This is a genomic window from Pseudomonas sp. ERMR1:02, assembly GCF_002277815.1.
Lineage (GTDB): Bacteria > Pseudomonadota > Gammaproteobacteria > Pseudomonadales > Pseudomonadaceae > Aquipseudomonas.
The window spans coordinates 1-115,343 of the sequence record NZ_NKJI01000005.1; the positions used below are offsets into that span (position 1 = coordinate 1).

General features: G+C 59.2%; 79 protein-coding genes, 3 tRNA genes, 4 rRNA genes and 17 pseudogenes (1 of these 103 running past the window's edge). 65 read left to right on the plus strand and 38 right to left on the minus strand.

Going from position 1 to position 115,343, the window contains the following annotated elements:
* From CES87_RS10815 to rrf (CES87_RS10850), 7 genes and pseudogenes are all read left to right on the plus strand, one after another.
* Positions 1–472 (plus strand): annotated as a pseudogene (locus CES87_RS10815) (CoA transferase); the annotation flags it as partial.
* Positions 473–1,069: 597 nt separating this feature from the next.
* Positions 1,070–2,606, plus strand: a 16S ribosomal RNA gene (locus tag CES87_RS10825).
* Positions 2,607–2,687: 81 nt separating this feature from the next.
* Positions 2,688–2,764, plus strand: a tRNA-Ile gene (locus CES87_RS10830).
* A gap of 27 nt (positions 2,765–2,791) precedes the next feature.
* Positions 2,792–2,867 (plus strand) — tRNA-Ala (locus tag CES87_RS10835).
* A 234-nt stretch (positions 2,868–3,101) separates the two neighbouring features.
* Positions 3,102–5,993, plus strand: a 23S ribosomal RNA gene (locus CES87_RS10840).
* A gap of 138 nt (positions 5,994–6,131) precedes the next feature.
* Positions 6,132–6,247: ribosomal RNA gene (gene rrf / locus CES87_RS10845) — 5S ribosomal RNA — on the plus strand.
* A 108-nt stretch (positions 6,248–6,355) separates the two neighbouring features.
* Positions 6,356–6,471 (plus strand): 5S ribosomal RNA (gene rrf / locus CES87_RS10850).
* Together the 16S, 23S and 5S rRNA genes with 2 tRNA genes alongside form the textbook arrangement of a ribosomal RNA operon.
* A 299-nt stretch (positions 6,472–6,770) precedes the next feature.
* Here rrf (CES87_RS10850) and CES87_RS10860 read toward each other — a convergent pair.
* The 5 genes from CES87_RS10860 to CES87_RS10880 form a co-directional block, all read right to left on the minus strand.
* Positions 6,771–7,238 carry an SRPBCC family protein gene (locus tag CES87_RS10860; protein ID WP_128606109.1) on the minus strand — a complete coding sequence of 156 codons (468 nt, stop codon included), beginning with the start codon at positions 7,236–7,238 and terminating at the stop codon, positions 6,771–6,773.
* Between the two features lie 29 nt (positions 7,239–7,267).
* Positions 7,268–10,684 carry a non-ribosomal peptide synthetase gene (locus CES87_RS10865; RefSeq protein WP_128606110.1) on the minus strand — a complete coding sequence of 1,139 codons (3,417 nt, stop codon included), beginning with the start codon at positions 10,682–10,684 and terminating at the stop codon, positions 7,268–7,270.
* Between the two features lie 13 nt (positions 10,685–10,697).
* Positions 10,698–11,627 carry a diiron oxygenase gene (locus CES87_RS10870; RefSeq protein WP_128606111.1) on the minus strand — a complete coding sequence of 310 codons (930 nt, stop codon included), beginning with the start codon at positions 11,625–11,627 and terminating at the stop codon, positions 10,698–10,700.
* Positions 11,624–12,400: a DUF3050 domain-containing protein gene (locus CES87_RS10875; RefSeq protein WP_128606112.1), complete on the minus strand. Its 777-nt coding sequence runs from the start codon at positions 12,398–12,400 to the stop codon at positions 11,624–11,626. The genes CES87_RS10870 and CES87_RS10875 overlap by 4 nt, the downstream gene beginning before the upstream one ends.
* A gap of 692 nt (positions 12,401–13,092) precedes the next feature.
* On the minus strand, positions 13,093–13,803 hold the full coding sequence (locus CES87_RS10880; RefSeq protein WP_128606113.1) for a GntR family transcriptional regulator: 711 nt from the start codon (positions 13,801–13,803) through the stop codon (positions 13,093–13,095).
* Positions 13,804–14,002: 199 nt separating this feature from the next.
* Here CES87_RS10880 and lapG point away from each other — a divergent pair, with 199 nt between their 5' ends.
* Both lapG and lapD read left to right on the plus strand, forming a co-directional pair.
* Positions 14,003–14,695: a cysteine protease LapG gene (lapG, locus tag CES87_RS10885; RefSeq protein WP_128606114.1), complete on the plus strand. Its 693-nt coding sequence runs from the start codon at positions 14,003–14,005 to the stop codon at positions 14,693–14,695.
* 14 nt (positions 14,696–14,709) lie between these two features.
* Complete coding sequence (gene lapD / locus CES87_RS10890) at positions 14,710–16,656, plus strand: cyclic di-GMP receptor LapD (RefSeq protein WP_128606115.1); 1,947 nt, start codon at positions 14,710–14,712, stop codon at positions 16,654–16,656.
* 129 nt (positions 16,657–16,785) lie between these two features.
* On the opposite strand, the gene CES87_RS10895 is transcribed toward lapD, so the two are convergent.
* Positions 16,786–17,151 carry a tryptophan synthase subunit beta gene (locus CES87_RS10895; protein WP_128606116.1) on the minus strand — a complete coding sequence of 122 codons (366 nt, stop codon included), beginning with the start codon at positions 17,149–17,151 and terminating at the stop codon, positions 16,786–16,788.
* Positions 17,152–17,732: 581 nt separating this feature from the next.
* Between CES87_RS10895 and bcsQ the strand changes: the two genes are divergently transcribed.
* The 13 genes and pseudogenes from bcsQ (at position 17,733) to CES87_RS10960 (ending at position 36,446) form a co-directional block, all read left to right on the plus strand.
* Positions 17,733–18,875: a cellulose biosynthesis protein BcsQ gene (gene bcsQ, locus CES87_RS10900; RefSeq protein ID WP_128606117.1), complete on the plus strand. Its 1,143-nt coding sequence runs from the start codon at positions 17,733–17,735 to the stop codon at positions 18,873–18,875.
* A complete protein-coding gene (bcsA, locus tag CES87_RS10905; RefSeq protein WP_128606118.1) occupies positions 18,872–21,094 on the plus strand; it encodes a UDP-forming cellulose synthase catalytic subunit in 2,223 nt (740 codons plus the stop codon). The genes bcsQ and bcsA overlap by 4 nt, the downstream gene beginning before the upstream one ends.
* Positions 21,094–23,358: a cellulose biosynthesis cyclic di-GMP-binding regulatory protein BcsB gene (gene bcsB / locus CES87_RS10910; RefSeq protein ID WP_128606119.1), complete on the plus strand. Its 2,265-nt coding sequence runs from the start codon at positions 21,094–21,096 to the stop codon at positions 23,356–23,358. The genes bcsA and bcsB overlap by 1 nt, the downstream gene beginning before the upstream one ends.
* Positions 23,359–23,365: 7 nt before the next feature.
* Positions 23,366–24,607, plus strand: coding sequence for a cellulose synthase complex periplasmic endoglucanase BcsZ (bcsZ, locus tag CES87_RS10915; RefSeq protein ID WP_128606120.1), 1,242 nt, complete (start codon positions 23,366–23,368; stop codon positions 24,605–24,607).
* Positions 24,583–28,514: pseudogene (locus tag CES87_RS10920) on the plus strand (cellulose synthase subunit BcsC-related outer membrane protein). The gene bcsZ and the pseudogene CES87_RS10920 overlap by 25 nt, the downstream one beginning before the upstream one ends.
* Before the next feature lie 15 nt (positions 28,515–28,529).
* Positions 28,530–29,198, plus strand: a complete 669-nt coding sequence (locus tag CES87_RS10925) for an SGNH/GDSL hydrolase family protein (protein ID WP_128606121.1) — start codon at positions 28,530–28,532, stop codon at positions 29,196–29,198.
* Positions 29,198–29,866 (plus strand): alginate O-acetyltransferase AlgF, encoded by a 669-nt coding sequence (locus CES87_RS10930; protein WP_128606392.1) that lies wholly within the window; start codon positions 29,198–29,200, stop codon positions 29,864–29,866. The genes CES87_RS10925 and CES87_RS10930 overlap by 1 nt, the downstream gene beginning before the upstream one ends.
* A gap of 18 nt (positions 29,867–29,884) precedes the next feature.
* Positions 29,885–31,300, plus strand: a complete 1,416-nt coding sequence (locus tag CES87_RS10935) for an MBOAT family protein (RefSeq protein WP_128606122.1) — start codon at positions 29,885–29,887, stop codon at positions 31,298–31,300.
* An 11-nt stretch (positions 31,301–31,311) separates the two neighbouring features.
* Positions 31,312–32,451 (plus strand): cell division protein FtsQ, encoded by a 1,140-nt coding sequence (locus CES87_RS10940; protein ID WP_128606123.1) that lies wholly within the window; start codon positions 31,312–31,314, stop codon positions 32,449–32,451.
* Positions 32,452–32,751: 300 nt separating this feature from the next.
* On the plus strand, positions 32,752–33,648 hold the full coding sequence (locus tag CES87_RS10945; RefSeq protein ID WP_128606124.1) for a TauD/TfdA family dioxygenase: 897 nt from the start codon (positions 32,752–32,754) through the stop codon (positions 33,646–33,648).
* An 18-nt stretch (positions 33,649–33,666) separates the two neighbouring features.
* Positions 33,667–34,692, plus strand: coding sequence for an ABC transporter substrate-binding protein (locus CES87_RS10950; protein WP_128606125.1), 1,026 nt, complete (start codon positions 33,667–33,669; stop codon positions 34,690–34,692).
* A 5-nt stretch (positions 34,693–34,697) separates the two neighbouring features.
* Entirely contained in the window at positions 34,698–35,558 is an 861-nt protein-coding gene (locus CES87_RS10955) for an ABC transporter ATP-binding protein (RefSeq protein WP_128606126.1), read from the plus strand.
* Positions 35,559–35,579: 21 nt separating this feature from the next.
* Positions 35,580–36,446 carry an ABC transporter permease gene (locus CES87_RS10960; RefSeq protein WP_128606127.1) on the plus strand — a complete coding sequence of 289 codons (867 nt, stop codon included), beginning with the start codon at positions 35,580–35,582 and terminating at the stop codon, positions 36,444–36,446.
* Positions 36,447–36,894: 448 nt separating this feature from the next.
* Here CES87_RS10960 and CES87_RS10965 read toward each other — a convergent pair whose 3' ends face one another.
* Together CES87_RS10965 and CES87_RS10970 are read right to left on the minus strand one after the other, a co-directional pair.
* Entirely contained in the window at positions 36,895–38,154 is a 1,260-nt protein-coding gene (locus tag CES87_RS10965) for an IS256 family transposase (protein ID WP_128606128.1), read from the minus strand.
* On the minus strand, positions 38,084–38,611 hold the full coding sequence (locus tag CES87_RS10970) for an RHS repeat-associated core domain-containing protein (protein WP_128606129.1): 528 nt from the start codon (positions 38,609–38,611) through the stop codon (positions 38,084–38,086). The genes CES87_RS10965 and CES87_RS10970 overlap by 71 nt, the downstream gene beginning before the upstream one ends.
* 322 nt (positions 38,612–38,933) lie before the next feature.
* Here CES87_RS10970 and CES87_RS10975 point away from each other — a divergent pair, with 322 nt between their 5' ends.
* From CES87_RS10975 to CES87_RS10995, 5 genes and pseudogenes are all read left to right on the plus strand, one after another.
* Positions 38,934–39,860 (plus strand): LysR family transcriptional regulator, encoded by a 927-nt coding sequence (locus CES87_RS10975; RefSeq protein ID WP_128606130.1) that lies wholly within the window; start codon positions 38,934–38,936, stop codon positions 39,858–39,860.
* A 221-nt stretch (positions 39,861–40,081) separates the two neighbouring features.
* On the plus strand, positions 40,082–41,617 hold the full coding sequence (locus CES87_RS10980; protein ID WP_128606131.1) for an MFS transporter: 1,536 nt from the start codon (positions 40,082–40,084) through the stop codon (positions 41,615–41,617).
* A gap of 26 nt (positions 41,618–41,643) precedes the next feature.
* Complete coding sequence (locus CES87_RS10985; protein ID WP_128606132.1) at positions 41,644–42,711, plus strand: HlyD family secretion protein; 1,068 nt, start codon at positions 41,644–41,646, stop codon at positions 42,709–42,711.
* A complete protein-coding gene (locus CES87_RS10990; protein WP_128606133.1) occupies positions 42,708–44,291 on the plus strand; it encodes an efflux transporter outer membrane subunit in 1,584 nt (527 codons plus the stop codon). Before CES87_RS10985 ends, CES87_RS10990 begins: the two co-directional genes overlap by 4 nt.
* 107 nt (positions 44,292–44,398) lie before the next feature.
* Positions 44,399–45,975 (plus strand): annotated as a pseudogene (locus CES87_RS10995) (glycosyltransferase family 39 protein).
* A gap of 115 nt (positions 45,976–46,090) precedes the next feature.
* Here the strand turns inward: CES87_RS10995 and CES87_RS11000 are convergent.
* Positions 46,091–46,848: pseudogene (locus tag CES87_RS11000) on the minus strand (slipin family protein).
* A 2-nt stretch (positions 46,849–46,850) separates the two neighbouring features.
* A complete protein-coding gene (locus tag CES87_RS11005; protein ID WP_178081414.1) occupies positions 46,851–47,384 on the minus strand; it encodes an NfeD family protein in 534 nt (177 codons plus the stop codon).
* Between the two features lie 196 nt (positions 47,385–47,580).
* Between CES87_RS11005 and CES87_RS11010 the strand changes: the two genes are divergently transcribed.
* From CES87_RS11010 to CES87_RS11055, 9 genes are all read left to right on the plus strand, one after another.
* Positions 47,581–48,042 carry an aminoacyl-tRNA deacylase gene (locus tag CES87_RS11010; RefSeq protein WP_128606134.1) on the plus strand — a complete coding sequence of 154 codons (462 nt, stop codon included), beginning with the start codon at positions 47,581–47,583 and terminating at the stop codon, positions 48,040–48,042.
* A 154-nt stretch (positions 48,043–48,196) separates the two neighbouring features.
* Positions 48,197–48,442 carry a DUF2789 domain-containing protein gene (locus CES87_RS11015; protein WP_128606135.1) on the plus strand — a complete coding sequence of 82 codons (246 nt, stop codon included), beginning with the start codon at positions 48,197–48,199 and terminating at the stop codon, positions 48,440–48,442.
* A gap of 255 nt (positions 48,443–48,697) precedes the next feature.
* Positions 48,698–49,126 carry a MarR family winged helix-turn-helix transcriptional regulator gene (locus CES87_RS11025; RefSeq protein ID WP_128606136.1) on the plus strand — a complete coding sequence of 143 codons (429 nt, stop codon included), beginning with the start codon at positions 48,698–48,700 and terminating at the stop codon, positions 49,124–49,126.
* Positions 49,123–51,195, plus strand: coding sequence for an FUSC family protein (locus CES87_RS11030; protein ID WP_128606137.1), 2,073 nt, complete (start codon positions 49,123–49,125; stop codon positions 51,193–51,195). The genes CES87_RS11025 and CES87_RS11030 overlap by 4 nt, the downstream gene beginning before the upstream one ends.
* Positions 51,192–51,401 (plus strand): DUF1656 domain-containing protein, encoded by a 210-nt coding sequence (locus CES87_RS11035; protein WP_128606138.1) that lies wholly within the window; start codon positions 51,192–51,194, stop codon positions 51,399–51,401. The genes CES87_RS11030 and CES87_RS11035 overlap by 4 nt, the downstream gene beginning before the upstream one ends.
* Entirely contained in the window at positions 51,398–52,285 is an 888-nt protein-coding gene (locus CES87_RS11040; protein ID WP_128606139.1) for an HlyD family secretion protein, read from the plus strand. Before CES87_RS11035 ends, CES87_RS11040 begins: the two co-directional genes overlap by 4 nt.
* A complete protein-coding gene (locus CES87_RS11045; protein ID WP_128606140.1) occupies positions 52,282–53,730 on the plus strand; it encodes an efflux transporter outer membrane subunit in 1,449 nt (482 codons plus the stop codon). Before CES87_RS11040 ends, CES87_RS11045 begins: the two co-directional genes overlap by 4 nt.
* Positions 53,731–53,823: 93 nt before the next feature.
* Positions 53,824–54,459, plus strand: coding sequence for an NADH:ubiquinone oxidoreductase subunit N (locus CES87_RS11050; protein WP_128606141.1), 636 nt, complete (start codon positions 53,824–53,826; stop codon positions 54,457–54,459).
* Between the two features lie 247 nt (positions 54,460–54,706).
* The gene (locus tag CES87_RS11055) at positions 54,707–56,212 is read left to right on the plus strand and encodes a YdgA family protein (RefSeq protein ID WP_128606142.1); all 1,506 of its coding nucleotides are present in this window, start codon (positions 54,707–54,709) and stop codon (positions 56,210–56,212) included.
* Between the two features lie 128 nt (positions 56,213–56,340).
* Here the strand turns inward: CES87_RS11055 and CES87_RS11065 are convergent.
* Positions 56,341–57,863, minus strand: a pseudogene (locus CES87_RS11065) (FAD-dependent oxidoreductase).
* Positions 57,864–58,002: 139 nt separating this feature from the next.
* Between CES87_RS11065 and CES87_RS11070 the strand changes: the two are divergent.
* Both CES87_RS11070 and CES87_RS11075 read left to right on the plus strand, forming a co-directional pair.
* The gene (locus CES87_RS11070; protein ID WP_128606143.1) at positions 58,003–58,566 is read left to right on the plus strand and encodes a YbhB/YbcL family Raf kinase inhibitor-like protein; all 564 of its coding nucleotides are present in this window, start codon (positions 58,003–58,005) and stop codon (positions 58,564–58,566) included.
* Positions 58,567–58,923: 357 nt separating this feature from the next.
* Entirely contained in the window at positions 58,924–59,133 is a 210-nt protein-coding gene (locus CES87_RS11075; protein ID WP_128606144.1) for a hypothetical protein, read from the plus strand.
* Between the two features lie 164 nt (positions 59,134–59,297).
* Here the strand turns inward: CES87_RS11075 and CES87_RS11080 are convergent.
* Positions 59,298–59,374: transfer RNA gene (locus tag CES87_RS11080), tRNA-Arg, on the minus strand.
* Between the two features lie 348 nt (positions 59,375–59,722).
* Here CES87_RS11080 and gabD point away from each other — a divergent pair.
* The 3 genes from gabD (at position 59,723) to CES87_RS11095 (ending at position 63,981) form a co-directional block, all read left to right on the plus strand.
* Positions 59,723–61,165 carry an NADP-dependent succinate-semialdehyde dehydrogenase gene (gene gabD, locus CES87_RS11085; RefSeq protein WP_128606145.1) on the plus strand — a complete coding sequence of 481 codons (1,443 nt, stop codon included), beginning with the start codon at positions 59,723–59,725 and terminating at the stop codon, positions 61,163–61,165.
* A 197-nt stretch (positions 61,166–61,362) separates the two neighbouring features.
* Positions 61,363–62,640: a 4-aminobutyrate--2-oxoglutarate transaminase gene (gene gabT, locus CES87_RS11090; protein ID WP_128606146.1), complete on the plus strand. Its 1,278-nt coding sequence runs from the start codon at positions 61,363–61,365 to the stop codon at positions 62,638–62,640.
* Between the two features lie 126 nt (positions 62,641–62,766).
* Positions 62,767–63,981: a response regulator gene (locus tag CES87_RS11095; RefSeq protein ID WP_128606147.1), complete on the plus strand. Its 1,215-nt coding sequence runs from the start codon at positions 62,767–62,769 to the stop codon at positions 63,979–63,981.
* Between the two features lie 131 nt (positions 63,982–64,112).
* Here the strand turns inward: CES87_RS11095 and CES87_RS11100 are convergent.
* Together CES87_RS11100 and desA are read right to left on the minus strand one after the other, a co-directional pair.
* Positions 64,113–64,442 (minus strand): annotated as a pseudogene (locus CES87_RS11100) (GGDEF domain-containing protein); the annotation flags it as partial.
* A 148-nt stretch (positions 64,443–64,590) separates the two neighbouring features.
* Positions 64,591–65,772, minus strand: a complete 1,182-nt coding sequence (desA, locus tag CES87_RS11105) for a delta-9 fatty acid desaturase DesA (protein ID WP_128606148.1) — start codon at positions 65,770–65,772, stop codon at positions 64,591–64,593.
* A gap of 147 nt (positions 65,773–65,919) precedes the next feature.
* Here desA and dibA point away from each other — a divergent pair.
* The 6 genes and pseudogenes from dibA to CES87_RS11135 all read left to right on the plus strand — a co-directional run bounded on the left by dibA (position 65,920) and on the right by CES87_RS11135 (position 72,308).
* Positions 65,920–67,837 (plus strand): annotated as a pseudogene (gene dibA, locus CES87_RS11110) (phosphodiesterase DibA).
* A gap of 259 nt (positions 67,838–68,096) precedes the next feature.
* A pseudogene (gene oscA / locus CES87_RS11115) lies at positions 68,097–68,278 on the plus strand (sulfur starvation response protein OscA).
* A gap of 148 nt (positions 68,279–68,426) precedes the next feature.
* Entirely contained in the window at positions 68,427–69,440 is a 1,014-nt protein-coding gene (locus CES87_RS11120; RefSeq protein WP_128606149.1) for a sulfate ABC transporter substrate-binding protein, read from the plus strand.
* A gap of 175 nt (positions 69,441–69,615) precedes the next feature.
* Positions 69,616–70,429, plus strand: a pseudogene (gene cysT / locus CES87_RS11125) (sulfate ABC transporter permease subunit CysT).
* A 13-nt stretch (positions 70,430–70,442) separates the two neighbouring features.
* Positions 70,443–71,314, plus strand: a pseudogene (gene cysW / locus CES87_RS11130) (sulfate ABC transporter permease subunit CysW).
* Positions 71,315–71,318: 4 nt separating this feature from the next.
* Positions 71,319–72,308, plus strand: coding sequence for a sulfate/molybdate ABC transporter ATP-binding protein (locus CES87_RS11135; protein ID WP_128606150.1), 990 nt, complete (start codon positions 71,319–71,321; stop codon positions 72,306–72,308).
* Between the two features lie 126 nt (positions 72,309–72,434).
* Here the strand turns inward: CES87_RS11135 and CES87_RS11140 are convergent, their stop codons facing one another.
* Positions 72,435–73,004, minus strand: a complete 570-nt coding sequence (locus CES87_RS11140) for a DUF962 domain-containing protein (RefSeq protein ID WP_128606151.1) — start codon at positions 73,002–73,004, stop codon at positions 72,435–72,437.
* Between the two features lie 41 nt (positions 73,005–73,045).
* On the opposite strand from CES87_RS11140, the pseudogene CES87_RS11145 reads away from it, so the two are divergent.
* Positions 73,046–73,752: pseudogene (locus CES87_RS11145) on the plus strand (Crp/Fnr family transcriptional regulator).
* A gap of 106 nt (positions 73,753–73,858) precedes the next feature.
* Here CES87_RS11145 and CES87_RS34225 read toward each other — a convergent pair.
* Positions 73,859–74,326 carry a helix-turn-helix transcriptional regulator gene (locus CES87_RS34225; RefSeq protein WP_371858200.1) on the minus strand — a complete coding sequence of 156 codons (468 nt, stop codon included), beginning with the start codon at positions 74,324–74,326 and terminating at the stop codon, positions 73,859–73,861.
* Positions 74,312–74,862: pseudogene (locus CES87_RS34230) on the minus strand (AraC family transcriptional regulator); the annotation flags it as partial. The pseudogene CES87_RS34230 and the gene CES87_RS34225, both read right to left, overlap by 15 nt.
* Before the next feature lie 100 nt (positions 74,863–74,962).
* On the opposite strand from CES87_RS34230, the gene CES87_RS11155 reads away from it, so the two are divergent.
* From CES87_RS11155 to CES87_RS11190, 8 genes and pseudogenes are all read left to right on the plus strand, one after another.
* Complete coding sequence (locus CES87_RS11155; protein WP_128606152.1) at positions 74,963–76,036, plus strand: fatty acid desaturase; 1,074 nt, start codon at positions 74,963–74,965, stop codon at positions 76,034–76,036.
* A 488-nt stretch (positions 76,037–76,524) separates the two neighbouring features.
* Positions 76,525–77,105: pseudogene (locus CES87_RS11160) on the plus strand (alpha/beta hydrolase).
* A gap of 48 nt (positions 77,106–77,153) precedes the next feature.
* Positions 77,154–78,076, plus strand: a pseudogene (locus tag CES87_RS11165) (sigma 54-interacting transcriptional regulator).
* A gap of 253 nt (positions 78,077–78,329) precedes the next feature.
* Positions 78,330–79,112 carry a MetQ/NlpA family ABC transporter substrate-binding protein gene (locus CES87_RS11170; RefSeq protein ID WP_128606153.1) on the plus strand — a complete coding sequence of 261 codons (783 nt, stop codon included), beginning with the start codon at positions 78,330–78,332 and terminating at the stop codon, positions 79,110–79,112.
* A gap of 566 nt (positions 79,113–79,678) precedes the next feature.
* Positions 79,679–80,344 (plus strand): amino acid ABC transporter permease, encoded by a 666-nt coding sequence (locus tag CES87_RS11175; protein WP_128606154.1) that lies wholly within the window; start codon positions 79,679–79,681, stop codon positions 80,342–80,344.
* A pseudogene (locus CES87_RS11180) lies at positions 80,325–80,983 on the plus strand (amino acid ABC transporter permease). Before CES87_RS11175 ends, CES87_RS11180 begins: the two are co-directional and overlap by 20 nt.
* On the plus strand, positions 80,980–81,762 hold the full coding sequence (locus CES87_RS11185) for an amino acid ABC transporter ATP-binding protein (protein ID WP_128606155.1): 783 nt from the start codon (positions 80,980–80,982) through the stop codon (positions 81,760–81,762). The pseudogene CES87_RS11180 and the gene CES87_RS11185 overlap by 4 nt, the downstream one beginning before the upstream one ends.
* Entirely contained in the window at positions 81,759–82,640 is an 882-nt protein-coding gene (locus tag CES87_RS11190) for a transporter substrate-binding domain-containing protein (protein ID WP_128606156.1), read from the plus strand. Before CES87_RS11185 ends, CES87_RS11190 begins: the two co-directional genes overlap by 4 nt.
* 146 nt (positions 82,641–82,786) lie before the next feature.
* On the opposite strand, the gene CES87_RS11195 is transcribed toward CES87_RS11190, so the two are convergent.
* Complete coding sequence (locus CES87_RS11195; protein ID WP_128606157.1) at positions 82,787–83,983, minus strand: AAA family ATPase; 1,197 nt, start codon at positions 83,981–83,983, stop codon at positions 82,787–82,789.
* Between the two features lie 280 nt (positions 83,984–84,263).
* Between CES87_RS11195 and CES87_RS11200 the strand changes: the two genes are divergently transcribed.
* Genes CES87_RS11200 through CES87_RS11210 form a run of 3 tightly spaced genes read left to right on the plus strand, consistent with a single transcriptional unit; the run spans position 84,264 to position 89,484 of the window.
* Positions 84,264–85,367 (plus strand): efflux RND transporter periplasmic adaptor subunit, encoded by a 1,104-nt coding sequence (locus CES87_RS11200; protein WP_128606158.1) that lies wholly within the window; start codon positions 84,264–84,266, stop codon positions 85,365–85,367.
* Positions 85,364–86,431: an efflux RND transporter periplasmic adaptor subunit gene (locus CES87_RS11205; protein WP_128606159.1), complete on the plus strand. Its 1,068-nt coding sequence runs from the start codon at positions 85,364–85,366 to the stop codon at positions 86,429–86,431. The genes CES87_RS11200 and CES87_RS11205 overlap by 4 nt, the downstream gene beginning before the upstream one ends.
* Entirely contained in the window at positions 86,428–89,484 is a 3,057-nt protein-coding gene (locus CES87_RS11210; RefSeq protein WP_128606160.1) for an efflux RND transporter permease subunit, read from the plus strand. Before CES87_RS11205 ends, CES87_RS11210 begins: the two co-directional genes overlap by 4 nt.
* Before the next feature lie 105 nt (positions 89,485–89,589).
* Here the strand turns inward: CES87_RS11210 and CES87_RS11215 are convergent, their stop codons facing one another.
* The 13 genes and pseudogenes from CES87_RS11215 to CES87_RS11280 all read right to left on the minus strand — a co-directional run bounded on the left by CES87_RS11215 (position 89,590) and on the right by CES87_RS11280 (position 102,780).
* Complete coding sequence (locus tag CES87_RS11215) at positions 89,590–90,219, minus strand: bifunctional 2-polyprenyl-6-hydroxyphenol methylase/3-demethylubiquinol 3-O-methyltransferase UbiG (RefSeq protein ID WP_128606161.1); 630 nt, start codon at positions 90,217–90,219, stop codon at positions 89,590–89,592.
* 156 nt (positions 90,220–90,375) lie between these two features.
* Positions 90,376–90,720 carry a DUF6124 family protein gene (locus CES87_RS11220; protein ID WP_128606162.1) on the minus strand — a complete coding sequence of 115 codons (345 nt, stop codon included), beginning with the start codon at positions 90,718–90,720 and terminating at the stop codon, positions 90,376–90,378.
* Between the two features lie 475 nt (positions 90,721–91,195).
* Complete coding sequence (locus CES87_RS11230; protein WP_008057629.1) at positions 91,196–91,840, minus strand: methionine ABC transporter permease; 645 nt, start codon at positions 91,838–91,840, stop codon at positions 91,196–91,198.
* Positions 91,830–92,963, minus strand: coding sequence for a methionine ABC transporter ATP-binding protein (locus CES87_RS11235; protein WP_128606163.1), 1,134 nt, complete (start codon positions 92,961–92,963; stop codon positions 91,830–91,832). The genes CES87_RS11230 and CES87_RS11235 overlap by 11 nt, the downstream gene beginning before the upstream one ends.
* Before the next feature lie 2 nt (positions 92,964–92,965).
* The gene (locus CES87_RS11240; RefSeq protein WP_128606164.1) at positions 92,966–93,775 is read right to left on the minus strand and encodes a MetQ/NlpA family ABC transporter substrate-binding protein; all 810 of its coding nucleotides are present in this window, start codon (positions 93,773–93,775) and stop codon (positions 92,966–92,968) included.
* A gap of 121 nt (positions 93,776–93,896) precedes the next feature.
* Positions 93,897–95,255, minus strand: coding sequence for an LLM class flavin-dependent oxidoreductase (locus tag CES87_RS11245; RefSeq protein ID WP_128606165.1), 1,359 nt, complete (start codon positions 95,253–95,255; stop codon positions 93,897–93,899).
* Complete coding sequence (locus CES87_RS11250) at positions 95,255–96,448, minus strand: SfnB family sulfur acquisition oxidoreductase (protein ID WP_128606166.1); 1,194 nt, start codon at positions 96,446–96,448, stop codon at positions 95,255–95,257. Before CES87_RS11250 ends, CES87_RS11245 begins: the two co-directional genes overlap by 1 nt.
* 37 nt (positions 96,449–96,485) lie before the next feature.
* Positions 96,486–97,727 carry an SfnB family sulfur acquisition oxidoreductase gene (locus CES87_RS11255; protein ID WP_128606167.1) on the minus strand — a complete coding sequence of 414 codons (1,242 nt, stop codon included), beginning with the start codon at positions 97,725–97,727 and terminating at the stop codon, positions 96,486–96,488.
* Between the two features lie 363 nt (positions 97,728–98,090).
* Positions 98,091–98,819, minus strand: coding sequence for a hypothetical protein (locus CES87_RS11260; RefSeq protein ID WP_128606168.1), 729 nt, complete (start codon positions 98,817–98,819; stop codon positions 98,091–98,093).
* A 433-nt stretch (positions 98,820–99,252) separates the two neighbouring features.
* Positions 99,253–100,008, minus strand: coding sequence for an L-cystine ABC transporter ATP-binding protein TcyN (gene tcyN / locus CES87_RS11265; protein WP_128606169.1), 756 nt, complete (start codon positions 100,006–100,008; stop codon positions 99,253–99,255).
* Between the two features lie 4 nt (positions 100,009–100,012).
* On the minus strand, positions 100,013–100,678 hold the full coding sequence (gene tcyL, locus CES87_RS11270; protein ID WP_128606170.1) for a cystine ABC transporter permease: 666 nt from the start codon (positions 100,676–100,678) through the stop codon (positions 100,013–100,015).
* Positions 100,678–101,466, minus strand: a pseudogene (gene tcyJ / locus CES87_RS11275) (cystine ABC transporter substrate-binding protein); the annotation flags it as partial. The pseudogene tcyJ and the gene tcyL, both read right to left, overlap by 1 nt.
* A gap of 321 nt (positions 101,467–101,787) precedes the next feature.
* Positions 101,788–102,780 carry a D-cysteine desulfhydrase gene (locus tag CES87_RS11280; protein WP_128606394.1) on the minus strand — a complete coding sequence of 331 codons (993 nt, stop codon included), beginning with the start codon at positions 102,778–102,780 and terminating at the stop codon, positions 101,788–101,790.
* Positions 102,781–103,000: 220 nt separating this feature from the next.
* Between CES87_RS11280 and epsC the strand changes: the two genes are divergently transcribed.
* Both epsC and betT read left to right on the plus strand, forming a co-directional pair.
* The gene (epsC, locus tag CES87_RS11285) at positions 103,001–103,927 is read left to right on the plus strand and encodes a serine O-acetyltransferase EpsC (protein ID WP_128606172.1); all 927 of its coding nucleotides are present in this window, start codon (positions 103,001–103,003) and stop codon (positions 103,925–103,927) included.
* Between the two features lie 382 nt (positions 103,928–104,309).
* Positions 104,310–106,265, plus strand: coding sequence for a choline transporter BetT (betT, locus tag CES87_RS11290; protein ID WP_178081418.1), 1,956 nt, complete (start codon positions 104,310–104,312; stop codon positions 106,263–106,265).
* Positions 106,266–106,275: 10 nt separating this feature from the next.
* Here betT and CES87_RS11295 read toward each other — a convergent pair whose 3' ends face one another.
* Complete coding sequence (locus CES87_RS11295; RefSeq protein ID WP_128606174.1) at positions 106,276–106,536, minus strand: hypothetical protein; 261 nt, start codon at positions 106,534–106,536, stop codon at positions 106,276–106,278.
* Between the two features lie 150 nt (positions 106,537–106,686).
* Complete coding sequence (locus tag CES87_RS11300) at positions 106,687–107,457, minus strand: SDR family oxidoreductase (protein ID WP_128606175.1); 771 nt, start codon at positions 107,455–107,457, stop codon at positions 106,687–106,689.
* A 120-nt stretch (positions 107,458–107,577) separates the two neighbouring features.
* Between CES87_RS11300 and CES87_RS11305 the strand changes: the two genes are divergently transcribed.
* The 4 genes from CES87_RS11305 to mgrA all read left to right on the plus strand — a co-directional run bounded on the left by CES87_RS11305 (position 107,578) and on the right by mgrA (position 110,409).
* On the plus strand, positions 107,578–108,480 hold the full coding sequence (locus CES87_RS11305; RefSeq protein WP_128606176.1) for a LysR family transcriptional regulator: 903 nt from the start codon (positions 107,578–107,580) through the stop codon (positions 108,478–108,480).
* Positions 108,481–108,594: 114 nt separating this feature from the next.
* Complete coding sequence (locus CES87_RS11310) at positions 108,595–108,777, plus strand: type II toxin-antitoxin system HicA family toxin (protein ID WP_128606395.1); 183 nt, start codon at positions 108,595–108,597, stop codon at positions 108,775–108,777.
* 59 nt (positions 108,778–108,836) lie between these two features.
* Positions 108,837–109,238 (plus strand): type II toxin-antitoxin system HicB family antitoxin, encoded by a 402-nt coding sequence (locus tag CES87_RS11315; protein ID WP_128606177.1) that lies wholly within the window; start codon positions 108,837–108,839, stop codon positions 109,236–109,238.
* Positions 109,239–109,371: 133 nt separating this feature from the next.
* Entirely contained in the window at positions 109,372–110,409 is a 1,038-nt protein-coding gene (mgrA, locus tag CES87_RS11320; RefSeq protein WP_128606178.1) for an L-glyceraldehyde 3-phosphate reductase, read from the plus strand.
* 123 nt (positions 110,410–110,532) lie between these two features.
* Here mgrA and tauD read toward each other — a convergent pair whose 3' ends face one another.
* The 5 genes and pseudogenes from tauD to gshA form a co-directional block, all read right to left on the minus strand.
* Positions 110,533–111,375, minus strand: a complete 843-nt coding sequence (gene tauD, locus CES87_RS11325; protein WP_128606179.1) for a taurine dioxygenase — start codon at positions 111,373–111,375, stop codon at positions 110,533–110,535.
* A 134-nt stretch (positions 111,376–111,509) separates the two neighbouring features.
* On the minus strand, positions 111,510–112,343 hold the full coding sequence (gene tauC / locus CES87_RS11330) for a taurine ABC transporter permease TauC (protein ID WP_128606180.1): 834 nt from the start codon (positions 112,341–112,343) through the stop codon (positions 111,510–111,512).
* Positions 112,340–113,133, minus strand: a pseudogene (gene tauB / locus CES87_RS11335) (taurine ABC transporter ATP-binding subunit). The gene tauC and the pseudogene tauB overlap by 4 nt, the downstream one beginning before the upstream one ends.
* Before the next feature lie 16 nt (positions 113,134–113,149).
* The gene (gene tauA, locus CES87_RS11340; protein WP_128606181.1) at positions 113,150–114,127 is read right to left on the minus strand and encodes a taurine ABC transporter substrate-binding protein; all 978 of its coding nucleotides are present in this window, start codon (positions 114,125–114,127) and stop codon (positions 113,150–113,152) included.
* A 261-nt stretch (positions 114,128–114,388) separates the two neighbouring features.
* Positions 114,389–115,343 carry the 3' portion of a glutamate--cysteine ligase gene (gene gshA, locus CES87_RS11345; RefSeq protein WP_128606182.1) on the minus strand. The gene runs 629 nt beyond the window's last position, so only the last 955 of its 1,584 coding nucleotides appear in the window; the start codon falls outside the window, past its right edge; it ends in the stop codon at positions 114,389–114,391.

Consider the following 115,343-nt stretch of genomic DNA (forward strand, 5'->3'; position numbering starts at 1 on the left):
ACGGCGGATGGCGACTTCATCTTACAGTGGGCAATGATGGGCAGTTCCGCAAATTCGCGGAAGTCGCCGGGCAGCCTCAGTGGGCAGATGATCCGCGCTTTGCAACCAACAAGCTGCGGGTGACGAATCGGGCGGTGCTCATACCCTTGATTCGCCAGGCAACCGTTTTCAAGACAACCGCTGAATGGGTGGCGCAGCTGGAGCAGGCGGGGTTCCATGTGGGCCCATTAATGATCTTGCCCAGATGTTCGACGATCCGCAGGTCAAGGCGCGTGGGTTGGCGATTGAGTTGCCGCATGCGCTGGCCGGGATGGTGCCTCAGGTGGCGAGTCCGATTCGCTTGTCTGAGACACCAGTGGAATACCGTCTTGCACCTCCTTTGTTGGGTGAGCATACGATCGAGGTTCTGCAGCGGGTGCTGGGGCTGGATGCTCGTGCGGTAGCTGCCTTCAAAGAGTCCCGCGTGCTCTAAGTTTCCCTCTATATAATAGAAAAATTGGCTTCGCTCCTGACGACTTGCACAGGAGCGGGCTGTTTTCCTGCCTTCCGTAACTTATTGAAAGAAAACTGAAATTAAGGATTGACGGCAGATTCTGGAGGCCTATAATTCGCCCCACTTCCGGCGCAGTCGAAACGGAAAACTCCTTGGTAAACAATGAGTTACGCAGTTTTCGGCAGTGAGTTGCTTCAGGTCATCGAAGCCGAAAGGAAGCCGAAAGGAAGTTGAAAAAGAGGTGTTGACAGCAGCGAGTAACGCTGTAGAATTCGCCTCCCGCTGACGAGAGATCGAAAGCGCAAGTGGTTGAAGTTGCAAAGGAAACTTTGAAAACTTCGGAAAATAACCGCTTGACAGCAACAGAGGCTGCTGTAGAATGCGCGCCTCGGTTGAGACGAAAGATCTTAACCAACCGCTCTTTAACAACTGAATCAAGCAATTCGTGTGGGTGCTTGTGGTATCAGACTGCTAGTCAACAGATTATCAGCATCACAAGTTACTCCGCGAGAAATCAAAGATGTAACCAACGATTGCTGAGCCAAGTTTAGGGTTTTCTCAAACCCAAAGATGTTTGAACTGAAGAGTTTGATCATGGCTCAGATTGAACGCTGGCGGCAGGCCTAACACATGCAAGTCGAGCGGATGAGGAGAGCTTGCTCTCTGATTCAGCGGCGGACGGGTGAGTAATGCCTAGGAATCTGCCTGGTAGTGGGGGACAACGTCTCGAAAGGGACGCTAATACCGCATACGTCCTACGGGAGAAAGCAGGGGACCTTCGGGCCTTGCGCTATCAGATGAGCCTAGGTCGGATTAGCTAGTTGGTGAGGTAATGGCTCACCAAGGCGACGATCCGTAACTGGTCTGAGAGGATGATCAGTCACACTGGAACTGAGACACGGTCCAGACTCCTACGGGAGGCAGCAGTGGGGAATATTGGACAATGGGCGAAAGCCTGATCCAGCCATGCCGCGTGTGTGAAGAAGGTCTTCGGATTGTAAAGCACTTTAAGTTGGGAGGAAGGGTTGTAGATTAATACTCTGCAATTTTGACGTTACCGACAGAATAAGCACCGGCTAACTCTGTGCCAGCAGCCGCGGTAATACAGAGGGTGCAAGCGTTAATCGGAATTACTGGGCGTAAAGCGCGCGTAGGTGGTTTGTTAAGTTGGATGTGAAAGCCCCGGGCTCAACCTGGGAACTGCATTCAAAACTGACAAGCTAGAGTATGGTAGAGGGTGGTGGAATTTCCTGTGTAGCGGTGAAATGCGTAGATATAGGAAGGAACACCAGTGGCGAAGGCGACCACCTGGACTGATACTGACACTGAGGTGCGAAAGCGTGGGGAGCAAACAGGATTAGATACCCTGGTAGTCCACGCCGTAAACGATGTCAACTAGCCGTTGGGAGCCTTGAGCTCTTAGTGGCGCAGCTAACGCATTAAGTTGACCGCCTGGGGAGTACGGCCGCAAGGTTAAAACTCAAATGAATTGACGGGGGCCCGCACAAGCGGTGGAGCATGTGGTTTAATTCGAAGCAACGCGAAGAACCTTACCAGGCCTTGACATCCAATGAACTTTCCAGAGATGGATTGGTGCCTTCGGGAACATTGAGACAGGTGCTGCATGGCTGTCGTCAGCTCGTGTCGTGAGATGTTGGGTTAAGTCCCGTAACGAGCGCAACCCTTGTCCTTAGTTACCAGCACGTAATGGTGGGCACTCTAAGGAGACTGCCGGTGACAAACCGGAGGAAGGTGGGGATGACGTCAAGTCATCATGGCCCTTACGGCCTGGGCTACACACGTGCTACAATGGTCGGTACAGAGGGTTGCCAAGCCGCGAGGTGGAGCTAATCCCACAAAACCGATCGTAGTCCGGATCGCAGTCTGCAACTCGACTGCGTGAAGTCGGAATCGCTAGTAATCGCGAATCAGAATGTCGCGGTGAATACGTTCCCGGGCCTTGTACACACCGCCCGTCACACCATGGGAGTGGGTTGCACCAGAAGTAGCTAGTCTAACCTTCGGGAGGACGGTTACCACGGTGTGATTCATGACTGGGGTGAAGTCGTAACAAGGTAGCCGTAGGGGAACCTGCGGCTGGATCACCTCCTTAATCGACGACTCAGCTGTACCATGAGCTCCCACACGAATTGCTTGATTCATTGAAGAAGACGATAAGAAGCAGCCCGAAATTGGGTCTGTAGCTCAGTTGGTTAGAGCGCACCCCTGATAAGGGTGAGGTCGGCAGTTCGAATCTGCCCAGACCCACCAATTTTGTGTGGGAACCTGTAGAAATACGGGGCCATAGCTCAGCTGGGAGAGCGCCTGCCTTGCACGCAGGAGGTCAACGGTTCGATCCCGTTTGGCTCCACCACTACTGCTTCTGTTGTAAGAGCTTAGAAATGAGCATTCCACCGAGACGGTGATGAATGTTGATTTCTAGTCTTTGACTAGATCGTTCTTTAAAAATTTGGGTATGTGATAGAAAGATAGACTGAACGTTACTTTCACTGGTAACGGATCAGGCTAAGGTAAAATTTGTGAGTTTAATCGCGAATTTTCGGCGAATGTCGTCTTCACAGTATAACCAGATTGCTTGGGGTTATATGGTCAAGTGAAGAAGCGCATACGGTGGATGCCTTGGCAGTCAGAGGCGATGAAAGACGTGGTAGCCTGCGAAAAGCTTCGGGGAGTCGGCAAACAGACTGTGATCCGGAGATGTCTGAATGGGGGAACCCAGCCATCATAAGATGGTTATCTTAAGCTGAATACATAGGCTTAAGAGGCGAACCAGGGGAACTGAAACATCTAAGTACCCTGAGGAAAAGAAATCAACCGAGATTCCCTTAGTAGTGGCGAGCGAACGGGGACCAGCCCTTAAGTGGCTTTGAGATTAGCGGAACGCTCTGGAAAGTGCGGCCATAGTGGGTGATAGCCCTGTACGCGAAAATCTCTTGGCCATGAAATCGAGTAGGACGGAGCACGAGAAACTTTGTCTGAATATGGGGGGACCATCCTCCAAGGCTAAATACTACTGACTGACCGATAGTGAACTAGTACCGTGAGGGAAAGGCGAAAAGAACCCCGGAGAGGGGAGTGAAATAGATCCTGAAACCGTATGCGTACAAGCAGTGGGAGCCCACTTTGTTGGGTGACTGCGTACCTTTTGTATAATGGGTCAGCGACTTATTTTCAGTGGCGAGCTTAACCGAATAGGGGAGGCGTAGCGAAAGCGAGTCTTAATAGGGCGTCTAGTCGCTGGGAATAGACCCGAAACCGGGCGATCTATCCATGGGCAGGTTGAAGGTTGGGTAACACTAACTGGAGGACCGAACCGACTACCGTTGAAAAGTTAGCGGATGACCTGTGGATCGGAGTGAAAGGCTAATCAAGCTCGGAGATAGCTGGTTCTCCTCGAAAGCTATTTAGGTAGCGCCTCATGTATCACTGTAGGGGGTAGAGCACTGTTTCGGCTAGGGGGTCATCCCGACTTACCAAACCGATGCAAACTCCGAATACCTACAAGTGCCGAGCATGGGAGACACACGGCGGGTGCTAACGTCCGTCGTGAAAAGGGAAACAACCCAGACCGTCAGCTAAGGTCCCAAAGTTATGGTTAAGTGGGAAACGATGTGGGAAGGCTTAGACAGCTAGGAGGTTGGCTTAGAAGCAGCCACCCTTTAAAGAAAGCGTAATAGCTCACTAGTCGAGTCGGCCTGCGCGGAAGATGTAACGGGGCTCAAACCATACACCGAAGCTACGGGTATCACTTAGGTGATGCGGTAGAGGAGCGTTCTGTAAGCCTGTGAAGGTGAGTTGAGAAGCTTGCTGGAGGTATCAGAAGTGCGAATGCTGACATGAGTAACGACAATGGGTGTGAAAAACACCCACGCCGAAAGACCAAGGTTTCCTGCGCAACGTTAATCGACGCAGGGTTAGTCGGTCCCTAAGGCGAGGCTGAAAAGCGTAGTCGATGGAAAACAGGTTAATATTCCTGTACTTCTGGTTATTGCGATGGAGGGACGGAGAAGGCTAGGCCAGCTTGGCGTTGGTTGTCCAAGTTTAAGGTGGTAGGCTGAGATCTTAGGTAAATCCGGGATCTTAAGGCCGAGAGCTGATGACGAGTTACCCTTTGGGTGACGAAGTGGTTGATGCCATGCTTCCAAGAAAAGCTTCTAAGCTTCAGGTAACCAGGAACCGTACCCCAAACCGACACAGGTGGTTGGGTAGAGAATACCAAGGCGCTTGAGAGAACTCGGGTGAAGGAACTAGGCAAAATGGCACCGTAACTTCGGGAGAAGGTGCGCCGGTGAGGGTGAAGCACTTGCTGCGTAAGCCCACGCCGGTCGAAGATACCAGGCCGCTGCGACTGTTTATTAAAAACACAGCACTCTGCAAACACGAAAGTGGACGTATAGGGTGTGACGCCTGCCCGGTGCCGGAAGGTTAATTGATGGGGTTAGCTAACGCGAAGCTCTTGATCGAAGCCCCGGTAAACGGCGGCCGTAACTATAACGGTCCTAAGGTAGCGAAATTCCTTGTCGGGTAAGTTCCGACCTGCACGAATGGCGTAACGATGGCGGCGCTGTCTCCACCCGAGACTCAGTGAAATTGAAATCGCTGTGAAGATGCAGTGTATCCGCGGCTAGACGGAAAGACCCCGTGAACCTTTACTATAGCTTTGCACTGGACTTTGAATTTGCTTGTGTAGGATAGGTGGGAGGCTTTGAAGCGTGGACGCCAGTTCGCGTGGAGCCAACCTTGAAATACCACCCTGGCAACTTTGAGGTTCTAACTCAGGTCCGTTATCCGGATCGAGGACAGTGTATGGTGGGTAGTTTGACTGGGGCGGTCTCCTCCTAAAGAGTAACGGAGGAGTACGAAGGTGCGCTCAGACCGGTCGGAAATCGGTCGTAGAGTATAAAGGCAAAAGCGCGCTTGACTGCGAGACAGACACGTCGAGCAGGTACGAAAGTAGGTCTTAGTGATCCGGTGGTTCTGTATGGAAGGGCCATCGCTCAACGGATAAAAGGTACTCCGGGGATAACAGGCTGATACCGCCCAAGAGTTCATATCGACGGCGGTGTTTGGCACCTCGATGTCGGCTCATCACATCCTGGGGCTGAAGCCGGTCCCAAGGGTATGGCTGTTCGCCATTTAAAGTGGTACGCGAGCTGGGTTTAGAACGTCGTGAGACAGTTCGGTCCCTATCTGCCGTGGACGTTTGAGATTTGAGAGGGGCTGCTCCTAGTACGAGAGGACCGGAGTGGACGAACCTCTGGTGTTCCGGTTGTCACGCCAGTGGCATTGCCGGGTAGCTATGTTCGGAATAGATAACCGCTGAAAGCATCTAAGCGGGAAACTAGCCTCAAGATGAGATCTCACTGGGACCTTGAGTCCCCTGAAGGGCCGTCGAAGACTACGACGTTGATAGGTCGGGTGTGTAAGCGCTGTGAGGCGTTGAGCTAACCGATACTAATTGCCCGTGAGGCTTGACCATATAACACCCAAGCAATTTGCGTCGAAAGGCCAGATTGCGGTGTGTGAAGACGCAATGAACCGAAAGTTCGCACAACACACAAATCTATTACATACCCAATTTGCTGAAGCGTCGAAAGACGGTTCGGTACCCGAATTTCTTGACGACCATAGAGCATTGGAACCACCTGATCCCATCCCGAACTCAGCAGTGAAACGATGCATCGCCGATGGTAGTGTGGGGTTTCCCCATGTGAGAGTAGGTCATCGTCAAGATTAAATTCCGAAACCCCTATCTGCGCATGCAGGTAGGGGTTTTGTTTTAGTAGAAGTCACCAATTTTCACTGGCACGTTAGCGTTTTAACGGGCTGGTCACAGAATTTCTTGACGACCATAGAGCATTGGAACCACCTGATCCCATCCCGAACTCAGCAGTGAAACGATGCATCGCCGATGGTAGTGTGGGGTTTCCCCATGTGAGAGTAGGTCATCGTCAAGATTGAATTCCGAAACCCCTGTCTGCTTGCGCAGACAGGGGTTTTGTCGTTCTGGAGTCGCAAAAAGGGCAGACGCAAAAAAGCCAACCCCTGAATTCAGGGGCTGGCTTGTCTCTATCGTCGGTTAGACCGATGAATTCCTTATCGGCGCTTTTGGTAGAGGAGTGGGACGAGAAATCTCCCGCGGTCTGTACTGGCTAGAGTTAGTATCGAGTCTGTAGTCCCACCCACCCCTCAAGTCTAAACATACAAGCGAGCAGGCTCGCGAGAGCGGTGTACCTGTCACCGCTGAAGCGAAGCTTTATGCAAATAGCCTCAAAACATTATTCATCGCATCATCCGCAAATCCCTGCACGAAATCTTTAAACCCAGGCAAGGCTTCGGCACCGCCCTGTGCCGGTTCAGCGATGATGCTCCAGGTGGCGACGGACTTAGCCGGGCCCACAGGTTTCACCTGCATCGCAGCCCACAGATTGGCCACGCCCAGGGTGTTGTAAATCGTGGTCCAGGTCATGCTCAGGGCCTGATCGTCGCGGGAATTGAGTTGCTCGACCACTAGGTTGCCGTCCTTGAAGAATTTTTTGCGCAGGGACGACACTCCCTCGCCGGTCATCTCGATGTGTGACAGCGACGGGATGAAACGATCGAAGCCGGCAAAGTTGCCGACCACGGCCCAGACCTTTTCGGCATCGGCAGGGATTTCAACCGAGGACACGACGTGGCAGCCTTGCGGGTTTCTGATCAGGGTATCGGGTTGCAAAGTGTTCATGGTTTTGCTCCGTTCTTGGTTGGGATGAATCAGATGAAATTGATTTCTTTGAGGTAATCGCAGCCACGGCGCAGCAGTGCCGGGGATTTTTCCGGGTAACGCGCGCCCATCTGCCGCACGCCGGCCTTGGCGTTGTCGTAGCCAATCATCGAGATGTCGCCGATGTCTTCCTCGAAGCCATTGAGGTAGAAACCCAGTACCCCGAACAGCGCGTTGTCGCTGTCGACCCGGCCCAGTTGCTGCTGCCAGTCGGCAACACTGACCAGGGAAAACTCCCGACCCGCTTCACGAAAAGACGCCACATAACTGTCCCAGCTTAGGGGTTGGGGATTGTGCAGGTTGAACACGGCTTTTCCCGGCTGGTAACGGCTGGCATGGAAGGCGATGAAGCGGGTGAGGAAGTCCACCGGCATCAGGTCGAAATTCAGCGCGAACTCCGGCACCTGGCCGAGCTGGATCGAGCCCTTAAGCATCAGCATCAAACGGTTCTTGTGCGGTTGGCAGACGCCTGTGAGGCTGTTGAAACTGATGTTGCCGGGACGATAGAGATTGACCTGAACACCGCTCTCACGCGCGCGTTCGAGGATCCGCTCGCCAACCCATTTGGAGAGGTTGTAGCCGTTCTTGATGTAGATCGGCGGGGTGTGTGCGGCGGGCAGTTCAAGCACCCGGCCATCGGCGGAAATCGTGCTGGAGGCTGAGAGCGTCGAGACGAAGTTGAAGATTTTTTTGCTGCGCCCTTCGCACAGCCGCAGGCACTCGAATATCGGTTCGACGTTATCCCGCGCCAACGACTCGTAATCGAGTACGTGATTGACGTTGGCGGCGTTGTGCACCAGTGCGCCGTACTCTTGATCCAGGCGCTCGTAAACTTCGGCGGCCAACCCCAGTTGAGGGCGCGTGATGTCCGCTGCGTAAACCCGGACCCGACTCAAGTCCAGATGCTCCAGTCTGTTTTCCCGCAGCGCCTCAGCGAAACGCTCGGCAGCCGACAGCCCGTTGCCATCGCGCACGAGACAGGCGACCTCATTGGCACCCCACGCCAATAGCGCTTCAACAATGTGTACGCCGACAAAGCTGTTGGCACCGGTGACGATCACTTTGTGCACATCACCCATACGGCTGATTGGCAATGGCTGCACCTGAAGTTCGCGCGAGGCATCGGCCATGGCTTGTTCGCTTAACACTTCTTCGGTGCCGGAGCCGCGTACCAGGGTCGCCAGTTTCGCGATGGTGGGCAGTTCGATGAAGCGATTGATCGAAATGCTGCGACCGAACTCTTCGCGCAAACGCAGGAGCATCCGTGAAAGCAGAATCGAATGACCGCCCAGATTGAAGAAGCTTTCGTCGGTGGAAATATCGCTGGACGGTAACTCCAGCAGCTCGGCCCAGATATCCAGCAACAACGTTTCATCAGCACTGACGGGCAAGCGTCGCGAGATGTTTTCGCTGATATTGACCGGCAGCTCCAGCAACGCCTTGCGATCCACCTTGCCATTGCTGGCGTACGGCATGCTCGCAAGTTCGGTCCACGCGCCGGGCTGCATGTAGTCCGGCAGATATTGCGTGGCGTGGGCCTTCAACGCTTCGTGAGCAGCGCCGGGCTGATCTTCCTGAGGCTGGGCGAGGAAGGCCAGAATCCGTCGCTGGCTGTCGATGACCACCGCTACCTGACGGTACAACTGACTGTCGCGCAGGCAGCGTTCGATCTCTTCCGGCTCGACTCGAAAACCGCGAATCTTCACCTGATTGTCGCGTCGGCCGCACAGCTCTATGCCGTCGGCAGTCCACTTGGCCATGTCGCCGGTGCGATAGGCACGCAGGTTCTGGCCATCCGGCAGGCTCAAGGTCAGATAGCGTTCTGCGGTCTGCTGCGGGTTGTTCAGGTAACCCAGGCACACGCCGGGACCGACGATGTACAACTCGCCGACGGTCTGCTCGGTCACCGGTTGCAAATCCTCATCGAGAATCAGCACCTGACTGTTGGCGATAGGGCCGCCCAAGGTCCGATTGTTATCGCCAGCGCGCAGTCGACGCGCAGTAATCAACACCGTGGCTTCTGTGGGACCATAGAGGTTATAGAGCTTGCCCTGGCGGGTCAGCTGCTCGATGACCCAGGGCTCGCAGACATCGCCGCCGGTCATGATGTGATCGAGGCTGCGCAGATGCTCCAGGGGCAGAATGCTCAACAGCGCTGGCGGCAAAAAGGCGTGGCTCAGCTGTTGATGACGGATCAGCTCCACCAGTTGCAGCGGGTCGCGACGCTGATCGTCGCTGGGCACGATCAACTCGGCACCCTGCAACAAGGTCGGGAAAATATCGATCAGTGAAGAGTCGAAACTCAACGAGGAAAACTGCAGTACCCGACTCTGTTCGATCAGCTGCACATATTCGGCGTACCACGCCGTGAAGTGAGCGAGGTTGGCCTGGCTGAGCAGCACGCCTTTGGGGTGGCCGGTGGTGCCCGATGTGTAGAGCGCCATGCACGGTGCGTCAAGATCGGGACGGCGGCACATCAATGGTTGATCGGGATTCACCACTTCGGCGTCGATAGCGGTGATATCCAGCCCTGGCATCTCACCAGCAAGCGGATGCTGCCCGTCATGCAGCAGCAACACCGCACCGGCGTTCGACAGGATGTACTGCTGACGTTGCAACGGGTGGCTAGGCTCCAGCGGCAGGTATACGGCGCCGCTGCCCAGAATCGCCAGAATCCCCGCATACAACGCGCTGCATTTCGGCAGGCAGATCCCAACCACCAACGGACCTTCATGCTGATCGAGCAAGGGCTGCAAACGCTGCTGAATAGCGCGGCTCAGGGCATGCAATTGGCGATAGCTGAGAGCGCTGCCGGCAACGTTCAACGCCGGTCGTTCGGCACACTGAATCAAGCGCTGTTCAAGCCGCTCGATCATCGGTACCTGAGCGAGTGTCAGCAGCCGGGGTTCAGTGGTCGCATTGAGCGGATGGACGAAGGCCAGGCTTTCGAGAAACAGCAGGTTTTCGACCTTCTCAAAGTGAACGGCGATCGTCGGTTCGGCGAGCAGGAAATACTCGGCATCCCGGGAGTAGCGACTGACCAGCAGGGCCACATGACCCACCAGCTCCGCCACCGCGCGCTGACGCAGTGCCTGACCGTTGCCCGAAGGTTCATCGGCAATCGGCACGCGAGTGAGCAGCGTCGAATCGCGCAAACACAGCAAATCCAGCGACGGTAGACCGCAAGTGCCCGGCAGCCCGATACCCAGTTGCAGCGTCAGTCGCATCGCATAGGCGATCCTCTCAACCTGAAGGCTGGCATCATCGATCACCAGATCCGCGTGAACCGGCGCTCGCTCGTCGAGTGCCGTCACACGCGTCAGTGCATGCCCTTGTTGTTCGAGTTCCAGCCCCAGGTCGATCAAGGCCTTGCTTCGTCCAATGAGCAGAATGTCGAGACGTCTCATGATGTACTCCTCGTCAAATCAGGTAGTCGCTCAAGGCGCTTTGCACGCACGGCGAATCGAGCAGCGAGCTGCTGCGCAAGAACCGCACGATGTTGGCCACCAGCGGGTGATGGCGGTTGATCGGGAAGGCCAGCCCCGACACCTCGTTCTTGAGGGCGTGGCGCGTGGCGTCGCTGATCTGCAAGGCGTCGATCAAGCGGAAGTCGAAGGACTTCTGGATGTCGTTAGTCAGGTAATGGCCGATGAACACCGGCAGGATTTGCGCGATGCACTGGCGGTCGTCTTCGCTCGCGGTGTGCCAGTAGATGCACACCATCCGCGACCAGAAACCGGAGTGGCGACCTTCGTCGAGCAAATGGTCAGCCATCATTCCCTTGATCGATTGTTTGACCGTACCGTCCTTGGCGAACGCCGCGACATCGCCGGTCACTGTGTTCTCGGCGATGGCCACGCAAATCAGTTCCACGGCGCTGCGCAGGTGTGTCGGCGCGAGGTCAACGGCCGCCGGAATCGCCCGGCTCAGTTCGATTTCATCGGGTAGGTCGATGGGCGTAATACCGGTCATCGCGACGGTTTGCTGCATGAAATCCATGGCCACTAGTGCGTGATAATCCTCGTCTACGACCACGGTCATGGCGTCGTAGCGACAGGCGAACGGGAAGGCCACGTCGAAACGATTCTTGGCAATGCTGCGGGCAGTCTTGTCGACGATCTCGGTTTCGAAAATCACCACGTCGTTGATGAATTTGTACAGCGTCTGCACCAAGGCAAAGTCGCGCTGTTGCGGGCATTCGCGCAGAAAGGTTTCGCAGAGCACCAGCGGTTGCCGACTCAAGGGGTAGATCAGTTTGTCGTCGTTCTCCAGCACGCGCCGCGGGCGAGTTCGGATGGTGGCGCGGCTCTCCCAGGCATCGGCGAACGACAGGTAGTCGGCGGCGTTCATGCTGTCACCTGCGCCAGAGGTTCGCTCATGCTCAGGCGCAAGCCATCCCATAGGGCGATGCGGCTTTCCACAGCGGCGAGGGCGCTGGCGTACGCGTCCTCTTCCCGTTGCGGATCGCCATCGACCAGCCGTGCGAGGAGTTTTTCCGCGGCGGGGCCGTGGTCTTCGCAATCAACTTCAATGTGCCGCTCGAGGTAATAGCGAAAGGTCGGGGCCTGTTCAATGCCGATGCCCCAGTCGTTGAGAATGCGCTGGAACATCTGCGGGATGACGCTCTCGCGACCATGCAGGAACGCCGCTGCGACACTGTGGCCCGGCGCATGCAGCGCGGTGTGCAGCGTATGGCGCACGAATCGCGCCGCCGCCGGATCGACGTCGACACCTTGCAGCGCGACGTCGTAGCTCACGCCTTCTTGTTGCAGCGCAACGAAGCGTTCGACAGCGGCGGTACTGGCGCCAACTTCACGCATGGCATCCAGGTACAACTCGAAATGGCTGTAGTGACCCTGGGCGGGACGGTCATCGGACTCTTCACCCAGCACGATCTCATTGATCAGCCGTGCCGCCTGCGGATCACGTGGTGGCAGCCAGGGCAGTTGTGTGCAGGTCAGCTCCTGCTGCAAGCGCTTGGTCAGCGACATGAAATCCCACACGGCAAATACATGGGTCTCCATGAAGCGTTGTAATACGGGCAGCGAATGGATTTCAGAGAAGATCGGGTGTGTACTCAGTTCGGCTTTCTTTTGGTCTAGACGTTCTTTAGTTGGTTTCATGGGAGAACCCTTGAGTGATCTTAAGTTGCACATGGCTAATCATTAACCGCTGTTTAAATTGTTCTATAGGCGAACAGGTGCTCCAAACGAATGGGTGGCGTCCGGTTGCGTACATGTCCGTAAAGTTTGGCTTTCCAACCAATGTTCATTGGCGGCGGACAAAAACTAATACACAAACAAAGTGTCGAGCAAGTTATTTAATTTATATTTAAAGGTTTAACTTTTGTGGGCGCGACAAGTTCCAATAAGACTTTCCATTTAAGTTTTATTTGGCCGTAGTTACTCCTTCCGGCTTATATAAGTCGGAATTTAAATAAAGAGTGAATGCCTCACTCGAAGCAACTTTCTAGTAGAAACCGTTGAGGTGATCTGAGGGGGGGTGAAAGTTGGCCGGGGGTGACGCCGACGCTTCCGGTCCCGGGGCAAGACTCCTTCCGTAGGTTCTTGGTGCGGGGACTGCGCCACTGCTGCAGTGTGTCGCCCGTTCATTGTTCGTTGTCGACCCAAGAGTGAGCGTAATTCAAGGCAGTGGCTATCGCTGAGGTGTGCGTGTCGGGGAGGATGCAGAGAAGGGAAATTTGTGAGCCATGCCTCGGACTGTAGGAGCCAGCGATGCGGCGATCCGACTTGCCCGCGATAGCGATCTCAATGACGCTATGGCGGGCAACCCATGCTCCTGCGAAAAGCAGCTGTTACTTCGAGGTTTTGTTGTTCTGGGCTTCGGGGCTATTGAGGTAGCGGGTAATGGCCTCGACCCCCCGATTGAGGTGATGTTCGAGCAGCCTCACCGACTCTTCGACGTCCCGATTTTCAACGGCCCGCAACAGTGCCCGGTGATCTTCCTGGGACAATTTGCCCAAGCCCATGGCTTCGAGGTTGAAGCGCAGGAAGCGTTCTTCCTCGTTCAACCCGTCTTCCACCAATTTCAGCAGGCGTTTGTTGGGTGCCTTGCAGTAAAGCGACATATGGAAGATGCGATTGAGCCGGCCGATTTCGGCGTAGTCGTGATCCGTTTCCAGCTCGTCGATATAGCGGGCTGCCTGTTCCAGGTCCGCGATCTCAAGCCGCGGGACCGACAGGCGCAATGCTTCGGACTCCAGCAGGATCCGCAGTGCGTAGGTCTCCGCGGCATCGCCCTGAACCAGCGGCGCGACCACGGCGCCTTTGTGAGCGACTACATTGAGCAATGCCTGGGCTTCGAGCTGGCGCAAGGCTTCGCGTACCGGCATGCGGCTGACACCAAACAGATCAGCCAGGTCTTGCTGACGCAGTGCAATGCCGCAGGGCAAGCGGCCATCGAGAATGGCTGCACGCAAAGTTTCTTCGATCACAGAGCGAGCCAGGTGCGCGGGAATCGGCCCGTTAACCTTGATACTGCTGAGAGGGTTGGGCTTTTGTGTCACTACTAAGCACCCTGATTGACTGAATGATTTTTTGGATCCAACTGACACTAGTAACTGCCTGACGGCTTGTCAAACACGCGCAGCAGAGTGGCTTTCCTTCAGTTTAGCGCGCCGTCGGTGATCGCTCCGTGCCATTGTTTTTTAACGGGCTAACCTACACCATCAATCGACTTCCACCTGCCTAACTGGATACCTCGCATTGGCGGTACGTTTTCCGATCCCCCCGATGTTGCGCTGGCTGTGCGGCGCATTGCTGCTGGCCGGCTTAATGCTGGGCGGTGCGCAGGCCGATTGGGACTTTTCGCTGATCAGCCACCGGGCGCAGGCATTGTACGGACCTTTGGGCGAAGGTCAGCAGCGTATCGATGATTGGCAACAATTGCTGGCTACACAAAAACAGGTCAGCGAGCTGGAACAGCTCAACCTGGTCAACCGGTTCTTCAACCAGCGGATGCGTTACGTCGAAGACATCGATCTGTGGCATCAGGCCGATTACTGGGAAACCCCGATCGAAGCCTTGTGGAAAGGTGCCGGCGATTGCGAAGACTACGCTATCGCCAAATACTTCAGCCTGCGTCATCTCGGTGTTGCCAGCGACAAGTTGCGCATCACCTACGTTAAGGCGTTGCGCCAGAATCGCGCGCATATGGTGCTGACTTACTACCCAAGCCCGGACGCCATGCCGCTGGTGCTCGACAGCCTGACGGACATTATTCAACCAGCCAGCCAACGTACGGATTTGCTGCCGGTCTACTCTTTCAATGCAGAAGGGTTGTGGTTACCGGGTACCAAGGGCAGCCAGAAGGTCGGTGATACCAAGCGCCTGTCGCGGTGGCAGGATTTGCTGAAGAAAATGCAGGCCGAAGGATTTCCGGTCGAGACGACTAACTAGGAGCACGCCCACAGATGTCTTTGTTCAAACAGCTGTTGATCGCTATCTGTCTGTTCCTGGTCGTCGCCTTCACCGGCAGCTTCATGGTCAGCCTGGAGAGTTCGCGCAGCCAGTACGTCAACCAGCTACGCTCCCACGCCCAGGACGCAGCGACGGCACTGGCGCTGTCGCTGACGCCGAACATCGACGACCCGGCGATGACCGAGTTGCTGGTCAGTTCGATTTTCGACAGTGGTTACTACGCGAGCATCCGGGTGGTCGATCTATCCAGCGACAAGACGCTGGTCGAGCGCAGTGGTATCCCGGCCGATACCCACGTGCCGGACTGGTTCGTCAGACTGATCGGCCTGGAACCCGCCGGGGGCGATGCGATCGTAAGCCGCGGATGGGAGCAGGCGGCGCGAGTCGAAGTGGTCAGCCACCCGATGTTCGCCCTGGCCAAGCTGTGGCAAAGCGCGCTGGGTAGTCTGGTGTGGTTGTTGATCTGCGGCGTGGTCAGTGCGGTATTGGGGGCGCTGTTGCTGCGTCGACAGTTGAAGCCGCTCGATTACATGGTCCAGCAGTCCCATGCCATCGCCCGCCGCGAGTTCCTCAGCCTGCCAGAGCTACCGCGCACGCCTGAATTGCGGCGCGTGGTGCAGGCCATGAACCAGATGGTCGAGAAGCTCAAGGCGCTGTTTCAGGAACAGGCCGAGCGCAGTGAAAAGCTGCGGGTCGAGTCCTATCAGGACAACCTGACCGGGTTGGCCAACCGCCGTTATTTCGAGATGCAATTGAATGCGCGGGTGAGCGATCCTGAGCAGGCCAGCTCCGGTTATTTGCTGTTGTTGCGAGTCAAAGACCTGGCCGGTCTCAACCAGCGCCTTGGCGGTCAACGCACCGACGCGTTGCTCCGGGCGGTGGGCGAGCAGCTGTCGCGCGAGTGCGCGAGATTCCCGGAAACCCTGAACCTCGTCACGCGCATTCGTGGCGGCGAGTTTGCCGTACTGGCGCCGGGGCTGATGCGCGAAGAAGCGCTGCAACTGGCGCAGTACCTCGACACGGCCTTGGCCAGTCTGCATGCGACCGGAGCCACCGACGTGGCCACGGTGGCCGCCATCGGGTTGGCGCCGTTTGTTCATGGCGACGCCCCGCAAGCGGTGCTCGGGCTGGCTGATCAGGCATTGGCGCAGGCCGAAAGCCAGGTCGATTCGAATTGGGTCTGCCTGGATCACAGCGCCTTGGTCGGCGTCGGCGATGACCATCATGCCTGGCGCAACCTGCTGGATCAGGCACTGAATCAACGGCGATTCAAATTGTATTTCCAACCGGTGGTGGCCAGTCAGGACACACAATTGGTGCTGCACCACAAAGTGCTGTCACGGCTGATTGATGATGAGGGCCAGAACGTTCCGGCCGGGCGCTTCCTGCCGTGGCTGCAGCGGTTTGGCTGGACCGCGCGGCTGGATCGTCTGATGCTGGAATTGGTGCTGGAGCATATGGCCGATCACGAAGCATCGCTGGCGCTGAACCTGTCTTCGGCCACCCTGGAGGACCCGCAGGCGTTGAGTGCACTCCTCGAACTGCTGCGTTCACATTCCAACCTGGGGTCGCGGCTGACCCTGGAAATCGGCGAAGAACAATTACCGGAGCAAGCCATGCTGGAGGACCTGACGCGGCGGTTGCGTGGGCTCGGGTTCTCGTTGAGCCTGCAACATTTTGGCGGGCGCTTTAGCATGATCGGCAACCTGGCGCGACTCGGGTTGGCGTATTTGAAGATAGACGGCAGCTACATCCGCGCGATCGATCAGGAGAGCGACAAGCGCCTGTTTATCGAAGCCATCCAGCGTGCCGCCCATAGTATCGACTTGCCGTTGATTGCCGAGCAGGTCGAGACCGAGGGGGAGCTGGCGGTGATTCGGGAGATGGGGGTGTATGGGGTTCAGGGGCGGTTGGTGGGGGAGCCCAGACCTTGGGAATAAGCTTTGGAATCTGAGTCGCATGTGATGCCGTCTTCGCGGGCAAGCCTCGCTCCTACAAGTTACACGCCAGCCTGTAGGAGCGAGGCTTGCCCGCGAAGGCGTCATTACCGGCGCTGAAGAGCCAAAGGCCTAGATAAACCCCTCCTCCTCATCATCTACCAAATGACTCAGCCCACCCAGCGCCTCCCGGGCCTGGGTCCGGTCCATGAGTTTGGCCTGCGCAGGGGCCGGCAGGTCGGTAACGAGGATGACGCCTTTGCTGATCAGCACTTCGATCAAGTCATCGAGCACCCGGATCATTTCCAGGTCGCTCTGTTTCAGTTGCTTGAGTTGTTTAATCTGATTGAGCTGTTTGAGGCTGGTGGCCATGACCTCGTTGGCAAACCAGGCCTGGAGGTCAGGGTGGTCGGCCGGGAGCGTTTCCGTGGAATCGGAGTAGGCTTGGGCTTCAACGCGCATCAGTTGTCCTTGTGTATTGCGTTGCACGTAGAACATGGACCATCCCTCAGAATTGAACCGCGTCAGGCTTTCAGCAGCATAGTCAACTTCGTGCAAGTAGAGCGCGCACCTCACATCCCGCGCACCAACAATTGCATTAAACGTATGCGCGCACGGTTCGTTTTTACAAAGGGCATCACCTGGTTAAAACTAAGACCTTGATTTAAAACATATAAGCCTAAACCGCAAACAATGGCGCCTTTAACGATAGTTCAGATGGTCCGTGAATTGCTTTATCGGTTCGCATTACTTGCAGGTTGCCGTCCATCCACAGAGCTGCCATCCGGCGCAAATCGTGTGCGGCTTTGCAGTGCTTGCTGGATAATCCTGCGCCGCCGCTCAGGCCCCGTATTCAGTCGCCTTCGGCGCGTTCGGGCTGCTCACCCGAGCAGGATGCGCCAAAGAAAAAAAGTGACTTTTCGTCAATTTTATGGCGATAAAAAAGGTTTTTTTAATCGCGTTCAACTATTACACTAGCGACAATTCAAAATATTGACGATATCATTTTGATGGCTTGCTTCGATAAACTCTTGAGCTACGTGCTCCCTAATGTGTGCCTGCGCCTCGGGTAGTCTTTTATGAATCGTACAGACGATATATCGAACCTATTCAACAAGTTCGGAGCAAGTGCGGACAGTTATCTCGAGTTCGGCAGCCACTTCGACTACAAGGAAAAGTCGTTGGCGCTGGTGCCGACTGCACCGGTAACTGTGCCTGTAGTTGAAGTCGATCATCCGGTGATTCAAATCAGCGAGAGCGCTCTCGCGGATTCCACGAACGGCATCGAGGCGCAGTTGTCGCCCGTTAATACCCCCCAACCCGGTGCGCCACTTCGCCATTTGTTGGCCGAAGTAGCCCTTGCGCGTCAGGCCGAAGCGCAAGCACGCAATGAAGAGGCACTGCGCCAGTCCCTGCCCCATGGTCGTCCGGCCAAGACCCGTGCCCATGTTATTGCGCTGGTATCGGCCAAGGGTGGCGTGGGCAAAAGCACACTGGCCTCTGCTCTGACCACCGCATTGCGCCTGGAGGGCGGTCAGACACTGGCCATTGAGCTCGACCCGCAAAACACCCTGCAACACCACTTGGGTGCGCAGGCAGATGTGGCGGGCATGGGTAGCGCCAGCCTCAAGGGTGAGAGCTGGAAGTCACTGCTGGTGGCCGGTTCTGCGGGTTCGTTGTTGCTGCCTTATGGCTCGGTGACTGAAGACGAGCGCCGGACGCTGGAGCGTTATCTGGAAAATGATCGTTACTGGCTGGCCGGCCAACTGGCGAGCATGGACCTCGGCGAAAACGATGTGGTGATTCTCGATACGCCGCCGGGTCGCACGCCTTATCTCGAGCAGGTCTTGACGGTGGCTGATCAGGTGCTCGTCGTCGCCACAGCCAATGCGGCGTGTTTCGTTACGCTGGACCAGATGGAGCGTTTGCTGGAAGAGCGCGTGGCCCGGGGCCAGGCGCCGCTTTGCAATTACGTGATCAATCAATTCGACAGCTCTCGCCTGTTCTGCCGCGATATGCATGAAGTGCTCAAGCGCCGCCTGGGCGCACGTCTGCTGGGCGTGGTGACGCTCGATCATGGCATTGACGAAGCGTTGGCTTATGGTCAAAACCCGCTCTTGGAGGCCGAGTCGTCCCAGGCTTGCCAGGACATGCTGGCGCTGAGTGACCTGCTCAAGGCGCAGTTGAAATCCATGGACGTTGCAGAGTCATTCGCCTCGTGATTAACACCTCCGTTCCCGACACGGCCGCCCCAACCCGTTCACAACGTTGGGCCCAGTCGGTCTCCGACCGCCTGGAAAGCCTGCCAGCGGCATTGCGCCGGGCATTGACCATTGGCGTAATGCTGTTCTGCGGTCTGTTGGCGCTGTTCATCATCACGGTGCCGTTCGAGCTGTATTCGCAGTGCTTTTTTGCCCTTGGCTGCTTTATCGCCGCGATGGTGCTGCGCAAGATTCCCGGGCGCCTGACGGTGCTGATACTCATCGGCCTGTCACTGACCGCCTCCCTGCGCTACATGTACTGGCGACTCACCTCCACCCTTGGGTTTGAGGGTTGGGTCGACATGTTGTTTGGCTACGGTCTGGTCATGGCCGAGTTGTACGCGCTGATCGTGCTGCTGTTTGGTTACCTGCAAACCGCGTGGCCGTTACGCCGTAAACCGATACTGATGAGTGGCCCACCCAGCGAATGGCCAACCGTCGATGTATTCATCCCGTCGTACAACGAAACTCTCGACATCGTGAAGGTCACGATTTTCGCGGCCCAGGCCATTGACTGGCCTAAGGACAAGTTGCGCGTTCATGTACTCGATGATGGTCGCCGCGAAGACTTTCGCGAGTTCTGCGAGCAGATAGGCGTGAATTACATCGTTCGTGACAACAACCGCCATGCCAAAGCGGGCAACCTGAACGAAGCGCTCAAAGTCACCAGTGGCGAGTTCGTGACGATTTTCGACGCTGACCACGTGCCTACGCGTTCTTTCCTTCAAGTCTGTGTCGGCTGGTTCATCAAGGACCCGAAACTGGCGATGCTGCAAACGCCGCACTTCTTTTTCTCGCCAGACCCGTTCGAGAAAAACCTCAATACCTTCCGTTCCGTGCCGAACGAAGGCGAGCTGTTCTACGGTCTGGTGCAGGACGGCAATGACTTGTGGAACGCGACCTTCTTTTGTGGCTCGTGTGCGGTCATCCGTCGTACGCCGTTGCTGGAAGTCGGTGGCGTTGCCGTCGAAACCGTGACCGAAGATGCCCACACCGCACTCAAGCTGAACCGTGCCGGCTATAACACTGCGTATCTGGCCATTCCTCAGGCTGCCGGCCTGGCCACGGAAAGTCTGTCGCGGCACATCAGCCAACGGATTCGTTGGGCGCGCGGCATGGCGCAGATTTTCCGCACCGACAACCCGCTGTTTGGCAAAGGGCTGAATCTGGGGCAGCGGGTGTGCTATGTGAACGCGATGCTGCACTTTTTCTACGGACTGCCGCGCCTGGCGTTCCTCACCGCGCCCCTGGCCTTCCTGTTTTTCGATGCGCAAATTTTCCACGCTTCGGCATTGATGATCACCGCCTACGTGTTGCCGCACATTCTCCACGCCAGTTTGACCAACTCCAGCATTCAGGGGCGTTTCCGCCACTCGTTCTGGAACGAGGTCTACGAGACGGTGCTGGCCTGGTACATCATGGGCCCGGTGCTGATGGCGCTAGTCAATCCCAAGTTCGGCGGCTTCAACGTGACCGACAAGGGCGGGGTGATCGAGAAGAAGTACTTTGAATGGAAGCTCGCCCGACCTTACATCGTGCTGCTGATCTTGAACGCCGCCGGACTTATCTACGGCGTGATACGCCTGATGGAGGGGGCTGAGGGCGCCACCACCACGATCCTTATTAACCTGGCGTGGACCCTCTACAACCTCATCATCACCAGCGCCTCGGTGGCGGTGGCCAGCGAAACCCGGCAGGTGCGTTCCGAACCTCGGGTGGCGGCAGTCCTGCCAATGCGTTTGACCCGTGCCGATGGCACGGTGCTCGAAGGCGTGACCCAGGACTTTTCGCAAAAAGGCCTGGGTTTCCGTTTGGCCGAGGGCGTCAGTGTTCCACAGGGCGAGCGAGTGCAGATCTCACTGTTCCGCAACCAACAGCTGAATGTGTTTCCGGCGGTCATCGTGTTCAGTCGCGAGGGTCTTCTGGGGGCGCAGTTCGATCAGTTGACCCTGCGTCAGCAGAGCGAGCTGGTACGCCTGACTTTCTCGCGTGCCGACACCTGGGCCGCGACCTGGGGCGGCGGTCAGGTCGATACACCGCTGGGTGCCTTGCGTGATGTCAGCGGCATTGCTCTGCGCGGAATTTACGAACTCTTCAAAGCCACGGCCATGGAAGTGCGGAACCTGTTCCGCAGTCGCCGTGCCTCTCCACCCCCTATAGAAAACGTTTTGGACAAGTGATGAACTCGAAGTCTTTCGCTTTCGGTAACCTGCGCGACCGCGCATTGACACGCCTGACGTGTGCCTTGTTGGCTTTAGCAGTTGGCGCTGCGGCATTCGCCGGGACTGCGTCGGCTGACACTGCGCCGGGGGCCAGCGGTTACAGCGTGAGCTTCAAGCAGTTGGGCCGTAACTATCCGATGAGCCTGCGCGGGGTGGAGTCCACCGACAGCGTCAGTTTCGATGTCCGTGCCGATTCGATCGTCACCGGCGCCAAACTGAATTTGCAGTACACCTATTCGCCGGCGTTGCTGCCCGATTTGTCGCAGATCAACATCATCGTCAATGATGAAGTGGCGGCGAGCCTGCCGTTGCCCAAGGAAAACGCCGGGCAACTGCAAAAACAGGTGGTCGAGATCCCGGCGCACCTGATCACTGAATTCAACCGCTTGAGCGTGCAGTTCATCGGCCACTACACCATGGCGTGTGAAGACCCTCAACACTCCAGCCTGTGGGCGAAGATCAGCAACGCAACGGAGCTGAGCATCCAAGTGTCGCCGTTGGCCTTACCAAACGACCTGTCGATCATGCCGTTGCCGTTCTTCGATCGCCGCGATGCTCGTACATTGAGCCTGCCATTTGTTTTCGTCGGTACGCCGGACAACACCACCCTGGAAGCGGCGGGCGCTCTGTCGTCCTGGTTCGGTGCCCAGGCCAGTTATCGCGGGGCGACCTTTTCCTCGCGCTTCAACCAGATCCCGGTCAGCGGTAACGCTGTGGTGCTGGCCAGCGGGCCCGACGCGCTACAAGTCGGCGGGCTGAACCTGCCTGCGGCCAAGGGACCGACGCTGAGCGTCATGACCAATCCCAACGACACCAGCGGCAAGTTGCTGGTGGTCAGCGGCCGCGACGCCAAAGAACTGAAAACGGCCGTCACCGCGCTGGTGCTCGGCAGTCAGGCCCTGTCGGGCAGCAGCGTAGTGATCGATCGCCTCGATACATTGCAACCGCGCAAGCCTTACGACGCTCCGAACTGGTTGCCGAGCGATCGCCCGGTCAAGCTCGGCGAGTTGCTGCCGGCCAAACAGCTAAACGTCTCCGGCTACAATCCGGGCAACATCACCGTACCGCTGAATTTCCCGCCAGATCTGTTTAGCTGGCGTGATGAAGGTGCGCCGCTGAATCTCAAATACCGTTACACACCGCAAGAAAAGTCGAGCAACTCGTCGTTCATCATCAGTTTCAACGACACCTTGATTCAGTCGCAAAGTCTGTTGTCCCGCGACAGGCTCGACAAAAACGTCGTCAGTGCGCTGCCAATCAATGAAAGCCTGAACCGCGAAACCCGCGTGCGCCTGCCATTGAATTCGGTAGCCCTGCAATCGCGCCTGCAACTGCGCTATATGTTCGACTACATCAAGCAGGGCGAGTGTGGCGACATCATCATCGACAACATGCGCGGCAGTATCGATCCGGAATCGACCCTTGACCTGAGTGGCTATGACCACTTCATGGCCATGCCGAACCTCGGCGTGTTCAAGGATGCGGGTTTCCCGTTCACGCGTCTGGCGGACCTGTCGCAAACCGCCGTGGTGCTGCCGGACAACGCCGGCGCTCAAGAGCTGGATGCGTACCTGACTGTGCTTGGTCGTTTCGGTCAGTCCACCGGCTATCCGGCCACGGGTGTGTTGGTGACTCAGGCGGCGCAGGTACAGGCTGCGGCCGACAAAGACCTGTTGGTGCTGGCTTCCGGTGCCAACCAGCCGTTGCTGACCCAATGGGCCGATCGTCTGCCCGCCGCCGATATCGGCGGCCAACAGAGCTTCCAGCTGTCTGACCTGACGATGCGCGTACGTGACTGGTTCAGCCCCGACCCGGAAGCCAATCAACGCAAGGCGCGTCTGGCCATGGCCTTCTCCGGCGGTGCCCGCAGCACCTATTTGACCGGTTTTGAATCACCGCTTAAAAGTGGTCGCAGCGTGGTGGTCATCGCCAGCGGGCAACCCGCAGGCCTGGCGGAAGCGACCAGCGCCTTGATCGGCGGTGAAGATTACACCCAGTCGATCCAGGGCAGCCTGGTGGTGGTTCGCGGCAAAACCATCGAGCCACTGGTGGCGGACGAGCAGTACTACGTCGGCAATCTGGGGCCGGTCAAATACCTGCAATGGCTGTTGTCGCACCATGTGCTGTTGACGATGCTGCTGACCGGACTCGGTGTGCTGTTGCTCAGCTGCCTGGCTTACCTGGCGTTGCGCTCGCGTGCCAAACAGCGGTTGGGACACTGAGATCGTCATGGACACCCTCGCAATCCACCGTTGCAAACTGACTCCCGTACGCCGCTGGGGTCGGGCCGTGCTGTGGCTGGCCGGTACGCTGATGTCCCTGAGCCTTACACCGGCCATGGCTGAGGGGACAGCCTGTCACGGCGCCGACTGGCCGTTGTGGCAAGCCTATGCCGCGCGTTTCGTACAGAACGACGGGCGCCTGCTGGAGTCCAGCCAGGAGCTCAATCACAGTACGTCCGAAGGCCAGTCCTACGGGATGCTGTTTGCCCTGATCGGCAACGACCGTGAGCGCTTCGATGCCTTGTGGAAATGGACCGCCAACAACATGGCTGGCTCTGACATCGGCAATCGCCTGCCCGGCTGGTTGTGGGGCCAGGGCAAGGACGGTATCTGGCAACTGCAGGACGTCAATTCGGCGTCGGATTCGGACCTGTGGATCGCCTACTCCCTACTCGAAGCAGCCCGCCTGTGGCAGCGTCCGGACTATCGCGAAGATGCCTTGCGCCTGCTCAAAAACATTGAAGGAAAATTGGTGGTGAGCTTGCCAGGCCTGGGCAAAATGGTTCTGCCAGGGCCCGAAGGTTTCGTACAGCCCGATCATCTGTGGCGCCTGAATCCGAGCTATTTGCCGCTGCCGCTGCTGCGTCGACTGGCCAAGGAAGTACCGACCGGGCCGTGGAAAGAAATCGCCGAAAACACCGTGAAAATGGTCAGCGCTTCCAGCCCCAGGGGCTATGTGGCGGACTGGATCGGTTACCGCGCGACCGCACCGAAAGCCGGGTTGTTTGTGGTCGATCCGGTCAAAGGCGAGTTGGGCAGCTATGACGCCATCCGCGTCTATTTGTGGGCCGGCATGACGCCCAAATCCGACCCGTTGGCCGCACCGATGCTGGCGCGTCTGGACGGCATGTCCACCAGCACGGCTTCCACCGGTATTCCACCGGAAAAGGTACAAGTCATCAGCGGTGCTCTCGAAGGTCAGGGCCCGTTCGGGTACTCTGCGGCGCTGATTCCGTACTTCCAGGCCAAGGGCCAGCCGTGGTTGGCCGAGCAACAGCAGCGTCGCGTCGAAGAAGCTTTGAACGCGGCACTCGCCAAGGCCGATGGCGAACGTACCGAACCGCTGTACTACAACGCCATGCTCAGTCTGTTCGCACTGGGCTGGGCTGAAAAACGCTATCAGTTTCGTGATGACGGAACACTCAAATTGTCTTGGGAGACGTCATGTACCCGCGCCGTCACACGCTAGCCATCGGTATTCTCACCGCCCTTATCGGCACCGCAGCCCACGCAGATACCAACGAGGCACAGGCGCTGCTGGTTGAACAGGGTGAGTATTGGCAGGCCCGGGATAACGCTGCGCGGGCCGCCGAGGCCTGGGAAAAAGTACTGCGCCTGGACCCGAAACAGGTCGATGCGCTCTACGGCATGGGTCTGATCAGCGTTAAACAGAAAAAAACCGAGCAGGCGCAACAGTATCTGGCGCGCTTGCAGGCGTTGTCGCCACGGCCATGGCTGGCGGCGCAGCTGGAACAGGACATTGCCCTGGCCGAGCCAGAGAACATTGCACTGCTCAATGAGGCCCGACGCCTGGCCGATGGCGACCAGCGCGACCAGGCCACCGTAGTATTTCGCAAGTTGTTCGCCGATCGCACACCCGAAGGCAAGGTTGGCCGTGAGTTCTACACCAACCTGGCTTTCAACGACGCCAGTTGGCCTGAGGCTCGCAAAGGCCTGGAGCGGCTGCTGCGTGAGACGCCGAATGACTCGATCGTAGCGTTGTTCCTGGCCAAGCACCTGGTACGCCACGAAGACAGCCGCCCGGAAGGCATCCGCGCCCTGGCGAAGTTGTCGACCCGCACCGACATCGCCGGTGACGCCGATGAGAGCTGGCGCCTGGCGCTGGTCTGGACCGGGCCGCCGAATGCCGCGCAGGTGCCGTTGTTCGAAGAGTTCCTGAAGGTGCATCCGGACGACAAGGAAATCCGTGATTTGCTGAACAAAGGCAAGTCGCAGTCGGCTAGCTCCGGTGGGGCAGTGTGGCAGCAGGACCCAATGGTGGCGCGTGGACTCCACGCGCTGGAGAAGGGCGACCAGGCCGGTGCCGAGCAGGCGTTTACCGCCCGTTTGAAAAACAAACCCGACGACGTCGATGCCCTCGGTGGCATGGGCGTGGTGCGCCAACAACAGAACCGCCTCGGCGAAGCCGAGCATTTCCTCAACCGCGCCATCGCCAATGGCGGGACACGCTGGAAGCCAGCCTTGGACAGCGTGCGCTATTGGGCATTGCTGCAACAGGCCCGCGATCAGGCCAAGACGCAACCGGCCAAGGCACAGGAGAGCGTCGCCCAGGCCATGCGCCTGAACCCCAACGGAATCGATGCACGCCTGACCCTGGCCGATATCCAGGCCCAGGCCGGGCAGCTGGACGCCGCGCAGACCAATTATCGCCGAGTGCTGAACGTGCAACGGGGCAACCCTCAGGCCGTCCAGGGGCTGGTCAATGTGCTGACACAAACCGGTCAGGCCGATGAAGCCCTGCGCTTGCTCGACACCTTGCCCCCGGCCCAACAGGCCGAGATGGGCGACAGCGCTCGCCTGCGCGCATTGCGCTCTACGCAAGCGGCCAAACTCGCCGAGCAGCGCGGTGATGCGCGCGCCGCGCAGCAAGCCCTGGCGCAAGCCGTACTGGACGACCCGGACAATGTCTGGACCCGTTTCGACCTGGCGCGTCTGTACCTAAAGGCTGGCGAACCACAGAAAGCCCGAGAGCTGATCGACACCTACCTAAAAGCCCATCCGACCGACATCGATGCGCTGTACACCAGCGCCTTGCTCTCGGTGGAAATGGAACAGTGGAACGCTGCGCAAGCGACCATCAGCCGAATTCCGGCCGAGCGCCGCACCGCAGACATGAATGCACTGGCCGACCAGATCACCCTCACGGTGCAGATCAAACTGGCGGCGAGCATCGCCAAGCGTGGGCAGCGCCAGGAAGCGCTGGCCTTGCTCGATCGTTTGCAGTCCGTGGCCAGCCGCACCCCTGACGGCATGGCGACCCTGGCATCGGCCTATGTCGATGCCGGCGATCCGGCTCGCGCACAATCGATGATGCGTGATGTGATTGCCCAGACGCCGACGCCGTCCGCAGACCTGATGCTGCAATACGCCAACCTGCAGCTCAAGACGGGCGACGATGCGCAGGTCAACTCGATCCTGCACGGTCTGCAAAACCAGCAGATGAGTGTGGCCACCCGCAAACGCTATGACGACGTGTTGTATCAATACCGAATTCGCCAGGCCGATATCCTGCGCGAAAACGGTGATCTGGCCGCGGCCTACGACACCTTGGCGCCGGCGATGGCTTCGCGTCCGGGGATGTGGGCGCGGTTTCGGCGCTGGCGCGGATGTACGCCAGCAATGGCGACAATGCCAAGGCGTTTGCGCTGTATAAACCGCTGTTGCAGCAGCGGCCCAACGACCCGCAAATTTTGCTGAATGCCGCCGATGCAGCGGTGCAGGCGCACGACGTCGGTTATGCCGATCGCGCACTCGAGCAATTCCTCAAACTGGAAACCTACGATCCGCAATCGCTGACCGAGGCGGCGCGGATCTATCGCAGCATGGGCAAGAGCAGCCAGGCGACCGAGCTGCTGCGCAAGGCCGTGGCCATCGAGCAGAACGAGCAGAAACGCAGCCTGACGACCCAGGCCAACAGCCTGAACGTCGCGCCGAACCCGTTCGTGGGCCAGCCAGGCCAGCGCAACCAGGTGAGCCGCGCGCCCATGGATACCATTCCGGCCCCGGCGCAGGCGCAACTGGAAGCGGTGGAGCCTGTCATGCTCGCCAGCAATGCCGGGCTGCCAGCCGATGCTTATCCGGCTCAGGCCCAGCCGCGTGCGGTCGCCACTGGCACGGGGCGCCAGGCGTTGCCGGCCGGGCGTTTTGCCGGTGCCACGGGTAACCCGTTCGCACCGCAGGGCACGGTCAACGTGGCGGTCGATCAGGTCAGTTCGGCCCAGCGCGCCCTGGACAATATTCTTCAGGAACGCAGCGGCTACGTGACCCAAGGTGTGACGATTCGCAGCAACGACAGCGAATCGGGGCTGAGCAAGATGACTGACGTTGAAACACCGCTGGAGATCAACGTGCCATCCGGCGAAAACCGCTACGCCGTCCGCGTGACGCCGGTGTCGCTGAATGCGGGCAGTGTCGGCAGCGACGCGGCCACCCGTTTCGGTGGTGGCGGCGCATCGCCTGATGGCACTGGCTCCCAGCGTGATAAAGGGGTGGGCCTGAGCGTGGCGTATGCCCGGCCGGACGAAGGCGTCAAGGCTGATATCGGCACCACGCCGATCGGCTTCAAGTACAGCACCGCGGCTGGTGGCGTGAGCGTTGATCGACCGCTCGCTGACAACTCCAACATGCATTACGGCGTCAGCGTCTCGCGGCGTCCGGTGACCGACAGCGTCACCTCGTTCGCCGGGGCCACCGACAAGCGCACCGACCAGTCGTGGGGTGGTGTGACGGCCAACGGCGGTCGCGCGCAGTTGAGCTATGACAACCAGGAAGTGGGCAGCTATGGCTACGGTTCGTGGCACAAATTGCTGGGTCACAACGTGCAGTCCAACAGCCGTACCGAGCTGGGCGGCGGTGTGTACTGGTACCTGCAAAATGCCGAGGACAGCAAGCTGACCCTCGGCCTGAGCGCCACCGGCCTGAGCTTCGAAAACAACCAGGACTTCTTCACCTATGGCCATGGCGGTTACTTCAGCCCGCAAAGTTACTTTGCCCTGGGTGTGCCGGTAACCTGGGCGCAGCGCACCGAACGTTTCTCCTATCAGGTCAAGGGCTCTGTGGGTGTTCAGTACTTCGAGCAGGATGCGGCGGATTTCTTCCCCAACGACAAAGACCTGCAGGCGGCCAACGACCAGCGTTACAAAGGCCAGAACAAGACGGGCGTGGGTTACAGCCTGAGCGGTGCCGGCGAGTATAAATTTGGTTCGAACTTTATCCTCGGTGCCAACCTCGGTCTGGACAACGCTCAGGATTACAAGCAATTCACTGGGGCGATGTACCTGCGCTACATGTTCGAAAACATGAACGGCCCGATGGAACTGCCGGTCAGCCCCTACCGCTCCCCTTATTCCAACTGATACCTGGAGACTTCAATGCCTTCTTCCGTTCTTGCCGGTATGACCCTTCTGGTTCTGGGCGAAAGCCACATGAGCCTGGCGGACCACTTGATGGAGCCGCTGCAAGCCAATCTGACCCAGCAAGGCGCGATCGTGCATTCGATCGGCGCATGCGGCGCCAGCGCCGGCGACTGGCTGATCACCAAGAATGTCGATTGCGGCGCCGAGCAAAAAGGCAACGGCAAGATCGTCATCAAGGGGCGCGAAGCGACTACCACGCCGATCAAGGATCTGATTGCCGCCGACAAGCCTGACCTGGTGGTGCTGGTGATCGGCGACACCATGGCTTCCTACGACAAACCGGCTTTTCCGAAAGCCTGGGCCTGGCAGAACGTGACCGCCCTGGCCAAGGAAATCACCGCCAACGGTGCCAAGTGCGCCTGGGTTGGTCCGGCCTGGGGCAAGGAAGGCGGCATGTACAAGAAGAACGATGCGCGTACCAAGCTGATGTCGGCGTTCCTGGCGAGCAACGTGGCGCCGTGCACCTACATTGATTCGCTGACATTCTCCAAGCCGGGCGAGTGGATCACCACCGACGGTCAGCACTTCACCGTCGCCGGTTATAAATCATGGGCTACTGCCATCGGCGGCGCGCTGGCCAAACTGCCGGCCGGCGCGGTCAGCAACAAGGGAGCCAAGCAGTGATGCGCGCACTCTCGGCTGTGTGCGCCGCGGCGGCGCTGTGTTCCAGCGTCAATGCCCTGGCCGCGGAATTTGCCTTGTATCCCACTGGCCCCAGTGAGGACGCGGCATTCATTCGTTTCGTCAACGCGAGCGCCGCGCCATTGGATGTCATCGCCCAGGCCGGGCAACCGCCGATGCGCCTGGAAGCGGCGCAGCCGGTATCGCTGTTTTTCCCGGTGCAATCGAGCAGTCCAGTCAAGGGCACCCTGGTCAGTGGCGCGCAAAAACTGGCCATGGACCTGAAAATCGAACCCGGCGAATTCGCCACGGTGGTCGCGGTGCCAGACGGGACCGGCATCAAGCAAGTCGCGGTGCGCGAGCAGCCTGACGACTTCAACGGCCTGAAGGCTTCTCTGGCGTTCTTCAATGTCGATGCCGCGTGTGCCGATGCGAGCTTGCGTCCTGCCGGGCGAACCGCCGATCTGTTCAAGGCAGTGCCGGTGGACAGCTTGCAGCGTCGCTCGATCAACCCGGTGACCCTGTCGGTGCAACTGGTGTGTGCGAACGCCAATGTCGGCGCGCCGCTGGACCTGGGCGAGCTCAAGGCGGGCGAGCGTTACAGTGTGCTGGTGGTGCCGTCGGCAACCGGGCCGCGTCTCTTGAATGCTACGGATACCTTGTCCCACTGATCGGATTCTGCCGCTGCCATGGTCTTCGCCTCACTCGAGTTCCTGACGCTGTTTTTGCCTGCGTTTTTGCTGATGTATGCCTTGGGCAAACCGGCCTGGCGCAACGTCATTCTGCTGATTGGCAGCTGGCTGTTCTATGGTTGGCTGAGCCCGCTGTTTCTGACCCTGCACGTGGTGTTGACCATCGTTGCATGGGTCGGTGGCCTGTTGGTGGACCGGGCCCGTGAGGGTTCGAAGGGACGGGTGCGGCTGCTGGCCACGCTGATCGTGATCAACACGGCGGTGCTGTGCTGGTACAAATACGCCAACATTCTGGCCGGGACATGGAGCGAGCTGATCACTTACTACGGCGCCATGCCGCTGGAGTGGCAGCGGGTGGCGTTGCCGGCGGGGCTGTCGTTCATCGTCTTGCAGGCGATTTCCTATTTGGTAGATGTGCATCGTCACACGGTGCCGGTAGAGCGCAGCTTCATCAATTATGCGACCTACATATCGATGTTCGGTCACTCGATTGCAGGTCCCATCATTCGCTATGACTGGGTGCGCCGTGAGCTGACTCAGCGCTATTTCAGTTGGCAGAATTTTTCCCTGGGCGCTCGCCGCTTCATGATCGGCATGTGCATGAAGGTGCTGGTGGCGGACACCTTGTCGCCACTGGTGGACGTCGCGTTCCATCTGGAAAACCCGTCGTTCGTCGACGCCTGGATCGGTTGCCTGGCCTACTCGCTGCAATTGTTTTTCGACTTCGCCGGCTACAGCGCCATGGCCATCGGCCTGGGCCTGATGCTGGGCTTTCACTTCCCGGAAAACTTCAACCGGCCGTATCTGGCCAGCAGCATTCAGGACTTCTGGCGGCGCTGGCATTTGTCGCTGTCCAGTTGGCTGCGCGACTACCTGTACATTGCCCTGGGCGGCAACCGCAACGGCGCATGGAAGACCTATCGCAACCTGTTCCTGACCATGGCCATCGCCGGCCTGTGGCATGGCGGCGACAGCTGGAACTACCTGCTGTGGGGTTCGGCCCACGGCATCGCCTTGTGTGTCGATCGCTTGTGGTCGCGCTCCAGCCTGCCAAGCATCCCGCCACTGTTGTCGCATACCTTGACGCTGCTGTTTGTGTTCCTCGCCTGGACCCTGTTCCGCGCCCCGGATTTCCATTCGGCAATGACCATGTACGCCGGCCAGTTCGGTCTGCACGGCTTTGCCTTGGGCGATGCGCTGGCGGTGACCTTGCGCCCGGCGCATGGCTTGGCGGCCTTGCTCGGCGTGGTGTGCGTCGTCGCGCCGCTGCTGCACAACCGCTATGAACAACGGTTTGGCGATTACGGGTTCTATGCACCGATGGCGGCCTTGTGGCCGGTGGTGGGTTTCCTGCTCTCGTTCGCGTTGATCGCGAGTCGTGAAGCAGTACCTTTCCTGTACTTCCAGTTCTGACGGCCGCGCCCATGTCTTCTTCCCACGTACCGGTTCCACCGAGTGAACTTAACGCCCGTATCAGCAAGGCGGCGGGTGTTGTGTTTGTCGCGTTCCTGGCGATCGGTTTTGCGTCCTGCGCCTGGCTCTTGCTCAGCGGCAAGGTCGAGATGCTGCCGCCCAAACTGACCCTTGATGACGTGCTTCATGGTGAGGTGACCCACAAGATTGCCAAGCAATTGTCGAAGGGCGCAGTGCCCGAGCAGGCCGCAAACCTGGAGCGTGGCGGTAGCTGGCTGGCGCTGCACGATACCGGTCCGCGCGTGCGTTCCGGCTGCCCTGGCTGGCTGTTCCTGACCGACGAGATGCGCATCAATCGTCATGCTCAAGCCAATGCCGAGACCAAGGCCGGCGTTGTGCGAGATATCCAGCAACGCTTGGCCAAACGCGGTGTCACGCTGCTGGTGGCGGTGGTGCCGGACAAGAGCCGCATCGCCAGTGCGCAGCTGTGCGACTTGCGTCGTCCGGCGCAGTTGCACGATCGCGCCGTGGTTTGGGTCGATGGCCTGAACAAGGCCGGTGTCGCCGCGATCGATCTGGCGCCGACCCTGCAACCCCTGGGCGCCGACGCGTATCTGCGTACCGACACCCACTGGGGCGAAACCGGTTCTGCGGCGGCCGCCAAGGCTGTGGCCAAGCAGGTGCAAGCCATGGGCATCAGCGCCACGCCACACAAGGATTTCGATGTGAAGCTGCAAGACCCGGCGCGGCGTCCTGGCGACCTGGTGCGCCTGGCCGGGCTTGAATGGTTGCCAGTGACCTGGCAACCGGCGCCGGAAACCGTGGCCGCCACGCAGATCAGCGAGAAGGCTGCCGAGGCACAAAGCGGCGGCGATAACCTCGACGATCTGTTCGGCGACGACAACCTGCCCAACGTGGCGCTGATCGGTACGTCGTTCTCGCGTAACTCCAATTTCGCCGGCTTCCTGCAACAGGCCCTGGGTGCACCGATCGGCAACTTCGCCAAGGATGGGGGCGAGTTCTCCGGCGGCGCCAATGGCTACTTCAACAACCCGGCGTTTAAGCAGACGCCGCCCAAGCTGATCATCTGGGAAATCCCCGAGCGGGACTTGCAGACGCCTTACAGCGAAGTGATTGACTGGGCCAGATAAGGTCCAGGATTTGAGATGCATCTGATGGCCTCTTCGCGGGCAAGCCTCGCTCCTACAAGGAATGCGCAAAAACCTGTAGGAGCGAGGCTTGCCCGCGAAGGCGTCCTTAAAGGCTCCCATCTTTAAGCCATATGGTTATTCGCTAACGGTATTTAAATTACTGTTCTTATATCTATAAAGTCACACCCCTGCGTACCTGCCGACCAATCGGCGCGCCGCACGACACGAACCAACACGGGACCTCCGTGAGTTTCTGATCGACGCGCGCGCCTTTGAGCGTGCCGTGCGTGGGAGTGATTTATGTCTGCAGCTACTGCTACCCCAAGCGCCGCGGCCATCGCGCCGCAGCTATTCGAAATCCGTCCGTTCAGTGGTGCCGTCGGCGCCGAAATCATCGGCCTCGATCTGTCCCAGCCGATCAATGATCAGGACTTCGCGCGCATTCACCGCGCGCATCTGGATCATCACGTAGTGGTGTTCCGCGACCAGCGCATTACGCCTGAACAACAGATCGCTTTCAGCCGCCGTTTTGGCGTGTTGCAGATCCATGTGCTCAAGCAGTTCCTGCTGGCCGGGCATCCGGAAATCCTCATCGTTTCCAACATTGTCGAGAACGGCCTGAACATCGGCTTGGGCGATGCCGGCAAGTTCTGGCACTCCGACCTCTCCTACAAAGAACTGCCAAGCCTGGGTTCGATGCTGCACGCACAAGAGTTGCCATCGGAAGGCGGCGACACCCTGTTCGCCGACATGCACAAAGCCTGGGACAGCCTGCCCGAGGCATTACGCAAAGCGGTCGAAGGTCGCTCGGCGGCGCATTCCTATACGGCGCGCTACAGCGAAACCAAATTCGAAGGCAACTGGCGCCCGACCCTGACGCCGGAGCAGTTGGCGCAAGTGGCCGAAGTTATTCATCCGGTGGTGCGCACTCACCCGGAAAACGGCCGCAAGGCGTTGTTCGTCAGCGAAGGCTTCACCACCCGCATCGTTGGCCTGCCGGACGACGAGAGCCAGCAACTGCTGGCCGAGCTCTACGCCCACAGCGTGTTGCCGCAAAACATCTACCGCCATCAGTGGCAACCCCATGATCTGGTGTTCTGGGACAACCGTTCGCTGATCCACCTTGCCGCCGGATGCCCGAGTTACCTGCGCCGCAAGTTGTATCGCACCACCATCCAGGGCGACGCGCCTTTCTGATTTGCCGGAGATTTGATCATGTCCAAACGTCTTCCTTTTGCACCGCTGGCCGCGGCCATCGGCCTGGGTTTCAGCCTGATCGCCGGCAGCCTGGTGGCGCCGACCGTGGCCCACGCCGAAGGTGAAATCCGCATCGCCGAACAGTTTGGTATCGTCTATTTGCTGCTCAACGTGGTGCGCGATCAGAACCTGATCGAGAAGTACGGCAAGCAGGAAGGCATCGACATCAAGGTCGACTGGACCCAGCTCTCCGGTGGCGCTGCGGTCAATGATGCGCTGCTCTCTGGGTCCATCGATATTGCCGGCGCCGGGGTCGGCCCGCTGCTGACCATCTGGGATCGTACCCACGGCAAGCAGAACGTCAAAGCCGTGGCGTCTCTGGGTAACTTCCCCTACTACCTGGTGAGCAATAATCCGAAGGTCAAAACCATTGCCGATTTCACCGAGAAGGACCGTATCGCCGTGCCTGCGGTGGGCGTGTCGGTGCAGTCGCGATTCCTGCAATACGCGGCCGCCAAGCAGTGGGGCGACAAGGAATTCAATCGCCTGGACAAATACACCATCGCCGTTCCGCACCCCGATGCCACGGCGGCGCTGATTGCTGGCGGCACCGAATTGACCGGGCACTTCTCTAACCCGCCGTTCCAGGATCAGGCGCTGGAAAACAAGAACGTGCACGTGGTGCTGAACACCTATGACCTGCTCGGCCCGAACTCGCCGACGGTGCTGTTCGCCACCGAGAAATTCCGCGACGAAAACCCGAAAACCTACAAAGCCTTCATCGAAGCCCTGACCGAAGCGGCGCAATTTGCACAGAACGATAAAGGCGCGGCGGCGGACACTTACATCCGCGTCACCAAGGCGAAAATCGACCGCGCAGCGTTGCTGAAAATCATCGACAACCCGCAGTTCGAATTCAGCGTTACGCCGAAAAATACTTACCCGCTGGCCGAGTTCCTCTACCGCGTCGGCGCGATCAAGAACAAACCGGATTCGTGGAAGGATTACTTCTTCCAGGATGCCAAACCGCTGCAAGGGAGCTGATCTGTATGAACGCCCCTTTGCAAGGCCACACGGTCAGCAAACCGAACGCAGCAGCCCAAGCGCTGCTGTCGGTCGATAACGTCAGCCTGGAATACCGCACGCCCCAGCGGGTGGTGCGGGCGACCCATCAAGTCAGTTTCGAAATTGATCCAGCGGACCGCTTTGTGCTGCTTGGCCCATCCGGTTGCGGCAAGTCGACTTTGCTCAAAGCCGCCGCGGGATTCATCCAGCCCGTCGAGGGCGAGATTCGTCTGCAAGGTCAGCGCGTCGACGCGCCGGGGCCGGACCGGATTGTGGTGTTCCAGGAATTCGATCAACTACCACCGTGGAAGACCGTCAAACAGAACGTGATGTTTCCGCTGCTGGCCTCGAAAACCCTCAAGCGTAAAGAGGCCGAAGAGCGGGCGTTGCACTACCTGGAGAAGGTCGGCCTTGCGGCGTTTGCCGATGCTTATCCGCATACCTTGTCCGGCGGCATGAAGGCGCGGGTTGCCATTGCGCGGGCGTTGGCCATGCAGCCGAAAATCCTCCTGATGGATGAGCCCTTCGCGGCACTCGATGCCTTGACCCGACGCAAGATGCAGGAAGAGTTGCTGCTGCTTTGGGAAGAGGTGCGCTTCACGCTGCTGTTCGTCACTCACTCCATCGAAGAAGCGCTGGTGGTGGGCAACCGCATCCTACTGCTGTCGCCGCATCCAGGACGGGTGCGGGCGGAAGTCCACAGCCATCAATACGATTTGCACAGCCTCGGCGGCGTGGCGTTTCAGGAGTCTGCGCGGCGCATTCATCGGTTGTTGTTCGATGAAGGCCAGTCGCCGGAAACCGAGCGCGAACTGGATTTCGCCGACATCCGCATCGCTTATTGAGCCAGTTGAGAGGAGGGCCCGATGAGCCATTTATCATCCCCGCGTGAAGAATTCGAAACCGTATTGCAGCCACTCACCAGCGTGCCGCTGGAGCGTGAACTGCCCCTTGGCCAACGCTTGTGGCAACAGGGCTGGATTCGCAAAAGCCTGATCCTTGTTTTGCTCGCGGTGCTGTGGGAAGTGGTTGCCCGCATTCAGAACAATGACCTGCTGCTGCCGAGCTTTGTGCAAACCGCCAGCGCGCTGTACGACGGTCTGCTCAGCGGCGAGTTGCTGGGCAAGGTGTGGATTTCCCTGGTGGTGTTGCTCAAGGGCTACCTGATCGGCATCGTCCTGGCGTTCGGCCTGACCACACTGGCGGTGTCGACCCAGTTCGGCCGCGACCTGCTCAGTACCCTGACCTCAATGTTCAACCCGCTGCCGGCCATCGCGCTACTGCCGCTGGCACTGCTGTGGTTTGGTTTGGGGCAGAACAGCCTGATTTTCGTGCTGGTGCATTCGGTGCTCTGGGCCCTGGCGCTGAACACCTACGCCGGTTTCCTCGGCGTCTCGGAAACCCTACGCATGGCCGGGCGCAACTATGGCCTCAAGGGCATGCGTTTCGTGCTGTTCATCCTGATCCCCGCGGCGCTACCGTCGATCCTCGCCGGCCTGAAAATCGGCTGGGCGTTTGCCTGGCGTACGTTGATTGCCGCTGAATTGGTGTTTGGTGCGACCAGCGGCAAGGGTGGGTTGGGTTGGTACATCTTTCAGAATCGTAATGAGCTGTACACCGACAAGGTGTTTGCCGGGTTGGCGGTGGTGATTCTGATTGGGTTGCTGGTGGAGAACCTGGTGTTTGATTCGTTGGAGCGGGTGACGGTGAAGCGGTGGGGGATGCAGCGGTGAGGGGGGGCTCACCGCGCTGATTTTTGGACGGTGATTAACTTCCCTTTCGAAGCTCTGTGACACGCTTTGTTGGTCCCGTCGTGCCTGTAATCCGAAGACCACTTATGGACACATACGGAGTCTGCTCAGCCCTGACTGAATTGGGTCCGTTATATGGATTTGGCTGGGTAACGATGTAATGTTTGGGTGGTGTTTGTGCAGTTTTGCGAGGTGGAGGTCCAGGAAAAGGTTCAGCGCCGAGAAGGGCATTGCTCAGTGCTTTTTTTGAACTACCTAAAACATCAGCGACCTGAGATGCACTGCGGCTGATCGTGCTTGCTGTATTGCTGACAGCGCTGGTGGCAAAAGTGGTTGCCTTACTGACGGCTGCCCGGAGCCCGTCTGAGAGGGAGTGTCAGATATTTTGTGTGCGGGCCGGTAACGGCCTGCCGTCAGGCAAGCCCTCATTTCACCAGTTTGACCTGGTAAATCGATCTCCATAAAGAATCGCAAATTGATTCATGGCTGTCTTCCAGTCGTGCGCCGCGCTGCCCCAATTGGCAGTGATGTTTTGCAGTGCCAGCCAAATCAGCTTTGTTGCCGCATCGTCAGTCGGGAAGTGGCCTCTTGTCTTGATGATCTTGCGCAGCTGAGCATTGATGCTCTCGATGGCATTGGTGGTGTAGATCACTTTTCTGATGCCAGGCGGGAAGACGAAAAACGGGATGACTCGATCCCAGGCGCGTCTCCAAGCGGCTACGACTGTGGGGTACTGCTTGCCCCAAGGCCCGGTTTCGAATGCGTCCAGCGCTTGCTCGGCAGCTTCTACATTAAGCGCTTGGTAAATCGGCTTGAGGGCTTTGGCCAATTCACGGCGCTTGTCCCAGGCGGCGTAATCAAGACTGTTGCGGATCAGATGCACAATGCAGGTCTGCAAGGTCGCTGTCGGATACACCGCGCTCAAGGCTTCTGGCATGCCTTTGAGGCCATCGGTCACCGCGATTAGCACATCTTCGACGCCTCGGGTTTTGAGGTCGTTGAAGACCTTCATCCAGAACTTGGCCCCCTCAGTGTTCTCAATCCAAATGCCCAAGATATCTCGGGTGCCGTCTGGCAGTACCCCTAACGCCAGGTAAATGGCCTTGTTGCGAACCAGCCCTTCCTCACGGATTTTGACCCGCAGAGCATCGAAGAAAATCACCGGATACATCGGCTCAAGTGGGCGTTGCTGCCAGGCAGCAACTTCCTCTAAGACCGCGTCGGTGACCGAGCTGATGAAATCATGGGAAACGTCAGTCCCGTACTGCTCCGAAAGGAATGCCCGGATCTCGCGAACGGTCATGCCACGGGCGTACATGGCAATGATCTTGTCATCGAAACCCGTAAAACGACGCTCGTGTTTGGGAATCAGGATCGGCGCAAAGCTGCCGTCGCGATCCCTCGGGATGTCCAGCCGCAGCGGGCCATCGTCGGTCAACACGGTCTTGCCGCTTGTGCCGTTGCGCTGGTTACTCGTCTCTTCAGGGCGCTGTGCGCCCTGAAGATAGCCAAGGTGGTGACCCAGTTCGGCGCCAAGGGCTCGTTCAATCAGCGCCTTTTTGAACGCCATCGCGGCGTCCTGAATCGCCTCGGCGCTCATTGGACCTTTGACGAACTGATCAATCAGCTCCTTCGGGATCGAAGGAAGCTCGGGTTTGGCCTCCGAGGCCGTTTTCTTCTTGGTCGGCATACATGCTCCTTTTCAACATGTTATGCCCGAACACAAAATTTCTGACAGTCTCGTCTGAGAACTTGCCGAACCCCCAAGAAATAAATCCAAAGAAATGCCCCGTCGGATCCGAACTCATCACCGGCTCCCCGCCGCAATACACATACGCATTCCTCCCACCCCTATCAAACGGACTCAAACTGTCCGGGCTGTGAAAGCGCAACAACCTCGGGTTGTAAGCCCGGTAACCGTTGCCCAACAAATACCATTCGGTATTCGCCTCGCGCAGTTCACCGTTGAACCCTAACCGCGTCATGAGCTCAAGCTGCGCCGATTGCTGGCCGTAAGGTGAGTACGCAATACGATTGGGATTCCCCGCATCGATTTCCGCGATTACCGAATTTTTGAAGTCCGGCGCCAGCAGTACCGTACGCTGCCAATTCGGATTCTGTTGAACAACAGGATTGGGCTTAGCCATACGAAAAACCTTCGCGAATGGGCTGGCGTGAGTTTCAGCCTAGTTTTACGCGCGTCGACCAAAGTTGAGTACTAGCAGAACTGATAGTGGTTCGTGTGGATTCGGATGATGGACATGAAGCGGAGTATGGCGGTGACGGTGCGGACGCTTTCGCTGGCAAGCCAGCTCCTACAGGGGTTCTTCGGTGGATGAAGAGTTGTGTTCAACAAAGAACCCTGTAGGAGCTGGCTTGCCAGCGAAGGGGCCGGAACTGCCAACACACCTAAGGCATGTTTGCTAGCATTGCGCCTGAATCAATCCTGATCAGGAATGAGTGCTCGCCATGCAACTTCCAGACATGAACCTTCTCATCGCCCTCGACGCCCTGCTCGACGAAGGCAGCGTTGTGGGTGCCGCACGGCGAATGAACCTCAGCCCAGCCGCCATGAGCCGTACGCTGACGCGAATCCGCGAGGCCATCGGCGATCCGATCCTGGTGCGCGCAGGTCGTGGTCTGGTGCCGACGCCCAAGGCGCTGGAGTTGCGCGATCAAGTGCGGGATCTGGTGGAGCAAGCCGCGCAACTGTTCCACTCGGCCCGCGTGGTGGACCTGGGCAGTTTGCGTCGGCGGTTCAGCATTCGGGCCAACGACTTCTTCATTGGCATCTACGGGGGCAAGCTGTTTGACACCATGGAGCGGCAGGCGCCGCATTGCGAGTTGCGGTTTGTTCCGGAGGGCGATGGCGATGACGAGGCCTTGCGCGAGGGCCGTATCGATCTGAGCGTCAGCAACAACCGGCCGCTGATGCCGGAAGTGAAAGTGCAGAACCTGTTTTCCACCCAGTTCGTCGGCCTGGTGCGCGAAAATCATCCGTTGCTCGATGAAGAGATCACCGCCGAACGTTTCGCCGGTTTTTCCCATATCAGCATGTCCCGGCGCGGTATCGCTCGCGGGCCGATCGATACGGCACTCAACGCCCTGGGTCTGGAACGGCGAGTGGCGGTGATCGCGCCGAGTTTTCATGCGGCGATGTTCGCCTTGCCCGATTCCGATTTGATTCTGCCGGTGCCCAGGGAAACGCTGCTGAGCGTACGTCGCCTGGGGCTGAAGTTGCGTTCGTTCACCCTGCCGGTCCCGTTGCCGACCATCATGCTGACCCAGGCCTGGCACCCCCGATTCGACAATGACCCAGCCCACCGCTGGCTGCGCGAAACACTCAAAACCTGTTGCGACGAGACGTGGCTGGCGGCCCAACCTATCCTGATTTGAACCATGACTCTGTAGGAGCGAGCTTGCTCGCGAAAAACCCAAAGGCGCCGCTGGGCTTCTGCTTTCACGCGTTATCGTTCCCCACCATCGCGAGCAAGCTCGCTCCTACAAGGTTTCGTATCGTTGCGTCCAGCGCACTTATAACCTGCTGATAAGTCAGTTTTCGTCAGCTCAGCTGCTTCATAAAATGCTTCGGGTATTCGTTCCCGGAGCTTGCAACAATGACTTCACTCACGGTCACGGCACCTCTCGCCGCGGCCAGCCCAGCGGCGGCTGGGCCTCCGATTTTTGGTCCGCGAATCATCATTGGCCTGGTGGGTGTGCTGCTGGCGGTGCTGGTTTCGGGCCTGAACGAGATGGTGACCAAGGTCGCCCTGGCCGATATTCGTGGCGCCTTGGCCATCGGCTACGACGAAGGCACCTGGCTGGTCGCCAGCTACACCGCGACTTCGGTGGCCGCGATGGCCTTCGCGCCGTGGTGTGCGGTGACGTTCTCGTTGCGGCGTTTCACCCTCTGTGCGATCAGCGCGTTCACCCTGTTGGGGGTGTTGTGTCCGCTGGCGCCGAACTACGAAAGCCTGCTCGTACTGCGTACCTTGCAAGGCCTGGCCGGTGGCGCATTGCCGCCGATGCTTATGACCGTCGCCCTGCGTTTTCTGCCGGCCAATGTGAAGTTGTACGGCCTGGCCGGTTACGCCCTGACCGCCACCTTCGGCCCAGGTCTCGGCACGCCGCTGGCGGGGTTGTGGACCGAGCATGTCGGCTGGCAATGGACGTTCTGGCAAGTCGTCGCGCCCTGCCTGATCGCCATGGTGGCGGTGGCTTACGGCATCCCCCAGGACCCGCTGCGGCTGGAGCGTTTCAAGCAGTTCAACTGGCGCGGTTTGCTACTGGGTTTTCCGGCGATCTGCATGCTGGTGATCGGCATTCTGCAGGGCAATCGGCTGGACTGGTTCGAGTCGAGCCTGATCAGTTGCTTGCTGGTTGGCGGGTTGCTGTTGCTGGTGCTGTTTCTGATCAACGAGTGGTCGCAGCCGATCCCGTTTTTCAAGATGCAGATGCTCGGCATCCGCAACCTGTCATTCGCTTTGCTGACCCTGGCCGGGGTGCTGGTGATTTTGCTGGCGGTGATCATTATTCCGTCCAGCTACCTGGCGCAGGTCCAGGGTTACCGCCCGGTGCAGACCGCGCCGGTCACGCTGCTGGCGGCGCTGCCACAGTTGATCGCGCTGCCGTTGGTGGCGGCGCTGTGCAACCTGCGGTGGGTCGATTGCCGCTGGGTGCTGGGGATCGGTCTGAGCATGCTGACCGTTTCGTGCCTCGGTGGGTCGCAGCTGACTTCGGCATGGATTGGCGATGACTTCTATGTGCTGCAACTGCTGCAGATTTTCGGCCAGCCCATGGCGGTGCTGCCGTTATTGATGCTCGCGACCGGCAGCATCAACCCGATGGACGGGCCGTTCGCGTCGTCCTGGTTCAACACCGTGAAAGGCCTGGCGGCGGTGATTGCCACTGGCGTGCTGGAGACGTTGACCACCGTGCGACTGCACTTTCACTCGACAATGCTGGTGGATCGCCTCGGCAATTCGCCCCTGGCCGATTCCGATAGCGCCGGTCTTGCCCATCGGCTGCATGAGCAGGCTTTTGTACTGACCGCAGCAGACCTTTACCTGTGCATGGCCGGTGTCGCCGTGGCGCTAATCCTGCTGATTTTCTGGCTGCCGACGCGGATCTATCCGCCGCGCGCACCGACCTGAATGCTCCACTGAAACTGAAGGTTTTTATGACGACTCATTCAAAGCAAAAAGTGGCCGTGGGCGTTGCCGTCGTGATCGCGGTGGGCGTGCTGATTTATCTGCTGGTGCCCGGCCTGTTCGGCCAGCGCACGCAACAAAGCACCAATGACGCCTATGTCTCGGCGGACTACACGCTGGTGGTGCCGCGCGTTGCCGGGTTCATCAAGCAAGTGCTGGTGGAAGACAACCAGCAGGTCAAGGCTGGGCAGTTGCTGGCGTTGATCGATGACCGCGATCTGCGCGCGGCTGCTGAAGCGGCCTCTGCCGAAACAGTTGTGGCCCAGGCGCAACTGCAAAATGCCAAGGCGACTCTTGAGCGCCAGACATCAGTGATCGCCCAGGCGCAGGCCTCGGTGGTATCGGCCAAGGCTGAAATGGCCTTCGCCGAACATGAACTCAATCGCTACGAGCATCTCGCCGGGGTCGGCGCCGGTACGGTGCAGAACGCGCAACAAGCGCGTACGCGCATCGACCAGGCCAGCGCGCGGTTGACCAATGTCACGGCGGTGCTGACGGCGGAACGCAAGCAGGTGGACATTCTCGCGGCGCAACGCGACGGGGCTGAAGGGGGCTTGAAGCGGGCGCAGGCGAAGCTGGAAATGGCCAGCTACGAGCTGTCTTACACACGCATCGTCGCGCCGCAGGACGGTATGGTCGGCGAGCGTGCCGTGCGGGTTGGCGCCTATGTCACGCCGGGCAGCAAGCTGCTGGCGGTGGTGCCGTTGGCGCAGGCTTATGTGGTGGCCAACTTTCAGGAAACCCAATTGACCCATGTCCTGCCCGGGCAGGACGTGCAGGTACGCGTTGACACCTTTGACGGCGCAGCGCTTAACGGGCGCGTCGAGAGCATCGCGCCGGCGACCGGCGTGACCTTCGCCTCGGTCAAGCCGGACAACGCGACCGGTAACTTCACCAAGGTTGTGCAGCGCATTCCGGTGAAGATTGTGCTGGAGCCGGGGCAGCCATTGGCCGAGAAGTTGCGGGTGGGGATGTCGGTGGAGGCGAGGATTGATACGGCGAGCACAGGTGCTGAACATGAGGTTGCGCAGCGATGAGGATTTTCGTTGCCTGCTCCGACGCCATCGCGGGCAAGTCGAATCGTCGCACCGCCGCTCCCACAGGGTTATCGGTTGTTCACAGATTTTGTGGTCACATTGGCCAACTGTGGGAGCGGGCTTGCCCGCGAAGAGGCCATCAGCCCGGACTCATATTTAGTGCCTTGCTGGTTATGAGCCTTACAGCCTGCACAGTAGGCCCGGACTTCCAGAAGCCCGAAGCTGAACAAATCACCGAATGGTCAAAACCCAAAAAAGCAGCCGCCAGCCAGGCCACCACCGAGACAATGAACGAGCGCTGGTGGGAAGTGTTCAACGACCCAAAACTCTCGGCCCTGAGCCAGCGTGCCCTGACCGACAACCTTGACCTGAAACTCGCCAGCAGCCGCCTGGAGCAAAGCCGCGCGGTGCGTCAGGTGATCACCGCCGACCGCTACCCGACGACCGCAGCCACCGGCGGTTATGCGCGCAAACGCAACAGCGGTGAAGGCTTGATGGACCCGTCGGGACACAACGGAAATTCTGCGTTCAATCTTTGGGACGCCGGTTTCTCCGCGTCCTGGGAGCTGGATTTCTGGGGCCGGGTGCGCCGCGAAACCGAAGCCGCCGACGCCACCCTGGAAGTCGCGGAAAACGACCGTCGTGGCGTGTTGCTGTCGGTGCTCGCCGAAACCGCCCAGGACTACATCCAACTGCGCGGCGTGCAAAACACCCGGGCCGTTACCGAACAGAATCTTGAGGTCGCTCGCCACAGTCTGAAGCTGTCGCAACTGCGCCTTGCCGATGGTGTCGCAACCGATCTGGACGTCGCCGAAGCTGCCGCACAAGTTGCGGCCATCGAATCGCGCCTGCCAGCGCTGGAGCAGCGTCAGGCGCAACTGATCAACGCCTTGAGCCTGTTGATGGGCGAACCTCCACAGGCGCTGGCGGCTGAGTTATCCACAGACGCGCCAGTGCCACAGACGCCGCGTCAGGTCGCCATCGGCCTGCCGTCGCAACTGGCCGAGCGCCGCCCGGACATTCGCCAGGCAGAGGCCCGTCTGCATGCCGCGACCGCGAGCATCGGTGTGGCCAAAGGGGATTTCTATCCACGCATTACCCTGTCGGGCAATGTCGGCTCGCAAGCCATGCAGTTGAGCGATTTCGGTTCCTGGGGCTCGCGCGCATTCGGTATCGGCCCGCAATTCAGTTTGCCGTTGTTCGACGGCGGACGCTTGCACGGCGTGCTGAACCTGCGCGAAGCCCAGCAACAGGAAGCGGCCATCGCCTACCAGCAAACTGTGCTGCGCGCCTGGCATGAAATCGACGACCAACTGAGCGCCTACAACGCCAGCCAATTGCGCCGCGATAGCCTCGCCCAAGCCGTGCATCAAAACCAGGTCGCTCTGCAAACCGCCCAACGGCAATACGTTGAGGGCGTGGTGGATTTCGTCAACGTGCTCACGGTGCAAGGCGCGTTGCTGGCGACCCAGGAGCAATGGGTCGAGAGTTCGACCGGCGTGTCGCTGGCCGCGGTCGGGTTGTACAAGGCGCTGGGTGGCGGATGGCAGGCGGTGTATCCACTGACGGCGCAGCGCTGAGCCGGCACTGCTCACTTCATCGGATCGCCGGTCTGGGCATCGACGTTGCAATGGGCAGTAGCCTAGAGTGAGCAACATGTTTCGTCAGTGCAGGTGAAGTAGTGGTCATGGGGGTGGAAATCAAAGAGCCGTTGGTCAAACACCAGCAATTGCGCGCGAGCCGGAGATTGTCTGGTAAAAAACAGTGGTCGCAAGCCTGGGTCGGCGGGCTGCTTATCCTGGTGCTGGCCACCCTAACGCGGTTTTACGACCTGACCGCTGCGGCCATCTGGGGCGATGAGGGCTCCAGCCTGTTGATGAGCCGCTACTCGATGGCCGACATTTGGTTTCATGCCGCTCATGACGTGCACCCACCGCTGTATTTCATGCTGCTGCACGGCTGGATCGAGTGGTTTGGCGACGGCATTTTTCGATACGCAGCTTGAGTGCGCTGCCGGGTATTGCCGTGGTCATGTTGGGCATGTGGCTGGTCCGATTGGTTGCCAATCCTCGTGCCGCATTGCTGGCCGGGCTGATGCTGGCGCTATTGCCAACAGCTGTGCGCTACAGCCAGGAAGTGCGGATGTACTCGTGGCTGGGGGTGTGGTTGCTCGGCGCCACGATTGCACTGGTGTATTGGGTCAAACAACCTCGTCACACGCAGGCGCTGATGATCTACGCACTGCTGATGACCGCCGGGTTTTACACCCACTATTTCACCGCGTTGTGCGTGGTTGTCCATTGGACGTATTTGCTGGTGCTGCGCCTGCAGCCGACTCATCCCCTGAACCACATCAACCGCCGGGCCTGGTGGTTTACCAACGTGGCTATCGTGATGCTGTTTGCCCCATGGATTCCCGGCCTGATCGATCTGATCCAGCACATGGACCAGCTCAAGGCCAACGGTGATGTAGGCTGGGAGTTACCGGTCACGCTCAGCTCATTGCCGTCGATGGTGTGGGATTTTCTGATTCAGGACGATGGGGATGACTTGCCCTGGTTGCTGTTTGGCGCGCTGCCGGTGCTGTTGCTGGCAGTGATCGTGATGACGGTTCTGCGTGATCGCAGCCGCTATCGCTGGAGTGTCTTGCTGGCGCTCTACATCCTGCTGCCGCTGTTGCTGGTTTACGGGGTGTCGTTCATTTCGCCGGTGTTCATCGAGCGTTATCTGAACGCCTTTGCACTGGGCCTGCCACTGATCATGGCGCTGGTCATCGACCGCTTGCTCAATGGTTTTCGCGTATGGGCGATCGCGTTGTTGGCACTGTTTGTCGGCACCGAACTGGTCGGGTTGAAAACCAATGCCACGGTCGATGTGAATGACCAGACCAGCGTGATGGTTGAGTTCGTCAATCAGCATTACATGGCCGGTGACCGGATCGTCATCAGCGACCTACTCTGGTACATGCCTTATGTCTACTACAACCGCACCGATGCAGCTCCTCAGCTCTACACCCCGCCCTTGGCCAACGGTAGTACCAGTCGCCCGAACGCTTACGGTTTCGGAACGCTGGTCAATGGCGATGCGGACAGGATTTACCTCGACCATCTCAGTCAGTTGCCCAGAGGAACAGGACGCGTGTGGTTGATCAGCACGGCCGATCAACCGGACGAGTTCGCCCCGCTGCCCGGTGGCTGGAAGAAAGTCAGCGAGACCGTGGCGGGTAATAACCGGGCGCGGTTGTTCATCATGGGCAACGATTGAACGAAACTGTAGGAGCGAGCTTGCTCGCGATGGACTCAAGAGCGCCGCGTTTAGCCAGTAAACACGCGTAATCGTTAACGACCATCGCGAGCAAGCTCGCTCCTACAATTAGTATTTAAGGTTTCGCGGACAGATCCGCCATGCCCTTGAGCAATTCGATCGGCAACGGAAAGACGATGGTCGAGCTCTTGTCACCGGCAATCGAACTCAGCGTCTGCATGTAACGCAACTGCATGGCACCGGGCTGGCGACCAAGCATCTCGGCAGCTTGCATGAGTTTTTCCGAGGCCTGCAATTCGCCTTCGGCATGGATCACCTTGGCCCGACGTTCGCGCTCCGCTTCGGCTTGTTTGGCGATGGCGCGGATCATCGATTCATTGAGGTCAACGTGCTTGATCTCGACGTTGGCCACCTTGATACCCAGGCGTCGGTCTGGGCGTCGAGCACTTGCTGGATGTCGATGTTCAGCCGTTCGCGTTCGGCCAGCAGCTCGTCGAGTTCGTGTTTACCGAGCACCGCGCGCAAGGTGGTTTGCGCCAATTGGCTGGTGGCCATGAGAAAGTCTTCGACCTGGATGATTGCCTTCTGCGGATCGAGGACGCGGAAGTACAGCACCGCGTTGACCTTGACCGAGACGTTGTCGCGGGTGATCACGTCTTGCGGCGGGACGTCGAGTACGATTGTCCGCAAGTCGACGCGAACCATTTGCTGGACCACCGGAATCAACAGGATCAGGCCCGGGCCTTTGACCTGCCAGAAGCGTCCGAGCTGGAATACCACCCCACGCTCGTACTCGCGCAGGATGCGGAAGGTTGCCCCTGCCAATGCGATCAACAACAACAGGAGCGCGACAAAACCCAGCTGCAAGCCCATGACTATTCTCCAATCGGTACCGCGTCAGTCGCGGCCACTTCCAGCATTAATCCCTTGCGTGCTACCACCTGGACCCGTTGCCCGATCTGCAACGGCTTGGCGCTCGACACTTGCCAGCGTTCGCCCTGCAAATGTACCCAGCCATGACAAGCGTCACCGGCCTGCAACGACAACACCGGCGTCACGCTGCCCACCAGTCCGGCATCGCCGCTGACGGTATGGCGCGGTCGGGTTTTCAGGGCGCGGATCAGCAGGAAAATCAGCAGCAGCGCGCTGATCAGTCCCAGGCCGATCATCAACGGTACGGGCATTTGGGCATTGGTCAGGATCACCGCGCCAATCACGAACATCACAATCCCGCCCAGGCCGATCACGCCGTAGTTGGGCAGGGCTGCTTCGGCGATCAGAAAGGCGATGCCGAAGGTGATCAGCCACATCCCGACGGGGTCGGGTGCGGGCAGTCCGACAGTGTCTGCGGCGAAGGTGGAGCCGCTCGACGCCAACAGCAAAGCAATGGCAAAACAACGCATGTTCACGTGACCCTCCGGGAGAGTCGCTGGTGGTTCTGTATACAGTTTAGTTGAGTCGCTGCTTGTATGAATTTTGCTCACTTGTCGACGTGCCCGATGGGCGGATTTCCCGCCGGATTGCCCCGGCGGGCCTAGACTTTCACTACGTACAAAAATGTTAACCATTGTCCGCGAGGCGTTTTTGCGGACACCGAGGTGCATCATGCGTATGGCAAGAACCGTGCAACGAAGCCTGGACAAGGCTCAATGCGACTACGACATCCTGACCCACCCCCACTCGGCCAGCAGCCTCGAAACGGCGCGAGTCGCGGGCATTCCTGCCGAACGGGTGGCTAAATCGGTCATCCTCGACGACCACCACGGGCACTACCTGATGGCTCTGCTGCCCGCCAGCCGGCACCTGGACCTGAGCAAAGTGCGCAGCAGCGGTGAATGGCAGGTCTCCCGGGAAAGCAATTTGCCGCACCTGTTTGAGGATTGCGAACGCGGTGCGGTGCCAGCGCTGGGCGAGGCCTATGGGCTGGACGTGGTCATCGACCCGCTGCTGACCCGGCAGAAAGACATTTACCTGGAAGCCGGCAATCACACCAATCTGCTGCACATGAACGTGCCGGATTTTCTGAAAATGGTGCCGCATGCTGAGGTGCGGGAGTTGAGTGATTAGATTTGCGGCGTATTCACTGCGGTCTTCGCGGGCAAGCCTCGCTCCTACAGGGTTCGTGTCGTTCACCTGATTGCGCAACGACACGAACCCTGTAGGAGCGAGGCTTGCCCGCGAATGACTGCGAAGCTACCTCACATCGAAAAAGGAGCCAGACATGGAAAACCCAACCCACAGCCTCCCATCCCTGTTCAAACAACTCGGCCTGCCCGACGACGCCGAAAACATCGACAAATTCATCGCCACCCATTCACCGCTCAAACCGGAACTGCATCTGGCGGACGCATTTTTCTGGAGCCCGAGCCAGGCGGATCTGTTGCGCAATGAAATTCTCGATGACGCCGATTGGGCGGAGGTGGTCGATCAGCTGGATGTGATGTTGAGGAAGGGGCGGGGAGGGTAGTCGCGAAATGCCGTTCAATTAAACGTATGTGATCTTCTGTAGGAGCGAGCTCGCTCGCGATGGATTCAAGTACACCGCGGATAACCAGCAAGCACGCGTAATCGTTAACGACCATCGCGAGCAGGCTCGCTCCTACAGAGAGGCAGAAGATTTGTTTCAAAACTTGACGAAAAATCCCCTCCAATGCGATATTGATAGTTAGCAAACTAACAGTGTGTGCATTTCCTCGTGCCGAATAATCTCGACGCTCTCCAGATGAACATCAGCAGCTCCATGGTGGTGGCCGCCCGGCATTGGCGCAAAATCTGCCAGACCACGCTGGTCAACTATGGAATTTCCGAAGCCTGCGCCGTCCCGTTGTTGATGATCGGGCGCTTGGGCGATGGTGTGCGGCAGGTGGCGGTGGCGCAGGCGTCGGGGATGGAGAGCCCGTCGCTGGTGCGTTTGCTGGATCAGTTGTGTCATGCCGGCCATGTATGCCGGACCGAAGACGCCCACGACCGTCGCGCCAAATGCCTGAGCCTGACCGACACCGGTCGGACGCTGGTGCAAAAAGTCGAAGTTGAACTGGTGCGTTTGCGCAATGAAGTGCTCGAAGGCATCGACCAGCATGATCTGGAAGCCGCGCTGCGTGTTTTGAAGGCCTTCGAATCGGCCAGTCAATTCCCGGTGAGCAACTCTTGAAAGGTTTCTTTACCGGCATGCCCCCGGCGCGGGACTGGTTTTACGGGGTGCGCACCTTCGCGGCCTCGATGATCGCGCTGTACATCGCCCTGCTCATGCAAATGCCGCGTCCGTACTGGGCGATGGCCACGGTGTACATCGTTTCCAATCCGTTTCTCGGCCCTACCAGTTCCAAGGCTCTATACCGCGCGGTCGGCACCTTTCTTGGCGCCGCTGCCGCGGTTTTTTTCGTGCCGATGTTTGTCCAGAGCCCCTATGTGCTGGTGCTGGTCATTGCCTTGTGGACCGGAACGCTGCTGTTCCTGTCCTTGCACCTGCGCACCGCCAACAACTACGCCCTGATGCTCGCCGGTTACACCTTGCCGCTGATCGCCCTTCCAGTGGTGGATAACCCGTTGGCGGTGTGGGATGTCGCCGAGGCGCGCACTGAAGAGATTTTCCTCGGCATCGCCGTCGCGGCGGTGGTCGGCGCGATGTTCTGGCCGAGGCGGCTGGCGCCAGTGTTCAACGACTCGGTGAGCAAATGGTTTACCGATGCCTCGAACTACAGCCTGCGTTTTCTAGGTCGCAACGTGCAGCCAGACGAAGTCAGCGCATTACGCATGTCGATGGTGACGACCTTCAACAGCCTGGAACTGATGATCGGCCAGTTGCCCCACGAAGGCGCGCGGCCGCAAACGGTGCGCAACACCAAGGAACTGCGTGGGCGGATGATCCACCTGCTGCCGGTCATCGATGCTCTCGACGATGCGCTTTACGCGCTGGAACGGCGCACGCCCGAGTTGGTGGACAAGTTCGCGCCGCTGCTTGGCGCCACTACCGAATGGCTCCAGCATAAGGATGCCAACATTGACCGATGGCGAGCATTAAGAGACCAGCTCGAAGCTCTGCAACCCAGCCCCGAAGCGCTGGACGATCGCAAGCAACTGCTGTTTTCCAACGCCATTTATCGTCTCGGCGAATGGATCGATCTGTGGCAAGACTGCCGCAGCCTGCAAATCGCCATCCAGTGTGAAAACCAGGACAGTTGGCGCGCGGTGTATCGGCACTGGCGCCTGGGTCGGCTGACACCGTTTCTGGACCATGGCCTAATGCTCTATTCGGCGGCGTCCACCATTACCGCGATCATTGTCGCGTCGGTACTGTGGATTCTGCTGGGCTGGACCGACGGCGGTGCCGCAGTGATTCTGGCTGCAGTGTCGTGCAGCTTTTTCGCGTCGATGGACGACCCGGCGCCGCAGATCTACAGGTTCTTTTTCTGGACCGCGATGTCGGTGTTGTTCGCCAGCCTTTACCTGTTTCTGGTGCTGCCCAATCTGCATGATTTCCCGATGCTGGTGCTGGCGTTCGCCGTGCCGTTCATTGTCGTCGGCACCCTGACCGTCAAGCCGCAGTTTTATCTGGGCATGCTGCTGACCCTGGTCAACACGTCGTCCTTCATCAGTATTCAAGGTGCCTACGACGCGGACTTCCTCAGCTTCGCCAACTCCAACCTCGCCGGCCCCGTCGGTTTGCTGTTTGCGTTCGTCTGGACCCTGATTGCCCGACCCTTCGGCGCCGAACTGGCGGCCAAGCGCCTGACCCGTTTCAGTTGGCGCGACATCGTCAGCCTGACCGAACCGGCCACGTTGGCCGAGCACCGGCACCTTGGTGTGCAGATACTGGATCGCCTGATGCAGCATTTGCCGCGTCTGGCCATGACCGGCCAGGACACCGGCATCGCCCTGCGCGAAGTCCGCGTGGCCCTGAATCTGCTGGACCTGCTCGCCTATACGCCACGGGTTCACGGCGTATCGCAGGCGTTGTTACGCCAAGTGGTGAGCGAGGTCGGCGAATACTTCAAGGCTTGCCTCAAGGCCGGTGAACGATTGCCGGCTCCGAGCCCATTATTGATGACCCTCGACCGCACCCGCCGCGCCCTCGGTGGCGAAGGCGATGATGAAACCCGGCTGCATCTGTTGCACGCCTTGAGTGGCCTGCGCCTGGCGTTGTTGCCCGGTGTTGAATTTGTCGGCTCTGCCGAACCCGAAGAACCGCTTCCCCATGGCATTGATGGAGCGCCTTTATGATCGGTGATCTGGATATCAGCGGGGTGTTCCTGCCCACGCTGCTGGTGCTGATGGGTATTACGTATGTGTTGTACCTGCTGGTGCACGGGGTGCTGACGCGCCTGCACTTTTACCGTCTGGTCTGGCACCGGGCATTGTTTAACGTGGCTCTCTACGCCTTGTTGCTTGGCGTCGTGGACTCACTCAGTCGATACCTGATGACATGAAAAAACCTCTATTGACCATCGGCCGCGTGGTCCTGACCCTGTTGATCGTGGCCTTCGCCGTTGTCGTGGTCTGGCGCATGGTGATGTATTACATGTTCGCCCCCTGGACCCGCGACGGGCACATTCGCGCCGACATCGTGCAGATCGCGCCGGACGTGTCCGGGCTGATCCAGCAGGTAGAAGTGCGCGACAACCAGTTGGTCAAACGCGGCCAGGTGCTGTTCAGCATCGACCAGGATCGTTTCAAACTGGCGTTGCGCCAGGCGAAGGCCGCGGTGGCCGATCGCGAAGAAACCCTCGCCCAAGCCCAGCGCGAAGCCAAGCGCAATAAGGGCTTGGGCAATCTGGTGCCCGGCGAGCAACTGGAAGAAAGCCAATCCAAGGTGGCCCGTGCCCAAGTGGCGATGATGGAAGCCCAGGTCGCCGTCGACAGCGCTCAGCTCAACCTCGACCGCTCGGTGATCCGCAGCCCCGTGGACGGTTACGTCAACGACCGCGCGCCGCGTACTCAGGAGTTCGTCAGCGCCGGGCGACCGGTGTTGTCGGTGGTCGACAGTAACTCCTTCCATATCGACGGCTATTTCGAAGAGACCAAACTGGACGGCATTCATGTCGGCCAAGGCGTCGACATCCGGGTAGTCGGCGACCGTGCGCGCCTGCGTGGCCATGTAGAAAGCATCGTCGCCGGTATCGAAGACCGCGATCGCACCAGCGGCAACAACTTGTTGCCCAACGTCAACCCGGCGTTCAGTTGGGTGCGGCTGGCCCAGCGGATTCCGGTGCGGATCGCCTTCGATGACGTGCCGGCGGATTTCCGCATGATCGCCGGGCGTACCGCCACAGTGTCGATCATTGACGATCAAAGTCGGGAGCCAGCGCAATGAACAAGGCCTCGGGGTTGGCGGTCGCCGGTTTGGGCTTGCTGCTGTCGGCGTGTCAGGCGGTCGGGCCGGACTATCACTTGCCGGACGAGGCAGCCATCCACCGCGAAGACTTGCAGGGCGAACTGGCGATCGATGGCAAACCGGTGGTCTCGGATCCGGTGCCTGCCGATTGGTGGCGCCTGTATCGGGATCCGCGACTTGACCAGATGATCCAGCAGGCCATGGCGTCCAATACCGATTTGCGCGTGGCCGCGGCCAACCTGCAGCGGTCCCGCGCCCAGGTCGACGAGGCTGAGGCGGCGGGTGGCTGGAGCGGCGGCGTGAAGATGGGCGCCCAGCGTTTGCAGGAATCTGGTGAAGCGTTCCTGCTGCCGGAGAAAGTGCCGGTGGCTAACGTCGGTGATATTGGCATCAGCGCTTCGTACCAATTCGACCTGTTCGGCAAGTTGCAGCGCGGCATCGAAGCGGCCAAGGCCAATGCCGATGCGACGCAAGCCGCCGCCGATACCGCACGCATCACCCTGGTGGCCGATGTGGTGCGCGCTTACACCCAAGTGTGCGCGGCCAACGAAGAACGGGAAATCGCCCAGCATTCCCTTGATCTGCAAGCCCAGAGCACCACGCTGATCCAGCGTTTGCGCGACGCCGGGCGTGGCGATGAAACCCAGGTCACCCGTTCGCAAACCCAATTCAAATCCCTGCGCGCCGATATGCCACGGTATGAGGCGGAGCGTCAGGCCGGTTTATTCCGTTTATCGATGTTGCTGGCCAAACCTGTGGATCAATTGCCGGCCGGCACCGCCACGTGTGCCGAGCTGCCGAAAATCGCCCAATTGATACCGGTGGGCGACGGCGCATCGTTGCTCAAGCGTCGTCCCGACGTCAGGCAAGCCGAGCGTCGACTGGCGGCTGCGACCGCCACGATTGGCATCGCCACTGCTCAGTTGTACCCGGACGTCAGCATCGGTGCGACGGTTGGTACCGTGGGTATTCTGGAGAACCTCGGCGAGCCGTCCACCAACCGCTGGGGCTTCGGACCCTCGCTGACCTGGACTGTGCCGACCAACGGCGCCCGTGCACGAATCCGCGAGGCAGAAGCCGTTACTCAAGGCGCTCTGGCGCAGTTCGATGGCGTAGTGCTCAACGCGATCCGCGAAACCCAGACGTCCCTGGCTCAGTATTCCGCCCTGCTGCAACGCCGTGATGCCCTGGCGGATGCCGAGCAGTCGGCGAAGCTGGCGGCCGACCAGACTCACCGTTTCTTCCAGGCCGGTCGCGCCTCGTTCCTCGCCGACTTGCAAGCAACCCGAACCTACACCGATGTCCGCGCGCAACTGGCCGCTGCCAATACTCAGGTAGCCGCTGGTCAGATCAATCTGTTCCTGGCATTGGGCGGCGGTTGGGAAAGCGGACGAACGCAAGCGTCGAACTCCGGCAAACCCTGAGGCCGTTGCTATGCTTTGAAGTGTTGAAGGGGCGTTTGTGAAAAAACGTCCTTGCTTCGCACAAAGCTTGCGCAGGTCATGGGGAAACCAAGAATGAAAAACCCTTATGCTCTCGGCTTCTGGTGCGCCGTCGTGGCGTTAGTGCTGCTTACGGCGACCTACTTCTACGGCATTATGCTGGCCCATCAGATCGACAAGGCACTGGTGTTCCTCGACAGTGCCGTCGCGCTGATTGCCGCGATGTCCATCGCGGTGGTGGCCTGGGCATCGGTCCAGACTCAGCGGATCAAAAAAAGACAACTCGAACAAGGCAAGACCCTGGTGTTGATCTGGGACACCAAGGTGGCGCTGCGCCGTGTCGAAACGGTGTTCGACCGGTACTTCTGGGGCAGTTACTGGCAGCCGGGCCGCACGTTCCAGGAGGTCATGGGTGAACTCACCGGCACGCCGCTGGAAAAAAGCCTCGAAACCTTGAAGAAGCAATGCCTGGAGCTGGACAAGCAAGTGGCGGACGACGGTTGGCACTGGCTCAGCAACGCCCGGGAACTGGCCGACGTCGCCACCGCCATGGCCCGCGAGCGCTACCAATTGGATTTCTGCGACCCGCGTGGGGAAGTGACGGGCGGGGCGGTGATCAATCGGGATTTTGAAGTGCTGGTGTACACCTGGACCGCGCGGCTCAAAACCTTTGATCATCAATTGGATGAAATCGAGGTTCAGTATTCCTGATTCGACGTTGCCTGAACTGACGCCATCGCTGTAGGAGCGAGGCTTGCCCGCGAAGGCGACTTAATGAACGCCGAAACTCCAACGCCTAATACGACCCCCTAGACACTCTTTCACCTTTAATCATTGGGCCGCCCCGCGTGCCTGATGCTAATCTGCACCCCACTTCAAGCGCAGTCGTGACCGCAACCCGTCATGGGTTCAGGGAAGACGACCACATCTTCGACAACGGACATTGAACGGGTCATTCATGAATAAATCAGCAGGCGTGCTTCTGGGAATTGTTGTCGCCATCGGCGTAGTCAGCGCAGGCGGTGCCTGGTACACCGGCACCAAAATCGAAAGTGTGCTGAATACCTCCCTGGCGGACGCCAATCAGCAGTTGCAGGCTGCGCTGGTCGGGCACAAGGGCACGGCGAAGGTAGAGCTGGTATCACTGGAGCGTCACGTTTTCAGCAGCACCGCGCACTATCGCCTCAAGGGCGAAGGGGAAATGTTCGGCGAGGCGCCCATCGAGTTGCTGTTCGTCGATCACATCGAGCATGGCCCGCTGCCGTTCTCGCGCCTGGTGTCGCTGAAGTGGTTGCCAGTCATGGCCACCAGTCACTACGAACTGGAAAAAACCCCGCTCACGGAAAAATGGTTCGCTGCCACCAAGGACGCTTCGCCGCTTAAAGGTGTGGTCAACATCGGCTACGACAACTCCACCAAAGGCACGCTTGAGTTGCTGCCGCTGGAAACAGCTCTGGATGAGAAATCCAGCGTGAAATTCTCCGGTCTGAAGATCGATGTCGCGGCCAGTGCCCAGGCGCAGAAGGTCAAAGCCGACGGCTACATGGACAGCCTGAAACTGACCACCGTTTCCGAAGATCAGGCACCTGTACAGGTCGAATTGAGTGGCCTGACCCTGGCCAGTAACCTGAGCAAAAGTCCCTACGGTTATTACATCGGTGAGAACAACCTCGAGCTGAGTAACAGCAAAACCACCTTCGGCCCGAAACAGTCGGTGCTGGGCTTCAAGAATTTCGAAATGAAGAGCCAGACCGAGGAAAAGGACACCAGCGGCTCCGGGCGCGCCGATTACAAAATTGGCGAAGTGTCCCTCAATGGCAAAGCTGTCGGTTCTGCGCAGATGGCCATGAGCCTGAAGAACCTCGACATGCCGTCCACCATGGCGTTGATGCAGATTTACCAAACCAGGTTGCAACCGTACGAGCAGGCCGTCGCCGAGGCTGCCGAGGCCGGTCAACCGGCACCGGAACTGAACCTGACCGAAGCCGAAGAGGCGCAGCTCAAATCCAATCTGGAGATGTTGCTCGCTGCCGGTCCACAGGTGGCCCTGGAGAACCTGTCTTTCAACACCACCAACGGCGAAAGCCGCGCCAATCTGGTGCTCGACCTGACCAAGCCGCAAACCATCGATCTGCCGGCCGATCAGTTGGTCAGACAGTTGATCGCACTGCTGGACGTCAATGTGCAAGTGTCCAAGCCAATGATTGTCGACGTACTCACCGTACAGTCGCAAATCGACGGCCAGACCGACGCCAAGCTGATAGCCGATCAAGCTGGCGCCACTGCCGACATGTTCAGCAGCATGGCCGTCGGTTCCCAATTGGCAAAACTGGATGGCAACAATGTTGTCAGCAAACTTCACTACGCCAACAATCAGGTGGATTTCAACGGCCAGAAAATGACCGTTGAAGAGTTTGTCGGTTTCCTGATGAGCAAGTTTGGTGGCGCTGTCGAGGTCCAGTAAAACACCACGTCCACCCTGTAGGAGCGAGCCTGCTCGCGAAAAACGCCCAGACAGCGCGGGCATTCAGTCCCCCCGCGTTATCGTTGCCAACTTTCGCGAGCGTGCTCGCTCCTACAGAGGTTTGCATTTCATTCACGGATCAGCCGCCACGCTTCATCCACCGACAGCGGCTGTTTCATCCGTTCAGCAAGCATCGCCATCGTTCTCTCTTCTTCACAGGCCACGGCCGCCGTCACCACGCCGTTTTTGCCGAACAGCCCGATAAAAGGCGGATTGAAAGGGTCACCCTTGAATTCGACTTCGTCCCAAGCCTCGGCGTGGCCGAGGTAGTCGTAGTTTTTGCCGAAGTGCCAAGTCCAGAAATACGGCACATCGAGGTAATGTTCATCGCCACCGAGCATGTTCGCTGCGGCAATCCGCGCCTGTTGTTGGGCCAGGCGCCAGTGTTCGATGCGCAAAGGTCGGCCGCTGAGCGGGAAGGTAGCGATATCACCGGCCGCCCAAAGCCCGTCGGTCACGCGCATGCCGCCATCGACGCGCAACGAGTGGTCTTTTTCCTGAAGCAGATCGGCAAACGGCCCGGTCGCCGGACTTACGCCAATGCCGACCAGCACCAGATCCGCCGGTAATCGTTGGCCATTGTCGAGGAGGACTGCTTCGACCTTGATCGTTCCTTCGATCTGCGTGGCTTCGCCTTGTGTTTGAAATACCACGCCATTGGCTTCATGCAGGGCAAGGATGGCCTTGCCGACGGTTTCGCCGAACTGCCTGGCGAAAGGCACCGGTTGATGGGCCAGGACGGTGACGTCGAGGCCATACTGGCGCAGGGATGAAGCGGATTCCATGGCGATAAAGCTGTCGCCGATGATTACCGCCCGCTGACCGGGTTTGGCGTTGTCGAGAATCTGCTGTGCATGATTTTTTGAGCGTAAAACAAACACTTGCGGCAGGTCGGCGCCCGGCAACCGCAGTGGTTTTGGCGTGCCGCCCGTTGCCAGCAGCGCGGCGTCATAGGGCAGTGATTGGCCATCGGCCAGGCGCAGGGTTTTGCTTGCGGCGTCAAGACTCGTCACTTCGGCATTGATTCGTTCAATACGTTGCTCGCGGTAGAACGCTTCATCGCGCAGCGACGGGACTTCCTCCGGTGGCATTTCCCCGGCAATCACGAATTTGCTCAATACCGTACGGTCGTAACCAGCATCGGTTTCGCGGTCGATCAACAGCACCCGACCACCGAAACCTCTTTCCCGCAGCGCTGCAGCCGCCGCCGTGCCTGCGGCACCGCCACCGACAATCACAAAGGTGCGCTCATCATCGGCCGGGGGGTGTGGGCATCCGGCAGCGGTTGATCGCCAACCCAGACCTCCCCGTCGCGCACTTCGAGCGAGTAGCGCTTGAGGCTGTCGAGGGCCGGTGGTTCGCACAGCCCGCCGTCCTCGATACGAAACTGAGCCTTGTGCCACGGGCAAGTCAGGCGCCCATTGCACAGCGCGCCTTCGACCAGCGGCGCCCCGGCGTGAGGGCATTCGCCTTGATAGGCGCGCAATTGATCGCCGACTTTCAGCAGGAGAATTTTGCTGTCGTCGATCCGAACTTCCAGGCCGCGGTTTTCGGTGACATCGGCGAAACGGGCGACGCGATGCAGGGTCATGATCGCTCTCCAGACAGGCGTTTCATTTAAGAGTTTGGCCCTATTCTTGAGGTTCAGCCAAATCCCACTGCCACGGCGCGAACGGTCCAGCTATAGTTTGCACGCCGACGACGGCCCCACGCGCTTAAGGTGCTCCGGTATGACCCGATTGACCTCTTTGAACCCTTGGCTGGCGGCCGTAGCAGTCGCCCTTTGCGTGCAATTTCCGGCGCAGGCGGCCCAGGAGCGTTTCACCCTGAACATCCCAGGTGTATCGGATGACCGTTTGTTCACCTCGGCCGCCGCCAGCGATGCCCAGGGGTGCGGCGGGCACAATCTTTCGCCGGCGCTGAGCTGGAACGCCGGCCCGGCAGGCACGCTCAGCTACGCCATCGTCATGCACGACCCGGATGGCCAGAAAGGGCAGGGCGTCGATCATTGGATTCATTACGGCATCAAGGCCACCACCCGCCAGATTCCGGCCGGTGTCGGCGCCAAATCCGCGCTTGAAGGCGTGGGTGGCACGAACAGCAAAGGCACTATGACCTACGTCGGCCCTTGCCCACCGGTAGACGACAGTGCGCACCATTACATCATCCAGCTCTACGCCCTGGACCTGGCCCCGGACGCCTTGCCCGCCGGCCTGACCCGTGCGCAGTTTCTGGAAAAAATCAAAGGTCATGTGTTGAAAAACAGCAGCGTGGTGCGGCGCTATCACCGCTGAAGATTTTCAGCATGGTTTAACCCGAACCGCGTGGGCTGTCCGTCTCAGAGGATGAATGGATCAATTTCCTCCTGAGGTCAGCCCCATGCTCCTTCCACTGCAGTCCCCTCCCCTGCATTTCCTCTGCCCGGCCGCCCAGGGTTTCGCCGCCGGGTTGTTGCCGGCCATACCCTCACCGGGCAGGCTCAAGCGGCAGACAAACTGCTGGCAGACCTACAAAAACGCTTCCCCAACGAAAACCTCACCACCCGACTCAAGACACTGCAAAAAAACTGACCCGCACAACCCCCGGCGATTTGGCATCCGCGCCCGAAAGCGCGCACTATCAAGCCATCGCCGATGGGGTTGGAGGAAACCGTGGCAAAAAAAATCGACCGCATCGCCCAAATGCTCAACTGCCCGGAAAAGGGCGAAGAACTTCGGCGCGCGATTACCGAGAGTCGTAAGGATTTTCTGCTGAATCAGGCGGAAGAGGGTGATGCTGAGGTAGAGGACGTTCTTGAAGAGGAAGAGTTCGAGGACGACGAGGATGATGAGTACGACGAGTTTGATTGGACGACGGAATGACAAAAACCGCTTTGGCGGTTTTTTGTTAGTGGCAGTTGTTCGGATAAACCGAACAACTGAAGGGCCAATCACTTCACACTGAGGGCCATCCCTTCAAGATCTTTGATGAAACGCACAAAAAAGCCCCAGACCCAACGGGCCTGAGGCTTTCTCGTTTCTACATATGGTGCACCAGGCGGGATTCGAACCCACGACCCCTGCCTTCGGAGGGCAGTACTCTATCCAGCTGAGCTACTGGTGCAAGCGGGCGCCATGATACTCATATGCATGGCGGGCGTCCATGCTGCTGAATCGTCTGCGGTTTTTATAAGCGTAACCTGCGTTTGCTACGTTGATCAGAAAAAATAGGCAAATGCGGCGTTTTCGTTCTTTTTTTCGAACGCCCTATTGTCCTTTACCCCCTTTGATCCTAGGATTCGTTTGAGATTTCAAACGCTCTTGTCTGGGTGCTGAACCGCGCGAGTCCAATCCGTGCGCTATTTATGTGCTTCAGCCCGGTGAATGATTTCCCTGACGGCAGCCTCAGAGGCGCCTTTCTACAATCACAAAATTGCTCCGCGCGTGCGCGGTGCTGTTAAGGAAAGCCGACATGCAGCTTAAAGACACCCAGTTGTTCCGCCAGCAAGCCTTCATCGATGGCGCTTGGGTTGATGCGGACAATGGTCAGACGATCAAGGTCAACAACCCGGCAACGGGCGAAATTCTGGGTACCGTGCCGAAGATGGGCGCTGCCGAAACCCGCCGTGCAATTGAAGCTGCTGACAAAGCGCTGCCAGCCTGGCGTGCACTGACCGCCAAGGACCGCGCGAACAAGCTGCGTCGCTGGTTCGAACTGATCATCGAAAACCAGGACGACCTCGCTCGCCTGATGACCCTGGAACAGGGCAAGCCACTGGCCGAAGCCAAGGGCGAGATCGTTTACGCCGCTTCCTTTATCGAGTGGTTCGCTGAAGAAGCCAAGCGCATCTACGGCGACGTGATTCCGGGCCACCAGCCAGACAAGCGCCTGATCGTAATCAAGCAGCCAATCGGCGTGACCGCTGCCATCACCCCGTGGAACTTCCCGGCCGCGATGATCACCCGTAAAGCCGGCCCGGCACTGGCCGCCGGTTGCACCATGGTGCTCAAGCCTGCTTCGCAAACCCCGTTCTCCGCTTTCGCCCTGGCTGAATTGGCCCAGCGTGCCGGTATTCCTGCCGGTGTGTTCAGCGTTGTTTCCGGCAGCGCCGGCGACATCGGCAGCGAGCTGACCAGCAACCCGATCGTGCGCAAACTGTCCTTCACCGGTTCGACCGAAATCGGTCGTCAACTGATGGCCGAATGCGCCAAGGACATCAAGAAAGTGTCCCTGGAACTGGGTGGCAACGCTCCGTTCATCGTGTTCGACGACGCGGACCTGGATAAGGCCGTCGAAGGCGCAATCATTTCCAAGTACCGCAACAACGGTCAGACCTGCGTCTGCGCCAACCGTCTGTACATTCAGGATTCGGTCTACGACGCGTTCGCCGAGAAGCTGAAAGTGGCCGTGGCCAAGCTCAAAATCGGTAACGGTCTGGAAGAAGGCACCACCACTGGCCCGCTGATCGACGAAAAAGCCGTAGCCAAGGTTCAGGAACACATCGCTGACGCCGTTTCCAAAGGCGCCACCGTGCTGGCCGGCGGCAAGTCCATCGAAGGCAACTTCTTCGAGCCAACCATCCTGACCAACGTGCCAAAGAACGCTGCCGTGGCCAAGGAAGAAACCTTCGGTCCATTGGCGCCGCTGTTCCGCTTCAAAGACGAAGCCGAAGTGATCGCGATGTCCAACGACACCGAGTTCGGTCTGGCCTCGTACTTCTATGCTCGCGACCTGGGTCGTGTGTTCCGTGTGGCTGAAGCCCTGGAATACGGCATGGTCGGCGTCAACACCGGGTTGATCTCCAACGAAGTCGCGCCGTTCGGCGGCATCAAGGCCTCGGGCCTGGGCCGTGAAGGCTCCAAGTACGGCATCGAAGATTACCTGGAAATCAAATACCTCTGCCTGGGCATCTAAGCTCGAAGGCATGGGCAAGGCTGGATATTGCTTTAAACGCAAAGGGCACGAGAGCGCTGACCCTTTGCGTGCTTCAAACGGAATTTTCTGTGTGGCCGGGAACGCTGTGGCAGTCGATCATCGCATGCTGTCGCAGTTCCTCCCCGCCGCTTAATCCTTGAACCACGCCGACCGATGAGCGGCGAATGAGGAATGTAATGAGCAAGACTAACGCTTCTTTGATGGCCCGCCGTACCGCTGCTGTTCCACGTGGTGTTGGCCAGATTCACCCGATCTTCGCCGAGTCCGCGAAGAACGCTACCGTGACCGACGTTGAAGGTCGCGAGTTCATCGATTTCGCCGGCGGTATCGCCGTGCTGAACACCGGCCACGTGCACCCGAAAATCATCGCCGCTGTGACTGAGCAGCTGAACAAGCTGACCCACACTTGCTTCCAGGTACTGGCCTACGAGCCGTACGTTGAAGTGTGTGAAAAAATCAACGCCAAGGTGCCAGGTGATTTCGAGAAGAAAACCCTGCTGGTCACCACCGGTTCCGAAGCGGTAGAAAACGCCGTGAAAATCGCCCGTGCCGCCACTGGCCGTGCCGGCGTGATCGCGTTCACCGGCGCTTATCACGGTCGCACCATGATGACCCTGGGCCTGACCGGTAAAGTCGTGCCTTACTCGGCCGGCATGGGCCTGATGCCAGGCGGCGTGTTCCGCGCGCTGTACCCGAACGAACTGCATGGCGTGAGCATCGACGACTCGATCGCCAGCATCGAGCGCATCTTCAAGAACGACGCCGAGCCGCGTGATATCGCTGCGATCATCATCGAGCCGGTTCAGGGCGAAGGTGGTTTCTACGTCGCGCCTAAAGAGTTCATGAAGCGTCTGCGCGCTCTGTGCGACCAGCACGGCATCCTGTTGATCGCTGACGAAGTACAAACTGGCGCTGGCCGTACCGGCACCTTCTTCGCCATGGAACAGATGGGTGTTGCTGCCGACCTGACCACTTTCGCCAAATCCATCGCTGGCGGCTTCCCGCTGGCCGGTGTGTGCGGCAAGGCTGAATACATGGACGCCATCGCTCCAGGCGGCCTGGGCGGCACCTATGCCGGTAGCCCGATCGCTTGCGCCGCGGCCCTGGCCGTGATGGAAGTGTTCGAAGAAGAAAATCTGCTGGACCGCTGCAAGGCTGTCGGCGAGCGTCTGGTGACTGGCCTGAAGGCTATCCAGGCCAAGTACCCGGTGATCGGTGAAGTCCGTGCCTTGGGCGCGATGATTGCAGTCGAGCTGTTCGAAAACGGCGACAGCCACAAGCCGAACGCTGCTGCTGTAGCATCGGTTGTGGCCAAGGCTCGCGACAAGGGTCTGATCCTGCTGTCCTGCGGCACCTACGGCAACGTTCTGCGCGTTCTAGTACCGCTGACTTCGCCGGACGAGCAACTGGACAAAGGTCTGGCGATCATCGAAGAGTGCTTCTCTGAGCTCTGATCACCAAGTGTGACCTGATCGACAAAAAACCCGCTTCGGCGGGTTTTTTTATGCCCCGTAAAACTCAAGTCGCTGTATCCGATGGCCAGCATTCGTTAATGTTCAGGCATTGCCAGGGAGAGCTGTATGACTGTCGTCAATTTACCCGCCGTTCCACGCGTGTTGATCGCCGAGGCCGACCCATGGTCCCGCGATCTGCTCAAGGAAGTCCTGTTGAACGTACGCTGCGACGTGCTATTGGACTTGTGTGCTGACGGCCAACAGGCGCTGGAGTTACTGGCAGTTAATCCATACGATCTGGTGATCGTCGACTGGGAGTTGCCCGGTGTCGATGGCCTGAATGTGTTGCGCAGCGTTCGTCAGCGCAAACGCAATCCGCCGCTGCCCTTCATCCTCATGAGCAGCCGTAACGACAGTGCCAGCGTGCGCGAAGCCCTGCCGCTCGCGCCTGCCGCCTACCTGACCAAACCCCTGAACATGGAAAGCCTGACCCATCGCTTGCAGGATTTGCTGCTCGATGCCGGTAAAAAGGTCTCGTGTGAGGTGCCATCGCTGGCGCCGGGCATGACCTTGTCGGTGTATCTGGAGCGACGACGTGAATTGGCGGACGGCGCACCGCTGATGACCGACGTGCAGGTGGCGGTCAAGCGCAGTCTCAATCCCAACGGGCTCGATCTGACGAAACTGGAAGACGAGATCCACACCGATCCGCAGGTCACCGCCGTGCTGATCGCCGCCGCCAACAGTGCGGCCCAGCATCATGGCGCAGCCGTGCAAACCCTGTCCCAGGCGCTGCACCGACTGGGCACCGGGCAAAGCATGAATCTGATTCTGGGCCTGGCCCTCAAACGTAGCGCCCGGCTCAGCGATCCGTATCTGGCGGACTATGCCGAGCGATATTGGGAGCTGTCGCTGCACACCGCGGAATACGCGCGAACCTTGGCGCGCTTGCTCGATCTGGATCAGGCACGCTGCTATTGCGCAGGCATGCTGCATCGACTCGGCGACCTTGCGTTGTTGCGTTGTTTGCAGGAATGGAAGCAGGCCGGTGGTGAGCTGGACGAGCAGGAGGCGGTGGGCGAAGCACTCGCTGAATTCGGCGCGGCCTACGGTTCGGCGTTGCGCACCCGCTGGCGTCTGCCGCTGGAGTTGCGACAGCTGATTGCGGCGGCCTACCAGCTCGGTGGCGGGGTTTACTCCCGCGAAGCGCTGGTGATGAATATGGCGGCGCAACTGGCGCGCTTGACCGAGCATGAGGGCGTCGAGGAGCTGGCTAAAAGCCGAACGGCACGGTTGCTCAAGATCGGATTACCGGAGTTGATGCGAATGCGCAAAAATTAGGCTTCTCGCTTGGATCGTTCCCACGCTCTGCGTGGGAATGCCGCCCGGGACGCTCCGCGTCCCTTCGCAAATCGTGACGCAGAGCGTCACAGGATGCATTCCCACGCGGAGCGTGGGAACGATCTCATTCGTCAGCCGGTGACAATCCGGTTCTTCCCCTCGCGCTTGGCCTGATACATCGCCGCATCCGCGCGGGCAAACAGGCCCTCGATATTTTCATCCTCGCCAGTGAGGCTGGTCAGCCCCTGGCTGACGGTGATGCCGAATGTCTGGCCGTCATGATGGAAGCTCAAGCGCTGGATCTCCCGTTGCAGGCGTTCAGCCGCTTGCAGGGCCATGTCCGGCGTACAGCCGGGGAACACTGCCGCGAATTCTTCGCCACCAATGCGGCCGAACAAATCCCCGCGGCGCAACGCTGCGCGGCCGCTGTCGGCGATGTGTTGCAGCACGTTGTCGCCTTCCTCACAAATCTCAAAGGGCGTACACCGCTTGAGGTTCGAAAGCGGCCACAACGAAGCCCGCCTGGATGGCGAAGTGTCTTTGAGAGGGGGGATTTGAAGCGAAGTTCCGAAAGGTGCGCCCCAGAAAAGAGCGCACCGATCAGCGGTGTCAGGCGGTAGGGCGCAGGGAGTAGGTTTTCAACTGATCGGCGAAATCACGCAAGGATTGAATCCCGCTGGCTTCGGCTTCGTGTACCCAATCCTTGATGGCTGCCAGCATGTCGTGACCATTTGAGCTGGTCTTGACCCAGATCTGCTGCAGGGCCAGGCGTTTTTCGTAAATTACCTTCAGCGCCTGACTGTGTTCGAGCATGTTCTGGATACGTACGTGGTGCCGATCGTCCAGCAGGCTGGTTTCCCGCGAGAGCAGACGCTTGGCGCGGCGGAACTGGTGTCGGACCGAGTGATCGACCTTGTCCAGCTCTTGCTTGACCAGCGGGCCGATCACCAATTTGCGGTATTGGGCCATGATCTGGAAGCGGTTGTTGAGGATGGCCATGGCAGTGTCCATGTCCAGGTTGCCCTTGCCTTCGACACGGTGGGCGATCGGCGCGATGCGCTGAACCTTGGCCAGGCGCAGGAAGCTGAACACTTGAATCCAGGCCCAGCCCAGATCGAATTCCCACTTCTTGACCGACAGTTTGGCCGAATTAGGGTAGGTGTGATGGTTGTTATGCAGTTCTTCACCGCCGATCAGGATGCCCCAAGGCACCAGATTGGTCGCCGCGTCGCGGCACTCGAAGTTGCGGTAGCCGACGGCATGGCCCAGGCCATTGACCACACCGGCAGCCCAGACCGGAATCCACATCATCTGGATGGCCCAGATGGTGATGCCGATGGTGCCGAACAACAGCAGGTCGATGACGGCCATGATCGCCACGCCCAGCAGCGGGAAGCGGCTATAGAGATTGCGCTCGATCCAGTCGTCGGGGCAGTTCTTGCCATAGATACGCAGGGTCTCGGCGTTTTCCGCTTCGGCACGGTACAGCTCGGCGCCTTTGCGCAGAACCGTGGACAAGCCCTTGATGACCGGGCTATGCGGGTCATCGACGGTTTCGCATTTGGCGTGATGCTTGCGGTGGATGGCAGTCCACTCGCGGGTGTTCTGCGCCGTGGTCAGCCACAGCCAGAAGCGGAAGAAATGTTTCAGGCCGGCATTCAGCTCAAGCGAGCGATGGGCCGAATAACGATGCAGATAGACCGTGACGCCGACGATCGTCACGTGGGTCATCAGCAGGGTGACTGCCACCAGTGACCAGGGCGACAAGCCGAGAAAACCTTCGTACCACATAGGCTATAGGGCCCTCGATAAAGAAAAAAACAGCCGTTGCATTATCACCAAGCCCACAGAGAAAACCAGTCGCCCTTTCAGATAAAAGTGGCTGGATGTGTCTTTACTCTATAATCCCTGCTTTTTTGTAGGGACATGGACAGCCTTATGTCTGCAAGCTATCGCGATGCCTTGCGCGCAGCGCTGCTTTACCTGTTGCTTTCGTTGGTTTGGCTGCAGCTTAGTGGCTATTTATTGAACAGGTTCTTCGATAGCTCCGTCGAGCTATCGCGATGGCAACTGATCAACGGTTATGCCTGGGTGGTGTTCAGCGCCGGGTTTATCTTCATAGCCCGGGCGCGTCTGCTGCGTTGCCTGGGGATCGGCGCCAAATTGCGCGAGCGCAGCGAAGATCGCGAGCGTCTACGTCAGGCGGCGGCCGTGTTCGATTGCACCCGCGAAGGCGTACTGGTGACCGATTGTGCCGGACTGATCGTGCATGTGAACCGGGCGTTCATGGCGATCACGGGTTACCAGTGCGAAGAAGTGTTGGGAAAACGACCCAGTCTGTTCAAGTCCGGGCATCATTCGCCAGCGTTTTACCAGGCCATGTTCGCCACGCTGAGCAGTTCGGGCCAATGGAGCGGAGAAATCTGGAACCGTCGCAAGAGCGGTGAAATCTACCCCCAATGGCAAACCATCCGCGTTATTCATGACGACTTGGGGCAACGCAGTCATTACGTCGCGGTGTTTTCCGATATCAGCGCGATCAAGAACTCCGAACACGAACTGATGCACCTGGCGCATCACGATCCGCTGACTGACTTGCCCAACCGCCTGCTGTTCACCGACCGTGCCGAGCAGGCCCTGGCTTCTGCGCAGGCCCACAAGCGCGGTTGTGCGCTGCTGATGATCGACCTGGATCATTTCAAAATGATCAACGACAGCCTCGGGCATACGATCGGTGATCAACTGCTCAAAGCGGTCGCGGAGCGCTTGAAGGCCATGTTCGGCCCCGGCATTACCTTGGCGCGACTGGGCGGCGATGAGTTCGCCGTGCTGGCCGAAAGCTGTCCACAATTGGTGCAGTCTGCCGCGCTGGCCCAGCGAATCATTGATGGCTCAAGGAGCCGTTCCCGATCGACGGGCATCAGCTGTTTATCAACACCAGCATCGGTATCAGCGTGTTCCCCAGCGATGCCTTGAACGCTGAACAATTGTTGCGAAATGCCGATTCGGCGTTGTTCAAGGCCAAAAGCACCGGCCGCAATGGCTACGCGCTCTATACCGAAGAACTGACCGCGCATGCCCAGCAGCGGGTCGAGACCTCATTCGAATTGCGTCATGCCCTGGACCAGCAGCAATTGCGCGTTTATTACCAGCCGGTTCACGACCTTCAGACCAGCCAATTGATCGGCGTCGAAGCGTTGGTGCGTTGGGAGCATCCGCAACGGGGTTTGGTGTCGCCGGCAGAATTCATTCCGGTTGCCGAGCGAACCGGGTTGATTGCCGAAATAGACGCCTGGGTGATGCAACAGGCCTGCCAGCAAATGCGCCAATGGCAGCAGGCCGGTGTGGTGTTGTCGTTTGTCGCGGTGAATATTTCTTCGCGCCTGTTCGCCCGCCGCGAGCTGTACCAGCAAGTGGTGCAAGTGCTGCACGAAACCGGGTTAGCCCCGGCCTGTCTGGAGCTGGAGGTCACTGAAAGCGCTGTGATGGAAGACCCTGAAGTTGCGCTGGAGCAGATGCATCGCCTGCGGGAGTTGGGAGTGAGGCTGGCCATCGACGACTTCGGCACGGGTTATCATCGCTGCTGCGGCTCAAGCGCTTGCCAGTGCAGAAGCTCAAGATTGATCAGGGTTTCGTCGCCGGGTTGCCATGGGATGAGGACGACGCGGCCATCGTGCGGGTGATCGTCGCCCTGGCGCAGAGCATGGGGATGCAGGTGCATGCGGAAGGGATCGAGCAGGTCGAGCAGGCGGCGTTCCTGCTTAAGCAGGGCAGCCATCTGGGACAGGGCTACTGGTTCGGGCGACCAGTACCGGCTGAACAACTGGATTGGTTGCATGCGCCGGTGATCTTGTAGGAGCGAGCTTGCTCGCGATGGACGTCAACGATGACAAGGGCTGCCTGAATGAACGCGGAGCCCATGCCACCATCGCGAGCAAGCTCGCTCCTACAAGGGCAAGTCCTCGCAAACCCTTGTCCCATCAAATAATCTCTTCTGGTTATATAAACATTCTTAAATAGTATTTTTAAGAATATCCGCGCCTCTCTACTATTGGTTTCACGCCGCAAGCAGTGCCGCCACTGCCAGGCAACCTATCAGTCGAAGGAGCAGCACCATGAGCGCATCTCTACGTAGCGTTGACGGCCAGGACGAAGCAACCATCCTGCGTGAAATCCAGAGCGCCCTGCGCGATCTGCGTTTCGGCGCAGTGGAGATCACCGTTCACAACGCCCAGGTGGTTCAGATCGAACGCAAAGAAAATTCCGCTTGCAGCAGCCGGGCAATAAACCGGGCTGAGGCCGAGGATCAAAAGATCGCAGCCTTCGGCAGCTCCTGCGGGGGATTGTGTAGGAGCTGCCGAAGGCTGCGATCGTTGAACAGGCACCGCGATTTCAGAAGTCCATAAGAAAAGCCATCACACCCAAGAATTCCAGGAGCTTTCACCATGTCGTCGATTCGTCATTTTGCTTTGGCCGCCCTGGCCAGTGCACTTTTTGCTGGTTCCGCGGTTGCCAAGGATTACGAACTGCTCAACGTGTCGTACGACCCGACCCGTGAGCTGTATCAGGATTACAACGCCGAATTCGTCAAGTTCTGGCAGAAGGACCATGCCGGCGACAGCGTGAAGATCCAGCAGTCCCACGGTGGTTCGGGCAAGCAAGGCCGGGCGGTCATCGATGGCCTGCGTGCCGACGTGGTGACCCTGGCGCTGGCCGGTGACATCGACGAAATCGCCAAGCTCGGCAAGACTCTGCCGGCTGACTGGCAGAAGCGTTTGCCGGAAGCGAGCACCCCATACACCTCGACCATCGTTTTCCTGGTACGCAAGGGCAACCCTAAAGGCATCAAGGACTGGGGCGATCTGGTCAAGAACGACGTATCGGTGATCACGCCGAACCCGAAAACTTCCGGCGGTGCGCGCTGGAACTTCCTCGCGGCCTGGGCTTATGGCCTGAAAGCCAACGGCGGTAACGAAGCGAAGGCCAAGGAATACGTGCAAACCCTGTTCAAGCACGTGCCTGTGCTGGACACCGGTGCTCGCGGTTCGACTATCACCTTCGTCAACAACGGTCAGGGCGACGTGTTGCTGGCCTGGGAAAACGAAGCCTTCCTGGCCCTGAAAGAAGATGGCGGCGCCGACAAGTTCGAGATCGTCGTGCCTTCGCTGTCGATCCTCGCGGAGCCGCCAGTGGCCGTGGTCGACAAGAACGCCGAGAAAAAGGGCAACGAGCAAATTGCTGAAGCCTACCTCAAACACCTGTACAGCCCGGCTGGCCAGGAAATCGCGGCGAAGAACTTCTATCGTCCACGTGACAAGGATGTCGCCACCAAATACGCCCAGCAGTTCCCGAAACTGGAGCTGGTGACCATCGACAAAGACTTCGGCGGCTGGAAAAGCGCACAGCCGAAATTCTTCAACGATGGCGGCGTGTTCGACCAGATCTACCAGGCGCAGTAATCTGACTTAAGCCACACACCGAGCCTAATGCTTAGGCTCGTACCATGTGGGAGCGGGCTTGCTCGCGAAGGCGGTGTGTCAGACGACGGAAATGTTGACTGATATACCCTCTTCGCGAGCAAGCCCGCTCCCACATGTTCGCGTTTAACTGACCGCTTTTTAACCAAGGACTTTTATGTCGCGTCGTATCTCCCCCGTCATACCCGGCTTCGGCTGACGCTGGGCTACACCTTGGTGTACCTCAGCCTGATTGTGCTCATACCACTGGCGGCGATGTTCGTGCATGCCGCTCAACTCACCTGGGATCAGTTCTGGGCAATCATCTCGGCGCCACGGGTGCTGGCAGCGTTGAAGCTGAGCTTCGGCACCGCGCTGTATGCCGCGATCATCAACGGCATCATCGGCACGCTGCTGGCCTGGGTGCTGGTGCGCTATACCTTCCCTGGACGCAAAGTCATCGATGCAATGATCGACTTGCCTTTCGCATTGCCCACCGCCGTGGCCGGTATTGCGCTGACTGCGCTGTACACCCCACCGGCTTGGTCGGTCAGTTTGCAGCGGATATGGGTTTCAAGATCGCCTACACCCCCTTGGGCATCACCCTTGCCCTCACTTTTGTGACACTCCATTCGTAGTACGTACCGTACAGCCAGTATTGGCTGATATTCCCCGTGAAGTTGAAGAAGCGGCGGCTGCCTGGGGGCAAAACCCTTGCAGGTTTTCCGTCATATTCTGGTGCCGGCGTTGCTGCCCGCCTGGTTGACCGGCTTCGCTCTAGCCTTTGCCCGCGGGTCGGCGAGTACGGTTCGGTGATTTTCATCGCCGGCAACATGCCGATGAAAACCGAGATCCTGCCGTTGCTGATCATGGTCAAGCTTGACCAGTACGATTACACCGGCGCTACCTCCATTGGTGTACTGATGCTGGTGGTTTCTTTCATTCTGTTGCTGCTGATCAACTTGCTGCAGCGGCGCATCGAAACTCCATAAGGAGGCGCAGAACATGTCCCAATCGTCTATTGCTGCCGCTTCCTCGGCCAACGCCGCCCGCCGTGGCAGTGCCACGTCGCGGCGCATCCTGATCGGTCTTGGCTGGCTGGTTTTCGCGCTGTTCCTGTTGCTGCCGCTGTTTATCGTGGTGTCCCAGGGTTTGAAGAACGGCCTCGGAGCGTTCTTCACCGCGATCTTTGAACCGGACGCCTTGTCGGCACTGAAACTCACAGTGATCGCCGTGGCGATTTCGGTGCCGCTGAACCTGCTGTTCGGCGTCAGTGCCGCATGGTGCGTGAGCAAGTACTCGTTCCGCGGCAAGAGCATGCTGGTGACCCTGATCGACCTGCCGTTTTCGGTATCGCCGGTGATCGCCGGTCTGGTCTATGTGCTGATGTTCGGCGCCCATGGGATCTTTGGTCCGTGGCTGCAGGATCACGACATCCAGATCGTCTTCGCCTTGCCGGGCATCGTGCTGGCGACGATCTTCGTCACCGTGCCGTTCGTCGCGCGCGAGTTGATTCCGCTGATGCAGGAACAGGGTACTCAGGAAGAGGAGGCCGCGCGTTTGCTCGGGCCAATGGCTGGCAGATGTTCTGGCACGTCACCGTACCCAACATCAAATGGGGCCTGATCTACGGCGTGGTGCTGTGTACCGCGCGGGCCATGGGTGAATTCGGTGCGGTGTCGGTGGTTTCCGGGCACATTCGCGGGGTGACCAACACCTTGCCGCTGCACGTCGAGATCCTCTACAACGAATACAACCACGTGGCCGCGTTCGCCGTGGCGAGCCTGTTGCTGATCCTGGCGCTCTTCATCCTGCTGGCCAAGCAGTGGAGCGAAAACCGTATTAACCGCCTGCGCGCCAGCGCCGCGGAGGAATGATTCCATGTCAATCGAAGTGCGTAACGTCAGCAAGAATTTCAATGCGTTCAAGGCGCTGAACAACATCAGCCTGGACATTCATAGCGGTGAACTGGTGGCGCTGCTCGGCCCGTCCGGTTGCGGCAAGACCACGCTGCTGCGGATCATCGCCGGTCTGGAAACCCCGGATCAGGGCAACATCGTGTTCCACGGTGAAGACGTTTCCGGCCACGATGTGCGTGATCGCAACGTCGGTTTCGTGTTCCAGCACTATGCGTTGTTCCGCCACATGACAGTATTCGACAACGTCGCGTTCGGTCTGCGCATGAAGCCGAAAAATCAGCGCCCAAGCGAAAGCCAGATTGCGACCAAAGTGCACGAACTGCTGAACATGGTGCAGCTCGATTGGCTGTCGGATCGCTACCCGGAACAACTCTCCGGTGGCCAGCGTCAGCGTATTGCATTGGCCCGTGCCCTGGCGGTCGAGCCGAAAGTACTGCTGCTCGATGAACCCTTCGGCGCCCTCGACGCCAAGGTCCGCAAGGAACTGCGTCGCTGGCTGGCGCGCTTGCACGAAGACATCAACCTGACGTCGGTGTTCGTGACCCACGACCAAGAAGAAGCCATGGAAGTCGCCGACCGCATCGTGGTGATGAACAAGGGCGTGATCGAGCAGATCGGCTCACCGGGCGACGTCTACGAAAACCCGGCCAGCGATTTCGTTTATCACTTCCTGGGTGACTCGAACCGGTTGCACTTGGGCGAAGACAATCACGTGCTGTTCCGTCCACACGAGGTGTCGCTGTCACGTCATGAACTGGAAGACCACCACGCGGCCGAAGTGCGGGACATCCGTCCGTTGGGCGCGACCACCCGGGTGACGCTGAAGGTCGAAGGACAGAGCGATTTAATCGAGGCCGAAGTGGTGAAGGATCACGACAGCCTGATCGGGTTGGCGAAGGGCGAGACATTGTTCTTCAAACCGAAGGTCTGGCAGAAAGTCGCCAACATCTGATTGCCTGGACGGTCATTTGCTGATCGTTCCCACGCTCCGCGTGGGAATGCAGCCCGTGACGCTCCGCGTCACTGGACGCGGAGCGTCCCTTGAGGCATTCCCACGCAGAGCGTGGGAACGATCAGTTCAGGCCGCCGCATTTTTGCGATTGACACGCACACCCCCCGCCCGCACCTCGATCTGCTCTTTCAGCTCATGCCGCAACCCCAGCATGAACGCCACCTCAGCCACCACAAACAACGGCCCGATAATCAACCCCGTCACATCATCAACAAACGCCGGTTTACGCCCCTCGTAGTGATGCCCGACAAACTGAATCGCCCACCCCACCAAAAACATCCCAAGGCCGCTCGCCAGCCAGACCAGCGTACTTTGCTGCGCCAGCGCATGACCCGCCCAGACACAAAGCCCCAGCAACACCGTCATCAGCACCCCTAGACGCAGTTCCAGGCGCAGGTAAAACCACGCCGAAGCCAGCGACATAAGCACCGCCGGCGACATCCAGAACCCGGCCAATGAAAATTGCGGACGCGACAGCAACACAGCTACCGCAACCACGATCAGCGGAATGCCGACAAAGTGGGTAGCAATATTGCGCGGATCACGGTGGTAGGCGGCGTATTGACTGAGATGGTCAATGAGCCTTTTTTCATTGTTATTCCTCCTGTAGGGTGACCGATCTTGCCTCGGGGCCACTATTCGCTCTGTCAGCCAGGCGACAATCTCTAGGAGTTTTCATGGATATGCAGGTTTGGCGTGCGCGCCTGATGCGCGGTCAGTGGTTCAGCCATCTGCCTGTTTCCTTACAGGATAGTCTGCTGACTGCCGCGCGGGTGCGGCGTTGTCAGCCGGTCAGCGCTTGTTCCAGCGCGGCGACCCACCCTGTGGCCTGTACGCGGTGCTTGAAGGCGCGGTGCGCATCGGCGCCGTGAACGAGCAGGGCAAAGAGGCGTTGCTAAGCCTTGTAGAGCCGCCGCACTGGTTCGGTGAAATCTGCCTGTTCGACGGCCAGGCACGTACCCACGATGCGTTCGGCGTGGGTCAGTGCACGCTGCTGCACATCCCGCAAAACGCACTACTCGCATTGCTCGATGAACAGCCGGTGCACTGGCGGCAATTGGCGTTGCTGATGAGCCAGAAATTGCGCATGACCTTCATCAATCTCGAACAGTTGAGCCTGATGCCGGCCCCGACAAGGCTAGCGCATCGTTTGCTGATGATCGCTGAAGGCTACGGCCAGATCGACGAACCGCGCCGCGTCCTGCAACTGCCGCAGGAGCAGCTTGCTTCAATGTTGTCGCTGTCGCGCCAGACCACCAACCAGATCCTCAAGGATTTGCAGGGGCGGGGCATCATCGGGCTGAGTTACGGCGAAATCGAAATCCTCGATGCTGCACGATTGCGGACCCTGGCCCCTTCTAAACCTGACGATAATCCCCTGTAGGAGTGAGCCTGCTCGCGATGGTGTATCAGCCGACACCGATGTAGCTGACACACCATCGCGAGCAGGCTCGCTCCTACAGAGATCTATGTGAACTGAAGCTTTATGATCACCGCAACCCATCCCGAAATTGCCCCGGCGTCATCCCGGTCCAGCGCTTGAACGCGCGGCTGAAGCTGCTTGTATCGGCAAACCCCAGCAAATAACTGATCTCACTCAACGAGCAGTGCGGATCACGCAGGTGCAGCAGCGCCAGATTCTCACGGCTTTCGTTGAGCAGCGTATCGAACCGACAGCCCTCGTCCGCCAAGTGCCGTTGCAGGCTGCGCAGGCTCAGGTGCAGGGCCTTGGCGATGTGCTCGGCGCTGGGTTCGCCTTCCGGCAATTGCTCCTCGATGGCATCTCGGACCTTGCGCTCCCACGTCAGCGGTTTGAGTTGCGCCAGGGTACGTTTGAGTACGGTTTCATTGTGTTCGGCGAGTTCCGGGTTGGCGTCGTCCAGATGGCTGTCGAAATCGGTGAGCGCAAACTCCAGGCGGTCTTCGTCGGTTGAGAAGTACACCGGTGAGCGGAACACTTTATGCCATTGATGTGCGTCCGCCGGTTCCGGGCGGCGCAGATACACCGCCAGCGGTGCGTAGTCACGGCCGAGGCGATTGCGACAGGTGCGCACGTAAATCGCCATGAATGCATCGATGGCCTCGAAGGCCGGGCCGGATTGCCAAGGGGTATTTTCAGGCGAAAGTGGTAGCGATCCTCGGCGCGGGTCAATTCCAGTACCTGGGCATCGCTGACCACCTGGTGATAACGCACGATGCGCTCGAACACCTCGCGCAAACTGCCGCTGGCCACCAGCGCATACCCCAGCGCATGAAACGTGGTGGGGCTGACGAAGCGCGAGACGCGCAAGCCAATCGCCGGATCGCCGCTGACCTGTACCGCGATTTCCCACAGGCGCGTGGTGCCGGACAACGGGTAACGGGCGTTCGGGTCGTCCATCAGTTGGGGGTCGAGCCCGGCTTGCTGGCACAGCGCTGTGCTATCGAAGCCCAGAGCATCGAGTTGCTTGCGCAGTGCGCGGGTCCAGCTGGCGAGCGATGTCGGTTCAGTCATGCTGATTGGCGCTTCCGGTCAACAGGTTGGCGTTCACGGCTACCGCTACGGGAGGGTGTAGCAGGCAGGATGCGAACATCAATAACCAGAGGATGGAAGCATGCACGGTACTTCTGCAAGTCCCCAACGACTGAATGCAACACAAAGATCAGCGCATATTCGCGAAGTGGTGTTGGCCAAGGGTGTTGAGTTGCGCGAACGCTACCCGATTCTCAAGCAGCAGGATGCGCTGGGCGCGAGCATCCTGGCCTTCTCGTTGGCCGGGATGATCGGTTCGGCGGCGCTCTACATGACAGGGCATATGGCGTGGTGGGCGTGCCTTTTGCTCAATGGTTTTTTCGCTTCGCTGACCCACGAGCTGGAACACGACCTGATTCACAGCATGTATTTCCGCAAGCAGCGGGTGCCGCACAACCTGATGATGGGCCTGGTCTGGCTCGCGCGACCAAGCACCATCAACCCATGGATTCGCCGTCATCTGCACCTCAACCACCACAAGGTCTCCGGCACGGAAACCGACATGGAAGAGCGGGCGATCACCAACGGTGAACCTTGGGGCATCGCACGGTTGTTGATGGTCGGCGACAACGTGATGTCGGCGTTTATCCGTATGCTGCGGGCGCCAACCTGGGCGCAGAAAATCAGCATCATCAAGCGCGCCCTGAAGGTCTACGCGCCGCTGGCGCTGGCACATTGGGGCGCGTGGTACGTGTTTCTCGGCTTCCATGGCGCCAATGGCATAGCACATCTGCTGGGCGCACCGATTGAATGGTCGGCGACCACGTTGTCGGTGATGCAAGTCATCGATATCGCGGCGGTGGTGATCATCGGTCCAAACGTGTTGCGCACGTTTTGCCTGCACTTCATCAGCTCGAACATGCACTACTACGGCGATGTGGAGCAGGGCAACGTGATGCAACAGTGTCAGGTGTTGAACGCCTGGTGGCTGTGGCCGTTGCAGGCGTTCTGCTTCAACTTCGGCAGCACCCACGGGATTCATCACTTTGTGGTGAAGGAACCGTTTTACATCCGCCAGATGACGGCGCCGGTGGCACATAAAGTGATGCGCGAAATGGGCGTGCGCTTCAATGACATCGGCACGTTCGGTCGGGCCAACCGCTTTGTGCGTGAAGAAACCACAGAGCCGCAGCAGGTGCGTGCCGCTCAGGTCTGAGCGATGCACCCGGAAACTCAAATGCGAAAACGTTGGTCATCAATTTGACCCAAAGAGGCGCTAGGTTGTGAGGCAAGCAACGATGATTGGCGGCTGCCGTGGGGGTAATCGGCTTATGTAATTAAGGTCTATTAAAGTAATTAAATATTCCTTTATTACCTAACCGATTTCGCCAATCATCGGCTCCAGAGTTGTTGATCAACGCTTACAGATTTTGAGTTTCCGGGGCCGTCTCCTTGGCAGGGTGCGGCCCCTTTTTTATTCCGGACCCACACACCCCCTGTAGGAGCTGGCTTGCCAGCGAATGCGTCCTTTCAGCCAATAAAGATGTTGGTCGACACACCGCCTTCGCTGGCAAGCCAGCTCCTACAGGTCGTATGTCTCTCATATTCTTTATGGGTCTTAATAAATAGCTTCTTATTCCTTAACGAATATAACTCTCCTCCCTATACTCGACCGGTAACAGACACGCAGCAGGAGAGCTCCCCATGCGCAACGAATCAATTCGCTACCTGATTGTGCCGGGCTGGCAAGGATCGCCAGAAGATCATTGGCAAAGCCACTGGCAGAACAGTCTGCCGAACAGCGCACGGGTGGAGCAGGCCGACTGGCTGACGCCGCGTCGTGAAGACTGGGTCGCGGCGCTGGCCGAGGCGATTGCCGCCGACAGCACGCCGGTGATCCTGATTGCCCACAGCCTCGGTTGCATCACTGTCGCCCATTGGGCGACGACGGCGCCGTTGCCGTATTTGCGTCAGGTTCGCGGCGCCTTGCTGGTTGCGCCGGCAGACGTCGAGCGCCCGGCTTGTGCGCCAGCCCTGCGCAATTTCGCCCCGATTCCCACTGATCTGTTGCCGTTTCCAAGTCAGGTGGTCAGTTCCGACAACGACAGCGCCGTCAGCGCGCCGCGTGCACTGGAACTGGCGCGCAACTGGGGCGCGGAGGCAGGGATTCTGTCGGGAGCGGGGCACATCAACGTGAAGTCCGGTCACCAGCGCTGGGAGCAGGGTTTGCTTATCTCTATCGCCTGCAAAACCGCATGGAACACCACGCCCTGCGCCGCGCTTAAACTTTTTTAAACGCCCCCGTCTCCCGGCGGTTTGGGCGGGAGACTGCCATGAGCTTTGAAACCTTCGGTCAGCCGCTGCTGACTTTTCCCGACGCCGAAAAAGTCCCCTGAGCATCCGCGCCAAAGCGTTGGTGTTTGTCGATCCGCGCTCACGCCAGTTGCGCCAGGAGCTGGAGCAACTGGCACCGCGTTCGATTTCGGTGCTGATCCGTGGTGAGACCGGCACCGGCAAGGAGTTGCTGGCGCGGCATATCCATCGCGCCAGTGACCGCGGTGGCTTGTTCGTCTCGGTCAATTGCGGAGCGATTAGCCCGACTTACGCCGACGCCGAGTTGTTCGGTTATGCCGCAGGCAGCTATAGCAGCTCGGCCAGCAGTCGTGCCGGCTGGTTCGGTTCGGCTAACGGCGGCACGTTGTATCTGGACGAGATCGGCGACTTGCCGTTACCGATTCAGATCAAATTGCTCGCCGCTCTGGAAAACCACGAAGTCACCCGTGTCGGCGCTCACCAGCCGAGCCCGGTGGATGTGCGACTGGTCGCCGCCACCAGCATCGACCTGGCTCAGGCTGTCGCGGCGGGCAAATTTCATGAGCGGCTTTATCACTACCTCAGCGAAGGCCAGCTCGAACTCCCGGCACTGCGCGAGCGGGTGGGCGATATCCTGTCGTTGGCGGAGTACTTCCTCGGTATCTACAGCCAACGCCTGGACCTGTCGGTGCCGCTGATCAGCGAGGCCGCGCAACGGGTGCTGGAACGACACAGTTGGCCGGGCAATACCCGGGAGCTGGAAAACGTCATCCACTTTGCGTTGTTGGTCAGTACTGGCGATGAGATTCTGCCGGAGCATTTGAATTTGCCGAATGAAGGCCTGGGACAGATTGAACAGCAGCTCAAGCAGATTCTCACCAACGGTACCGACGCCGAACAAGAAGCCCTGAAACAGATACTTAAGGACGCTGGACTCCTGTAGGAGCGAGCTCGCTCGCGAAAAACCCGAGGGCGCCGCTGGGCATCTGGTTTCACGCGTCATTGTTCACGACCATCGCGAGCGAGCTCGCTCCTACAGCTGTATGAACAAAATGGAATATGAAAGTGAATAAAAGATATTGTTCGGGAATAAAAAATCCCGGTATTGTCCGCTTCACGCCAGCGATAGCACTTCACTGGCACTTTCATTTGTAGCCGTCGCCACAAGCGACCGTGATTTTCGATAAGGACACTGCATGAAAAAGGTTCTGTTGTTCACCGCACTGGCGGCTGCCCTGGCCGCGGGCATGGCCCAGGCTGGCGAGAAACTGGTGGTTGCGGCAACCCCGATTCCACACGCTGAAATTCTTGAACTGGTCAAACCAATCCTCGCCAAAGAAGGCGTGGACCTGGAAATCAAAGTCTTTACCGACTACGTTCAGCCGAACGTGCAGGTCGACCAGAAGCGTCTGGACGCCAACTACTTCCAGACCCTGCCGTACCTGAAAAGCTTCAACGAAGGCAAAGGCACTCACCTGGAAACCGTGATCGGCGTTCACGTTGAACCGTTCGGCGGCTACTCGAAGAAAGTCAAAACCCTGGCCGAGCTCAAAGACGGCGCGACCATTGCCATCCCTAACGAAGGCAGTAACAGCGGCCGTGCCCTGATCCTGCTGCAGAAGGCTGGCCTGATCGAGTTGAAAGACCCGAAAAACGCCCTGGCGACCCCGAAAGACATCGCCAAGAACCCGCACAACTTCAAGTTCAAGGAGCTTGAGTCCGCGATGTTGCCGCGTGTACTGGATCAGGTCGACCTGGACATGATCAACACCAACTACGCGCTGGAAGCGGGTCTGAACCCGGCTAAAGACGCGCTGGTGATCGAAGGTGCGGATTCGCCTTACGTGAACTTCCTGGTGGCCCGTCCGGACAACAAGGACAGCGTTGCCATCCAGAAGCTGGCCAAAGCCCTGACCAGCCCGGAAGTGAAAGCATTCATCGAGAAGAAGTACAGCGGCGCGGTACTGCCGGCGTTCTGATTCGCGAGGTAAACCCCTTCAAGGTTTCCAACGCCGACGGCTGATAAAGCGTCGGCGTTTTTTTATGATCGTTCCCACGCTCTGCGTGGGAATGCCTCAACGGACGCTCCGCGTTCGGCTCTGGATGGGACGCAGAGCGTCCCGGGCTGCATTCCCACGCAGAGCGTGGGAACGATCTACAGCAAAAGTACTCAGGTCCTTCTGGCCTTCAACGCCCTGCGCAACGCTACGAGCAACTTGAGGAGGTCCTGCGGATTAATCCGTCGCGGCACTTTCACGTCTGCCATTTTCTCTTCCTTGTGATGGTACGGCCGGGGAGTCTGGCCAAAAGCGGTCCGTCCTTGGAGGGGGCATGTAAAAAACAGATCCTTCCTACTGTGCAAGGAAAATAGCTGTCTTGCGCCGCCTCGGCAAATTCACCGGATAGTTTTTTGCGTGATATCAATATGCTTTAACGGTATTTAAATTATTGTTTTTATACCATTAAAGTCGGTGCTTGCCGGGCCGTTATCCATGGCCTGTGGACTGCGCCACCGTCGCTTACCGAGCGGCGTCCAGGATGTTCAATGAACTTCGATTACGCTTTTATCCTCAGCACCTTGCCGGCATTTCTCAAGGCCGTGGGCGTGACGCTGCAGGTCGGCCTGATCGCTATCTGTACTTCGCTGCTGGTGGCATTGATCAACGCGACGATTCTGGTATTTCGCACGCCTTACCTGCAACGACTAGTGGGGCTCTATGTAGAACTGGCGCGCAACACACCGCTGTTGATTCAACTGTTCTTCATCTACTTCGCCTTGCCGGTACTCGGCATCAAGGTCTCGGGTTTTGCCGCGGCGATCATCACCATGACCTTCCTTGGCGGTGCCTATCTCACTGAAGTGCTGCGCGCCGGCGTGGACGCCGTGCCCCAGGCACAACTGGAATCCGGTCGCTCCATTGGCCTCTCACACGGGCAGTTGCTGCGCTACGTGATCCTGCCGCAGGCCGGCATCCTCAGCCTGCCGTCGTTGTTCGCCAATTTCATTTTTCTGCTCAAGGAAACCACCGTGGTCTCGGCGGTGGCGGTGCCGGAGATCCTCTACACCACCAAGAGCTACATCGCGCTCTACTACAAAACCTACGAAATGCTCGCCGTGCTGACGCTGATCTGCGTGCTGCTGTTTCTGCCGCTGTCGCTGTTGCTCAGTCGTCTGGAAAGGAGGCTCCAGCATGGCCAGTTCGGGTCTTGAGTTGTTGTGGGTGTCGTTGCCGCAACTGGGCAAGGGCGCGCTGCAAACCCTGTCGATATCTTTCCTCAGCATCGCCACCAGCACCATTGGCGGCGTGCTCTACGGTGTATTGCGCACGCTGAATGTGAAGTGGCTGAACGCGATCCTGCGGGTCTATCTGGAACTGTTCCGGGCGATCCCGGTGCTGGTCTGGTTGTACTTGCTGTTCTTCGGCCTGCCGATCTTTTTGGCCTGAGCATCCCGAGCTTCTGGTGCGCGGTGCTGGTGCTGTCGCTATGGGGCGCCAGCGAGGTCGGCGAAGTGGTGCGCGGAGCCTTGCATTCTTTGCCCCGTGGGCAGCGTGAAGCCGGGTTGTCGATTGGTTTGGATGGCCCGCAACTCTATGGCTACGTGCTCTTGCCGCAGGCGCTGAAACGCATGACGCCGCCGACCATCAACGTCTACACGCGGATCATCAAGACCAGCTCCCTGGCCGTGCTGATCGGTGTAGTGGATGTGATCAAGGTCGGCCAGCAAATCATCGAGCGCACCTACGAATCAGTGCTGATCTACGGCGTGCTTTTCCTGTTTTTCTTTTTTATCTGCTACCCGTTGTCAGCCGCCTCGCGTGTGCTGGAGCGGCGCTGGACGCAAGCATGAGCGCATTGATCGAGTTCAAGGGGTTCAACAAATTCTTCGGCGAGCACCAGGTGCTTGATGGCATCGACCTGAGCGTGAAATCAGGTGAAGTGATCGTCATTCTCGGCCCCAGCGGCTGTGGCAAAAGCACCTTACTGCGCTGCCTCAACGGTCTGGAAGCCGCCCACAGCGGCAGCCTGAAATTTACCGGCCGCGAACTGTTGGACAAGTCCACCGACTGGCGCGAAGTGCGCCAGCAGATCGGCATGGTGTTCCAGAGTTATCACCTGTTCCCGCATATGAGCGTGCTCGACAATTTGCTGCTCGGTCCGCTCAAGGTGCAAAAACGCGATCGCCATGAAGCCCGTGCCCAGGCTGAAGCCTTGCTCGAACGCGTGGGCCTGGCGGACAAGCGCGATGCGTTTCCACGACAGCTTTCCGGTGGCCAGCAACAACGCATCGCCATCGTCCGTTCGCTGTGCATGAACCCCAAGGTCATGCTCTTCGATGAAGTCACCGCCGCCCTCGACCCGGAAATGGTCAAGGAAGTGCTGGAAGTCATTCAGGGCCTGGCCCGCGACGGCATGACCCTGTTGATCGTCACCCACGAAATGGCCTTCGCCCGCGCCGTGGCTGACCGCATTGTGTTCATGGATGCCGGGCGCATTCTTGAGCAAAACCCTCCCGAGATTTTCTTTACGAACCCGCAAACCGCACGAGCGCAGCAGTTCCTGGAGAAGTTCTCCTACGTCGCCGCACGATCCAAAACGACTCAAACCAAGGAACTGGAACTGCCATGAAAACTACCAAGTCTTCACTCTTGCTTATCCCGCTGCTGGGCCTTGCGCTGCTGGCCGGCTGCAACAAAACCGAAGAACCGGCCAAGCCGAAAGTCGCCAGCGAAAGCACCGCGCCGGCCAGCTACCTGGAAAAAATCAAGGCACGGGACAAGCTGATCGTGGGTGTGTTCACCGACAAGCCCCCGTTCGGCTTCGTCAATGAAGCCGGGCGTTATGTCGGCTTCGATACCGATATCGGCCGTCAATTCGCCAAGGATTTGCTGGGCGACGAAAACAAGGTCGAGTTTGTTGCCGTGGAGCCGGCAAGCCGAATACCGTTCCTGCAAAGCGACAAGGTCGATCTGATCCTGGCCAACATGACCGTCACCCCGGAGCGCAAGGAGGCGGTGGAATTCACCAACCCCAATCTCAAGGTTGCGGTACAAGCGCTGGTGCCTCAGGACAGCGCGGTGAAAAACCTCGATGACCTGGCGACCCGCACCACCATCGTCACCACCGGTACCACGGCCGACATCTGGCTGACCAAGAACCACCCGGACTGGAAACTGCTGAAGTTCGAGAAAAACTCCGAGTCCTTGCAGGCCTTGGCCAATGGTCGTGGCGATGCCTATGCCCAGGACAATCTGGTGCTGTTCAGCTGGGCCAAGCAGAACCCTGGCTACCGCGTGCTTGAGCAGAAGCTCGGCGCCGAAGCACCGATTGCGCCGGCCGTGAAGAAGGGCAACATCGAACTGCGCGACTGGGTCAATGCCGAGTTGGCGAAGCTGGGTGAGGACAAGTATTTGCTCAAGCTGTACGACCAGTATGTGCGCAAGGAACTGAGCGATGACACCAAGCCTGAGAGCGTGATTGTCGAGGGTGGGAAGTGGCAGGGTTGATCCAGTAGCCTCTGCGGCGGTCTCACTGCCGCATTCGCGAGCAAGCCCGCTCCCACATTAGTCCGCGTTCCTCTGGGCAACTCGGTCAACTGTGGGAGCGGCGGTGCGACGATTCGACTTGCTCGCGAAGCTTTCTCAGGCGCCGCTCAGTCCGGCCAGTACCACGCCGGCTCATCCAGCATCCGCTGCCCCACGATCCCGGTTTGCCCGAGGTTTTTCTCCAGCACGATGCAATTGCATTCCGGATCCTCCTGCAAGGCCGAAATCAATCGTCGGGCATGAGAAACCACCCACACCTGACACTGCTCCGACGCGCGAATAATCAATCGCGCCAATGCGGGCAACAGATCCGGATGCAGGCTGGTTTCCGGTTCGTTCAACACCATCAATGTTGGCGGCCGGGGCGTCAACAGCGCCGCCACCAGCAACAAATAACGCAACGTCCCGTCCGACAACTCAGCCGCCGACAGCGGGCGCAGCAATCCTTCCTGATAAAACTCGATAGTGAAGCGTCCGCCGGCCAGCGGCTCGATGTGCAGTCGTGCACCGGGAAAGGCGTCGGTGATTGCGGCCTGCAATGCCTCGGGGTCGCCGATTTCGATGATGGTCTGCAATGCCGCCGCCAGATCTCTCCCGTCGTGGTGCAGCACCGGCGTGCGGGTGCCCAGCTGTGGCTGACGCACTGGTGCGTCGGCGTCGCTGCGAAAGTGATCGTAGAAGCGCCAGCGACGGATGAACTCACGCATCTCCAGAACTTCCGGCGAGGTACGCAGGCTGCCGACCTGGTCGAACAGGCTGTCGAAATTCGGCGTGTGTTGAGCCAGCACGTCCCAGCCACGGTTGGCTCGGGCGCGGATCATCGGGCCGTCGCGATCCACTAGCAGGCTGGCCGGGCGGTAGAAAGGGCCGGACCAGAGGCATTCGCGCTTGATTTGCGGGTCGAGGCTGAAACGCGATGGAATGGGTGAAGTGTGTCCGGGCAACATGAAATGACCGTTGGATTCGGGTAGCCCCAGGCTGATCGAGTAGCTGAAGTCTTCCCCGGCAAACCCCAGCCGCAGGCGTTTTACACCCTGTCGCACAGTGGCCTGAATCGGCACTTCACCATTTCGCATGCGCCGCGTGATGGTTTCCGGACCGGCCCAGAAGGTCGAATCAAGCCCGCCCTCGCGGGCCAGCGCATTGACCACTCCGCCCTGAGCGGTTTCCGCCAGCAGGCGCAGCGCACGATAGAGGTTGGATTTGCCACTGCCGTTGGGGCCGGTGATCAGGTTCAGCCGACCCAGCGGAATCACCAGTTTGTTGATTGAGCGGTAGTTGGCGACTGCCAGGGTTTTGAGCATGAGTTTCTCACTGATCGTTCCCACGCTCTGCGTGGGAGTGCATCCCGTGACGCTTCGCGTCACAGTGGACGCAGAGCGTCCATGGCAACGTTCTCACGCAGAGCGTGGGAACGATCGAAAAAACGGCATCAAGATAACCGTGTATGAAAAATTACAATGTAGGAGTCTTCAATAATTGCTGTAGGGAGAATTTCCTATCAGCGTGGGCGAAGGCGGAACAGTGTTCTAAGATCACGGTCGTATCGTCACTGGCACGCCCGTACAACGCAAAGGAGTCTGCATGGTTGGTCCCGGATTGAAAATAGCGCTTGGCCTGAGCCTGTTGGCTTTGCTGACTGGCTGCGGCGAAGAGAAAACGGTTGAGAAGGAACGGCCACGGGTTTTCGTACAAGAAGTGAAGCCTGCCGATTATGCCGCCAGCGTCACCTTGACCGGCGATGTGCAGGCGCGGGTGCAGACCGAACTGTCGTTCCGCGTCGGCGGCAAGATCATCCAGCGTACGGTCGATGTCGGTGACCGGATCGCGGCCAAACAAGTACTCGCCCGGCTTGATCCCAAAGACCTGCAGACCAGCCTCGACTCGGCCCAGGCTCAAGTCGTCGCTGAGCAGGCCAAGGTCAACCAGAACGCCGCGTCTTTCGTGCGCCAGCAAAAACTGCTGCCCAAAGGCTACACCAGTCAAAGCGAATACGATTCCGCACAAGCCGCCTTGCGCAGCAGCCAGAGTTCGCTGGCGGCGGCCCAGGCGCAGTTGGCCAATGCCCGGGAGCAATTGAGTTACACCGCATTGATTTCCGATGCGCCGGGCGTGATCACCGCGCGTCAGGCGGAAGTCGGCCAGGTGGTACAGGCCACGGTGCCGATCTTCAGCCTGGCCCAGGATGGCGATCGCGACGCGGTGTTCAACGTCTACGAATCACTGCTGGCCGAACCGCCCGAGGACAGGCGGGTGGTGGTCAGCCTGCTCGATAACCCGGCGATCAAAACCACCGGCACCGTTCGCGAAATCACGCCGGCGGTCTCCGCGCAGACGGGCACGGTGCAGGTCAAAGTCACTCTCGACAGCTTGCCCCAAGGCATGCAGCTTGGTTCGGTGGTGAGTGCTACCGGCACCACCCGGGGCAAAGCCGCCGTGGAATTACCTTGGTCGGCGCTGACCAAAGACGTCAGCGATCCCGCCGTATGGCTGGTGGACGGGGAGGGCAAGGCACAACTGCACCCCGTCACCGTCGGCCGCTACCTGACCGGTAAAGTCATCATCAGCGCCGGTCTGAAAGGCGGCGAAAAAGTTGTCATCGCCGGCGGCCAGTTGTTGCACCCTGGCGTGACTGTAGAAATCGCCGAAAACACCTACAAGGAACTGGCCAAGGAGGCTCAGCCATGATGCGTCTGTTACTGGTGCTCGCCAGTGTGATGCTGGTGGCCTGCTCGAAAAAAGAGCCGCTGCCGGAGCCGGTACGTCCGGTGTTGTCGATCCTGGTCCAGGCGTTCGGCGAGGAAAACCTCGGGCGTTTTGCTGGCAATATCCAGGCGCGTTACGAAAGCAATGTCGGTTTCCGCGTGCCGGGACGCATTGCCAGCCGCAGCGTCGACGTCGGTGCTGAAGTCGAAAAAGGCGCCTTGCTCGCATCCCTGGATCCAACCGACCAACAGAACCAGTTGCGTTCGGCGCAGGGTAATCTGGCGAGTATCCAGGCGCAGTTCATCAACGCCCAGGCCACCGCGCGCCGGCAGCAGGATTTGTTCGATCGCGGCGTGGGCTCGCAGGCGCAACTCGACTCCGCGCAAACCGATCTGAAAACCACACAGGCATCCCTCGATCAGGCCCAAGCCGCGCTCAATCAGGCCAAGGATCAGCTCAACTACGTTGAATTGCGCGCAGACCACAAGGCCGTGGTCACCGCGTGGAATGCCGAGGCCGGGCAAGTCGTCACCGCCGGCCAGCAGGTGGTGACCCTGGCACAACCGGACATCAAGGAAGCGGTGATCGATCTGCCGGATACCCTGGTCGACCAGTTGCCCAGGGACGTGGAGTTCCAGGTCGCCTCGCAACTGAACCCGGATATCGCCACCACGGCCACAGTGCGGGAAGTCGAACCCCAGGCCGAAAGCACGACCCGTACCCGTCGCGCGCGCCTGACCCTGACCGATACACCGACCGCATTTCGCCTGGGGACGGCAATCAGCGTGACCTTGAGCTCCGCGATCAAACCGCGTGTCGAACTGCCCTTGACCGCATTGCAGGAGGTAGAAGGCAAAACCCGGGTCTGGGTCATTGATCCTCAGACGCAAACCGTGTCGCCACGGGATGTAAGCCTCGTCAGCCGCACCGACGGCAGCATGGTGCTGGCCTACGGTGTGAAGAACGGTGAACGTGTTGTCACTGCCGGTGTGAACAGCCTCAAACCGGGGCAGAAAGTGAAAGTCGATGAGGGCAGCGCGCAATGAAAGGGAGTTTCAATTTATCCGAATGGGCGCTCAAACATCAGTCGTTTGTCTGGTATTTGATGTTCGTGGCGCTGCTGATGGGCGTGTTCTCGTACATGAACCTGGGCCGCGAGGAAGACCCCTCGTTCACCATTAAAACCATGGTCATCCAGACCCGCTGGCCCGGTGCGACCCAGGAAGAAACCCTCAAGCAGGTCACGGACCGCATCGAGAAAAAACTCGAAGAACTCGATTCGCTCGACTACGTGAAAAGCTACACCCGCCCCGGCGAATCCACGGTTTACGTGAACTTGCGCGACACCACCAAAGCCGGGGACATTCCGGAAATCTGGTACCAGGTGCGCAAGAAAATCGGCGACATTCGCGGACAGTTTCCCCAGGGCATACAGGGGCCGTCGTTCAACGACGAATTCGGTGACGTGTTCGGTTCCGTCTACGCCTTCACCGCCGACGGCTTGTCGATGCGTCAGTTGCGTGACTATGTCGAGCAGGCCCGCGCCGAGATTCGTGATGTGCCGGGGCTGGGCAAGATCGAGATGGTCGGTCATCAGGATGAAGTCCTGTACCTGAATTTCTCCACGCGCAAACTGGCGGCGCTGGGTATTGATCAAGCACAGGTCGTGCAGAGTCTGCAAAAAGAGAACGCCGTGACCCCGGCCGGGGTGATCGAGGCTGGCCCGGAGCGCATCTCCGTTCGCACCTCCGGGCAGTTCGTTTCCGAAAAGGACCTGGCCAACGTCAACCTGCGGCTCAACGACCGCTTCTATCGCCTGGCCGATATCGCCGAGATCCGCCGTGGCTATGTCGACCCGATGACACCGGAGTTTCGCTTCAATGGTCAGCAGGCCATCGGCCTGGCAATCGCCATGCAGAAGGGCGGCAACATTCAGGTGTTCGGCAAGGCGCTGCACCAGCGCATCAATGAACTGACCGCTGACTTGCCGGTGGGCGTTGGCGTGCACAATGTGTCCGACCAGGCTGAAGTGGTGGAAGAGGCTGTCGGCGGCTTCACCAGTGCATTGTTTGAAGCGGTGGTGATCGTGCTGGTCGTCAGCTTCATCAGTCTCGGCGTGCGCGCCGGGCTGGTGGTGGCGTGTTCGATCCCGCTGGTGCTGGCGATGGTCTTTGTGTTCATGGAATACAGCGGCATCACCATGCAGCGGATTTCCCTTGGCGCGTTGATCATCGCCTTGGGCCTGTTGGTGGATGACGCGATGATCACCGTCGAGATGATGGTTTCGCGCCTGGAACTGGGCGATACCAAGGAGCAGGCCGCGACCTTTGCCTACACCTCGACGGCCTTCCCGATGCTCACCGGCACTCTTGTGACCGTCGCCGGTTTCGTCCCGATCGGTCTTAACGCCAGCTCTGCCGGCGAGTACACCTTCACCCTGTTTGCGGTGATAGCCGTGGCGATGATCGTCTCGTGGATTGTCGCGGTGCTGTTCGCCCCGGTCATCGGCGTGCACATCCTCAGCACCAAGGTGAAGCCGCATTCGGCGGAGCCGGGGCGTCTCGGTCGGGCGTTCAATGGTGGCTTGATGTGGAGCATGCGCAATCGCTGGTGGGCGATCGGCATCACCGTGTTGCTGTTCGTGCTGTCCGTATTGGGCATGGGTTTTGTGCAGAACCAGTTCTTCCCGTCCTCGGATCGTCCGGAAATCCTGGTGGATCTGAACCTGCCGCAAAACGCCTCCATCGACGAAACCCGCAAAGCCGTGGACAAGCTCGAAGCGACGCTCAAGGGCGACCCGGACATCGTGCGCTGGAGTACCTACATCGGTCAGGGCGCGATTCGTTTCTACCTGCCGCTCGACCAGCAATTGCAGAACCCGTACTACGCGCAACTGGTGATCGTCAGCAAAGGTTTCGAGTCACGCAAAGTGCTCAGCGATCGCCTGCGCGAACGCCTGCGCAAAGACTTCGTCGGTATCGGCAGTTACGTGCAAGCACTGGAAATGGGCCCGCCGGTGGGGCGGCCGATCCAGTATCGGGTCAGCGGCACAGACATTGATCAGGTGCGCAAGCACGCCATCGATCTGGCCAGCGAACTGGACAAGAGCCCGCACATCGGCGAGATCATTTTCGACTGGAACGAGCCGGGCAAAGTGCTGCGCATCGATATCGCCCAGGACAAGGCGCGTCAGCTCGGTCTGTCGTCCGAAGACGTGGCGAACTTGATGAACAGCATCGTCAGCGGCACGACGGTGACCCAGGTCGACGATGACATCTACCTGATCAATGTGGTCGGCCGCGCGGTGGATGCCGAGCGGGGTACGCCGCAAACCCTGCAAAACCTGCAGATCGTGACACCGAGCGGCACCTCGATTCCGCTGCTGGCGTTTGCCACCGTGCGCTACGAACTGGAGCAACCGCTGGTGTGGCGTCGCGACCGCAAGCCGACGGTAACCATCAAGGCCGCGACGCTTGGCGAGATTCAACCCACCGACCTGGTGGCCCTGCTCAAACCTGATATCGACAAGTTCGCTGCCGCTTTGCCGGTCGGTTACAAGGTCGCCACCGGCGGTACGGTGGAGGAAAGCAGCAAGGCCCAGGGGCCGATTGCCAAGGTTGTGCCGTTGATGCTGTTTTTGATGGCGACCTTCCTGATGATCCAGCTGCACAGCGTGCAGAAAATGTTCCTGGTCGCCAGCGTGGCGCCGCTGGGCTTGATCGGCGTGGTGCTGGCGCTGGTGCCGAGCGGAACGCCGATGGGCTTTGTGGCGATTCTGGGGATCCTGGCGCTGATCGGCATCATCATCCGCAACTCGGTGATTCTGGTGACCCAGATCGACGAGTTTGTTCACGCAGGCTCCTCACCGTGGGATGCCGTGGTGCAAGCCACCGAGCATCGTCGCCGGCCGATTCTGCTGACGGCGGCGGCAGCCAGTTTGGGCATGATCCCGATTGCCCGGGAAGTGTTCTGGGGGCCGATGGCCTACGCGATGATCGGCGGCATCATCATCGCCACCTTGCTGACGCTGCTGTTTTTGCCGGCGCTGTATGTGGCCTGGTACAAAATCCGCGAACCGAAGAAAGACGCAGTCTTGTGATCGTTCCCACGCTCCGCGTGGGAATGCCTCTCGGGACGCTCCGCGTCCCTGCGGCTGTGACGCAGAGCGTCACGGGCTGCATTCCCACGCAGAGCGTGGGAACGATCACTGCGCGCGACGCCAGACACTCGCCAACCAAGGCTGCTGCTCGCGCGGCAACCCCGCCGGCCGGTAGTAATGCTCCAGCTCCACAAACCCCGCTTCAGTCAGCAATTGCTGCCACGCCTGAAGATCGTGATACGCCCCATAACGCGGCCCATTCCAGCCTTCCTGATTTTCGCCACGGGGATTGGAACTGAACAACACCCCACCGGGTTTCAACGTCGCTCGCAGCTCCTGCAACACCCTCGGCAATTCCTGAAGCGGGATGTGAAACAGCACCGCATTGGCGAAAATCCCGTCGAAACGTTCAGCCGGCAGATCGAGCTTCAAGAAGTCCTGGTGCCAGACCTCGCAACCACTGTCCGCCCGCGCCATCTGCGCAAACTTTTCCGCACCGTCGAGGCCGACCGGCTTGTGGCCCATGCGAGTGAACGTTTGCAAATCACGCCCCGGTCCACAGCCAAAATCCAGAATATCGAACGGCGTCTCGCCCTGAATATGCCGCAACAGCGCATCGATGTTCTGGCTGACGTCGTGATCACGTGTCCCTTCGCGAAAACCCTCGGCCACCGAGTTGTAATGGCCCAGGGTGGTGGCGGTGATCTGGTCGAGGTCGGTGGGGGTCTGTTTCATGGTGGGCTGCGCAGGCAATAGGGATATGCCGAATATACGCCATGACGCCGGGGGCTGCTGCGCAGCCCATCGCGAGCAGGCTCACTCCCACATTGGACCGCATACCCCTGTAGGAGTGAGCCTGCTCGCGATGGCGGTGTTACTGACAACCAATGACTAACTGTGCTTCATCCCCAAACATTCAATGGAGTGATCCACCATAGCCTTGGCAATTTCCAGCAAATGCCAGATCGAATACACCATGGCCCTTTCGGCGCCCTTGAGGTGGTCGCCACACTGATAGGCGCTCACTGATGCACAGCGCAACAGGTCGGCCACATAGAGCTGGGTGTCTTCAAAACTCACGTCTTTGCTGACGTTGTAGAAACGCAATTCATCGGGTGGCGCGGGCTGATCGCCGGTGAGGTAGAAATCAATGGCGCGATAGAGCGCGGATCGATCCCTGAGCGGGTCTGCTGCGGTGGGTTCTTCGGAAGGTGGATCGGGAACTGATTTATCCATGAGTGTTACTCCTATTGCTGCATGGGAGCCATCACTTTTCGCCTACTAAACGATAGGGTGGTGGCTGTGCGCAGGTAGTAGGCCGGTCAATAGGAAAACCGGTGCATCCGAAGATGCCCCACGCACAGCTACCATTTCTGCATACGGCAAAAAATCGCCGAGCATGAGCATGGAGTTGCTATGCACCTATTGTCCGGGGCTACTAAACCCGATCACTGATGAGCAGTGACGGACCGAGACTAGCCACCGAATTCGGCAGGCGCAAGCGTGCGGAATAATCTAGGAAATGTCCTGCAAAGGAAAGGGATAGGGCCTTCGGAAGCACTGATTTTCCTGTACGAAATATCGCCAGGAACGCCACCTTCCTGTAGGAGCGAGCATGCTCGCGAAAAACCTGAGGGCGCCGTGGGGCATCAGGTTCCCCGCGTTATCGTTGACCTCCATCGCGAGCATGCTCGCTCCTACAGGTGGGGGGTTACCGTTTGTTGAGGCCCCGGGCCAAGCGATCGCCACCCAGCTGAATCACTGCCACCAACGCCACCAGCAGCACAATCACCGTCAACATGATCTGGCTGTCAAAGCGCTGATACCCATATCGATAAGCAATGTCGCCCAGTCCACCGGCGCCAATCGCACCGGCCATGGCCGACGAGTTGATCATCGTCACCAGGGTAATGGTGAACCCACCGACAATTCCCGGCAGCGCCTCAGGCAGCAACACATGCCAAACGATGTGCCCACGCCGGCAGCCCATGGCTTGCGCCGCTTCGATCAAGCCGTGATCAACCTCGCGCAAACTGACTTCGGCAATCCGCGCAAAGAACGGCGTGGCGGCGATGGTCAGCGGCACCACGGCCGCCCACACGCCGTATGTGGTGCCGACGATCAACCGGGTGAACGGAATCAGCGCGACCATCAGGATCAGAAACGGAATCGAACGAAACAGGTTAACGAACGCGCCCAGTGCGCGGTTCAGCGCCGGGGCTTCGTAGATGCCGCCCTTTGAGCTGGTGACCAGGATCACCGCCAGCGGAATGCCCGCCAGCAGTGCGATCAACGACGACACACCGACCATCAGGAACGTGTCGATAAAACCCTGCAGCAAGCGATCAAACCACATAGCCCAACACCTCTACCTGTTGCGCCCAGTGGCCGGCAAGCTGACGCAATTCTTCGGCGCCGAGGGACGAGCCGGTCACCGCCAGCAGCAATTGCCCCAGCGCATGGCCCTGAATCCGTTCCACACCACCTTGCAGCAATCGCACGCGGCCACCGAGGGCGCTGAACAGGGCGGCGATGTCGGGTTCGTTATGCGCGTCACCGGTGAATTGCAGACGCAGGACAACAGCGTTATCCAAGGACTGCGGTTGCGCCTGTAAACGGCTTTGCAGTTCGGGCGGCAAGGCATGCTGCAACGGCGCGAGCAAGGTCTTGCTGACCTCATGCTGCGGGTTGCCGAACACTTGCCACACCGGCCCCTGCTCGACAACGCGTCCGCGTTCAAGCACGACCACGCGATCGCAGATCTCGCGGATCACCGCCATTTCGTGGGTGATCAAAATGATGGTCAAACCCAGGCGCTGATTAATCTCGCGCAGCAGGCCGAGGATCGAGTGCGTAGTCTCCGGGTCCAGCGCCGAGGTGGCTTCGTCACAGAGTAGAATTGCCGGGTCGTGGACCAACGCGCGGGCGATGCCGACGCGCTGTTTCTGGCCCCCGGATAGCTGCGCCGGGTACGCTTTGTGCTTCGCTTCAAGGCCGACCAGTTCCAGCAGTTCACGGACTTTGCGGTCGCGCTGTTCCTTCGGTACACCGGCGACTTTCAACGGCAATTCGACGTTCTGCCAAACGGTCTTGGCCGACATCAGATTGAAGTGCTGGAAGATCATGCCGATGCGTCGACGCAGTTTTACCAGTCGGTCCTCATCGAACTCGCCGATGTCGACCTGATCGATCAACACCCGACCACTGCTCGGTTGTTCCAGGCGATTGATGGTGCGGATCAGCGACGATTTGCCAGCACCGCTGCGGCCGATGATGCCGAACACTTCACCGCGCTGGATCGCCAGGTCGATACCGTGCAGGGCGGCCACCGGGCCTTGCGAGCCTTCATAGGTTTTGCCCAGGCCGATGAAGCGCACGTGGGCACGGTTGAGCTCTGGATGCAGTTCCGTCTGTTCGGCATGCTCTTGGGTAGGACGGTGCTCTGGAATTTCCAGTCGCAGTTGGGTGGCTGCCGTCATGCTCAGCTTTCCCAACCGGCTTGATAGAGCTTGCCGTGAGCTTTATCCAATGCGGCGCGCACGGCGGGCGAATGCTGGTAGATGTCGACGAATTTGATCAGGCGCGGATCGGTTTTGCTCTTCGGCTGGATCACGAACTGAATCACGTATTCCTTGTGATCCAGACCGTCGAACAGCAGGGCCGAGCCGGCGTCGAAGGTCTTCGACAGACGGATATAGGCAGGGTAGCCCTGGACCAGATCGGCGTCGTCATAAGCGCGCACCAGTTGCACCGCTTCGACCTGAAGAATCTTGATTTTCTTCGGGTTGGCAATGATGTCTTCTTCGGTGGCCTTGTAGCCGACGCCCGGCTTGAGGGTGATCAAACCGGCCTTGGCGAGCAGCTGCAAACCACGACCGCTGTTGATCGGATCGTTGGCGATGGCGACGCTTGCGCCTTCTGGCAGCTCGTCGAAGCTTTTGTATTTCTTCGAATAGAGACCGACGTTGTTGATGATCCCTGGCGCGAACGGCACCAGGTCAAAACCGGCCGCAGCCTTGGCGTTTTCCAGGAACGGGATGTGCTGGAAGTAGTTCACGTCGATGTCGCCCGAGGCGAGGCTGACGTTCGGCGCGATCCAGTCGCTGAACTCCACCAGTTCGACTTTCAGGCCTTGCTTGCCGGCTTCTTCGACTGCCGCTTCCAGTGGAATGGCGAAGGCGGCGGTGGTTCCGATTTTCAGTGGCGCGTCGGCGGCGAAGGTGATGGAGCTGAAGAGGCCGAGGGCCAGGGCCAGTGCTTTGACTGGGTGAGAGAAGTAGGTCTTGGTCATGATAGTTATTCCAGTCAGTGCAAAAAATGTTTGGTGTTTGGGCGGGCCTCTTCGCGGGCAAGCCTCGCTCCTACAAGGGAATGCAGTGCTCTTGTAGGAGCGAGGCTTGCCCGCGAAGCTTTTAGCGGCGAAACGCGGAGCCGGTATGTTGCTCGGGCAAATGCGCCCCTTCGCGAAACAGCTTTTCCCGCAAGCTGCCCTCGTCATAAGCCGTCTTGTACGACCCTCGACGCTGCAACTGCGGAATCACCAGTTCAATGAAATCCACATAGCTTTCCGGTGTGACAATGCGCGTCAGGTTGAAGCCGTCGAGCCCGGTTTCGGCGATCCACGATTCCAGCTCATCCGCCACTTGCTCAGGCGAGCCGACCACGGTGATGTAGCGTCCGCCGAGGGCGTGTTGTTCGAGCAATTTGCGCCGGGTCCAGTCGTTGTTCTGCAAGTTTTTGGTGGCGGACTGGATGGCGTTGCTCTTCACGTACTGGATCGGTTCGTCGATCGCGTACTCGGAAAAATCGATGCCGGTGGACGCCGAGAAATGCGCCACCCCGGCCTCGGCACTGGCGTAGCTCAGGTACTCGGCGTGCTTGGCCCAGGCCAGCTCTTCGGTCGCGCCGACAATCACGTTCAAGCCCATGAACACTTTGATGTCCTCGGGGTTGCGCCCGGCCTCGACGGCACTGGCGCGGACCTTGTCCACCTGCACCTTGGTCGACGGTTTGTTCTGGCCGCTGATGAACACGCACTCGGCATGCCGCCCGGCGAACAGCAAGCCGCGCTCGGAACTGCCTGCCTGGAACAGCACCGGCGTGCGCTGCGGCGACGGCTCGCACAGGTGATAGCCCTCGACCTGATAGAACTCTCCCTTGTGCTCTACCTTGTGCACTTTTTCCGGTTGCGCGTAGATACGTTGCTGCGGATCGTTCAGCACTGCGCCGTTTTCCCAGCTGCCTTCCCAGAGTTTGTAGAGCACCTCCAGGTATTCGTCGGCCTGGTCGTAGCGGCGGTCGTGCTCGACCTGTTCGCTCAGGCCCATGGCCTTGGCGGCGCTGTCGAGGTAACCAGTGACGATGTTCCAGCCCACGCGACCGCGACTCAGATGATCGAGGGTCGACATGCGCCGAGCGAACAGGTACGGCGGCTCGTAGGTGAGGTTGGCGGTGAGGCCGAAGCCGAGGTTCTTTGTTACCGCCGCCATGGCCGACACCAGCAGCAGCGGGTCGTTGACCGGCAGCTGGATTGATTCTTTCAGCGGCACGTCCACCGAGTTCTGGTACACGTCGTAGACGCCGACAATGTCGGCGATGAACAAGCCGTCGAACAGCCCGCGCTCCAGCAACTGCGCCAGTTCGGTCCAGTATTCGATCGTCTTGTATTGGGTCGAGGTGTCCCGTGGATGCGTCCACAGGCCATGGTTGATGTGCCCGATGCAGTTCATGTTGAACGCGTTAAGCAGGATCTTCTTTTTAGCCACAGTCATCAGATGGTCCCCCGTAGTGGCGGGTTTTCATCGTTGAGGTAGTAGTTGCCGACGGCGTGATACTTCCAGCGCACCGGGTCGTGCAGCGTATGCACCCGAGCGTTGCGCCAGTGACGATCCAGGCCGTGCTCCCTCAGGGTCGCCTGGCTGCCCGCCAATTCGAACAGCGTGGTGCCGGCAGCGAGGGAAATCTCGGTGCTGATGGCCCGTGCTTCGGCGACGGCAATCGATGCGGCGGCAACGGTCTCGGCGTTGGTGTCGGCCTGGGCCTTGTCGAGGAATTCACCGGCGCGTTCGAGCAGTGCTTCGGTGGCGTGCAAGCGAATGCTCAGGTGTCCGAAGCTCTTGAGGGTCAGGGGATCTTCGGTGGCAATTTCATGGGTGGCGTCAATCCACGGGCGGGTTTTGGTGCGTACGAAGTGCAGCGCATCTTCATAGGCAGCGCGGGCGATGCCGGTGTCGATGGCGGCGTGGAGAATCTGCGCCAGCGGGCCGACCGGGGTCGGGCGCTCGAAGGCGGTTTGAAACGGGATCACGTCTTCGGCGGCCACGAAGACATCTTCGAACACCACCGAACCGCTGCCGGTGGTGCGCTGGCCGAAGCCGTTCCAGTCGTCGATCACCGTCAGGCCTTTGCTGTTGCTGGGGACGAATGCCAGTTGCTGCACACCGTTTTCATCGATCACCGAGGTCGGAATGCGCTGGGCGTAAATCGCGCCGGTGGCGTAAAACTTGCGGCCGTTGATGCGATAGCCGTCACCATCGCGTACAAGGCTGGTGACGCGGTCGTGGGCGGTTTTGGTGCCCAGTTCAGCCAGCGCATTACCGAAGCGCTGACCGGCCAGCACCTCGGCGTACAGGCGTTTTTTCTGTTCTTCGCTGCCGTTCACGCGCAGCACTTCCAGGGCATAAAAATGGTTCTGCGGGATCTGCCCCAGCGAGCCGTCAGCCTGTGAAATCAGGGCGATGACTTTGGCCAGCGTGACGTTGGAAACACCGGCGCCGCCATACTCCTTGGGCACGCTGATGCCCCAGAGGCCCGAACGGGAAAACACTTCCAGCTCCGGGTGTGGCAAACGGCGTTCGCGGTCACGCAGGGCGCTATCGCGTTTGAAATCTTCGGCCAGGTCGCTGGCGATGATCAGGGCTTGCTCATCGCTGGTGATGACCGCGACGGGGTGAGAAAAAGTCATGAGTTTCTCCTGAATCTGAAAATAAGAGCTCTGGTCGTTAAATCCAGGAGTGGCGAGCGGGCAGGGTGCCGTTCAAGTGATAGGCGCCGACCGCGTGATACTTCCAGCGCACCGGGTCGTGCAGGGTGTGCACCCGAGCGTTGCGCCAGTGACGGTCGAGGTTGAATTCGGCGAGGGTGGCGCGGCTGCCGGCCAGTTCGAAGAGCTTTTCGCTGGCCAGCAAAGAGATCTCCGTGGTCAGCACTTTGGCTTCGGCGACGGCAATCGAAGCACGGGCAGCGGACTCGGCGGTGAGCGGCGCGGCGCTGACCTGATCGAGCACTTGCCCGGCCTTGCGCAGCAGGGCTTCGGCGGCGTGCAGTTCGATTTTCAGTTTGCCGATGTCAGCGATCACATACAGGTCATCGCTGGCTCGTTCAACGTTGGCGTCAATCCATGGCCGAGCGCGGGTTTTCACGAACTCGATGGCGTCGTCGATGGCGCCCCGGGCGATGCCGGCGTCGATGGCCGCTTGAATCAGCTGCGAGACGGCGCCCTGGGTATTTGGTTTCTCGTTGATCTTCCAGTTGTCCACCACCAGCTCGGCGTCGACCCGCACGTTGTTGAGCAAAATCGTGCCGCTGGCGGTGGTGCGCTGACCGAAGCCGGACCAGTCGTCGACGATGCGCAGCCCCGGTGTGCCGCGACGGACGAAGGCCAACACTTGCTTGCCGTCGTCGTTGAGTGCCTTGACCGCAACCCAATGCGCGAACAGCGCACCGGTGGAATAGAACTTCTGCCCGTTGAGGATAAAACCGTCGCCATCGGCCGTGATCCGGGCCTTGAGTTCAAGGGTGTTTTTAGTGCCGCGTTCCGGCCCGGCATTACCGATCCTCCAGCCCTCGAGCACGCTTTTGAACAGCTGTTTTTTCTGCGATTCGGTGGCGCTGCCGAGCACCAGATTCAGAATGCCGAACTGGTTCTGCGGGATCTGCCCGAGTGCCGGGTCCGCGGCAGAAATGATTGCGAAAACCTCGGCCAGGGTGACGAACGAAACCTGTGGACCACCGTACTCGCGCGGGATGGCAATGCTGCCCAGGCCGCTGCGAGTGAACTGTTCGATTTCCGACCACGGCAGCTTGCGCTGCTGGTCGCGTTTGGCCGCTTGCAGGCGGGCGACTTGCGCCAGCTCATGGGCGGCCTTGATGGCTTGTGCGTCGTTGCGCAGCACTTGCGCAGGCAACAACAATGGGGCGATATCCAGATCACTCTGGACGATTGCATCTGCCAGACTGGACATCAGTGCCGCTCCTTGGCTGCACGCAATGCCCTGGCGATCTGCACTGGGGTGATTGTGTTCCGGACCATACCTACCTCACATCTTATGGAAGCGCCGCTTAGCGGCGAACGAAAACAAAGAATGTCCGGTGGTCCGGTGCATATACCCTAAGCGTTTATAAATAACTTATGAACTAACTTTTAGGAATATGTATAGAAGTGTGCCGCCACGAACTGTACGCAGAGCAACACTTGTTTCTGGAGCAACAGTTAATTGTTGAATTCGGCTTTTATTGTAGGAGCGAGGCTTGCCCGCGAAGGCGTCAGTTCTGGTACGCCGCGTTATCGTTCTTCGCGAGCAAGCTTCGCTCCTACAAGCGCAGACTCATTGGTTGCAGGAGGCAGCAGGCTTGGCAAAACCAATCTTCAACGTCCGCGCCGGGGCCCAGCGCGAGTTGTTGCCGACCCGGTCGAGGATGCAGTAAGTCACCTCCAGCCGCTGATCCTCGCCGGCTTCAGTGATGATTGCCGGTGGCACCCAGATCCGCAGGGGCAGGCCCACCTCGCACGCTTTGACAGGTGGCAGGTCCAGGCGCACGTCACCCCAGCGCAGGGTTATTTCATCGCCCTCGGCCATGTTGATGTAAGGCTCGATGGTCAGCGGGACGCCGCGCTGGATCTGTTGTGGGTTGACCCCACGCCGACGGATGGTGGCGGGGAGACTCACCGGTGCCAGGAGCTGATTTTCGTCAGCGCTGTGCGGCGCAAGCGGGCCGCCAGGGCAGTCGAGTTTGACCAGTACCCGCGCCGCCACCGACAGCGCCGGGTTTCGTCCGACCTGCATCACGCGGTAATGCACCCAGGCTGCGCCGCTGAGGATGAAACTTTCCGGTACCCGCAGACTGACTGAATGGCCCACGTCTTGCGCCGTCAGCACGCGGGAGGCGACGAAGCTGCCGTCCCAGAACAGTTCAATCAGATCGCCGCTGTCCATGTCGGCGTATGGCCCAACGTCGACCCACAGGTTGGTCGCCGCGAGGAAATTGATAGCAGCCTTGTTGGCTTGCGCCAGGGTCGGAGGCGCCAGGGACGGGATGCGTGAAATGCAGGTCATGGGTATTTCTCCTTGAAGTATTGCAACGAAATCCATTTCTGAAACAGGCATAAAGTTCGAGTAACCAAACCGTTGAGCTAGATAAGTGTGCGCTTGAATAAGAGTCAATAGAGTGAGTTGGTTAAATACCAGGTTCACTGTTATTCAGAAGGCTCCTACGCATCGACGTCAATAAACGCTAAGGAGTTGTCGAACATACACACGGCTTCTGTAGGAGCTGGCTTGCCAGCGAAGGATTTAAGAGCACTGCGTTCCGCCAGTAAGCACGCGTAATCGTTAACCACCATCGCGAGCAGGCTCGCTCCTACAGGTTACGATGTTCACCGAAAAATGCGTCGCGCACATATATATGTAACGCACGCGCTGATGGAGAGTTAGTTGTTGGGGGAGGTAACTTCCATCCCTGGAAGTTGGGGGTTCTACGATGGATGTTTCAAGCGTGTGAGTTGTTCAGAAACTTACTGAGAAACTGTTTCGTACGTTCTTCTTTTGGGTTGGCAAACAGCGCCTTCGCTTCGCCTTGTTCAACAATCACGCCCTTGTCGAAAAACACCACACGATTGGCCACGTCGCGGGCGAACGCCATTTCGTGGGTAACAATGACCATGGTGCGGTTCTCTTCGGCCAGGCCGCGGATAGTCGCCAGCACTTCGCCCACCAGCTCCGGGTCGAGAGCCGAGGTCGGTTCGTCGAACAGGATCACTTCCGGCTCCATCGCCAACGCGCGGGCAATCGCCACGCGTTGTTGCTGACCGCCCGAGAGACGGCGCGGATAAGCGTCTTCCTTGCCCGCCAGGCCGACCTTGGCCAACAGTTTTTTACCCAGGGCAACAGCGTCGGCGTGCGGGGTCTTTTTCACCACGATCGGGCCTTCGATGACGTTTTCCAGGGCGGTGCGATGGGGGAACAGGTTGAAGTTCTGGAATACGAAGCCCACATGCTGGCGCAAACGGCGCACCAGGCTTTGCTGCTGGTTCAACGGGCGGCTGGTATCGATCTCGATGTCGCCGACCTTGATCCGGCCGCTGGTGGGTTCTTCCAGGAAATTCAGGCAACGCAGGAACGTGGTTTTACCCGAGCCGCTTGGCCCGATGATCGCCACGACCTCACCTTCCTTCACTTGCAGATCGATGCCGTTGAGCACGACTTGACCCTTGAACTGCTTTGTCAGTTTTTCCACGACAATCATTGGGTCAGGACTCCAGATCGTGCCGATTGACCCGGGCTTCCAGCTGGTTCTGCAGGTGCGACAGCACCGTGGCCAGAATCCAGTAGATCAGCGCGGCGGCAAGGTACATGGTGAAAATTTCGAAGGTTCGGGCGGTGATCAGCTGCGCCTGACGGAACAGCTCCGGCACCTGGATGGTGGCCGCCAGTGCGGTGTCCTTGACCAGCGAAATGAAGCTGTTGCCCAGTGGTGGCAATGCGGTGCGCATCGCTTGCGGGATGATGGCCCGGCGCAGGGTTTGCGCGCGAGTCATGCCGATACTGGCTGCAGCTTCCCACTGACCGCGCTCGATTGAGCTGATCGCGGCACGCAGGATTTCACAGGCGTAGGCGGCCATGTTCAGCGAGAAGCCAATCAGGGCCGCCGGCAGCGGATCAAGTTCGATGCCCAATTGCGGCAAGCCGTAATAGATCACGAACAGTTGCACCAGCAACGGTGTGCCGCGAAAGAACGACACGTAGATGCGGGCGATCCAGCTCACCAGCTTGAAGCGCGACAGGCGCATCAGTGCCAGGCAGAAGCCCAGCACGAGGCCGAAGAACATCCCGCCCAGGCTCAAGATCACCGTGTAATACGCGCCCTTGAGCAGAAAGGGCGCGGAGTCCAGCGCGAGTTGAAGACCTGCTTCCATTATTTAGTGACGTCGGCGTTGAAGTATTTCTGCGAGAGCTTGGCCAGGGTGCCATCGGCGCGCAGTTTGTCGATGGCCTTATTGATCGCGGCCAGCAGCTCAGGTTCGCCTTTGCGCAGGGCAATACCGGCTTCCTGACGGGAGAACGCTGCGCCAGCGGCGGTAGTGTCCTTAGCCTTCTGGGCATATTCCAGTGCGGCCAGACGGTCGATCAGAATGGCGTCGATGCGGCCGATGCGCAGGTCCTGGAACTTGGTCGGATCATCGTCGTAAGTCTTGATGATGGCTTTAGGCTGATTGTCTTTGAGCCATTGCTCGTAGTTGGTGCCCAGGCCCACACCGACTTTCTTGCCGGCCAGGTCATCGGCGCTCTTGATGGTGTCTTTGTTCTTGGTCAGAACCAGCGCTTGAATCCCGGAAACGGTGTACGGCTCGGAGAAGTCATACTTCTTCTTGCGCTCTTCGGAGATGGTCACCTGGTTGATCACCGCGTCCAGACGCTTGGATTCCAGCGCCGCGAGGATGCCGTCCCATTTGGTCGGTTGCAGTTTGACCTTGACGCCCAATTCTTTGGCCAGCGCTTCGGAGAACTCGACTTCGAAACCGGACAGTTTGCCGTCGGCATCGACGAAGCTGAACGGTGGATAAGTACCTTCCAGGCCAACGTTGATCACGCCGGCATCTTTGATTTTTTGCAGCTGCTCACCGGCAACCGCCTGGCCAATCAGGCCCGCGCTCAGTGCCAGGCCCAGCGAACCCACCAGCAGATTTCGACGTAGTGCGGAAAATTCATGACAAGCCCCTGTGTTTTCTTATGGAAGACGCTTTTAGAAAGGTTGGCGAAATCGGGAATTGGACGACAGCGCTATCCTGCCTTAAAGCAGCGTATGCGTCTTTCGGGAAATTCGCCTGCGGGATGACTATATGATGGCGTTAATAGATTGGAAAATACTTAATAGTCTTTTTATTATTTCTTTATAGAATATGTGGTAGTGATCGTTCCCCCGCTCCGCGTGGGAATGCCTCAAGGGACGCTCCGCGTCCAGTGACGCGGAGCGTCACGGGCTGCATTCCCACGCAGAGCGTGGGAACGATCAGGTCGGTTTCGGTTAGAGGAAATCCTTGTAGGCAAACAACGCCGGCGCCCCACCGGTGTGCAGGAAAATAATCGGACCCTCATCGAAACGCTGACGCCCGATCCCGTCCAGCAATCCCGCCATGGCCTTGCCGGTATAGACGGGGTCCAGCAGCAGGCCTTCCTGACTCGCCACCAGCTTCACCGCCGCCAGTGTCCCGGCATTCGGCTCGCCATAGCGCGGCGCGAAATATTCGTCCCACAATTCGACCTTGAAACTCGCCGGCAACGTCACACCCAACAATTCGGCGGTACGTTCAGCCAAGCCTTGCACCTTCGGCCGCTGATCTTCCTCGCTACGCGAAACCGTGACGCCGATCACCGGCAAACCCGGCAGGGCTTCGCTCAACGCCAGCGCCAGGCCGCTGTGGGTTCCGGCGCTGCCGGAGGCTAGGACGACGGCGGCGAAATTCAGCCCGGTGTCCTTGATCTGCTCGGCCAGTTCCAGGCCGGCGCGCACGTAACCAAGGGCTCCCAGCGCATTGGAGCCACCGATCGGCACCAGATACGGTTTCTTGCCATTGCTACGCAGACGTGCAGCCAGGGCCTGCAATTGCTCGTCGGCGTTGTCCAGGTTTTCCACAAGCTCGACCTTCGCATCGAAAAGGTCCAGCAACAGCCGATTGCCGTTACCGACATAGTTTGCGTCATCGGTGCCGAGGGGATTTTCCAGCAGGGCGACACAGCCAAGGCCAAGTTTGGCGGCAATAGCCGCTGTCTGGCGCACGTGGTTGGACTGCAGCGCGCCCGCGGTAATCAAAGTGTCCGCGCCTTGGGCCAAGGCATCGGCGGCCAGGTATTCGAGTTTGCGCAACTTGTTACCGCCCATCGCCAACGGCGTCAGGTCATCGCGTTTGACGTATACATCGCGGCCAAGCCAGGTCGACAGGCGTTCGAGTTTTTCCAGGGCGGTTGGCTGACCAAGCAGGTCGAGACGGTTAAAGCGGGCAAGCTGTTGTTTGATCAGCTGTTGATTAATCGGCTGTTGTTTGATCATGGGTCCGTACTGGCGGTGGGGGATCTAACGACTATAGGCACGGCTATTTAAGTGGGCAACCGTGAATCACTTATATCCAAATGTACTGAGCACAGCACAATCGGTTCTTAATTCGGGTTCCAGACCTTGCCGTAAAGTAATCGCCGTCAGCGCGGCCAGACAGTCCGGTCGCCCGTGAGGAGTTTTTACCGTGAGTGAGCGTTCCAGCCATTGGCAATTGCAGACCATCGTCAGCCAGCTACGCACCGCACGTGACCAGTGGCGTGCGCAAAACGGCCGTGCCAGTACCGAGCAAGGTGGTCGCGAATTGCCGTCCCGTGCGGCCATGGCGGAGATTCTCGAAGCGCTGTGTGGTGCGCTGTTCCCGATGCGACTGGGTCCGGTTGACCTGCGCGAGGAAAGTGAAGACTTCTACGTCGGCCACACCCTTGATGTCGCGCTGAATGCGTTGCTGGCTCAGGCGCGACTCGAATTGCGTTATGCCGCTCGGCACAGCGATCAGGCGGACGCCGAGGTCGAGACCAGGACCATCCAGCTCATTCAGGGCTTTGCTCTGGCCCTGCCAGGTTTACGCAGTCTGTTGGATACCGACGTGCTGGCGGCCTATCACGGTGACCCGGCGGCGCGCAGCGTCGATGAAGTGCTGTTGTGCTATCCGGGCATTCTGGCGGTGATTCACCATCGTCTGGCCCACCATTTATACCGTGCCGGGCTGCCGTTGCTGGCGCGGATCAGCTCAGAAATCGCCCACTCGGCCACCGGCATCGACATTCACCCCGGTGCGCAGATCGGCCGCAGTTTCTTCATCGACCACGGGACCGGCGTCGTTATCGGCGAGACGGCGATCATTGGCGAGCGGGTGCGGATTTATCAGGCCGTGACCCTGGGCGCCAAGCGTTTCCCGGCGGACGAAGACGGTCAATTGCAGAAAGGCCAGCCGCGGCATCCGATTGTCGAGGACGATGTTGTGATCTATGCCGGTGCAACGATTCTGGGTCGGATCACCATCGGCAAGGGCTCGACCATTGGCGGCAACGTCTGGCTGACCCGCAGCGTGCCGGCGGGGAGCAACCTGACCCAGGCGAATCTGCAGCATGATGATGGGACGCAGAAGTAACCCCCTCTCGCCGACCGACCGGCTGGTCAACCGCTGATCGTTCCCATGCTCTGCGTGGGAATGCATCAAGGGACGCTCCGCGTTCCGAAGCCTCCACCGGCGTGCTGCCTTGTACCTATGTGACGCGGAGCGTCACGGGCTGCATTCCCACGCAGAGCGTGGGAACGATCAACAGAAACCGTACCGCCCAGCCCTGCGATTAGTCCTTAGCACCCTATCCATGTTTAACTTGAACGTTCATTCAAGTTAAACCGGTGGTTCGCTGCCCCCTCACAACAGGAGGCTTGCCTTTGCTGAGTCCGATTTTTACAGCCACGTTTTACCGCTTCGAGGTGCACCGTTCATGAGTGCATCGTCCCTCCCTTCAAGCGGCCAGGTCCGCATGAATCCGCCGGTGTTCTGGTTCGCCGCGAGCTTCATTCTGTTGTTCGGCGTCGTTGTCATGGCCATGCCCGAACAGGCCGGTGCCTGGCTGCTGGCGGCGCAAAACTGGGCGGCCAACACGGTCGGCTGGTACTACATGCTGGCGATGACCCTGTATCTGGTCTTCGTGGTGGTCACCGCGTTATCGGGCTACGGCAAGATAAAACTCGGTGCCGACCACGACGAGCCCGAATTCAGTTACCTGTCCTGGGCCGGCATGCTGTTCGCCGCCGGGATCAGCATCACCCTGTTTTTCTTCTGCGTGTCCGAACCGTTGACCCATATGCTCCAGCCGCCGCAAGGCGAGGCGGGAACCGCGGAGGCGGCGCGTCAGGCGATGCAGATTTTGTTTCTGCACTGGGGCCTGCATGGTTGGGGTGTGTTCGCCTTTGTCGGTATGGCGCTGGCTTACTTCGCTTACCGGCACAACCTGCCGCTGGCCCTGCGCTCGGCGCTGTATCCACTGATCGGCAAGCGCATCAACGGCCCCATCGGTTATGCGGTGGACGGCTTCGGCATCATCGCCACGGTGTTCGGCCTGGGTGCCGACATGGGCTTTGGCGTGTTGCACCTTAATTCGGGTCTGGATTACCTGTTCGGCATCGCTCACACCCAGTGGATTCAGGTCGGCCTGATCACGCTGATGATGGGCGCGGCGATCATCGTTGCGGTGTCCGGCGTTGATAAGGGTGTGCGGGTGATGTCCGACATCAACATGCTGCTGGCCTGCGCGCTGCTGCTGTTCGTGTTGTTCGCAGGGCCCACGCAGCATTTGCTTAACACCTTGGTCCAGAACATCGGTGATTACCTCGGCGCGTTGCCGATGAAGAGTTTCGACCTGTACGCCTACGATAAACCCAGCGACTGGTTGGGCGGCTGGACAGTGTTCTATTGGGCCTGGTGGATTGCATGGTCGCCGTTCGTGGGACTGTTCATCGCGCGGATTTCCCGGGGCCGGACCATCCGCGAGTTCGTCTTCGGCGTGCTGCTGATTCCGCTCGGATTCACCCTGGCGTGGATGTCGATCTTCGGCAATAGCGCCATCGATCAGGTGCTCAACCACGGCATGTCGGCGCTGGGCATGTCGGCCCTCGACAACCCGTCGATGACCCTTTACCTGCTGCTGGAAACGTACCCGTGGAGCAAAACCGTCATCGCGGTCACGGTGTTCATCAGCTTCGTCTTCTTCGTCACCTCCGCCGACTCCGGCACCGTGGTGTTGTCGACGCTTTCCGCCAAGGGCGGCAACCCCGATGAAGACGGGCCGAAATGGCTGCGGGTGTTCTGGGGGGCGATGACCGCGCTGGTGACCAGTGCACTGCTGTTTTCCGGCAGCATCGATGCGTTGAAGTCGGCAGTGGTGCTGACTTCGCTGCCGTTTTCGCTGATTTTGCTGTTGATGATGTGGGGTCTGCACAAGGCGTTCTATCTGGAGTCGCAGAAGCAGATCGCGCAGCTGCATTCGCTGGCACCGGTGTCCGGCGCGCGGCGGGGCGGCTGGCGCCAGCGCTTGAGTCAGGCCGTGCATTTCCCGTCGCGGGATGAGGTTTATCGATTCCTCGATTCGACGGTACGCCCGTCGATCGAAGAGGTGTCGGCAGTGTTCATTGAAAAGGGCCTGAGCGTCGTCACGCATCCGGAGCCGGTCAATGACAGCGTCAGCCTGGAGATCGGTCACGGCGATCAGCACCCATTCATCTATCAGGTGCAGATGCGCGGCTATTTCACGCCGTCGTTCGCCCGTGGCGGCATGGGTTCCAAGGAGCTCAACAACCGTCGTTACTACCGGGCCGAAGTGCATTTGAGCGAGGGCAGTCAGGACTACGATATGGTGGGTTACAGCAAGGAGCAGGTGATTAACGACATTCTTGATCAGTACGAGCGGCACATGCAGTTTTTGCATTTGGTACGTTGATCGGGGGAGTTCATGTCTCGGTGGTCAGCACCATAAACAACACCAGCGCCGCCACCGGGACACCGAATACGGCGCTGCCGACCGCCAATTCCGTGCTCAATGGCTGGCCGGCATGCACCATGCCGACTGCGCCATTGATCAACGTCAGCGCCAGCCACAGCACGATAAAGCCGTAGGCCAGGGTCTGGCGGCTGAAGCCGATTTTCTCACCGATGTAAAGCATCAGCGCCAGCAGAATCAGGCCGAAGGTGATGATGATGGTGGTGTGCATGGTGGGTTCCGTCCTTCAAAAAAATGCGATGTCCTTCAGGCCGCCTTCGCGGGCAAGCCTCGCTCCTACAGGGGGCGGCGATAAATCTGTAGGAGCGAGGCTTGCCCGCGAAGGCGGCCTTACTGATTTAACCCGATACATCGAGCATAGTTAAACCAATCCCCCATTGACCCGCAGAATCTGCCCGTTGACCCACGCCGAATCCGGCCCGACCAAAAAGGATACAACCCGGGAAATATCTTCCGGCTGCCCCAGCCGCTCCAACGGCGCCATTTTGGCAAAATTCTGGATCTGCTCTTCGCTCTTGCCATGCAAAAACAGCTCTGTCGCCACCGGCCCCGGCGCCACCGCATTGACCGTGATGTTGCGCCCGCGCATTTCCTTGGCAAACACCTGGGTCAGGGATTCCACCGCGGCTTTGCTGGCGATATACACCGCGTAGCCCGGCAGGTTCAGGCCAACGGTGCTGCTGGAGAAGTTGATGATCCGCCCGCCAGCGTTCAGGCGCGTGGCGGCTTCACGCAGGGTGTTGAAGGTGCCACGAGCGTGGATATTGAAATTCTGCTCGAACAGCTCGTCGCTGTGTTGCGCCAACGGCATGACCTTGAGAATGCCGGCGTTGTTCACCAGCACATCAACCTTGCCCAGTTGTGCTTCGGTCTCGTCGAACATCCGGCGCACATCGTCGGCATTGGCCACGTCAGCCTTGATCGCTATGGCTTGATGGCCGGCCTGACGCAGTTCCACCACCAGTTTCGAGGCTTCGCCGGCGCTGTTGGCGTAATTGATGGCGACGGCGAAACCTTCGCTGGCCAGTTGTTTGGCGATGACCGCACCAATGCCGCGGGAGGCGCCGGTCACGATGGCAACTTTGTAGGCGCCGGCTTGCTGGCGAAGGCGGTTCGAATTCTGGTCAGTCATGGCGGTATTCCTGTTGATTGGGTGTGAAGCCAATTTCACATGTTTACCCAAGCCGATAAATGCACCAGAGTTGCCTTGACTGTTCAATAATCGCCAACAATTGAGTGTCAGGAGTTCAGCGTGGATCAAGTCAAAGCGATGAAGGTGTTCGTGCGAATCTACGAGCGCAGCAGCTTTACCCTGGCGGCGGATGACCTGAACCTGCCGCGCGCGACGCTGACCCACACGTTGAATCAATTCGAGTCCTGGCTCGGCACGCGGTTACTGGAGCGCAGCACGCGTAAGGTGCGTCCGACGCTGGATGGCGAGGCGTACTACCTGCGTTGCGTGCAATTGCTCGCAGAGTTGGAAGAGGCCGAACTTGCGTTTCGCGGTGTGGCGCCGAAAGGTCGGCTGCGGGTCGACTTGCACGGCACCTTGGCCAGGCACTTCGTGATCCCGGCCTTGCCGCAATTCATGGCGCGTTACCCGGACATCGAGCTGTCCATCAGCGAGGCCGACCGTCTGGTTGACCTGATCGGTGACGGAGTCGACTGCGTGTTGCGCGCCGGCACCTTGAGCGACTCCGCACTGATCGGAAAACGCGTCGCCAGCCTGCGCCAGATCACCTGCGCGAGCCCTGCCTATCTGCGCAAATACGGCGAGCCGAAAAGCCTTGAAGACCTGAAAAACCATCGCGCCGTGAACTACGTTTCACGCACCACTGCCAAGTTGTTTCCGTTCGAATTCATGGTCAATGGCGAACTCAAGGAAGTGGCCATTGATGGTGCGGTGTCGGTGTTCGGTGCAGAAATTTACGCCGCCTCGGCCATCGCCGGATTGGGACTGATCCAATGCCCGCACTACCGCATGGAAACGCAAATCGCCCAGGGTCTGATAAAGGAAATCCTCATCGACACACCGCCACCATCGATGCCGGTATCTGTGCTGTATCCGCACAACCGACACATGTCGCCACGGGTTCGGGTGTTTGTGGATTGGTTGGGGGAGGTATTTGAAAGTGCCCGGGAGCCGCTGGTCTGAGATGAAAACTGGACACTGTCCTGATCGACTACTATTTTTCCAAGTGTGTATGGTGTGTATTGTTACCGCTACGCCTAAAGTTCCCAGCGGTTGCTGTGGAAAAAGGCGAAGGAAATGCGAAGTCGGGAAATGATCAGGATGATCGAGGACGATGGTTGGTATCTGGTTGCGGTGAAAGGAAGCCACCACCAGTACAAGCATCCTCGCAAGCCAGGGAGAGTGACGATCAAGCACCCTGACTCGGATCTTCCAAAAGGAACGATCAACAGCATATTGAAACAGGCGGGGCTGAAATGAGGCCTGGCATGGGATACGAAAGTCCGGATGCGGACTCATCACTGGAAGGATTCATTTAAATGAAATTCCCGGTCGTTCTACATAAGGATGCCGACTCAGAATACGGAGTGATCATCCCGGACGTACGGGGTTGTTTCTCCGCAGGCAGCACGGTGGCGCAGGCACTCGAAAGCGTGAAAGAGGCGCTGTCCCTGCACTACGAGGGGTTGGTGGCCGATGGCGATCCATTGCCGCAAGTGCGCGAGATCGACGCTCATCTTGATAACCCTGAGTACGCTGGTGGCGTGTGGGCGGTGGTGGATTTCGATGTCACGCCTTACTTCGGCAAGTCGGTGCGTTTCAATGCCACGCTGCCAGAGCAGTTGCTTGAGCGGATCGACCAGACTGTGAGGCGGGATCAGCGCTACAGCTCGCGCTCCGGTTTTCTGGCGGCGGCAGCCTTGCGTGAATTATCGACATAGGCGTTTGTTCTGAAGAATTGTGAATCGTTTCAGCAATTAGTCGAGTCCAGGTTTTTTGGCGTTTGTCTGGGCGTATGCTGGGCGACTGGCGAAGCAGTCGAGACCAGATTCAAGACAGACAAGAGAGGATTCGATGACTTACACCGCTGCCGAAAACCGCTACGACTCCATTCCTTACCGCCGCGTGGGCCGTAGCGGACTGGTGCTGCCGGCGCTGTCCCTGGGCCTGTGGCATAACTTCGGCGACAGCACGCCGATCGACACTCAGCGGGCGTTGTTGCGCACGGCATTCGACCTAGGCATCAACCATTTCGACCTGGCGAACAACTATGGCCCGCCGTATGGCAGCGCCGAGATCAACTTTGGTCGGCTGCTGCGTGAAGACTTCAAGCAATACCGCGATGAGCTGATCATCTCCAGCAAGGCCGGATGGGACATGTGGCCCGGTCCTTATGGTCAGGGCGGCGGTTCGCGCAAGTACGTGCTGGCCAGTCTCGACCAGAGCCTGCAACGCCTGGGCCTGGACTACGTGGACATTTTCTACTCCCACCGTTTTGACCCGGACACCCCGCTGGAAGAAACCGCCAGCGCCTTGGCCACGGCAGTGCAACAGGGCAAGGCGCTGTACATCGGCATCTCGTCTTATTCCGGGGTGAAAACCCGGGAAATGGCAGCATTGCTCAAAGAGTGGAAAGTCCCGTTACTGATCCATCAGCCGGCCTACAACCTGCTCAATCGCTGGGTGGAAAAAGACCTGCTGGACACCACCGAGGAACTCGGCACCGGTGTGATTGCCTTCACGCCGCTGGCGCAGGGGTTGCTGACCGACAAATACCTCAATGGTGTACCGGCAGATGCTCGGGTCAATCGTCCGGGCGGTGGTTCGTTGCAGGAATCGCATTTGTCTGAGGCCAACATTGCTCAGGTGCGTGCGCTCAATGAGATTGCCAAGCGTCGCGGCCAGAGCCTTGCGCAACTGGCGCTGGCTTGGACATTGCGTGATCCACGGGTGACTTCGGCACTGATCGGCGCGAGCCGGCCGGAGCAGATCATTGAGAATGTTGGGGCGTTGAAGAATTTGAGTTTCAGCGCAGAGGAATTGGCGGAGATTGACCGGTTTGCCCAAGAGGGCGGGATCAATCTTTGGGAAAAACCGTCGACGGCTGAATAACCCCTGACTGATCGTTCCCACGCTCTGCGTGGGAATGCCTCAACGGACGCTCCGCGTTCGGCTTTAGATGGGACGCGGAGCGTCCCGGGCTGCATTCCCACGCGGAGCGTGGGAACGATTGGTTCACCGAAAAAAAGGTACATCCCCCAACACTGTCGCCCGCTGCATCACCCGCCGCGCCGGGCGGTAATCATCCACCGCGTAATGCTGGGTCACGCGGTTGTCCCAGAATGCGATGTCGTCTTTCTGCCAGCGCCAGCGAATGGTGAATTCCGGCCGTGTGGCGTGGGCGAACAGGAACTTCAGAATCGCCTCACTTTCGGTTTCCGACAGTTCGTTGATCTTTGAGGTGAAGCCTTCGTTGACGAACAGCGAGCGGCGTCCGCTCACCGGATGCGTGCGGATCACCGGGTGAGACAGCGGCGGATTCTTGCGCCGTGCTTCTTCCCATTGGGCCAGCGCCTCGGGCGTGTTGCCGTAGCGCTCCAGCGGAAACGAACGGGTGAAATCGTGGGTGGCGGTCAGCCCTTCGAGCAGGGTTTTCATCGGCGCCGACAAGGCTTCGTACGCCGCAATGCCGCTGGCCCACAATGTGTCGCCGCCAAACTCCGGCAGCAGCTTGGCGCTGAGCACCGCGCCCATGGCCGGGGTTGGCAGGAAGGTTACGTCGGTGTGCCAGATCGCGTTGTCGCGCACATCGGTAACGGCGGTGTCGAGGATCAGCACTTGCGGTTGTTCAGGCACATTCGGGTAGATCGGATGAATGTGCAGATCTCCGAAGTTGGCGGCGAAGCGTGCCTGCTGTTGCGGCGTGATCGGCTGGTCGCGAAAGAACAGCACCTGATGCTTGAGCAGCGCTTGTTCGATGGCATCGCGCTGTTCCAGATTCAGCGGCTGGCTGATGTCGACGCCGCTGATCTGTGCGCCGAGGGCGGAGCTTAAAGGGACGATGGTCAAGCTACTCATGGGCTTTCTCTTAATCTTGGGGCGCCGATGTGTTCTGTAGGAGCCGAGCTTGCTCGCGAATGCGGTGGGACAGGCAAATTTGCTCTGACAGATACACCGCATTCGCGAGCAAGCTCGGCTCCTACACTGAATTTTCAGTGGGCCTGGCCGTGCCATGGCACCAGTTTGCGTTGCAGGGCGCGCAGGCCCATTTCCATGGCAAAGGCAATCAGCGCGATCACCAGAATCCCCAGTACCACCACATCGGTGACCAGGAACTGCGCGGCCGACTGCACCATGAAGCCCAAACCGCTGGTGGCAGCGATCAACTCGGCGGCGACCAACGTCGACCAGCCCACACCCAGGCCAATGCGCACACCGGTCAAAATGTCTGGCAAGGCACTCGGCAGAATCACATGGCGAATCAATTGCGCCCGTGTAGCGCCCAACGACTGCGCGGCGCGCAACTTGGCCGGGTCGACCGTGCGCACACCGGTGGCGGTGGCGATGGCGATCGGCGCGAAAATCGCCAGGTAGATCAGCAGGACTTTCGACAACTCACCAATACCGCACCAGATCACGATCAGCGGCAGATAAGCCAGCGGTGGAATAGGGCGGTAGAACTCGATCAGCGGATCCAGCACTCCCCGGGCAATACGATTGGCGCCAATGGCGATGCCCACTGGTACGGCAGTCAGTACCGCGAAACCGAGGCCCAGGCCGATACGGCTGAGGCTCGCACCCAGGTGTTGCCACAGGGTCGAATCCATGTAACCCGTTGTCACCAGCAGCCAGCCTTTTTGCAGCACGGCGGACGGTGGCGGCAGGAACAGTGGTTCGATCATGCCGGTGGCGGTGACAGCCCACCAAATGGCAACCAGCGCGACCAGCGTCAGCACGCTGATCCAGCGCGTGCTCAGACTGCGACGGACCGGAATGACCGTTGAACCCGGTTTAACCGCAACGGCCGGAATTTCATAACTGCTCATGCGCGCTCCTGCCGCTGGGCGGCGCTGCGTTGGGAGAACACTCTGGCGAGCACGTGTTCGCGGGTTTCGATGAAGCGAGGGTCGGATTTGATCGAGCGGGCCGATTCACCAGCGGCGTAACGCTGGCCGAAATCCAGGTGCAGGCGTTCGACGATTTGCCCGGGTTGGGTGCCAGCAAAATCAGGTCAGTGGCCAGGAATACAGCTTCTTCGATGTCGTGGGTGATCAGGAATACCGGCTTGGCGGTGCGCCGCCAGACTTGCAGCAACAGTTCCTGCATCTGTTCGCGGGTGAAGGCATCGAGGGCGCCGAACGGCTCGTCCATCAGCAATACGCGTGGGTCGGCGGCGAGGGCGCGGGCCAGGCCGACGCGCTGTTTCTGGCCACCGGAAAGTTGCCAGATGCGACGGTTTTCAAATCCTGAAAGGTCCACCAGTGCGAGCATTTCCCGGGCGCGCTGTTCACGTTTTGTCCGCGCAATGCCGGCCAGCTCCAGACCGAAGCCAACGTTGGCCAGCACGTCCTGCCATGGCAGCAGGGCATCGTCCTGAAACACCACGCCACGTTCGGCGCTTGGGCCTTTCACCGGCACGCCATCGAGGGTGATGCGCCCGGCGCTGGGTTCGACGAAACCGGCAATCAGGTTGAGCAGCGAAGTCTTGCCACTGCCGGACGGGCCGAGGGCCACCAGCAATTGCTGGGGCCCCAGGGTCAGGGAAATATCCATCAGCACCGGTTCCGGGCTGCCTGGGTACTGTGCGCTGATGCGCTCCAGCTGTAGCAAGGCCATCGCAATTAACTCCCGATCAGTTGGTGATGAACTTGGCGCTGACGTACGGCGCGTAGTCCGGCAGCACAGCCTCGACCTTGCCTTGTTCCTTGAGGAACGCGGCGGTGTCGGTGATGGCCTTGGTGGTCGGTGCGCCGAGGGTGATCACTTGATCAGCCGCCAGCGGATAGACGTTGCCTTGCAACAGCAACGGAATATCGCTGGCCTTGGCGCCGGAAAGTTTTACCAGTTTGTCGACGTTGGATTGGTTGGCGAGCCAGGCTTTCGGGTCTTTGCGGTAATCGGCGTAGGCATCCAGGGTCACCTTGGCGAACGCAGTGACGATTTCCGGGTGCTTCTCGGCGAAGTCCTTGCGCACGATCCACGCATCGAAGGTCGGGGCGCCAAACTTGGCCAGTTCACCGGAGGTGATCAGCACTTTGCCGTTTTCCTTGGCCACACCGAGAGCCGGGTCCCACACGTAGGTGGCGTCGATATCACCGCGTTTCCATGCGGCAATAATTGCGGGTGGGGCGAGGTTGAGCACGGTGACTTTCGACGGATCGATGTTCCAGTGCTTCAACGCGGCCAGCAGACTGTAGTGGCCGGTGGAAACGAATGGCACGGCGATCTTCTTGCCGATCAGGTCTTGTGGGGTCTTGATCCCGGAACCGTCGCGGGCCACCAGTGCTTCGGCGGCGCCGATCTGGGTGGCAATGAGGAAGGTTTCCACCGGGACTTTGCGGGTGATGGCCGCCGTCAGCGGACTGGAACCGAGGTAGCCAATCTGCACGTCGCCGGAAGCGATGGCGGCGATGATGTCGGCACCGTTATCGAATTTGCGCCAGTTGATGTCAGCTTTTGTAGCTTTTTCGTACGCGCCGTCGGCCTGTGCGACTTTCGCCGGGTCAACGGTGGTCTGATAGGCGACGGTCACGTCAGCCGCCTGGGCAAAGAAACTCGCCGCAGCCAATGATGCGGCCGCCAGCAAGCGAAGGGGGAAATTCAATTTCATAGGAAAGCTCCTTGTCCGGCGACCGAGAGTCGGCGTGAAAAGGAGACTAAATGATATAAGAATTAGAAAATAAATAACTTTTTCGAATGAGCTTATGAGCGGAAAATTCTAAGGGAGGGGGGGCGGCTTTGTGCCGATCGTTCCCATGCTCTGCGTGGGAATGCCTCTAGGGACGCTCCGCGTCCAGTGACGCGGAGCGTCACGGGCTGCATTCCCACGCAGAGCGTGGGAACGATCGACAGGTTATGTGTTGTGTTCGAATCAGTTACTGATCGCCAGAATGCTCGCCTGATACGACCCGACAAATACATCGAAATCGCCAACTTCGTTCTGCTCCAGCTCCACTTGCTCAGCCAGCGACGAACGCGCGCGCTCTTCAAACTTCGCCTGAGCTTCGCTGGACAGCGGCTCACTGCGGAAAAATTCAGCATGGGCCTGGCTCTGGCGCAAGGAGAACCGGGCAAAGCTCTCCTTGTGTTCGGCCATCGCAGCAAGTACCTGGGCCGATGGCGTCAGGGACGGATCCTTGACCTTGGACAGCTGTGCATCCAGCGCCCTGCTGTGGGCATCGCCACCATGGCTCTGATCCAGCAGCGCGGCCAGTGGCGCAATGTTTTCCAGCAATTGCCCGGCCCACTCTTTCAGGTCCACCGGATGGCCGTCGCGTTGCAGTTGCAGGCCTGGACGACGGCCTTCCTTGACCACGCTGAGGAAGTTCGACGTTGCGTTGCTGCAGTTGGTGTTGGTCAGCAGAGGGCTGTCGTTCAGGGCGCAGTACAGCAGGAAGGCGTCGAGGAAACGCGATTCGGTGATATCGATGCCCATCGGCAGGAACGGGTTGATATCCAGACAGCGTACTTCGACGTACTGGATGCCGCGGGCCACCAGTGCCTGGATCGGCCGCTCGCCGGAATAGGTCACACGTTTCGGGCGGATGTTGGAGTAGTACTCGTTTTCGATCTGCAGGATGTTGGTGTTGAGCTGAACCCACTCACCGTCCTTGTGCGTGCCGACCTCGACATACGGCGCATACGGCGTAGCGACCGCTTTGCGCAGGCTGTCGGTGTAGCTGGCCAGATCGTTGTAGCAAGGCGTCAGGCCGGCCTGGGCGTTGCTCTGGTAACCGAGGTCACTCATGCGCAGGCTGGTGGCGTACGGCAGATACAGGGTGTCCGGGTCCAGTTTTTCCAGCTGATGCGAGCGACCGCGCAGGAAA

Coding starts and splice junctions, on each gene's coding strand:
- CES87_RS11055 (WP_128606142.1), top strand. CDS start 54,707: ATGAATAAATCAGCAGGCGTGCTTCTGGGAATTGTTGTCGCCATCGGC.
- CES87_RS11095 (WP_128606147.1), top strand. CDS start 62,767: ATGACTGTCGTCAATTTACCCGCCGTTCCACGCGTGTTGATCGCCGAG.
- tcyL (WP_128606170.1), bottom strand. CDS start 100,678: ATGGAAGCAGGTCTTCAACTCGCGCTGGACTCCGCGCCCTTTCTGCTC.
- CES87_RS10895 (WP_128606116.1), bottom strand. CDS start 17,151: ATGTTCTACGTGCAACGCAATACACAAGGACAACTGATGCGCGTTGAA.
- CES87_RS11235 (WP_128606163.1), bottom strand. CDS start 92,963: ATGACGGCAGCCACCCAACTGCGACTGGAAATTCCAGAGCACCGTCCT.
- CES87_RS11310 (WP_128606395.1), top strand. CDS start 108,595: ATGCGAAGTCGGGAAATGATCAGGATGATCGAGGACGATGGTTGGTAT.
- CES87_RS11070 (WP_128606143.1), top strand. CDS start 58,003: ATGACCCGATTGACCTCTTTGAACCCTTGGCTGGCGGCCGTAGCAGTC.
- CES87_RS10935 (WP_128606122.1), top strand. CDS start 29,885: ATGGTCTTCGCCTCACTCGAGTTCCTGACGCTGTTTTTGCCTGCGTTT.
- CES87_RS10925 (WP_128606121.1), top strand. CDS start 28,530: ATGCCTTCTTCCGTTCTTGCCGGTATGACCCTTCTGGTTCTGGGCGAA.
- CES87_RS11255 (WP_128606167.1), bottom strand. CDS start 97,727: ATGTCCAGTCTGGCAGATGCAATCGTCCAGAGTGATCTGGATATCGCC.
- tcyN (WP_128606169.1), bottom strand. CDS start 100,008: ATGATTGTCGTGGAAAAACTGACAAAGCAGTTCAAGGGTCAAGTCGTG.
- CES87_RS11245 (WP_128606165.1), bottom strand. CDS start 95,255: ATGACTGTGGCTAAAAAGAAGATCCTGCTTAACGCGTTCAACATGAAC.
- CES87_RS11045 (WP_128606140.1), top strand. CDS start 52,282: ATGAACAAGGCCTCGGGGTTGGCGGTCGCCGGTTTGGGCTTGCTGCTG.
- CES87_RS10970 (WP_128606129.1), bottom strand. CDS start 38,611: ATGGCTAAGCCCAATCCTGTTGTTCAACAGAATCCGAATTGGCAGCGT.
- CES87_RS11260 (WP_128606168.1), bottom strand. CDS start 98,819: ATGACCTGCATTTCACGCATCCCGTCCCTGGCGCCTCCGACCCTGGCG.
- CES87_RS11185 (WP_128606155.1), top strand. CDS start 80,980: ATGAGCGCATTGATCGAGTTCAAGGGGTTCAACAAATTCTTCGGCGAG.
- CES87_RS11050 (WP_128606141.1), top strand. CDS start 53,824: ATGAAAAACCCTTATGCTCTCGGCTTCTGGTGCGCCGTCGTGGCGTTA.
- CES87_RS10990 (WP_128606133.1), top strand. CDS start 42,708: ATGAGGATTTTCGTTGCCTGCTCCGACGCCATCGCGGGCAAGTCGAAT.
- CES87_RS11220 (WP_128606162.1), bottom strand. CDS start 90,720: ATGGATAAATCAGTTCCCGATCCACCTTCCGAAGAACCCACCGCAGCA.
- CES87_RS10940 (WP_128606123.1), top strand. CDS start 31,312: ATGTCTTCTTCCCACGTACCGGTTCCACCGAGTGAACTTAACGCCCGT.
- CES87_RS11295 (WP_128606174.1), bottom strand. CDS start 106,536: ATGCACACCACCATCATCATCACCTTCGGCCTGATTCTGCTGGCGCTG.
- CES87_RS10955 (WP_128606126.1), top strand. CDS start 34,698: ATGAACGCCCCTTTGCAAGGCCACACGGTCAGCAAACCGAACGCAGCA.
- lapD (WP_128606115.1), top strand. CDS start 14,710: ATGTCTTTGTTCAAACAGCTGTTGATCGCTATCTGTCTGTTCCTGGTC.
- CES87_RS11315 (WP_128606177.1), top strand. CDS start 108,837: ATGAAATTCCCGGTCGTTCTACATAAGGATGCCGACTCAGAATACGGA.
- CES87_RS10875 (WP_128606112.1), bottom strand. CDS start 12,400: ATGAAACCAACTAAAGAACGTCTAGACCAAAAGAAAGCCGAACTGAGT.
- CES87_RS11210 (WP_128606160.1), top strand. CDS start 86,428: ATGAAAGGGAGTTTCAATTTATCCGAATGGGCGCTCAAACATCAGTCG.
- CES87_RS11120 (WP_128606149.1), top strand. CDS start 68,427: ATGTCGTCGATTCGTCATTTTGCTTTGGCCGCCCTGGCCAGTGCACTT.
- CES87_RS10930 (WP_128606392.1), top strand. CDS start 29,198: ATGCGCGCACTCTCGGCTGTGTGCGCCGCGGCGGCGCTGTGTTCCAGC.
- CES87_RS11200 (WP_128606158.1), top strand. CDS start 84,264: ATGGTTGGTCCCGGATTGAAAATAGCGCTTGGCCTGAGCCTGTTGGCT.
- CES87_RS11240 (WP_128606164.1), bottom strand. CDS start 93,775: ATGACCAAGACCTACTTCTCTCACCCAGTCAAAGCACTGGCCCTGGCC.
- tauC (WP_128606180.1), bottom strand. CDS start 112,343: ATGAGCAGTTATGAAATTCCGGCCGTTGCGGTTAAACCGGGTTCAACG.
- CES87_RS11250 (WP_128606166.1), bottom strand. CDS start 96,448: ATGACTTTTTCTCACCCCGTCGCGGTCATCACCAGCGATGAGCAAGCC.
- CES87_RS11015 (WP_128606135.1), top strand. CDS start 48,197: ATGGAAAACCCAACCCACAGCCTCCCATCCCTGTTCAAACAACTCGGC.
- CES87_RS10985 (WP_128606132.1), top strand. CDS start 41,644: ATGACGACTCATTCAAAGCAAAAAGTGGCCGTGGGCGTTGCCGTCGTG.
- CES87_RS10870 (WP_128606111.1), bottom strand. CDS start 11,627: ATGAACGCCGCCGACTACCTGTCGTTCGCCGATGCCTGGGAGAGCCGC.
- CES87_RS11205 (WP_128606159.1), top strand. CDS start 85,364: ATGATGCGTCTGTTACTGGTGCTCGCCAGTGTGATGCTGGTGGCCTGC.
- gabD (WP_128606145.1), top strand. CDS start 59,723: ATGCAGCTTAAAGACACCCAGTTGTTCCGCCAGCAAGCCTTCATCGAT.
- CES87_RS11300 (WP_128606175.1), bottom strand. CDS start 107,457: ATGACTGACCAGAATTCGAACCGCCTTCGCCAGCAAGCCGGCGCCTAC.
- CES87_RS10950 (WP_128606125.1), top strand. CDS start 33,667: ATGTCCAAACGTCTTCCTTTTGCACCGCTGGCCGCGGCCATCGGCCTG.
- CES87_RS10860 (WP_128606109.1), bottom strand. CDS start 7,238: ATGAACACTTTGCAACCCGATACCCTGATCAGAAACCCGCAAGGCTGC.
- tauD (WP_128606179.1), bottom strand. CDS start 111,375: ATGAGTAGCTTGACCATCGTCCCTTTAAGCTCCGCCCTCGGCGCACAG.
- CES87_RS11175 (WP_128606154.1), top strand. CDS start 79,679: ATGAACTTCGATTACGCTTTTATCCTCAGCACCTTGCCGGCATTTCTC.
- CES87_RS11035 (WP_128606138.1), top strand. CDS start 51,192: ATGATCGGTGATCTGGATATCAGCGGGGTGTTCCTGCCCACGCTGCTG.
- bcsZ (WP_128606120.1), top strand. CDS start 23,366: ATGGACACCCTCGCAATCCACCGTTGCAAACTGACTCCCGTACGCCGC.
- mgrA (WP_128606178.1), top strand. CDS start 109,372: ATGACTTACACCGCTGCCGAAAACCGCTACGACTCCATTCCTTACCGC.
- CES87_RS11190 (WP_128606156.1), top strand. CDS start 81,759: ATGAAAACTACCAAGTCTTCACTCTTGCTTATCCCGCTGCTGGGCCTT.
- CES87_RS11155 (WP_128606152.1), top strand. CDS start 74,963: ATGCACGGTACTTCTGCAAGTCCCCAACGACTGAATGCAACACAAAGA.
- tauA (WP_128606181.1), bottom strand. CDS start 114,127: ATGAAATTGAATTTCCCCCTTCGCTTGCTGGCGGCCGCATCATTGGCT.
- CES87_RS11215 (WP_128606161.1), bottom strand. CDS start 90,219: ATGAAACAGACCCCCACCGACCTCGACCAGATCACCGCCACCACCCTG.
- CES87_RS10965 (WP_128606128.1), bottom strand. CDS start 38,154: ATGCCGACCAAGAAGAAAACGGCCTCGGAGGCCAAACCCGAGCTTCCT.
- CES87_RS11025 (WP_128606136.1), top strand. CDS start 48,698: ATGAACATCAGCAGCTCCATGGTGGTGGCCGCCCGGCATTGGCGCAAA.
- CES87_RS11010 (WP_128606134.1), top strand. CDS start 47,581: ATGCGTATGGCAAGAACCGTGCAACGAAGCCTGGACAAGGCTCAATGC.
- CES87_RS10945 (WP_128606124.1), top strand. CDS start 32,752: ATGTCTGCAGCTACTGCTACCCCAAGCGCCGCGGCCATCGCGCCGCAG.
- CES87_RS10975 (WP_128606130.1), top strand. CDS start 38,934: ATGCAACTTCCAGACATGAACCTTCTCATCGCCCTCGACGCCCTGCTC.
- bcsQ (WP_128606117.1), top strand. CDS start 17,733: ATGAATCGTACAGACGATATATCGAACCTATTCAACAAGTTCGGAGCA.
- CES87_RS10960 (WP_128606127.1), top strand. CDS start 35,580: ATGAGCCATTTATCATCCCCGCGTGAAGAATTCGAAACCGTATTGCAG.
- CES87_RS11135 (WP_128606150.1), top strand. CDS start 71,319: ATGTCAATCGAAGTGCGTAACGTCAGCAAGAATTTCAATGCGTTCAAG.
- CES87_RS10980 (WP_128606131.1), top strand. CDS start 40,082: ATGACTTCACTCACGGTCACGGCACCTCTCGCCGCGGCCAGCCCAGCG.
- CES87_RS11230 (WP_008057629.1), bottom strand. CDS start 91,840: ATGTGGTTTGATCGCTTGCTGCAGGGTTTTATCGACACGTTCCTGATG.
- CES87_RS11170 (WP_128606153.1), top strand. CDS start 78,330: ATGAAAAAGGTTCTGTTGTTCACCGCACTGGCGGCTGCCCTGGCCGCG.
- CES87_RS11195 (WP_128606157.1), bottom strand. CDS start 83,983: ATGCTCAAAACCCTGGCAGTCGCCAACTACCGCTCAATCAACAAACTG.
- bcsB (WP_128606119.1), top strand. CDS start 21,094: ATGAACTCGAAGTCTTTCGCTTTCGGTAACCTGCGCGACCGCGCATTG.
- CES87_RS10865 (WP_128606110.1), bottom strand. CDS start 10,684: ATGAGACGTCTCGACATTCTGCTCATTGGACGAAGCAAGGCCTTGATC.
- gabT (WP_128606146.1), top strand. CDS start 61,363: ATGAGCAAGACTAACGCTTCTTTGATGGCCCGCCGTACCGCTGCTGTT.
- betT (WP_178081418.1), top strand. CDS start 104,310: ATGAATCCGCCGGTGTTCTGGTTCGCCGCGAGCTTCATTCTGTTGTTC.
- desA (WP_128606148.1), bottom strand. CDS start 65,772: ATGTGGTACGAAGGTTTTCTCGGCTTGTCGCCCTGGTCACTGGTGGCA.
- CES87_RS11040 (WP_128606139.1), top strand. CDS start 51,398: ATGAAAAAACCTCTATTGACCATCGGCCGCGTGGTCCTGACCCTGTTG.